Here is an 84,799-nt window from a genome sequence, read left to right on the forward strand (position 1 = left end):
GTTGCGCAAGGCACCGCGCAAATCGGCTTCGGAACGGGTGAACCGATCTTCGGTCGGCGCATCCTCAACAGGGTCGCGCTGTTCCACCAGAATATCAGGGGCCACGCCCAATGCCTGAATCGAGCGGCCCGAAGGGGTGTAGTATAGCGCAGTGGTCAGTCGAATGGCCCCCTCGCCCTGCACAGGCATCACGGATTGCACCGACCCTTTGCCAAATGTGTTTGTGCCTACGACCACAGCGCGGCGATGATCTTGCAACGCGCCCGCCACGATCTCGGAGGCTGAAGCAGAGCCGCCATTGACCAGAACCACCATCGGCAATCCGTCAATCAAATCCCCTGCCGTTGCATTGTAGCGATCCCCATCCGCGCCATTGCGGCCACGGGTGGAAACGATTTCGCCCTGTTCCAAAAAGGCATCGGACACACGAATTGCTTGGGTCAATAGACCCCCAGGATTGTTGCGCAAATCAAGCACGACACCGTTCAGATTTTCGATCCCGCCAAGCTCTGCGATGACATCAGACAAACCCTCCTCCAAATTGGGGTAAGTTTGATCATTGAAGGTCGAGACGCGCAAAATCGCGGTGTTCCCCTCTAGGCGCGTTCGCACGGCGGTAAGTCGGATGCGGTCGCGGATGATGGAAATGTCAAAGGGTTCATCAACCCCCTCCCGCACGACAGTGATGACAATCTCCGAACCAACAGGCCCACGCATCAGATCAACGGCTTCTTCCAATGTCAGGCCAAGCAGTGCCTCGCCATCCACATGGGTAATGAAATCACCCGCCTCAACGCCCGCTTCCATTGCAGGGGTGTCATCCATTGGCGTGATGACGCGCACAAACCCGTCTTCTTGGGTCACTTCAATGCCCAACCCACCAAACTCACCACGGGTCTGCACTTGCATCGAGTCGAAATCACGCGGCGGCAGATAGCTTGAATGCGGATCAAGCGAGGTCAGCATGCCATTGATCGCCGCTTCGATCAGCGCGGATTCATCGACCTCCTCAACGTAATTCGAGCGGATCCGCTCAAACACGTCTCCAAACAAATCAAGCTGCTCGTAAACGCTGCGCTGCTGTTCCTGCTCTTGCGCCAAGAGCGGGGCGGCAAATTGGGATGCCAAGATGACCCCAGCAACCGCGCCCCCGAAGCCCGCAATAACCAGTTTCTTCATCTTTATCCGTCCTTTCCGACCGCGTATCTGGCGCGGCGCACTTATTCCCAATTAAACCATGGTTGCGGATCAATCGCGCCGCCATCCTGTCTCACTTCAATATAAATAGTTTCTGAAAGCGCAGCGCCAGTCTGATCTGGTGTCTCAGTGATCAAATCTGCGCGCGCGCCTGCGGCGCTTGGCATCATTCCCAAGGGTGCGCCCCGTGCAATCACAGTGCCCGCAGTCACATAAAGATCACCAAGCCCCGCGAGAATCATCAAAATATTGCCCTCAGGTTCAAGGATCACCACATTGCCATAGTCCAACAAAGGCCCCGCATAGCGCACTGCTCCAAACCACGGGGATGTCACAAGCGCCGCAATGCGATCACTGGCACTCTCGGCATTGGCAAGGGCTGTGGCCGCGGCTTCCACTTCAAGGATAGCCGCTTCAGCCGCCTCGCTTGGGTCAATCTCCGCATGCAGCGCCACAGGCGCACAAATCAAAAACACCTACAAGAGAAGGCTAAAGCGCGCTTTCATCGCAACAGCGACTGCCCCGTCATTTCAGGCGGTTGCGGCAGGCCCATTAGGGAAAGAACAGTTGGCGCCAAATCCGCCAACCGACCATCTGCAAGGCTTGTGCCTTCGGGCGCGCCATACACCACAACAGGCACGAGATTGACGGTATGTGCCGTATGAGGGCCACCTGTCACAGGGTCGATCATTGTTTCGCAATTGCCATGATCTGCCGTCGCAATCATTGCACCGCCTTTAGCCTCAAGGGCCGCCAACGCCGCGCCAAGGCCCTGATCCACCGCCTCGCAAGCAGCGATTGCAGCGCCCAAATTCCCCGTATGCCCCACCATGTCAGGATTGGCGTAATTCACCACGATCAGGTCATACTCCGCATTAATCGCCGCAACCAAATTTTGGGTCACCTCGGCGGCGCTCATCTCAGGTTGCAGATCATAGGTCGCCACTTTTGGCGAGAGCGGCATAAACCGATCCTCCCCCTCAGCAGCACTTTCTTGGCCACCATTGAGAAAGAAGGTCACATGAGGATATTTCTCTGTTTCAGCAATCCGAAATTGACGCAAACCATGGGCCGCAACCCATTCACCGAGCGTGTTTTTCAATTCCTGCTTGGGAAAAACCGCCTGCATATAGCGATCATGGTCGGTCGAATAATTCACCATCCCCAATCGCGCCGAGAGATCAGGGCGAGGGCCACGCGCAAATCCTGTGAACTCAGGCGCGCAAATTGCGGCCAATATTTCGCGCGCCCGGTCTGCGCGGAAATTCACAAAAAACAGACCATCGCCTGCCGCCATGCCAGAATAGTCACCGATCACTGTTGCGGGCAGGAATTCATCGGTTTTCTCAGCCCCATAGCCTTGATCAATCGCCGCCTGCGCGGACGGGGCTGTTGCGCCTTTGCCTTCGACCATTGCGCGATAGGCGGTCTCGACCCGTTCCCATCGATTGTCGCGATCCATCGCAAAATAGCGCCCCGTGACAGTTCCAATGCGCGCGCGGTCGGGCAATCTCGCCTCAAGCCCCGCGATCTGTTCTTTTGCGGATTCCGGGGCAACGTCCCGCCCATCGGTGATCACATGGATCACCACCTCTAGCCCCGCATCTGCACAAGCCTGAACAGCAGCCAAAATATGCGCCTGATGGGCATGCACACCACCGGGGGAGGCAAGCCCCGCAATGTGAGCGCGTCCCTTCGCGGCTTTCACAGTCACGATGAACTCTTGCAACGCTTGGTTGCGAAAGAAGGAGCCATCCTCAATCGCCAGATCAATTTGGCCCAAATCCATGGCCACCACGCGACCTGCACCGATATTGGTATGGCCCACCTCGGAATTTCCCATTTGCCCCGTTGGCAAGCCGACATCAGGGCCGAAGGTCACCAAGGTCGCATTGGGGCAGGTGGACATCAGCCGATCGAAGTTTGGGGTTTTGGCCTGCAACGGCGCGTTGCCTTCGGCCTCTGTGCCGATGCCCCACCCATCCAAAATGCACAAAATCACGGGTTTTTTCTGGGTATTCACGCGCATTGCGGTGCCTTTCTGCCAACCTGCCCTGTTTCTAGGATGGGTTGGGCAGAGAGGCAAGTTTCAACCTCAGGCGCAAGGACGGGGGGACGCTGCCCTATGCGCAATGCGGCCACTGCCGAGCGCGCTAAACTGCGCGCTTCGCGGATGGCAACATCCATGTCTAAATAGCGATAAGTGCCAAGCCGACCCACAAAGCTGACGCCATATTGACCCAAGGCCGCCGCGATATACCGCCCAAGCTGCGCCTTCTCACACGCAAGGCGCACAGGGTAATATGGGGTATCATTCGGCCCCGCCTCCGCACATTCACGCGCAAGCGTGGCCCCTGAGAACCCTGCACCAACCACCAAAATGGGCATTCTGCGCCTCCATATTGCCGAGGGCAGAATGAGGGTCAGGGGTTAATGGGCTATGAATCAAAGAAAAGAGCGTGCCGCCGATAATCCGCCAATAGCCAAATTGGGCTGCCGCCCCTCAAGGAGATCAGCCACAATCCGCCCCGTCACACCCGCCAAAGTGAGGCCCAAATGCTGGTGGCCAAAGGCGTGGATAATCTTTGAGGAGCTTGGACTTGGCCCAATAACAGGCAAGGCATCAGGCAAGGTAGGCCTGCATCCCATCCATGTGGCATCAGGCGCGGGCAGATCGCCCCATAACTCGGCCCCTTTGCGCGCAATGTAATCCAAACGGCGCGGGTTTTGTGGTGCGTTCAGGGCCGCAATCTCAACGGTTCCCGCCAAACGCAGACCTTGCGCCATAGGGGCGGTATAGAACCCACCCTCAACCCAACCAACGGGGCGCGTGGCATAATGGCCAAGATCTTTATATATCAGGTGATAGCCCCGTTCGGTTTGCAAGGGCAGATGCTCCGCTCGGCCGCCTTTAATCTGCGCCGAATAGGCCCCTGCGGCCAGAACAACCCGCGCCGTGGTGACATCATCCTGCCCAAGATGCACCCGCACCTGCGCGCCTTCATCGCTGAGTGCAGTCACCGCTTTGGCAATCGTCTGCCCGCCCAATTCGGTAAATTTCTGATGCAATCTTTGCGTCAAAAGCAGTGGATCTCGGATATGGCGCGCGAGCGGATAATAGACCCCACGCGCGGGCTGAAAGGCCAAGGCAGGTTCCATCGCATGAGCTTCGGCCCCGCTTAATTCCTCAAAGGGAATGCCTTGGTCGCGGCGAAACTTAAGGCCTGCCCGATCTGCATCGGCGGCAGTCGCGCTGCGCCAGACTGTCAATTGCCCATTTGCAATAATCAAATCCTCTGCCGCGGCGGCCTCAATCAGAGGGTTCAACCCCGCATCGGCATGGGCCAACAACGCCGCCAATTCCTGCGCAATCTGGCGGGATTTCGTAGAGCGACAATTGGCCAAGAATTTCATCATCCAGATAGGATGGCGCAGCGCATGACCCCAAGACAAAGCAAGCGGACTGTCATTTGAAAACAGATAATAGGGCAGATTTGCAAAGACGGACGGATCGTTGACGGGCAGGCAGGCATAGGTGGCCAAAGTGCAGGCATTGCCCGAACTTGCCCCCGATCCAACGGGGGCAGGATCAATCAAGGCCACCGATTGCCCACGCATCTGCGCCCAAAGCGCGCTGGCCACGCCCACCACACCCGCGCCAACAATAACGGCGTCAAAATGGGACCGAGGCGTGGACATAGGTCTACATGAACATCATGGCATTGTTGCGCAGGATGATCTCAAGCGCGTAGATCCCCAAAATCACAATCAGCGGTGCCAAATCTAGCCCACCCATTTGGGGCAAAACACGGCGAATGGGGCCATAAATCGGCTCAAGGAGGTTCGAAAGACCTTGCCAAATTTGATAGACCAAAGGCTGCCTTATGTTCAGCACACCGAAATTGATCAGCCAGCTCATGATGATATGGGCGATGATGATATAGGTCGCCACATTGAGCAGCAGCATCAAGATCATGAAGAGCGAAGTCACGGCAAAGGCCCCTTCCATCGGAAATCCCAGTTCGAATGATCTAAGCCCTGTACAACCTAAGCGCAAGGGATCGGGCATTTTTGCCGATTTTTAAGCTGCTTTTATACCATTCTTTCGGATTCCCTTTGCCAAATCGAGAAAGCCCTCCACAGTAACGATAATAGAACGGCTATGGCGGGCAGGATGATCGAAAGTAAGAAACGCATCTATGGATGGTGGGCGTTTGACTGGGCAAGTCAGCCCTATAACACGCTGCTTCTGACCTTCATTTTCGCGCCCTATATCGCGCAAGTCTTAGGCGATGGCACCCGCGCCCAAAGCCTTTGGGGCTATAGCATCGGGGCGGCAGGCCTATTGATTGCCATCGCTGCGCCCATATTGGGCAAAATTGCAGATCAAACTGGGCGCAAATTGCCATTCATTTGGGTGTTTTCCGCCTTTTACGTCATCGGCGCATTGGGCTGTTGGTTTGCTGCACCCGATGGAATGCAGATCTGGGTGGTTTTGATCCTCTTTGCCCTCGGCCTTTTTGGGATGGAATGCGCCACGATTTTCACCAATGCGCTGATGCCTGACCTTGGCCCACGCGCGCAAATGGGGCGAATCTCTGGGACAGGGTGGGCCCTTGGGTATCTGGGCGGATTGGTGGCGATGATCCTGATGCTCGGATTTTTTGCCGAAAACGCCGAAACGGGGCGCACGCTTTTTGGCCTATCACCCGCTTTTGGTCTGGACGCCGCCGCGCGCGAAGGGACACGCGCCGTGGGGCCCTTTACCGCGCTTTGGTATGTGATCTTTATGATTCCCTTCTTTCTTTGGGTGCGAGAACCGCACAGGCCCAAGCCGCACTCTGGCCCAAGCCTTGGTCAAACCATGCGCCAAGCACTGCCCGAGCTTGCACGCTCGCTGAAATCCTTGCGCCATCATCCAAGCCTGCTGCGCTATCTGCTCTCATCTATGTTCTACCGCGATGCGTTGAACGGTCTTTATGCCTTTGGCGGCATTTATGCGGCGGGTGTCTTGGGTTGGTCGATCACAGATATCGGAATTTTCGGGATTCTTGCCATCATCTCGGGGGCCGTTGCGGCATGGATAGGCGGGAAATGGGATGATCGTTTCGGGCCATACCAGATCATTTGGTGGTCAGTTCTCTGCCTAACCGGTCTATCTCTTCTCATCCCCTTTATCGGGCGCGATAGCCTATTTGGTCTTGCGCTTGCCGAAAGCTCAAACCTGCCAAGCCTGATGTTCTACCTGATCGGCATCGGCATTGGCGCGGCAGGTGGTATCGTGCAAAGCGCATCCCGCCATATGATGCTGCGCCAAGCGGATCCTGCCGCAATAACCGAGCATTTTGGCCTTTATGCCCTCGCAGGAAAGGCCACAGCTTTCCTCGCCCCATTTCTCATTGCGGTGATGACCTCCCTCACCAACAGTCAAAATTGGGGTGTAACGCCGCTGATTATGCTATTCTTACTGGGGTTATGGTTGTTGCGCGGGGTGAATGCCGATCCGCGGCAGCATGAATAGGGAAAATCGGGCCATGCGCAAATATATCGCCTCTATAGGTTTGTGTTTCATCGCCATTACGGCCTGCGCCCCAAGCGCACCGCCTGTGGCCAATGATCTGCCGCAGGTGACACTCTCAAGTGCCGATCTGAGCCGCGAAGCACGGCTTGTCTTTGGCAATCTTCCAACGCCCACCACAACAACCGCAAATGTGTTCGGCGCCTATGCAGGCGGATGCGTGGCAGGGGCCGTGCAACTGGCCGAAACAGGGCCGACATGGCAGGCAATGCGCCTGTCGCGCAATCGCAACTGGGCCCACCCTGACACAGTGACTTTCGTCCAAGAACTAAGCGTAAGAATGGCGGCTGCAACCTCTTGGAGCGGTCTATATATTGGCGATATGAGCCAACCGCGCGGCGGGCCTATGCTGTCAGGCCATGCCAGCCATCAATCGGGGCTTGATGCGGATATCTGGCTCTTGCCCGCGCGCAATCTGAACCTATCCCAAGCCGCGCGTGAAAACCTGTCCTCTATTTCGATGCAGGCACAACGCGGGGCAGCCGTGAATGAAAATTGGACGGAGGAGCACGCCACGCTGATCCGCCTTGCCGCCAGTGATCCGCGCGTGTCGCGGATTTTCGTCTTTCCAGCCGCAAAGGTCTGGATGTGCGAAAATGAGACAGGGGATCGCAGCTATCTGCGGAAAATCCGGCCGTGGTTTGGCCATCACTACCATATCCATGTGCGCCTAAACTGCCCGCTTGGCGCAAGCGATTGCGAGGCGCAAGATGCGCCTCCTGTGGGGGATGGCTGCGCGGATGCGCAGGCTTGGGTCAACAATATTTTGAACCCGCCGCCCCCTGACCCCGATGCGCCTGATCCCACACCACGCCGCGCCCTGAGGCTTGGTGATTTGCCTGCGCAATGTCAGGCAATCAGTCAGTTGTAGCGCCCGAAACCTTACCGGCCTGGAATGCCGCCGCGCCGTCCTGATAGGGGCCATGTGTCGATAACGTCTAACGCCTCTTCCGCGGTTTCCACGAAGCGGAAGAGGTCGAGATCTTCAGGTGAAATCGTGCCGATCTCGACCAGCATGTCCCAATCGACAAGGCGCGTCCAATAATCTCGGCCAAACAGCAGCACGGGCACCTGCTCCATTCGCCCTGTTTGGATCAAGGTCAGGCTTTCGAACAGCTCATCCATCGTGCCAAAACCGCCTGGAAAAATCGCAAGCGCACGCGCGCGCAGCAGGAAATGCATTTTGCGAATGGCAAAATAGTGAAAATTAAAGCTCAACTCAGGTGTGACATAAGCATTGGGGGCCTGCTCGTGGGGCAGCACGATATTAAGCCCAACGGAAACACCGCCCGCCTCATGCGCGCCGCGATTGCCCGCCTCCATCACGCCCGGGCCACCGCCCGTGACAATGACATTCTCACCGCGCGCACCGCGCTGGGTGATTTGATAGGCAAAACGGCGGGCCTCCTCGTAATAACGGGCCATTGCAGCAATCGCGGGGGGTTTGCCGTCTGTGGCGTCAGGCGCAGGAATGCGCGCACCGCCAAACAGAACAATGGTTGACCGAATGCCTTCTGCATCCATCCCCATTTCGGTCTTTAAAAGCTCAAGCTGAAGGCGCACAGGGCGCAGCGCGTCCTGACACAGAAAATCTGGGTCTGCGAAGGCAAGCCTATAGGCGGGACTTTGGGTTTGCGGCGTGTCTGGCGTGCGGTCGGCTTCGCGCAGATCCAAACCTGCATCCCGCATCAGATGTTTCTTGCTGCTCATTGCTTGTCTCCCCCTGTTCTGGCCATATTTATCTCATACCAATATTCGCACCATGCGGCCAGAGGGCGGCGCGTTGCGCAAAGCCCCCCTTGGCGCTATAGCGCCTGTCAAACAGCCCGAGCTAAGGATAAAGCCTATGACCGATATTCAGAAACTGGAAACGGCGATTGAAGCCGCGTGGGATGCGCGCGATAGCATCACGCCTGCAACCACTGGCGAAACCCGTGATGCGATTGAAGAAACCCTCAGCGCCCTCGACCAAGGCAGCTTGCGCGTTTCAGAGCGCGGCGGTGATGGCACATGGCATGTCAATCAATGGGCAAAGAAAGCCGTTCTCTTGGGCTTCCGTCTGAAGGATATGGAAATGCAATCGGGCAGTCCTCAAGGTGGCAGTTGGTGGGATAAGGTCGACAGCAAGTGGAAGGACTGGTCGGACAGCGATTGGAAATCCGCAGGCTTCCGTGCAGTTCCAAATTGTATTGTGCGCAGGTCTGCCTATATCGCGCCGGGCGTTGTTCTGATGCCGTCCTTCGTAAACCTTGGCGCCTATGTCGACAGCGGAACGATGGTTGATACATGGGCCACGGTCGGGTCTTGCGCGCAGATCGGCAAGAATGTCCATCTGTCGGGCGGCGTAGGTATTGGCGGCGTTTTGGAGCCAATGCAGGCAGGCCCGACCATCATCGAAGATAACTGCTTTATCGGCGCGCGCTCCGAGGTGGTCGAGGGCGTGATTGTGCGTGAAGGCTCGGTTCTAGGGATGGGCGTCTTCATCGGCCAATCCACCAAGATCGTGGATCGCGAAACAGGCGAAGTCTTTTACGGCGAGGTTCCACCTTATTCGGTGGTTGTTGCAGGCTCTATGCCCTCAAAGAACGGGATCAACCTCTACTGTGCTGTCATCGTAAAACGCGTTGATGAGAAAACCCGCTCTAAAACGGGTATCAACGAGCTGCTGCGGGACTAAATCGCGAAGCAGGTATCACATTCAAAACGGGTCGCAGGTGCGGCCCGTTTTTTTGTGGCAACTGTTAACGATGCGGCAACAAAATCGGCAAGATTACGGCAAATCACGGAAATTACGCCCAAATTTGCCTTTTTGCCCTCAACACTCCCTCATAATTCCCGCCTTTAGTCCGTTCTTTTCCCCAATAGCGCCCCATTTGGAAACGATGCTGCGAGGGAAGTCGAACAATGCCCAAAGGACGAAAGATGGACAGATTGACCGAAATGGAAGCCTTCGCCATGGTTGTGAACCAAGGTGGCTTCACCAATGCGGCGCGCAAGATGGGTATCTCGAAATCCGCCGTGTCCAAGCATATTTCATCGCTCGAATCCCGTTTAGGTGCGCGGCTATTAAATCGCACTACCCGCCGCGTCAGCCCGACCGAGATCGGTCTGGCCTATTTTGACCGCGCCTGTCGCGTTCTCAATGATGCGGGCGATGCAGATGCGATGCCACATCTGCCGATGGAAATGCAAAGGTTGCACGCAGTTTACCCACCTGGGCGCTATACACAGCCCAAATTGCGCGCCTTCATTGATTTTCTGGTTGATCAGTTCAAAGACAAAGGCCCAATGGATTGGTGATCAATCTCTCAGGCATCTTCGGGGTGGATTCGATAGTGATAAGCACTGACCACCTCGAAGCCCATGGATTGATAAAGCCCATTTGCCGCTTGATTGGCCTTGGTCGTCACAAGTGTTAACCAATTCGCCCCTTCCGCCTGCGCCCAATGCGCCATATGCCACATAACACGCCGCCCCACGCCCTGACGGCGGGCCGATTGGGCGGTTTCGACCGCGTGCAGCATGGCGATATCTCCATCGCAGGCGATAAAGCCAGTCGCGGCAATGCGATCCTGCTGTCGCGCAAAAACTGTGGTTTTCGAGGCGCACGCCCGCGACATGACGTCTAGGCGCACGGGCCCTATCCCGCCATCAGCCCAAATTGCCGCTTGCGCGGCCAAGGGCGGCCAAAGGGCAAAGCATTCAGACAGCGCAGGCAGATCCCGCCCGCGCAGATCCATCGCGTAAAACCATACAGGATCTTTGATCTGATAGCCGCGCGCCCCAAGGGCGGCATCCAAAGCGGATTGGCTTTCGCGAATAATAAACAAGCGCGGCTGTCCCATAGCCTGCATGCGGGCCTCGGCCTTGTTGAGCGTTGCCTCATCGGGCGCATCTTGGCCGTCCCAACTGGCCGCAGATACACGACTGCCGCCGCCTGCCCCCTCACGAAAGGTCAAAAGCCCATCAGTTTGGTAAGTTCTGGCGGGCCAAGTGGCATCTAACGCCATAAACAAACGGCCCTCATCAGGCAGCATGTCGGAACAGGCCGCGCCCATATCAAACGCCGTGTGGAAAAGCGCGCGCCATTTCTGCAATGGCACGTTGAAGCATCCCCGCATCGGCACTGCGCAGCACGATATTTGCCCCATACACCCCGTTCAATTGGTAAGGGTAAGAGCCGATTGAAACATCGGGAAATTGGGCAGCAATTTCGCCCAAAGGCCCTGCAATATCACCTTCGCCCATCTCTAGGCGGATGCTGTGGCTGATCAAGGGCGCGCCACCTGTCAAGCGCGGCATGACCGAAGCCACCATCGCCTGAAAGACCGATGGCACCCCCGCCATCACATAGACATTTTCAATCTGAAACCCGGGTGCGGTGGAGACGGGATTGTCGATCAAAGCCGCGCCATCGGGAATACGCGCCATGCGCAGGCGGGCTTCGTTCAACTCTTGCCCGCGGGCATCATAATGGGCTTGCAACAACGCCCGCGCATCCGCCCGCACATCAATATGCACGCCAAAAGCCGCCGCAACCGCATCAGCGGTGATGTCGTCATGAGTTGGCCCAATACCGCCCGAAGTAAATACATGATCATAAGAGCCGCGCAGCGCATTGAGGGCCTCTACAATACCTGCATGATCATCAGAGACGATGCGCACCTCTTTCAGCGCAATCCCTTTTGCAGTCAATTCATTGGCCAAATGGTGCATATTCGCATCGCGTGTGCGTCCTGATAGGATTTCATCCCCGATCACCAACATCGCTGCGGTTGGTTGTGCCATTTTGAGAGCCCCCCACTTGTCATGCACCCTGCCTGCGGTATAGGCCAAGCCCTGTCATGCCGCAACGCGTCATCGCGTGGCGGGCTTGGCTAGAATTCAAGCGCCAAAAACCGTAATCTGGTGCGAGATGACAGGAGCAGATGTTTTGGACGATTTCAAAGGCCGCGTGACCAAAGACGGAATTCGCATTCACGATGATGCCGGCTTTGCTGGGATGCATGCAGCGGGCGCACTGGCCGCGCGCATTCTTGACGACATCGCGCCCATGGTAGAGCCAGGCGTCACGACCGAAGCCTTAGATCAAGCGATTGAGAATATGGTCAATGCGGCGGGCGCGAAATCAGCAACCATCGGATATCGTGGGTATAAACACGCAAGCTGCATCTCGGTGAACCATGTGGTCTGCCACGGCATCCCCAGCCCCAAAACCCTTAAGGATGGGGACATCCTGAACATTGATGTGACCGTCATCGTGGATGGGTGGTTTGGCGACACAAGCCGCATGTATGTGGCAGGTAATCTGAATCGTAAAGCAGAACGCCTGATCCAAGTGACCCATGACGCCCTCTTCAAAGGGATTGAAATCGTGCGTCCGGGGGCCACGTTTGGGGATATTGGCCATGCGATTCAAACCTATGTCGAAGCCAATCGCATGAGCGTGGTGCGTGATTTCTGCGGTCATGGGTTGGGTCAGGTCTTTCACGCACCGCCCAATGTTCTTCATTATGGCCGCGCGGGCACCGGCTCCGTCTTGGAAGAGGGGATGTTCTTCACCATTGAGCCCATGGTGAACCTTGGCCGTCCCGAAACCAAAGTTTTGGCAGATGAATGGACAGCTGTGACACGGGATAAATCCCTCTCCGCACAGTTTGAACATTCGATTGGCGTGACCGCGGATGGGTTTGAAATTTTCACCCTGTCACCCTCTGGGAAATTCCACCCCACGTGGCGCTGACGCGTTTAATCGCTGATTAACCATTCTGATGGATGGTGCGGGTATGACAAAACCCGAGTTGACCCTTGCCCATGACCGCACCGTGCCCCTGCCGAAATTGCGCAGGATTGCGGTTGATGCCGCACAGCATGATCTTCTCGCACGGCTATTGGCGGCGGCGGCGCCAAACGCACCCTCTGCGCGGATGGCGGCCACGCTGTTGCGACAACATGGCAGCCTTGCACGCGTTCTTTGCGCCAGTGACCAACGCCTGAAATCCGTCACCTATATGACCGAAGATACGATTGCCCATTTACGCCTAACGCAGGCTGTGGCGGAAACGATTACCCGCAAACAGCTTGATGACCGCCCGATCTTGGGCTCATGGCATACGGTGATGGATTATTGCCGCGCAACCATGGCGCACCGTGATGTTGAGGAGGTGCGGGTTTTCTACTTTGACCGCAAAAACCACCTTATCGCCGATGGGCAGCACAGCCGCGGCACCGTGGATCACGCGCCCTTCTATCCCCGCGAAGTTATCAAGCGCGCGCTTGAGATGAGCGCCTCAGCACTGGTGGTGGTTCACAATCATCCGTCAGGCGACCCGACCCCAAGCACAGGCGATATTGCCCTGACCCGACAGTTGGGCGAGGCGAGCAAAATGATGGGTCTGACCCTGCATGACCATATCATCATCACGCCAAGCGGCGAGGTCAGCTTTCGCGCGGAGGGTCTGATTTAAAATCAGGCCAAACGCCCGTGACAATGCTTGAACTTTTTTCCCGATCCACAGGGGCAGGCATCATTGCGGCCAAGATTGCCCCATGTTTCAGGACGCGTCTCATCAAAGCCTTTATCATCACCGCTTGCTTTCGCTTCAGCCTCATCCGCGGCTTTCAAGGCGGCTTGCTGCTGCGCTGCGGCCTGTGCTTGCAATTGACGGATCAATTCTGCCTGCTGCTCGGGGCTGAGCGGTTGGATGCGGCCAAGTTTCTGCGTCACTTCCTGACGAAGCCCATCTAACAAGCCCTCGAACAATTGGAACGCCTCGGATTTATATTCGTTCAAAGGGTCGCGCTGCGCATAACCACGGAATGCCACGACTGAGCGCAAATGTTCCAATTTCAATAGGTGATCACGCCATTTCTGGTCGATTGTCTGCAACAATACCTGTTTTTCAATATTGCGCATCTGCTCGGCACCAAAGGCAGTGGCTTTGTCGCTCATGAATTTATCGGCGGCTTCCTCAAGGCGTTCAATCACCACGTCCTGATCTACGCCGTCTTCTTCGGCCCATGCGGGGATCGGAAGATCGAGTGACAATGTCTCGCGGCAGGCCTGTGCCATCGCCTCAACATCCCACTGATCTGCATAGGATCGCGGTGGCATATAAGTGTCGACCATATCGGCGATCACCTCATAGCGCATATCCTTGACGATATCCTCAATATCATCGGAGGCCATGATATCCATGCGCTGGCCAAAGATGACTTTGCGCTGTTCATTCATCACATCATCGAATTTCAGCAACTGCTTGCGGATGTCGAAGTTGCGCCCTTCAACCTTGGCCTGCGCGCGCTCCAAGGATTTGTTGACCCAAGGATGCACAATTGCCTCACCTTCGGCCAGACCGAGCGTGGTCAACATCTTTTCAAGACGTTCTGACCCAAAAATCCGCATCAGATCATCTTCGAGCGATAGGTAAAACGCTGAACGACCCGGATCGCCCTGACGGCCCGAACGACCGCGCAACTGGTTGTCGATACGGCGGCTTTCATGACGCTCTGTTGCCAGAACATACAGACCACCTGCGGCCTTCACGGCCTCTTCATCGGCTTGGTGGGTTTCTTCAATTTCAGCGCGCAGTTTTTCAGGGTCAGCATCAGGATTTGCGGCGATGGCATCCATCACCTTCAACTCGACATTGCCGCCCAGTTTAATATCGGTGCCGCGCCCCGCCATATTGGTCGCAATAGTGATCGCGCCCAATTTGCCCGCATCTGCCACAATCTGCGCTTCCTGCTCATGCTGACGCGCGTTCAAAACATTATGCGGCAACTTTGCCTTGGTCAAAAGGCCGCTCAGCATCTCGGATTTCTCAATCGATGTTGTGCCAACCAAAACAGGTTGGCCATTTTCATGCGCTTCGCGAATCGACTCTACGATGGCGTTATATTTCTCAGCGGCGGTGCGATAGACCTGATCATGGTCATCAATCCGCGCCACAGGGCGGTTGGTTGGAACCTCAACTACGCCAAGTTTGTAAATTTCAAAAAATTCTTCGGCCTCGGTTGCCGCTGTGCCCGTCATGCCACCCAATTTTTTGTAGAGGCGGAAGTAATTTTGGAATGTCACCGAAGCCAAGGTCACATTCTCAGGTTGGATCGCAACGCCTTCCTTGGCTTCGATGGCCTGATGCAGACCATCAGACAGGCGCCTACCCGGCATCATACGGCCCGTGAATTCATCGACCAAGACCACCTCATCGCCGCGCAACAGATAATCGCGATCTTTTAGATACACCTTATGCGCCCGCAACGCACAGGTCGCGTGATGCACAAGCGAAGTGCTTTCAGGGTCATAGAGGCTTTGCCCCTCAGGCAAGAGGCCCGCTTCGGCAAGGCGCTGCTCAAGAAAGTCATTGCCTTCCTCGGTCAGGGTCGCGTTGCGCGTTTTCTCGTCCAGCGTATAGTGCTCTTCGGTCAGCTCAGGGATCACCTTGTCAATCGCCACATAAAGATCGGAACGATCTTGAGATGGGCCAGAAATGATCAATGGCGTGCGCGCCTCATCGATAAGGATCGAGTCGACCTCGTCCACAATCGCGAAATTGTGACCGCGTTGCGCCATCTCAGGCAGCGATCCGCGCATATTGTCCCGCAAATAATCGAACCCAAGCTCGTTATTGGTGGCGTAGGTGATGTCGGCGGCATAAGCCTCGCGCTTTTCGGCTTCGGGCTGGCGCGGGTAAACCACGCCAGTTGTCATACCAAGCGCGGCGAAAACCTTGCTCATCCATTCCGCATCTCGCCGTGCAAGGTAATCGTTCACAGTGACAACATGCACGCCTTCGCCACTCAGAGCGTTGAGATAGGCGGGAAAGGTGGCAACCAAAGTTTTCCCTTCGCCTGTCTTCATCTCGGCAATATTCCCTTGGTGAAGGAAAATGCCGCCCATCAACTGCACATCAAAGGCGCGCAAACCCAAAGCGCGCTTGGCGGCTTCGCGGCAATTGGCAAAGGCCTCGGGCAATAGCGCATCAAGGCTCTCACCATTGGCGTGGCGCTGACGAAATTCTTCAGTTTTTGCTATCAGCCCTGCATCATCGAGGGCGACAAACTCAGGCTCAAGTGCGTTGATCTTTGCAATAAGCGGCCTTTGAGCTTTGACCAATCGATCATTTGAACTGCCAAAAATCTTCTTTGCGATAGATCCAAGCCCAAGCATGCAAAACGCCTTATGTCAGAATTGATCCACGCAATGGCAGACCCAAAAGAATGTGATCTCCGCTCGGGTTGTTTGCATCCGCGCGGCGGTCTAGAAGACCCATCAAGGAAGCTGTGCCAACGTCCCCAACCGCAATGGGACATAAGCGCCCGCTTTTGGCCTGTCAACGTGGGCGCGAAGGATTACGCCCGTAATAAAAGGACTGTTCTATGAAACGCCTGCTTGTCTCCGCCGCAATTTCCCTCTCCCTCGCAGCCCCAGTGGCGGCGCAAGACGCCAGCACGGTCTTGGCAACGGTCAACGGCACCGACATCACTTTGGGTCATTTGATTGCAATGCGCGCGATGCTGCCCGCGCAATATCAAGAATTGCCAGACGAGGTTCTCTATAATGGAATGTTGGATCAGCTGATCCAACAGGAGGTTGTCGCAGACTCGCTGCGCGGCTCGGAAGACGCGCGCACAAAACTGACCATGGAAAACGAAGATCGTGCGTTTTTGGCCAGTGTCGCCATTGATGCGATTGCCTTTGACACAATCGCAGATGCGGATGTCCAAGCCCTCTATGACGCAAATTTCGCGGATGCAGGCGGTGATCAGGAATGGAATGCAAGCCATATTCTTGTCGCAACCGAAGAAGAGGCGCAAAGCCTGATTGACCAATTGAATGATGGCGCTGATTTTGTTGCTTTGGCGCAAGAGTTCTCAACAGGCCCCTCTGGCCCAAATGGTGGCGCTTTGGGGTGGTTCGGCACGGGCATGATGGTGCCAGAATTTGAAACTGCCGTAGCAGGCCTAGAGGCGGGGGAAATTTCCGCGCCTGTCCAAACCCAATTTGGTTGGCACGTTGTGAAACTGAACGAGTCGCGCATCAGTGCGCCCCCCGCGCTAGAAGATGTGCGCGCCGATCTTGAGGAAGAACTGCGCCGTCAGCGCGTTGACGCCTATCTTGCGGAATTGACCGAAGCGGCCGAGATCGCGCGACCAGAAGTTGAGATTGACAGGAGCCTAATCCGCAACATTGATCTTTTGACACAGTAACCCCTCTCACATAGGCCCGATCATGGCAAAAGCCCCGCTTCCTGTCTCCCCCCTCGCCCCAAAAGGTGGGTTTCCTGCATTGCCCCGCATTGATGGGGTGCGCTTTGCCAGTGGCGCGGCTGGGGTGCGGTATCAAAACCGCACCGATGTCATGTTGGTCAAGATTTGTGCAGGGGCGTCAGTAGCAGGTGTCTTTACCCGATCCTCCACGCGCTCCGCACCTGTCCTCGATTGTGAGCGCAAGTTGGCCGCTTTGGGGAAAAGCAGCGATCAAGGCTTTGGAATTGTTGTAAATTCTGGAAATTCCAACGCCTTTACAGGCCGCGCAGGCGATCAAACGGTCGAGGCGGTAACCGCCGAGGCGGGCCGTGTTTTGGGTATTCCAGCCGCTCATGTGTTCAGCGCGTCAACGGGGGTGATTGGTGAGCCCTTCGCCCCCGAAAAAATTACGCATATCTTGGCGGAATTGGCGGGCAAACTGGATGCTGACGGGGCAGATGGTGCGGCGCGGGCGATTATGACCACCGACACTTTCCCCAAAGGCGCGACAGAAACCCTGACCCTCTCGGGCCACGAGGTGAAAATCGCGGGCTTTGCCAAAGGCTCGGGCATGATCGCGCCAGATATGGCCACAATGTTGGCCTATGTCTTTACCGATGCCGCGATTTCGCGTGCCGCGCTGCAATCCATGTTATCGCAAGCCACCAAACGCAGCTTTAACGCGGTGACAGTGGACAGCGACACCTCAACCTCGGACAGTTTGATGGTGGCCGCGACAGGCAAGGCAGGCAATCCCCAGATTGCCGATTTGGACAGCACAGATGCAAAGGCGTTTTATGCGGCCTTTGAGGCGGTTCTCAAAGACCTTGCCTTGCAATTGGTGCGCGACGGGGAAGGCGCAACCAAACTGATTGAAGTGCAGGTCACAGGCGCGGCAAATGACGCGGATGCAGATCGTGTTGCCCGCGCGATTGCCAACAGCCCACTCGTAAAAACCGCGGCTGCGGGCGAGGATCCAAATTGGGGTCGTGTTGTCATGGCGGTCGGGAAATCTGGCGCAGTCGCAGATCGTGACCGCCTGACCATCAAGTTCGGTGATATTTTGGTGGCCGAAAATGGCTGGGTCAGCCCCGATTACAGAGAAGAGCAAGGGGCCGCCTATATGAAACAGCAGGAATTGCGCATCGCCGTGGATATGGGCCTTGGCATGGGGGCGGCCACAGTATGGACCTGCGACCTAACCCATGGCTATATCAGCATCAATGCGGATTATCGCTCATGAAAACGGTGCTTGTCTCTGCAGCGGCGTTGATTGATGGCGAGGGCCGTGTGCTTTTGGCGCAACGGCCTGAGGGGAAATCCATGGCCGGTCTTTGGGAGTTTCCGGGCGGTAAGGTCGAAGAGGGCGAAACACCCGAGGCCGCCTTGATCCGAGAATTGCACGAGGAATTGGGCATTGAAACGTGGCAAAGCTGCCTTGCGCCGTTATGCTTTGCCAGCCACAGCTACGAGAAATTTCATCTTCTTATGCCGCTCTTTGCCTGCCGCAAATGGGACGGTATCCCGCAATCGCGCGAAGGGCAGGCGCTGAAATGGGTCCGCGCAAAAGATTTGCGCGACTACCCGATGCCACCTGCAGATATCCCTTTGATTCCGATCCTGCGCGACTGGCTTTAGCCGCCAATCCACCCTTTGAGGTGATCCTGCGCGACAGCAACCAATGCCTTGATATGCGCGTCATCATCGTTGAGGCAGGGGATATAGGTAAACTGCTCGCCGCTCGCCTCTTCAAAGCTTTCGTGGATTTCTTCGTTGATCTCTTCCAAAGTCTCGATGCAATCGGCCGAAAATGCAGGGGCAATCACCGCAATCTTTTTCTTGCCCGCTTCGGCCAACCGCGCCACTTCTTCGACTGTGTAGGGCTTGAGCCACTCTTCGGGGCCAAAACGGCTTTGGAATGTCGTGACAATCTCACCGTCAGACCAACCCAAACGCTCTTTCAGCAGGCGTGAGGTTTTTTGGCACTGGCAATGATAGGGATCGCCCTCCATCAAATAACGCTTGGGGACGCCGTGATAGGAGGCCACCAAGACATCGGGGCGGTCTTCAATCTTTGCGTAGGCCCGCTCAACCGACTGCGCCAAGGCCTCAATATAGAGCGGATGCTCGTAATAGGCCTCGACTGTGCGCACGGTCGGTTGCCATTTGATATCCGTCAGTGCGCGAAAGAATTGGTCGCAAGCTGTGGCTGAAGTCGCGCCCGCATATTGAGGATAAAGAGGAAAAAACAGGATTTTCGTGCAACCTTTTGCAACCAGTTCATCCACTTTGGACTTGGTCGATGGGTTGCCATACCGCATACAGAAATCCACCTCGACCTGATCACCATAAAGCGCCGCCATTTCAGACTTAATCTTTGCGGTCTGATCTTTGCTAATGGTCATCAGCGGGCTTTCGCCCTGCTCTTCATTCCAAATAGATTTATAAGCCGCCCCCGAAGAAAACGGACGCTTGGTCAAAATCACCAATTGCAAAAGCGGTTGCCAAATCCACGGGCTGTAATCAATCACGCGGCGATCTGAGAGGAATTCGTTCAAATAGCGGCGCATTGACCAGTAATCATAATGATCTGGCGTGCCCAAATTTGCCAAAAGCACACCAATCTTGCCGAACTTCAACTTTGGGTGATCAGCGGGTGCGTGGGGCAGAGCAGCTTCGGTCGCGTTTTGCATCATATTCATCTTTTATCGCACTTCTTTCTTCAGCCTGACTAACCCAGACAACAAAAAACGACCACCCTTTTACTACCCGTTTTCCACGGGTCGGGCGGTTTCATCAAATTCGGTCACGCCAAGCGCGTCTGCCAATCTCGCCTGCGCCGATCCAGGTCGAAGCGGCTTTTGTTGACTGGCATCTGGTTTCCATCCTGAAAGGAATACGATCTCAACAGTGGATCGGATGCGATTTTCTTCGAATGGATAAGTTTTTTTGTAAATTTCATCGGCGCGCGTGAATAAATCACGCGGGGGGGCGGCGCGGTGACGCGCGTCAAGCACATTGGTTTCCCCCATATCGCGCAAATCACCAATCAGGTGAAAAATATCCCGATAACTGATGGTTTTGCGCAATGTATCAGCCACAGGCAGGGCAAACCCCGCACGCTCCAAGAGCCCGCCCATATCACGCAAATCCCCCATCGGGGCCACGCGCGGCGACAAGCCGCCCATCACCGCACTTTCGGCTTGGCGCAGAACATCTCGCAATTCGGTCAGGCTTTCGCCGCCAAAAAACACTCCGAGAAACAGCCCATCGGGTTTCAGCGCACGGGCCGCTTGCACAAGTTGCCCCACGGGATCATCGGCCCAATGCAACGCCATCACGTGGATCACCAGATCATGGGCCCCTTCGGTCAAGCCCAAGTCATCTTGGGGTAGAACGCGGGGGGCTTCGGGCATAAAATCTGCCCAATACTCCACAAAAGGCGTGATCAAAACGGGCGCGGTAAAGCGCCTGTTAACGTCTGCCAGTCTTTCTTCTAGCTCAAGCTTGACCTCGTCATGTAAAAAACCCGCCCGATCCAATCGCGCACGCGCACGGACACGGGCCAAGGCCTTCGGGTCGGTCAATTTTGGCGGAAGGGTTTCAGTCACGACTATGGTCTCAGGCTTTTTGAAAACTTAGGGGGTTTATGTAAGTGTTCGCGTCCCGTTTGCAAATCCTTGATCGGGCCAAAACATGGGCCTTTCCGCCTGATTGCCTGCGCTGTGGTGACAGGGTTGAAATTCCTTTTGGTCTTTGTGGCCCCTGTTGGGCGGAGGCCCAGTTTATTGGCAAATCCTGCTGTCACGCCTGTGACGATGAATTGATTGGGGAAGAGGCTGCGCAGAACGGCCCCCCAAGATGGGTTGGGCGCGGAAGCCCATTTTGCCAATTTGGGCGAGGCGCTGGCCCTAACCCCGCGCCATGGTGAAAGGTTGCGGGGACGGGCAGTCATTTTGATTGATGATGTGATGACCTCAGGCGCGACCCTATGGTCTGCAACCCACGCCTTGCGCTTGGGCGGCGCAGGGCCGATATATGTGCTGGTTATGGCCCGCGCGACAAAAGCAGCGTAGCAGATAGGAGACAGGCAGATGGCACAGATTGAAATCTTCACAAGCCCACTTTGCGGCTATTGCCATGCTGCCAAACGCCTTTTTGCAAGCAAGGATGTCAGCTTTGTCGAGACTGATGTCAGCCGTGACCCAAAACTGCGCCAAGATATGATGGCACGCGCTCATGGTCGGCACACTGTGCCGCAGATTTTTATCAATGACCAACATATAGGCGGTTATGATGATCTCGCGGCACTTGAGCGTCAGGGCAAGCTTGATCCATTGCTTTCTTCGTAAATTTCCAGTGTTTTTAACGATTTCCCTTGCACCAAAAGGCTGGCATAGGGTCTAGTCCGCGCCATGAATGACACCAGTGATCCCCTCTCTATCGCGCTGTTCAGCGAATTGTTCATGGCTGATCAATTGGCCCGAAACCGCCTGTCCAAAGCCCTGCCAAAAGGTATGGAACTGAGCCATTTTTCTGTGCTGAACCACTTGGCCCGCGCCAATGAGGAACGCACGCCTGCTCAGCTTGCGCGGCTGTTTCACGTGACCCGTGGCGCCATGACCAACACGCTGAACCGTTTGGAATGGGCGGGACATATCCATATCCGTCCCGATTGGGACGATGCGCGCCGTAAATTTGTGACCATCAGCCCCGCGGGACGTTCCGCGCGCGATGCCGCGTTGCAGGCGATTGCACCGATTTTGTCGGATACGATCGAAGCCATCGGTGCAGCCAAAGTTCGCGCAGCCCTGCCCGTTTTACGCGAGATGCGGGTGCGCCTTGAAGATGATGCCGACCTGCGCAGTTAAGGGCGAATGGATGCGGTGACGTAATTCACCGACAAATCGCGATCCGAGATCGACCAACCCCAAGAAATCGGATTGAAAACATAGCCCTTGCGATCCACGGGCCTCAGCCCTGCAATCTCGATCATTTTGAATAGCTCATCGGGCGTGATGAATTTTGACCATTCATGTGTGCCTTTTGGCAGCCAACGCATGATATATTCCGCACCCACAATCGCCATGGCAAAGCTTTTGGGATTGCGGTTGATGGTTGAGCACAGCATCAGCCCGCCTGATTTCAGCAAATCATGGCAAGCAGTCAAATAGGCCTGCGGATCGGCCACGTGTTCAACCACTTCCATATTGAGGACGACATCGAATTGCTCACCTTCTGCGGCAAGGGCCTCAGCGCTTGTGTGGCGATAATCAATCGTCAGGCCTGATTGCTCGGCATGAACCTGTGCCACAGGAATGTTGCGCTCAGCCGCATCTGCACCCACCACATCGGCGCCAAGCCGTGCCATGGGTTCAGATAGAAGCCCACCCCCACAGCCAATATCCAAGAGACGCAGGCTCTCAAAGGGTCGCTCAGCCGTTAGATCCCGTCCGAATTCGGCTGCGATCTGGCGCGTGATATAGTCAAGCCGCACAGGGTTCATCATGTGCAACGGTCGGAATTTTCCGTTTGGATCCCACCATTCGGCGGCCATCGCCTCGAATTTTGCGATTTCCGCAGGGTCAATTGTGCCAGTCTTGTCCGTCATTCTATGCTCAAAGCCTTGCCAAGGGGTTTGGGACTGTTAGGTTGGGTCTTACGTCCTATATAGGAAGCTTATGGATAAGTTCACGGGCCAAAAGCGCGCAGTGCAGCATCTCTTTCCGCCGATCGACCCGTTCGATCAGCGAATGTTGGATGTTGGCGAAGGTCACCAGATTTATATGGAGCAATGCGGAAACCCAAACGGCCCTGCCGTTTTGGTGTTGCATGGGGGCCCAGGCGGCGGGTGCAGCCCTGCTATGCGACGCTATTTTGACCCTTCGGTCTGGCGCATTATCCTGTTTGACCAGCGCGGCTGTGGCCGCTCGCGGCCCCATGCGGCTATTCGGGGCAACAGCACATGGCATCTGGTCGAAGATATTGAGCGCATCCGCAACACGCTTGGCATTGAAAAATGGGCCGTATTTGGCGGCTCTTGGGGTGCGACCCTTGCCTTGATCTACGCGCAAACCCATCCGCAATCCGTGGCCTATTTGGCCCTGCGCGGTGTATTTTTGTCGATGCAACGCGAGTTGGATTGGTTTTATGGCGGCGGCGCGGGGCAATTCTGGCCAGAACAATGGCAGCGCTTCGTCTCGCTGATCCCCGAAGATGAGCGTGGCGATTTAATTGCCGCCTATAACCGCCGCCTTTTCTCAGGCGATATGATGGTCGAAACCCGTTATGCGCGGGCTTGGGCCGCATGGGAAAACGCATTGGCCTCTATCGAAAGCGATGGCCAAGGGGGCGATTGCCCCGCCGATTACGCCCGTGCCTTCGCGCGGCTTGAGAACCATTATTTCGTCAATCGCGGCTTTCTCGAAGAAGATGGACAGATTTTAAAGAATATGCATCGTATCGCCCATATTCACGGTGTGATCGTGCAAGGGCGCTATGACATGATTTGTCCGCCCCAATCCGCCTATAGCCTTTCCGCGCGCTGGCCTTCGGGTCGCTTGCAGATGGTTAAGGCGGCGGGCCATGCCCTGTCCGAGCCTGGTATCAGCCAAGAACTGGTGCGGGTGATGAAATCTGTGGGCGAGCACGCCACAAAATTCGGCCTATAAGCGCGCCACCCAATTTGGGCTCAGTTTTCCACGCAAAAACGCAACGGGATGACGTTTCAACGTCAACCGCAGGCTCGCGTAGTCTTCGATCACGGCTTCACCTTCGGTTATCTGTGGCAAATTTGGCGCGGCCTCGTTATGCGCCTCGCCCTCAAGGTCACGGGCAAAAAGCGGCAAATCTTGTGCAGGGCCAAGCCCGCGCAATTCCCAAAGTGCTGCGCGGCGATCAAACCCAAGCGCGGCAAAAGCATCTGCCTCGGCCAAGGCCCGCAAAGGTTTTTGCGACAGACCCGCACGACGCCATAAATCACGCGGACTGAGATAGCCATTGCCACGCGCGGCAATGACCCAATGCGCGTCCTCCTCGGACAGGCTTCTGATCTGCCGCAGCCCCAATCTTAGTGCAAGCACGCCCATCCCATCTGGTTCGAGCGTGTGATCCCATGCGCTGAGATTGACGCAGGCAGGTCGCACCTCCACCCCATGCGCCTGCGCATCACGCACAATCTGTGCAGGCGAATAGAACCCCATCGGCTGGCTGTTCAGCAAAGCACAGGCAAAAACGGCAGGGTAATGGCATTTGATCCATGCGCTGGCATAAACCAAAAGCGCGAAACTTGCGGCATGGCTTTCAGGGAAACCATAGGCGCCGAACCCTTCGATCTGCGCAAAACAGCGCGCGGCGAAATCGGGGTCATAGCCGTTATTCTGCATGCCTCGCAAAAACCGCGCCCGAAATTCCGAGACATGACCCTTTTTCTTGAACGTGGCCAAGGCACGGCGCAGCGCATCGGCCTCGGTCGGGGTGAAACTGGCCCCGACAATTGCGATTTGCATTGCCTGTTCTTGAAACAAGGGCACGCCCAAGGTCTTGCGCAACACAGCGCCCAACGCATCAGAGGGAAACTCCACCGCCTCCTCCCCATTGCGGCGGCGAATGAAGGGATGCACCATATCGCCCTGAATAGGCCCAGGTCGGATGATCGCCACTTGGATCACCAGATCATAGAAAGAACGTGGGCGCATACGCGGCAAAAAATTCATCTGCGCGCGCGATTCCACCTGAAACACACCCAGACTGTCTGCTTTGCACAGCATATCATAGACGCGGCCATCCTCAGCGGGCAGGGTGGCCAGATCAAAATCCCGTCCATAATGACCCCGCAAAAGATCAAAGGATTTGCGCAAACAACTGAGCATTCCCAAGGCCAAAACATCGACCTTCAAAATGCCCAAGGCGTCAATATCATCCTTATCCCATGCGATGATGGTGCGATCCTCCATCGTGGCATTTTCTATGGGCACAAGCGCATCAAGCCGCCCTTCGGTAATCACAAAGCCCCCCACATGCTGGCTGAGATGGCGGGGGAAGCCGATAATCTGGCCCACCAAATCCATCACCAAGCGCAAATGCGGGTTATCAGGATCAAGACCAATTTCGCGCAGTCGGGCATCCTGCAATTCACCTGACCCCCATGATCCCCAAATCTGGCTTGAAAGCGCGGATAGGATATCTTCGCTCAAACCCATCGCACGGCCAACTTCACGAATGGCACGCTTGCCGCGATAATGGATCACTGTGGCGCAAATCCCTGCACGGTGACGACCATAGCGGGTGTAGATCCATTGGATCACCTCCTCGCGGCGTTCATGCTCGAAATCAACATCAATATCGGGTGGCTCATCACGAGCCTCTGAGACAAATCGCTCAAACACCATCGTGCCAATTTCAGGAGAGACAGAGGTCACGCCCAAAGCATAACAAGTGATGGAATTAGCCGCAGACCCGCGCCCTTGGCACAAAACCCCACGCCCGCGCGCGAAAGCGACAATATCATGCACTGTCAAAAAATAGGGCGCATAACCAAGCTTGTCGATCAGCGCCAATTCATGGGTCATGAGGGTCTGCGCACGCTCAGGGATGCCCCTTGGATAGCGCCATGCAAGCCCCTTCCAAGCCAATCTCTCAAGGCGGGACTGTGGGGTTTCGCCATCAGAAATCTCGGATGGGTATTCATAGCGCAATTGATCCAGTTGAAACTGGCAGCGCCGCGCGATCAAGCGCGTTGCCGCAAGAGCGCGGGGATAATCGTGAAACAAGCGGCGCATCTGCGACAGGCTGCGCAACCGCTGTTCGGCATTGACCTGCGCATGACGTCCGAGATCAACCAAACGAATGCCTTTGCGAATGGCGCTGAGGACATCCACCAAACGGCGGCGGCGGGCGTGATGCATCATCGGCGCGCCAGAGGCCACAAGCGGCAGGGACAAGTCCTCTGCCCGCCGTGCAATCGCGGCAAAACGTAACGCGTCCTGCCCGTCATAATAGGGGGTAAGGGCAAGCCAAATATGCCCCGCGAACCGCGCCGCCAATTGGGGCAGCGCATTATGCCAAGCCCCTGCATGATGCGGTGGGAAATGGGCGTTTCGATCACTGAGCACAAGCAATTCCAACCCTGCTGCATGCGACAGCAAATCCTCTAGATCAAGCAAGCACTGACCTTTTTCTGCGCGCAATTGGCCCTTGGACAGAATACGGCACAGATCTCCCCAACCTTCCCGCGTGCGGGCGAGGGCAATCATCTCTAGCCCATCAGGGAAAACCAATCGCGCGGCAGGCAAAAGCCGCGGACAGGTGAAAATTGGTGCGCGCGGGGCGGGGGGAATATGGGCGGGGCGCGGTGGCCCGTGCAAATCAGCATCCGCCGCGCGCCGCGCCACAATCTCACGCGCGATACGGCGCAATTCGCTATGCGCCCGTACGATGCCCGAAACCGAATTCACATCGGCAATCGCCAAAGCATGAAGCCCCAAATCCGCTGCGCGCACAGCATATTCTTCAGGATGCGATCCACCCCGAAGAAAAGAAAAATTGGACAATGCGGCAAGCTCTGCGAATCCCATACCGCAAAGATATTCACGTTTTGTTCTTTTTTCGAGAGAGATTTTTGAGGCCAGCCTTAGCCTTCGAAATAGCGGCGCAAAATGTCGGAATAGATCACGGTTAGGCCTTGGATATCTTGGCAAGATACCCGCTCATCAACCTCATGCATCCGATGGCCGACAAGACCAAATTCCACCACAGGGCAATGGCGCTGCACAAATCGGGCATCCGATGTGCCGCCTGTGGTCGACAAAATAGGCTGTAGTCCAGTGTGCTGCGCCACTGCCGCCGCGATCAGGTCAGAGAACGCACCAGGCGCGGTCAAAAACGCCTCGCCCGAAATACGGGTTTCGCAGGCAATCTGAACGCCATGCACAGCCGCAACTTTGGCGCATTCACGTTGCAACCATGCGTCCAAGGATGCGCCTGAATGCAAATCATTAAAACGAATGTTAAGCCGCATTTCACTGCGCGCAGGGATCACATTGCTGGCGGGGTTCCCTGTCTCAATCGCAGTAATTTGTAGGTTGGACGGGTCAAAATGCGCTGTCCCCTCATCCAGAACATGGCGCGACAGACGATCCGCAAGCGCGGCCATGGCAGGCATTGGATTTTGCGCCTTATGCGGATAGGCGACATGGCCTTGCTTGCCCGCCACTGTAATCTGCGCATTGATTGACCCGCGCCGCCCGATTTTGATCATATCGCCCAAGGTTTCTGGGCAGGTCGGCTCGCCCACAAGGCAAACCGACATCGCTTCGCCTTGAGCCTCCATCCACTCCAAAAGCGCCACTGTTCCATCCGTGGCGGGGCCTTCCTCATCGCCCGTAATGGCCAGAATAATCGCGCCATCAGGCGGGGCGGTTTGCACCATATCGACCGCAGCCGCGACAAAGGCCGCAACGCCCGATTTCATATCGGTCGCGCCACGCCCATAAAGCCAATCCCCCTCGCGCACCGCGTCAAAGGGCGGGTGGCTCCAATCCGCTTCAGCCCCAATTGGAACAACATCGGTATGTCCGTTAAAGCCAAAACTGCGCGCATGCCCTTTGGGCCCAAAGCGCGCAAAAAGGTTTGCTGTGCCATTTCGATCTACGCGGTGGCACTCAAACCCTGCCGCCTCTAACACAGTTTGCAACAGCACCAATGCGCCGCCCTCCTCTGGGGTGACAGAAGGGCAACGCAGCAAATCTGCGGTCAATATAACGGGATCAAGGCGGGTGTCGGCCATATCCGATTTCTCCAAAGGCGTCAGGCGCTAGGGTTACGCGCCCCTTGGCCAAGAGACAAACAGAAAACCGATATCTTGGTCAAACCACTATATGCAGAAGAATTACAGGGTACATTGCATAAATATATTAACAATAGAGATAATTTTATGATAGCATCATACCAATAACAATAAGCCGAGGCAGGCCGAGCGGAAAATCCGCTGTAAATCAGACGAACATGAAGGTGCTTAAGGGCGCCTGATTTGCCTGAATTTACCATGCCTTGGCGCGGGTTATGGGGAATTGATGCGGATGCCGCGGCGCAGCTATGAGGCACGGGCGATGATGGCTTAGCGGGCCAGATCAAAAATGGCATCAACATCCAAATGCGTCTCCAGATGCTGTGACAAATCATCCAAGACTGCACCAATCTGCGCCCGATAGCCGCCCGTGCTAATCTCGGCACCAAGACCCGCGAAGAACGCGGTGCGGAACCCATCCTCTTGGAAAAGTCCGTGTAGGTAACTGCCCATCACCCGCCCATCGGCACTTATCGCGCCATCCTTGTGGCCGGCCAAAGCAGCAAAGGGACGGGTGCAATCAGGGCCTGAGGTTTCGCCCATATGGATTTCATAGCCCGAAACGGCGGCCCCCGTTGGAACATGGCGCACCGCGCTGAGCGCCAGACGCTTTTGGGGGCGCATCAGGGTTTCAATCTCTAACAGACCTAAGCCCTCTGTCACCCCAACCGCGCCATCAAGCCCGTCAGGATCGCTGATCCTGCGGCCAAGCATTTGATAGCCGCCACATAGACCCAAGATTGCGCCGCCGCGCCGCCGATGTGCGGCCAGATCCACATCCCAACCCTGCGTGCGCAAAAATTCCAAATCGGCCCGCGTGCTTTTTGATCCGGGCAGGATGACCAAATCAGCATCCGCTGGAATCACACGCCCCGCTTCAACCCAAGTAAGGCGCAGCTTGGGGTCTTGGGCAATCGGATCAAGATCATCGAAATTTGAAATCCGTGGAAATGCGAGGGCCGCAACATGAAACGCGCCATCATGGGTCGGGGTTTTGCCCAGATCTACGCCATCCTCGGCGGGCAATTTCCAAGCATCCCCAAACCAAGGCACCACTCCAAACCCACGCCATCCTGTTTGCTCGGCAATATAGCGATACCCGTCATCAAAGAGGCGTGGGTCACCCCGAAAGCGGTTGATCAAGAACCCCGCAATTTGAGCGCGATCTTGGTCATCCAATACGGCTTTCGTTCCAACGATCTGTGCAATCACCCCACCACGATCAATATCGCCTGCGAGGATCACGGGGATATTTTCACCACAGGCAAAGCCCATATTGGCAATATCACCTTTGCGCAAATTGACCTCGGCTGCGCTGCCTGCCCCTTCGACAATCACAAGATCATACTGAGCAGACAGCCGCGCAAAACTGTCTTGCACGGCCGCCAAGAGGCGCGGTTTCAACCCTTGGTAATCCTGCGCCTCGGCGCGGGTCAGACGCGCGCCTTGCACCACAATCTGCGCGCCTGTGCTGCTTTCGGGTTTGATTAGAACAGGGTTCATATCAACATGAGGCGCAAGACCTGCGGCCTCAGCCTGCACCGCCTGTGCGCGACCAATCTCGCCCCCTTCAGAGCAGACAGCCGCATTGTTCGACATATTTTGTGGCTTAAACGGCGCAACATTGATCCCGCGCTTGCGCGCAGCACGGCACAGCCCCGCAACAAGCAATGATTTGCCCACATTCGACCCTGTGCCTTGGATCATGACAGCGGGCATAAGACCTTAGAACTCCACGCCTTTTTGCGCAACAATGCCTTTCTCACGGAATGGATGCTTGACCTCGGTCATCTCGGTCACAAGATCGGCAATCTCAATCAATTCGGGCTTGGCATTGCGACCCGTCAACACAACATGGGTCATTTCTGGCTTCTCTGTGACCAAAAACTCCACCACCTCTAGGATCGGAAGATAGTCATAGCGCAGAGCGATATTGATCTCGTCTAGAACAACCAATGACATATTGGGGTCTTTGATCATCGCTTTGGCTTCTTCCCAACCCGCACGCGCCGCTGCAATATCGCGCTCGCGGTCTTGGGTGTCCCACGTAAATCCTTCGCCCGACACAACAAACTTGCATTCATTCGCGAAATGTTTGCGCAAGAATTCCTTTTCGCCTGTCACCCATGTGCCTTTGATGAATTGCACGACACCGCAAGGCATCCCATGGGCGATGCAGCGCATAATCATCCCAAAAGCAGACGAGCTTTTGCCCTTGCCATTGCCTGTATGGACAATCACCAGACCTTTCTTCTCGCGCTTTTTCTCCGCCATCATACGATCGCGCGCGGCCTTAATCTTCTGCATCTTTGTCTTGTGACGCGCGTTAAGGTCTTCCTCTCTCATGTCTCATCATCCTCGGCAAAATAGGGTGTCATCTGCGCGACTATGACCGAGTTTTCTTCCAAAGCCCGCATCATCAAAGCGCGTTCTTCTTCATCAATCTCAAGCCCCTGCGCCTCACGTTCGGTCAAGGTGCCATAGCCCGTGACCTCAAGCGGGTTCATATCCGCCGTTTTCAGCACTGCCACCGTCTCGCGCACCGCTTCGGCCTCGTCCACGCCTGACGCATAGCACAACAGCCCCGCCCCCGTTGCGCTGGCAGGCAGGCCATCCCTCTCGCGGCGACCCAGTTCAACAACAAGCGTATAAACATCCTGCGCGCGCTTAGGCTTGGCAGCGGCATCTTTGCTTGGTTTTGGTGTATTCTCTTTGCTCATGGCTGCGGCATGGCCTGATTTCACAGCACAAGTCAAGCAAACCAGCACATGTGACATGGTCACAGACCATCAGGGGCCAGTATGCGATGATCTCTCATCGGCTAGAGAAAGGAGTTTAGATATGACTCGCAATGCTGGGATGATCGACCGCGCACTTCGCGTGATCTTAGGCGTGGCTCTTATTGCCATTGTATTTGTTGGCCCGCAAACCGCTTGGGGTTGGGTGGGTCTGGTGCCTCTTTTGACGGGCTTGGTGGGCAATTGCCCTCTTTATACGATCTTTGGCATCAAGACCTGCAAAGCCTGCTAGGGCGTTTTCTGCCAGACGGGACAAGGTAAAACTGTTTTACCTTACGGGCTGATCCGCGTAGTTTGTCAAAAACCAGATAAATTGGCAGAGCAAGCAGGTTGGCCCGCAAACGCAAAGATAAAAAATCCCTCGAGGACCGTGGCCTGACGCGGCGCGTGGGTCGCGTTTTGTGGCATGTGGGGTTTTCGGCGGTCGCCCTAGTGCTGCTGTGGATCATTGCCTATCGCTTTCTTCCCGTGCCAACCACGGCCTATATGGTCAGCGAAGCGCGGCGTATCGGCACAATCGACCAGACATGGCGCCCGCTGGAAGAGATTTCCCCAAATTTACAACGGGCCGTGGTCGCGGCAGAGGATGCAAATTTCTGTGCTCATTGGGGCTTCGACATGAGCGCAATTCGTGACGCAATTTCAGATGGCGCACAGCGCGGCGCATCCACGCTCAGCCAACAAACTGTGAAAAATGCGTTTTTGTGGCATGGCCGAAATTGGGAGCGCAAGGCGCTTGAAGCGGCACTGACCCCTGTGGTCGAGCTGATCTGGCCAAAATCGCGGGTATTAGAGGTCTATCTCAATATCGCGGAATTTGATGTGGGCATTTTCGGGGCAGAGGCTGCCGCACAGCATTATTTTGGGGTGAGTGCCGCTGATTTGACATTGGCACAAGCCGCGCGCCTCGCAGCGGTGCTGCCAGCGCCAAAGGATCGATCTGCTGCAAACCCCTCCCCATGGCTGTTGGAGCGCGCGGCGAGCATTGCCGATGGGGCGGCGACCATCGCCAATGATGGACGTGATGATTGCTTTGCGAATTGAATTCCCCACCCAGACAGGGCAAAACGTTCGCAACCAATGAGTTAGAGCAAAACCCAAATGAACACGCCGCGCCTCTACCACTTCGCCCTATCGCCCTTTTGCCGCAAAGTGCGTTTGGTTCTGGCGGAGAAAAAAATCGAAGTTGAGTTGGTGGAAGAACGCTATTGGGAAGGCTCGCCAGATCACCTGCGCCGCAACCCTGCAGGTAAGGTGCCCGTTCTCAAGATTGACGGCGTCTTCCTGAGTGAAAGCCAAGCCATTTGCGAATATCTCGAGGAAAAACACCCTGAGCCAGAACTGATCCCAGAAGACATCAAAGCCCGCGCCGAAGTGCGCCGCCTGTGTTTCTGGTTTGATGATAAATTCCACCATGATGTGACCAAGAACCTCGTCTATGAACGCGTGAACAAAAAGCTGATGCGCGCGGGATACCCTGATGGGCGGGCCGTCAAAACTGGCGCAAACCAGATCAAATTCCATCTAGATTACATGGCATGGCTGCTAGATCATCGCCGTTGGTTGGCGGGGGATCGCATGACCTTGGCCGATTTCACCGCAGCGGCGCACCTATCCTGTCTTGATTACATCTCAGATGTAGATTGGAACCGATCTGAGATCGTCAAAGACTGGTATGCAAAGGTTAAATCGCGTCCTGCATTTCGTTCCATTTTGGCGGATCAAATTTCGGGTTTCCCGCAGCCGCCCCATTACGCGAATTTGGACTTTTGAGCGCGCTGAAGCAGACCCTCACGACCGAGGCCAAAGCCATAGGTTTTGCCAAAATTGGTGTTTGTCGACCCACAGATATCGCTGAAGCAGGGGCGCGGTTGCAGGCGTTTGTGGCGGCAGGGCATCATGGCCAAATGGGATGGTTGGCGGATCGCATTGCGTGGCGTTCTGATCCAAGCGCGCTTTGGCCCGAAGCGAAATCGGTGATCATGTTGGCTGATCTATACACGCCAAACCATGACCCGCTTGCGATTTTGCAAGAGAAATCCCGCGCTGCGATTTCGGTCTATGCGCAAAACAAAGACTATCATGATGTCGTCAAGAAACGGCTCAAACGCCTCGGGCGGTGGTTGCTGGAACAAGCAGGCGAAGACCATCAGATCAAGGTATTTGTCGATACGGCCCCCGTGATGGAGAAACCCCTTGCGCAGGCCGCAGGGCTGGGGTGGCAGGGCAAACATACCAATCTCTTGGCGCGGGATTTGGGCAATTTCTTTTTCTTGGGTGCGATTTTCACAACGGTCCCTCTCGAACCAGACAGCCCAAACGTCAGCCATTGCGGAACTTGCACAGCCTGCCTTGATATTTGCCCAACAAAAGCCTTTCCCGCGCCCTACCAATTGGATGCGCGGCGCTGCATTTCTTACCTCACAATCGAACATAAAGGCCCGATTAATCCTGACCTGAGGTCAGCTTTGGGAAATCGCATTTATGGCTGCGATGATTGTCTGGCCGTTTGCCCGTGGAATAAATTTGCTCAAACAGCGACTGAGATGCGCTATGCCCCGCGCGATGATCTGCGCGCGCCCAATTTAGCGGAGTTGGTGCAGCTTGATGATCAAGGGTTCCGCGATAGGTTTTCAGGATCACCGATAAAGCGCATTGGGCGGGGTCGGTTTGTGCGCAATGTGCTTTATGCAATTGGCAATAGCGGCGATGCAGGCTTAATTGAAATGGCGCGCAGTTTGGTGAATGATCCTGACGCGGCCGTATCGGATGCCGCCAAATGGGCTTTGGAGCAACGACAATGATCCTCTTGTCTTTTGGCCACGGCTATAGCGCAAGCGCGCTTGAACAGCGATTGCTGCCACAAGGCTGGGAGATTATCGCCACGACCCGCGACCCCAAAAAGGCCGAGGCACTGCGCGCGCGGGGGTTATCTGCGCGGGTTTGGGGGCGCGATGATCTCTCGTGCGATATCGGGCGCGCCACTCATATTCTATCATCAATTGCCCCTGAGGGCGGGCGCGATCCTGTTTTGGGCGCATGGGGCGGGGCGCTTGCACCTTGCTTGGATGAAAAAGCATGGATTGGGTATCTGTCGACCACGGGCGTTTATGGCGATCACGCGGGGGCGTGGGTGGATGAAACCAGCCCGCTCACCCCCAACACGGATCGCGGACGCGCCCGCGTTGCGGCGGAAAGCGAATGGGCCGCCGTTTGCCGCCAAACCAAGGCGCCGTTACATATTTTCCGTCTTGCAGGAATTTACGGCCCCCATCGTGGCCCGTTTGAAAAACTGCGAAACGGGACAGCGCGGCGCATTATCAAAGAGGGACAAGTGTTTTCACGGATCCATGTTGAGGATATCGCGATGGCGCTAGAGGCCTCAATGACGGCGCAAAAACGTGGGGCTATTTACAATATATGCGATGACATGCCCGCCCCTCCCGAAGATGTGATTGCCTATGGGGCCCAATTACTGGGCCTGCCAATTCCACCTGCAATCGCTTTTGAACAAGCCGATTTGGGGCCGATGGCAGCCAGTTTTTATTCGGAAAATAAGCGGGTCAAGAATAACCATGTGAAGGCTGATCTTGGCCTGTCATGGCTCTATCCCGACTATAAATCAGGGCTAAAGGCCATTCTTGCGACGGGCGGGTAATCTTTAGCGCGCAAAATTTCAGTTTTGCGAATGCCCAAATTCAAGTATGCGCAGGCACAAGAGCAGCATTCCATATTTCAGGCCCGTCATGAGTATACTCCGCGGTTTTATCGTGTTTGTCTTTGCCACTGCCCTGAGCGGGTGCGTGTCAAAGTCAATTCCGACTTATACAGGCCCTGAAGTAACGCGCATTGTCCTCAACAAAACTGAGCGCGAATTGATGCTGTTGCATAATGACCAAGTACTGCGCAGCTATGATGTAGAACTGGGCTATGCACCCGAAGGGCATAAGCAATTCGAAGGCGATGGTCGCACGCCAGAAGGACGATATTACATCGACCGCCGAAATCCCAATTCGGTCTTTTACCTGTCGATCGGACTAAGTTATCCCAACGCCCAAGACCGCGCCTTCGCGCGCTCGCACAGCCGATCACCCGGGGGCGATATTTTCATCCACGGAACACCGGCGAGAGTGATGTTTCGCAATGATTGGACTGCGGGGTGTATTGCCGTGTCAAACGCCGAAATGCGTGAGATTTACTCAATGGTGAACCTACGCACACCGATTGACATCTATCCGTGATCCGTCACCCACGGAGGCCAAAATGCCGTGGTCGATTTTACACAGACATTTCGCGAGCATGGATCGATGCGGCTGCAGTCAATCCACTATCAAGCCCCGGCGCAGGGGCGTGGGCGGAGGCACACAGAAGATTGACCGCGTAAAAGGCCCCGATTGGAGCCAAACCCCCGCCATGAAGGAATACCACCCTGAATGGCTCGGTTATGTGCCCCTGGCCCAGATAACCCGTTAGGAACGCACGACACGCGCAAGATCGGTCGGCGGTCGTCAAACGGATTAATTGGGCTTTATAACGAACATATTGCAGAACTTTACAATTTGGCGCGCATTGGCACGCAAGTGTTGCTAATTTGACGACACCACAAAAATCGCAAAGACGAACTGATGCGGATTCCATTGCATTTTGCGTGCAATCCTGAATACAGAGATAATTAACAGGTACAGCCTTGGGTGCCCGTATAACACGCAATAATGCGCATTTTAGCGTATCTTGGAGGATACAATGAAGAAACTCGCACTCGCCGCCGTTCTCTCGGTTGCCGCAACTGGCGCTTTCGCTGGTGGCACCCCTGCTCCAGCAATGGAGCCCGCAACTATCGCAAGCGACACTTCGTCTTCTGCTGGTGGCGTTCTCGTTCCAGTTCTTGCTCTGATTTTGCTTGCAGCAGCAGCTTCAAACTAATTTAGCCTTCGGTTGCAGAACAAAGGACGGCTTCCTGGTCAGGGAGCCGTCTTTTTTATGCCTTAGGCTTCACCAATCTCGGCGGCAATTTCAGCGCGTGATTTGCGCGCGCGTTCAGTCGCAGATTTCAACTGACCACAGGCCGCCATGATGTCTTCACCACGGGGCGTGCGAATGGGGCTGGCATAACCCGCCTTGTAAATAATATCTGCAAACCGCTTGATCCGCGCCCAATCTGACCGCTGATAAGGTGCGCCAGGCCATTCGTTGAACGGGATCAAATTGATCTTCGCGGGGATGCCTTTGATCAGCTTGATCAACCGATGCGCATCTTCGTCACTGTCATTCACATCCTTAAGCATCACATATTCAAAGGTAATCCGCTCAGAATTTGAGGCCTTTGGATATTGCCGCAAGGCCTCAAGCAACTCCGCGATAGGCCATTTTTTGTTGATCGGAACGAGACGATCGCGCACCTCGTCTGTCGTGGCATGAAAGCTGATGGCCAACATACAACCGATTTCCTCGGCACAGCGTGCAATTTCTGGCACAACGCCACTGGTCGAAAGGGTAATACGGCGGCGGCTGAGGCTGATCCCTTCGCCGTCCATTGCGATTTTCATCGCATCGCGCACCGCATCAAAATTATAGAGCGGCTCACCCATGCCCATTAGCACGATATTTGAGATCAAACGAGGCCGCTCGCCATAGGCCTCGCCTGGACGCGGCCAATCATCCAAATCATCGCGCGCCATCATGATCTGCCCAACAATCTCCGCCGCCGTCAGATTGCGCACCAGTTTCTGAGTGCCAGTGTGACAGAAAGAACATGTCAGGGTGCAGCCAACTTGGCTTGAAATACACAATGTGCCGCGATCTTCTTCGGGGATATAGACGACCTCAACCTCATGGCCGCCCGCAATCCGCGCCAGATATTTCCGCGTGCCATCGCTTGAGATTTGGCGGCTGACCATTTCAGGCAGGCCAATGTAAAAATTTTCTGCCAATTCAGCGCGATAGGACTTGGCAAGATTGGTCATCCCGTCAAAATCCCGCGCCCCCCAGACATAGACCCATTGCCAGATTTGATTAACCCGCATCTTGGCCTGTTTCTCGGGCGTGCCTGCTGCGATTAGGGCCGCGCGCAATGCATCACGGCTGAGGCCAACGATATTTGTCAGGCCTGTTTCGGGCAGTTTGCGCGGAATGGTCAAAACATCCTGCGTGATTGGGGCGCTGGCTTGGGTCATCTTCATTGTCCTTTGAGGCGGCGGCACACATAGCCGCAAATCCGCCTCAAAGCAAATCAAAGAACATGTTTGGCTTAATTGCCTTGGCAGCGTGTTTCAGCATCCTCAACCGCAGCGGTAAAGCCCAAGAGCGAGAATGTATCCTCTGTCTGCGTGCCGCGGCTAGAGCGAGCGGTCAAAACCGCTTCTGCGCCGCGCTTCATCGCGGTCACAATGGATTGGTCATCCTGCGGGGACGCGGCCCATGCCATCTCCCCTTGGGTAAACAGCGAATAAGTCGCATCGCCAATTTCCATCTCAACAGTGGAATTTTCAGCAAAAGGATAGCCACCGGTAAAGGATACCTCAAACCGGCGATCTTGATTCGGCCAGAAACTTACAAACAGCAAAATTTCGCCGCGGTTCACCGAAACTGGGTTTCCATCACGGGTATTGACGGTTTCGCGCGGCGCACTCACAACCCAACACACGGCAGGGTCAGATTGGACAAAGACACTCCAATCCGTTTGCGCGTTAACACGGTTATCCGATGTCTCTTGTGCGATGGCTGCGGGCGTGAAAGCCAACGCTGCTGCCACCAAAACTGCTATTCTACGACCAGCCATTGCCGATACGCCTCCTGATCTGCTTGTTACTGCCTCAAGCGCGAGATGTATGTCGCCATCATCCCTTCTATTGCGCCTTTACCATTACTCGGACGCAGAATAACCTGAAATCACGATCCCGCGAAAGCCCTTCGCGCGTGAAACTCCAAAATCTTGATCAAAAGGAAGCGCTCATGCCCCAGCCAGATGATACGGCGGAAATTCTCGTTGAATTGCATCGCGGCCCTTTTGCCGAAAGCCAACATCGCGGCCATGCAGTTGTGGTGGATCATGCAGGGACAATGTTGGGGGCGTGGGGCGATCCGTCCAAAATTATTTTGCCCCGCTCAAGCAGCAAGATGATCCAAGCCTTACCTCTCATTGAAAGCGGTGCGGCGGATCACTTTGGCCTGAGCCAAGCGCATCTGGCTTTGTCTTGTGCCTCCCATAATGGGGCAAAGGTGCATACAGATATGGTCGCGGCATGGTTGGATCATTTGGGCCTTCAAGAGGCAGATTTGCGCTGTGGCTCACAAATGCCCGATGATCGCGCTGCGCGAGAGGATTTGATCAAATGCGACTGTGCGCCAGATCAGGGGCATAATAATTGCTCGGGCAAACATTCAGGATTCTTGACGCTGAACAAACATTTGGGCGGCGGCAGCGAATATATTGAAGCTGATCATCCCGTGCAAAAAGCGGTTCTTGAAGCCTTTGAAGATGTGACAGGCGAAACCAGCGCAGGCTATGGGATTGATGGCTGCTCTGCCCCAAATTTTGCCTGCTCCCTTTTGGGGCTTGGTCGGGCGATGGCGCGTTATGCAGGTGCAAACCCTGATGGCGCGGCCCGCGAGGCGGCAATGGCAAAACTGCATCGCGCTATGGCCACCCACCCCATTTTGGTTGCGGGTGAAGGGCGCGCCTGCACCGACCTGATGGAGGCGATGGGGGGTCGCGTTGCGGTGAAAACAGGGGCCGAGGCCGTTTTTGTGGCAATCATTCCCGAAAAGAAAATCGGCATTGCCATTAAAATCGAAGATGGCGGCACCCGCGCCTCAGAAGCCGTGATCACGCAATTGCTGATCGGGGCTGGTGTGTTGGATGCAGCCAGCCCCGTTGCAAAACGCTTCACCCATGGCCCAATCACAAATCGCCGTGATGTCGAAACAGGTTTTATTCATCCTGTCGCAAGCCTAAAAAATTGGCGGTTATCCTGAGCCTTTGCCCACATTTTTAGGTAAACAGGTCTGCGTCGGATTGTTCAGATTTGCAGAAAAAACTTCCAAAAAACCCGCCTCCCAGGACGGGAGGCGGGACAGCAATTTGCAGATATCTTGTGCAGATTAATGTGCGCTAAAGCGAAGCGGGCGCACCTGTTGGAACAACCCAGTCGCTTTGAGTGCGTCAACCGCAGCAGCGGGGGGTTGTTCGTCCAGATACAGCATTGCAATCGCCTGATGCCCTTTTGAAGCACGGCCCAAGGTGAAATTGGCGATGTTGACGTTCATCTCTCCCATCGTGCGGCCCAATGTGCCGATGATGCCAGGAACGTCCTCATTGGTAGTATACAACATATGTTCACCGATCTCAGCATCAATGTTGATGCCTTTGATCTGAATGAAACGTGGCTTGCCATCCGAGAACACCGTGCCTGCAATAGACCGCTCTTTCGAAGCTGATTTCACATTGAGGCGAATATAGCCATCAAACACGCCTGATTTATCCTGTGTGACAGTCGATAATTCAATCCCGCGCTCTTTGGCGATAATCGGTGCGGATACCATATTCACATCAGGGTTGGTCGCCTTCATGACACCTGCAATCGCGCCACAATTCAGCGCCTTGAGATTCATATCTTTCACAACGCCGTTATAAGTGATCTCGATTGTCTCAATCGCATCTTCGGTCAACTGACCAACAAAACTGCCCAGATGCTCGGCCAGCTTCAACCATGGCCCCATGACACGCGCTTCTTCCGCTGTCACAGAGGGCATGTTCAGGGCGTTGGTTACGGCACCTGTCAGCAGGTAATCCGCCATTTGTTCGGCCACTTGCAGCGCCACATTTTCCTGTGCCTCAGTCGTGGCAGCGCCCAAGTGCGGGGTCACGACCACGTTTTCAAGATTGAACAATGGGTTCTCGGTTGCAGGTTCTTCTTTGAAAACGTCAAAGGCGGCGCCTGCCACATGGCCTGATTTAATCAATTCAGCCAAAGCAGCCTCATCCACCAAACCACCGCGGGCGCAGTTGATGATGCGCACACCTTTCTTGGTTTTGGCCAAATTTTCAGCCGATAGGATATTCGCGGTCTTCTCGGTGAAGGGTACATGCAGCGTGATGAAATCAGCGCGCGCCAACAGCTCGTCCAGTTCTACCTTGGTGACCCCGATTTGCGTGGCGCGTTCTTCAGAGAGGAACGGGTCATAGGCCACAACCTTCATCTTGAGGCCAAGCGCACGTGAGCAGACGATCGCCCCAATATTGCCCGCGCCAACAACTCCCAAGGTTTTGCCTGTCAGCTCGACCCCCATAAAGCGGGATTTCTCCCATTTGCCCGCATGGGTTGAAGCATTCGCCTCAGGGATTTGGCGCGCAACGGCAAACATCATCGCGACCGCGTGCTCTGCGGTGGTGATGGAGTTGCCGAACGGCGTATTCATCACGATGATGCCTTTTTTCGAGGCTTCGGGGATATCCACATTATCTACGCCGATCCCTGCGCGTCCAATGACCGTTAGGTTATCGGCAGCCGCGATGATCTTTTCGGTGACTTTGGTCGCAGAACGAATTGCCAAACCATCATATTGGCCGATGACCTCAAGCAGCTTGTCTTTGTCTTTGCCAATGCTCGGGTCAAAGGTCACATCAATGCCGCGATCTTTGAAAATCTGAACGGCTGCATCCGAGAGTTTATCGGAAATCAATACTTTAGGAGCCATGATAGGGCCTCATATGTTCGAAATGGGAAAGGGTCTGGCCGCAGGGATCACACCCGCATTGCGGCCAGAAAAAGGAATTTAAGCCGCAGCAGAAAGCGCCGCGATTTCAGTTTCAAACGCCCAATCAAGCCATGGCAGCATGGCTTCGATATCGGCGGTCTCCACCGTGGCACCGCACCAAATACGCAGACCCGCAGGCGCGTCTCGGTAGGCCCCAATATCGAGCGCGATACCTTCGCCTTCAAGACGTTTTGCAACCGCCTTGGCGAAGGCTACGCCATCCGTAATGCGCGGATCCGTGAATTTCAGGCAAACGCTGGTGTTCGAGCGTGTCGCGGGATCTTCGGCCAGATTGTCAATCCAATCGCGAGACGCGCAGAAATCGAGAATCGCCTGCGCGTTCGCGTTGGCCCGTGCCATCAAAGCGGGCAATCCACCGATGGATTTGGCCCAATCAAGCGCGACCAAATAATCTTCAACGGCGAGCATGGACGGGGTGTTGATCGTTTCCCCCTTAAAGATGCCCTCAATCAATTTGCCGCCTTTTGTCATGCGGAAAATCTTGGGCAATGGCCATGCAGGTGTGTAGCTTTCAAGCCGCTCAACCGCGCGCGGGCTGAGGATCAACATACCATGGGCCGCTTCACCGCCCATCACCTTCTGCCAAGAGAAGGTGGTGACATCGAGCTTGTCCCACGGCAAATCCTGCGCAAAAGCCGCCGAGGTTGCATCGCAAATGGTCAAGCCCGCGCGATTGGCAGGGATCATGTCGCCATGGGGCATCTTTACACCCGAGGTGGTGCCGTTCCATGTGAACACAACATCTGTGTCATAATCGACCGCGCCCATGTCAACGATCTGGCCATAATCGGCGTTCAGAACAGTCGCATCGAGTTTCAGTTGTTTGACAACATCACTGACCCACCCTGCACCGAAGCTTTCCCAAGCTACCATTGTGCAGGGGCGCGCACCCAAGAGCGACCACATGGCCATCTCAACCGCGCCTGTGTCAGAAGCGGGCACGATGCCAATGCGATAGTCAGCAGGCACGCCCAGAATTTCACGAGTCTGGTCAATCGCGGCAGCAAGCTTTGCCTTGCCAATCGCAGCACGGTGCGACCGACCCAAAGGGGCGTCAGCCAGTTTATCCAATGTCCAGACGGGGGGTTTGGCGCAGGGGCCAGACGAAAAACGCGGATTAGCCGGCCGCGTTGCCGGAGTGGTCAAAGCCATGATGTGATACCCTCACAGATATATGCCCCTCGTTGGGGAGGGGTGTCCCGCCTGCGCTGCTATACTTATGTCGCACGGCGCGCAAGTCGGAAAATACATCAAAAGAGTCGTAGTTGATGACCGGCGCAAACACCCAAGAGCGGAGATGCAGAGCGCAAAAATAAACAAGCAACCCAATGTCTTTAAATTGTGACAACCATATGTAAGATTTAATTTACAGGTTTTCCTTGCGCCAGCGGAGTATTTCGCGCTAAAGATGAGTGATAGATGCTTATTCACGCCTTGGGTGCAAAGTGGAAGATTTCTCACAAACACGCCAGTTCAGCCTCAAGGATTTTGTGCCTTTTCAAATGGCTGTCATCGCTAACGCCCTATTTCAGAACCTGATGCGGGATGCAGATTTACAGGTTCCAGAATGGCGCATCATGATGGCTTTGCCTGAGAATCAACCCTGTTCCTCGCATGATCTATGCATTTTGACCGCGATGGATGCTGCACGCGTCAGTCGCGCACAGCGCCGCCTCGAAGACCTCGATATGATCAATGTTTCGACCGATGCAGTGGATCGCCGCCGCTTGGTGGTGCGCCTGTCCGAAAAAGGGAATGAGGAAATCCGCCGCCTTCAAGCCGCCGCTCTAGAAGCCGAAACCGATCTTCTAGACCGCCTCGGCCCTGATGAACGCGCCCAATTGCGCACAGTCGTCACTGATCTGTACGCGCGCGGCTAATCGCCCAAGATTTGCTGCAACAGCCGCCCATCTGGCCGCTCTAATTCCTCGATCACATCGAAATGATGCAAGCCCGCGAGATGCATCGCTTCAATTTCAACACCAGCGCCGTGCCAAATATTCGCCAAAAGATCAATTTGACGGATGAATTCGGGCCGCTCATCGCCCCCCACGGCGGCAACGAATCGCGCCGTCTTTCGCGGCAGCAACAATGCGGGGCTTTCCCGCACGGCTTCCTCTAGGGTCAAACGCAGGTCTTGGTTGATCTCTGTGTTCAGCAGAGGGCGTAAATCATGCACGCCCGAGATTGACATCACCTGAACCACGCGAGCGGCGACTGTGTCGGGCAAAACGCCTTCGCACATCATGCGGGTGGCCAAATGCCCGCCTGCCGAATGGCCCGTGATTCGGATTGGCCCCTCCACCAAACCCGCGGCATGGCAAACAGCGCGCATCATTTCATCGGTGATTTGAGAAATCCGCGCCTCAGGTGCGAGCGTGTATGACGGCAGGGCCACCGCTTGCCCCGCGTCTCGCAGGGCGCGGGCCAAATGGCTAAATTCGCGCGGCGAGAACCGCCGCCAATAGCCACCATGAATAAAAATAGTCAGACCTTCGGGGGCGCCATCGGGCATGAATAGATCAAAATAATGGCGCGGGCCCGTCCCATAGTGATGCGTGACGGGCGGATAAGCCGCGCGAAAACTGGCTGCGGCCTCTGTCCAACGTGTGATGAACCCATCTGCATCAGGGATATAGGCCCCGTTTTGATAGGCATCATCGAAATCCGTAATCTTAACCATGGCCACCTCGTCTGCGTGATTTCGCCTCACTTTTGCACAGGATAAGAAATTGGCAAGGGCAAGCTCTAGTTGCGAGTTATTCGCAATTCCTTGACTTTTTGCGAATGATTATCAATATCATAATTGTGGCGGCAATGATGGCCCGCAAGGGCCTATGTCTTTCGATATTGGAGAAACCTTCATGCGTTTCCTACGCATTTTGACAGTGATGCTGCTGCCCTTTCTGGCCACCCCGGCTCTTGCGCAATCTGCACCCATCAAAGTGGTCGCTACCACAGGGATGATCGCAGATGCCGCCAATCAGATCGGAGGCGATTTAATCGAATTAAAGACCCTCATGGGTGCGGGCGTTGATCCGCATTCTTTTCGGCAAACCCGTTCGGATATTCTGGCATTAATGAATGCGGATCTGATCCTATGGAATGGGCTTTATCTTGAGGCGCAACTTGAGCCGCTCCTGCTTGATCTTGCGCAATCCCGCACTGTTGTCGCGGTGGCAGAGGCTATCCCACAGGACACATTGAGCAGTCATCCAGAGTATGAAGATCGATTTGACCCCCATGTCTGGATGGATCCGACCCTATGGCGTACAGTTGTTTTAGCAGTGCGCGACGCATTGAGCGCATCATATCCCGAAGGCGCGGCGATTTTCGAAGCGAATGCCGCACAGCATTTGGCCGAAATTGATCGCCTAGCCGCCTATGCCCAAAGCAGCCTCTCAAGCGTTCCCGAAGCAGCACGGGTTCTGGTCACAGCCCATGATGCCTTTGGCTATTTTGGCCGCGCTTTTGATTTCGAGGTTTTGGGCATCCAAGGTATCTCGACCGCATCAGAAGCAGGGCTTTTGCAAATCTCAACCTTGGTCGACACGCTGGTGGCGCGCCAGATTGGGGCCATTTTTGTAGAAAGCTCTGTATCTGACCGCAATATTCGCGCCCTCCAAGAAGGTGCGGCTGCCCAGGGTCACGCGGTCGCCATAGGGGGCGAGCTTTATTCAGACGCTATTGGGCCAGAAGGCAGCTATGAAGGCACCTATATCGGGATGTTGGATCATAACATCACCACCATCACCCGCGCCCTTGGGGGCACAGCCCCTGCAGGCGGAATGAATGGCGCGTTAACCCCTTAGCGGCAAGGAATTGGCCATGTTACGGCTTCATCAGAACGACCAACCCCTCGACCCGCAAAGCCCGCTGGCCATACGCGGCCTCAGCGTTAGCTATGGAGAAAAGCCCGCGCTTTTCTCGGTCGATCTCACGGTGGCACCCCGCTCGATGACGGCCATCATCGGGCCAAATGGCGCAGGCAAATCGACCTTACTTAAAGCGGCGCTCGGGGTCGTTCCGCGTCTCTCGGGGCAAGTGTCGATTTTCGGACGCGCACTGGCCTCTGAACGTCACCGCATTGCCTATGTGCCACAGCGCGCCAGTGTCGATTGGGATTTTCCTGCGAATGTGCGCGATGTGGTCTTAATGGGCCTTTATGGAAAAATAGGGCTTCTGCGCCGCATCCGCCGTGACGATCAGGCCATAGCCGAGGATGCTTTGGCACGGGTCGGGATGCAGGACTTTGCCCCTCGTCAAATCGGCCAATTGTCAGGTGGACAACAGCAGCGGGTCTTTCTGGCCCGCGCCTTGGCCCAGAATGCTGATCTTTACCTTTTGGATGAGCCTTTTGCAGGTGTAGATGCTGCGACCGAAGCGGCGATCATTGCCGTTCTCAAAAAGCTGAAAGATGCAGGCAAAACGGTTGTTGCGGTGCATCATGATCTATCAACTGTCACCGCATATTTTGACCATGTCGCGATGATCAACACACGCCTCATTACAGAAGGCCCTGTGGCCCAAGCCTTTACTACCGCACATTTGCAAGAGGCCTATGGCGGGCGATTGGCAACAGCGCAAATCGATCGATTGCGGGAAGCGGGTCACTATTAGACATGGGAATTATGGCCTTCACACTGACCTATAATGTCGCTTTGGTGATGTTTGGCGCGGGCGTTTTGGGCCTTGCCGCAGGGGTGACAGGAACATTTATGTTTCTGCGCAAACGCGCCTTGCTATCGGACGCGATCAGCCACGCCACCCTGCCTGGCCTCTGCGGGGGGTTTATGGTGATGGTCGCCTTGGGCGGAACTGGGCGCGCATTAGAGGGCTTATTGCTTGGCTCTACGATCAGCGCGGCACTTGGCCTATTGGCGGTTAATTTTCTGAAATCCCGAACAAGATTATCCGAGGACGCCGCAATTGGCGCGGTCTTGTCGAGCTTCTTTGGGTTGGGGGTCGTTATGTTGACCCTCATCCAAAACATGAGCGCTGGCCGCCAAGCAGGCCTCGACCAACTCTTACTCGGCTCAACCGCTGCAATGCTGCGTGAAGATGCTGAAATGATTGCAATCGGGGCCGCGTTGGTTTTCATGGTGGGCCTTGTTCTTCATCGGGCGATGACCCTCACGGCGTTCGATGAAAACTTTGCCCGCGCGTTGGGATTGAACGTGCCCCTGATTGATGCGGCGGCCATGGCATTGGTTTTAGCCGTAACCGTTGCGGGGTTGAAAATCGTGGGTCTGATCTTGATCGTTGCCTTGCTGATCATCCCCCCTGTCACCGCGCGTCTCTGGAGCAACCGCGCCGCCTATATCTGGCCCATTGCGGGCGCAATTGGCGGGTCATCGGGCCTGATTGGCGCGGGCCTTTCAAGCCTTGCCCCCGATTTGCCCACTGGCGCCATTATCGTTTTGGTGGCAGCCGGATTTTTTCTCATTTCGCTTTTGGTTGCGCCCGCACGCGGGGTCTTGGCCTCAGCGATGCGGCACCGCAAATTTCAACGCCGCGTTCATCGCAGACAGGGCTTGCTTGCCTTGGCCCAAGGCTATCGCATTCTGGAGCCCTATACCCGCAAGCTTTTACAGCGCGAAGGTTATGTGCGTGCCGATGGAGTGATGACCGAACGCGGCCAGTCTGCAGCCACAGCAGCACAGCGCGATGAGGCGCGTCTGGCCTATTTGCGCAGCAAACCCGATTATGCCGAATTTCTGTCGCGCCATGACGGGTTGAGCGACCTATCCCGCGCCTTCACCCGCGATGAGTTGGCCCATATCGACACAAGATTGGAGGACGCGTCATGAACGGCGCTGAATTCGTGCCCCTTTCGCTTCCGCCGATTCTCATCGGCATTTTGGCGGCAATCGCCTGCGCCCTGCCTGGAAATTTTCTGGTGCTGCGCAAGCAGGCTTTGATTGGCGATGCCATCAGCCATGTCGTTCTGCCAGGGATCGTGCTGGCCTTTTTGGTGACACAAGCCCTAGACGCTTGGGCGATGCTTTTGGGCGCAGGTGCTGCGGCCCTCTTCGCGGTCGTGATGATTGATGTGATCAAACGTGTCTCGCGCATTGAGGTGGGCGCAATCATGGGCGTGGTATTCACCACATTATTTGCGCTTGGTGTTTTACTTCTCGAGCAAAGCAGCGCGTCTTCAGTTCATTTGGATATCGAACACGCTCTGATGGGAAACCTTGAAAGCCTGATCTGGCTTGAGGCGCGGGGATGGGCCTCGCTGCTTGATCCTGTGGCGCTTGCGGCCCTGCCACCAGAACTGCCTCGTCTGGCCCTGACTTTGGCACTGATTATTGTGCTGTTGATCCTCTTTTGGCGGCCTTTGACCCTATCAACCTTTGATGAAGGCTATGCCGAAAGCCTTGGCTTACCCGTGCGCGCCATCAGTCTTGGCCTTGTGATGGTCGCGGCTTTGGCCGCCGTCACGGCCTTTGATGCCGTAGGCTCTATCATCGTGATCGCGATGTTCATATGCCCCGCCGCCGCCGCGCGTTTGATGACCGATCGTTTACGCAGTCAAATTTGGTGGAGCGTGGGTTTTGCCACGCTCTCGTCAAGTCTGGGATATGTTTTGGCGGGATATGGCCCGCTTTGGATCGGCCTCGAGAACTCCGTCAGCGCCGCGGGTATGATTGCAGCAGTTTCGGGATTGATCTTGGCGCTTACCGCCGTGTTCGGCCCAAAACGGCGCGCAGCCACCGCCTAAGCCTAAGACAGTTTGCCGCCGCTTTCCCGAGGCAGACAGTCGCTTTCACCCTTGAGTTGCAGGGCTCCAAAGGTTACACCGATCTCGCTTCGGTCTCAATGTTGGTGACAACATTGGGTGAAAAGGGAACGCGGTGTAAATCCGCGACTGCCCCCGCAACTGTAAGCGGCGAGTGCGATTGGCATATGCCACTGCGGCCCCAGATGGGCCACGGGAAGGCCCGATCAAACAATGACCCGCGAGTCAGGAGACCTGCCGAGGTGATCACCCTGTCCAAGCGCGGTGGGCGCAGCGGGCAACGGACAATTCCGTAGTGGTGGCACAAATCACCGTCTGCGGAAGGGCCAACCCTCCAATGACCATTCACTTTTGCGCAAGGCATGTGCCTTGCCACCCATTCGTAATTGGAGAGCAAAAATGCGCCCCTCTTCCACACTGAGCCTCGCCGCGCTGTGCGCAGGTCTCGCCGCCACACCCTTGGCCGCACAAAATGTATTCACCCTTGATGAATTGGTCTTTTCCGCAAGCCTCACCGATGTCGCGCGGGATCGGACGGGGGTTAGAGTGAGTCGCTTAACCGCGCGCGACTTGGCCAATGGCGGTCGTCTGCAATTCTCTGAATTTCTCGAAACGCTCGCCGGTGTCAACGTAACGCAATCAGGCCCCATCGGCACCAGCGCAACCCTCCGCATTCGTGGCTTGGACAGCAAATATATCCCTGTCCGGATCAATGGAATTGACGTGACGGATCCGTCCTCAACGCAGACGCAATTTGATTTTGGAAAGTTGACCTCTTCTGGAATCGCCTCGGCTGAGGTTCTTTACGGATCACAGTCTGCAATTCTTGGTTCTGGGGCCATTGGCGGCGCGGTTAACATCACGACAGTCGATGCGCCTGACGAAATTGGTAGCGAGATTGGTTACAATCTTGAGGTGGGCAGCTTCGAAACAATGCGCACAGGTTTGACTTATGGAACCCGATTTGAGCGCGGGTTCTTAGCCGTGAGCCTGAGCAATACAAATACAGAAGGCTATTCAGCCGCAGATGAGAACGCAGGCAACGCGGAGGCGGATGGATTTGAATCGACCGACTTGAGCCTGCGCGGCGAGTATCAGGCGACAGATACTCTAACATTTGGCGCCAGTGTTTTGGCGCAGAATGCCAATTTTGAATTTGACGCATCGGGCGGTGTTGGTGGGGACGCTGCACGTTTCAGCGAGTATGAACTGCTTGCAGCGCGTCTTTTTGCGCTCGCTGATTTTGGCAGCAGCACCCATGAATTTGGAATTGAAGCCTCGCGCACAACCCGCACTGATCCCTCTGCGCCCGCTGGACGGCGCTTCTTGTTTGAGGGGCAGCGCGAGAAACTAACCTATTTGGGGGTGCAATCGCTAGACAATGGTGACACGATCAGCATTGGCGCGGAGGCCATGACGGAGCGGTATTTTTCTACCGATAATACAAGCCCCATCCACGCCGATTACGAAAGCAATTCTGTTTTTACAGAATGGCTCACCTCACCCCTGACAGACCTTGATATCTCAATCTCTGCGCGGTTGACCGACAATTCCGACTATGGGTCAAAAACCACTGGTCGCGTTGCGATTGCATGGCAAGCGGGCCCATCAAGCCTTCTGCGCGCCTCCCTTAGCACGGGGTTCCGCGCACCTTCATTAAACGAGCTATATGGGCCATTTGGCGCGAACGCCGCCTTGCAGCCAGAAACCAGCCAATCCGCTGAAATCGGATTTGAACACGTCATAGGCAGAATAACCTTTGAAGCAGGGCTGTTTCAGACCCGCATTACGGATTTGATCCAATATACCACAGGTTATAACCAAGTGCCTGGAACAAGTCGCACCGATGGGTATCAGTTGGGCCTCTCTTACATCTTCCTGAATGATGCAAAAATTGATCTGAATTATACATCCACAGATGCCCGCGCGGCAGATGGCGCAAGGCTCGCCCGCGTGCCGCGCCATGATGTATCGTTGAGCGCGTCCACGCCCTTGGGGCAACGAACCACTGCGGGCCTGTCGCTGCAATCAGTCTCTGATCGCCTTGATACGACAACACCGCTTGAAGACTACACAGTTCTCAACGCCAACCTGACCTACACCTTGGCCAATGGTGCTGATCTGTTCATGCGCATTGATAACCTAACAGATGAGCAATACCAAACCACCCGCGGTTACGGCACATCCGACCGCGCATTTTATATCGGGGTTCGTGGCACGTTTTAGGCTCATATCGCTTTGCATGGCGGCGCTGATGGTTACCAGTGCCGCCGATGCCCAAACCGCACCTTTGCGTGTGGTGTCTATGAACCTTTGCACCGATCAACTGGCCATGATGCTTGCCGATGAGGGGCAGTTGATCTCGGTGTCCGATATTGCGACCGATCCCAATATGTCACCTATGGCAGGGGCGGCGCGGGCCTATCCCATCAACCACGGGCAGGCAGAGGAAATCTTCCTCATGCGCCCTGATCTGGTCGTGGCGGGGCGATATTCCGATCCTGTGGTCTTGGATATGCTGCGCCGCCTTGGCATTGCCACAGTGCAGATTGATATTGTCTCCAATCTTGATCAGGTCAGTGACCGCATTCGCGAGATGGGGGAAATTCTTCACCAAACCGCCCGCGCGGGCGAGTTGGCAGATGCATTCGAGGCAGATTTGACACGATTACGCGCGGCGCCGACTGGCCCGCGTGCAGCGTTTTACTACCCCAACAGCTATAGCCTTGGCACAGGCACGCTCAGCCATGAAATCATCACGATTGCAGGGTTTCGTCACATTGCCGAAGAAATGGGGCGCAGCCGATCAGGGCGGCTTGATCTGGAATTGTTAACATTGGCGCAGCCCGATCTGCTCATCCATGCCGAGCTTTATTCAGGCAACTCCCGTTCCGAAGAGGTCATGTCACATCCCGCCCTCGCCCATCTTGGCGCGATGCGCACGCAATCCAATGCGGATTGGGTCTGTGGCACCCCTGTCGTCCTGCGCGCGATCCAAGATTTGCGCGCCCTTCGCGCGAGGATGGAGGGATGAGCGGGGTGTCGCAAAAACTGCTTTTCACAGGTCTTGGCCTGATGATGGGGCTTTTGACTTTGGCCTCGCTCTTGATCGGCCCCGCTGGGTTTTCTATTGCCGACAGCCTTTCCGCGCTCTTCGGCGACACAGGCGATGCTGTCAGCCTTGTGATGCAAGAAATCCGCCTGCCGCGTGCCTTACTTGCGATCATGGTTGGGATAAGTTTGGGGCTCTCAGGGGCGGCCTTGCAGGGCTATCTGCGCAATCCATTGGCCGAACCTGGATTGATCGGTGTATCCTCCTCGGCCGCACTGGGGGCAGTGGTCACCTTACAAACGGGTCTGGCCGCACAGATGATGTTTGCTTTGCCGTTTTTTGGGCTCTTCGGGGCAGGCGTTGCCGTGGTGCTGCTGCTGCTTTTGGCGGGGCCACGGGGTGGGTCACTTACCCTTATCCTTGCAGGGATCGCAATCAGCGCGTTGGCTGCGGCCCTGACGTCACTTGTGTTGAACCTGTCGCCAAACCCTTTTGCAACGTCCGAAATCGTCTTTTGGATGTTGGGATCATTGGCAGATCGCAGCTTTTCTCATATCACCATTGCCCTGCCCTTTATGGTGGTGGGATGGATATTGATCTTGTCCACGTCACGCGGGTTAGATGCGTTGATCTTGGGCGAAGATGCGGCCGCATCCTTAGGGATCAACCTGACCCGCTTGCGGTGGGTTTTGGTTTTAGGGGTCGCGGCCTGCACAGGGGCGGCGACATCCGTGGTTGGGGCGATTGGATTTGTCGGGCTCGTTGTCCCGCATATTCTTAGGCCATTTGTGGGCGCACGCCCCTCACGGCTTTTGCCCGCATCGGCGCTTGGGGGCGCGGCACTTGTCTTGGCAGCAGATATCGCCGCGCGCATTATCCTGCCCGATCGTGACCTAAAATTGGGTGTGGTCATGGCCATCATCGGCGCGCCCGTTTTCCTGCATTTGATCTATCGCACAAGGCGGGCCGAGCTATGACCACATCATGTCTCAGCTTGCAGGATTTTACTGTCTATCGCGGGGAATGCCCTGTTGTGGATCAGATCAGCACTGAATTGCGGGCAGGCGATTTGGTTGGCCTGATTGGCCCCAATGGCGCAGGAAAGACCACCTTGATGCGTGGCGCGCTTGGACTTTTGCCGCATCAAGGCCACTCATCGCTGAGCGCATTGCCAGTCAATGCGCGCGCCCGTGCTGTCGCATGGCTGCCGCAAACCCGCGAAATTGCATGGCCTGTATCAGTGGAAACCTTGGTTATGCTGGGCCGCGTTCCACATTTAGGCGCGGGGCAATCCCCACGGGCCGAAGATCACGCCGCCGTCTCTGACGCCTTGGCCGCAATGGATTTGACGGGGTTTGCCACCCGCCCTGCCACGGCCCTGTCAGGCGGTGAGCAGGCGCGCGTGCTTATGGCGCGGGCACTTGCACAAAACTGCCCGCTGATCATGGCCGATGAACCCGTTGCAGGGCTTGATCCGCGTCACCAGATTGCCACGCTGGCGCATCTGCAAAGCCTGACGCAAAGCGGCAAGGCCGCGCTGGTCTCGCTGCATGATCTGGGCCTTGCGGCGCGGTTTTGTGATCGATTGATCCTGATGGATCGCGGCCAAAAAATTGCAGAAGGCCCGCCCGAGGAAGTGTTGACCGAAGATCATCTTCGCCGCGTTTTCGGCATCACTGCGCATATCACCCGATCAGAACAGGGCCTGATCTTTCAAGCCTTGGAGGTTGTCGAATGACCGCGACCCTGACTCATCCATGGCTGATTTGGCATCTCGGCAAACCGCATGCCTGTCTCAGCTTTGCCCCCTATCGGGGCGGTTTCGTCTCTGCCCAACAGATTGCGTGGCGCGAGGTGCGCAATGCAGATTTGCAGCCCGATTTTGATGTGATCTCGTGGTTGGAGGGCCAAGTTGACGAGAGACTTGACCAAGCGGATCAGGCAATCGCGATGCTGACATCGCGCGATATCCACTTTCACCATTTTGACACGGCAGTGGTTGGTCAGACAAAAGCAGAGGCATTGGTGACCCTTGGCCTGTCAAATGCCGAACGCATCGGCCATCGCCGCCTTGCCCACCCCGAGGAGTATGGCACGATCAACATTGCTGCCCGTCTTAATCAGTGCCTGAGTGAAACCGCGATGATTGAAGCACTGACCATCATGGCCGAGGCGCGCACAGCCGCCGTCATGGAGGCGCGCTATGAGGTCATGGTCAGCGGCGCGCCCGTCATTGCCACAGGAACAGGCACGGATTGCCTGACCTTGGCCTGCGTCCAAGGCGAAGATCGGCACCACGCCTATGCAGGACTGCACACAGAAATCGGTCACGCATTGGGACGCGTGGTTTATGATACCGTGCGGACAGCCTGCGACACCTATCTCAGCGAAGAGGCAACGGCATGATCGAATTACTTCTCAAAGGCGGCCCAATCCTTATGTTGATTGCAGCGCTTTCGGTGGTCAGCCTTGCTGTGATCCTGTGGAAGATCAGTCAGCTTTTGCGCCTTGGCGCGCTTCGCTCAGGGCAAAACACCGATGCGGCAATCTCGCAGTGGTGCGCAGGTGAGGATTTCAGCGTCGTGCTTGCGGCGCGTAGCGGGATGCGCGCAGAATTTGCCCGTGATGCGATCCGCCTGCGCGAAAGCCCCGACTGGGATGAAAGCAGCCGAAAGGAAGAAATTGCCCGCATCGCCCGCGCGCGGCTTCAAGAGATCAGCGCAGGGTTGCGTGCCTTGGAACTGGTTGTGACGATTGCGCCACTTTTGGGCCTGTTGGGCACGGTTTTGGGCATGATTGACGCGTTCCAAGCCCTTCAGCTTGAGGGCGGGAATGCCGACCCTGCCACGCTTGCAGGGGGGATTTGGGCCGCCCTTTTAACCACCGCCGCAGGCATGGCCGTGGCGATCCCAGTTGCGATGTGCCTGACATGGTTCGACACGATCCATGACAAAATGCGCCACAGCTTTGAAGATATCGCCACGCGTATTTTTGCAATCAAAGGCCCAGCGGCATGAGGTTAGACTTTCACCAACCCCGCATCGGCAGACGCAAGGCTAGCCTTGCGCCGATGATTGATGTGGTGTTCCTGTTGTTGATTTTTTTCATGCTCGCCGCACAAATGGGCCGCGACAGCACCGTATCGATGCGTCCCGCCGCGCCCACCGCAAGCACCACCATGATTTATGAAGGCCCGCCGCGTTTGGTTACACTCGGGGCCGATCATCTAATGCTCAATGGGCAGGTCATAGATGCCGCTGATCTCATCCCCGCATTGCACAACCTGATCCAAGAAGATGGATCAGAAGCCGCACAAAAAATCATTCTGCGTCCTGAGGCGGGTGCAACGGTTCAACAGTTGTTATCCTTGATGGCTGCGTTGCGGGCGGGCGGTTTAGACAATCTTGCGGTGATTGAATGAGACTTGACCCCGCACAAGGCCGCAGCAGACGACACTTGGCCGATCTTGATATGGTGCCGATGATCAATGTCGTCTTTTTGCTTTTGATCTTCTTTCTCACCAGCGCAACCTTACGCGCCAAGCCGCCTGTGGAACTGACCCTGCCCGTGTCACCCTTAGCCGAAGCATCAGATCCCGCGCGCGAGGCGGTGCTGTATATCGCGGCGGATGGTTTGTGGCACTATGGTGCCGAACAGGGCCGCGCGGCTGTGTTGGCGGAACTTCGGTCGGCTCTGTTACGGGGCGCAGAGACTGAATTTACCCTGAAACTTGCGCTGGATGCCACCTTACCCGCCCAAGATCTGGCGCGCGCTTTGGCAGATTTTGCCGCGATTGGTGTGGGGCGTGTCGACCTCATCACCCGCGCAGGGGGTGCCCTATGATCCGACTTGGCGCGCAAATATTTGGGTTTCTTACCCTATCGCTTGGGCTGCATCTGGGTGCTGCTACTTGGATTGGCGCAGGGGCGCCGCAAAACATGGTCGGGGATGAAGCGGCAGGCGATCACGGGCATGCGCAACTGTCGCTTTCGGCGGCCCCGCAAGATTTGGCGGCCCTTGTTGATCAATGGTCACGGCCGCCCGAACTCAGCCAAGTCATACCGGACGTTCCACCGATGGCTGCCCCACTTGCGCCCATGCGCCCAGAAATTGCACCGCTTGCACCGCCAAACCTGACCGAAAGCCGTCCTGAGTTGGCACCGCAACTGCAAGAGGCGGCACCCGCGCTAGAACCTGAGGTTCCAAACGCGCCAACGCCCACCGCCCCCGCACCGCGCCCTGCAACACGCGCAAGCGGTGGGGCCGAGGCCGCACCAACCACCACAACCGCCGTCACAAACAGCGAAGATCAGGATGTGATCATGCGCTTGATGTCCCATTGGGGCAGCGGAATTTTACGTCAATTAGAACGCAGCCCCAGCCGCCCACGCGGGCGCGGCGCAGCAACCTTGCGGCTTGTGATTGATGCCGATGGCCGCCTTCATGATGTTCGAATTCTGGCGGGCACGGGCCAAGCTGATTTGGACACAGCCCTCTTAGCTTTTGTGGCAGAGGCAAGCCCATATCCACCCGCACCAGACGGGATTCGCGCCGCACGATATAATTTCGATCTGCCCTTGCGCCTGCGCTAGCCCGCCGCGCTGTGCAACGGGGCAAAACGGCCTATGTTTTGTCACGACAGCTCACGGGTGAATTATGCTATTAGAACTGCGCAATGTCTCAAAATCCTTTGAGAGCGGTGAAGGTCAGGTCACTGTCTTGAACGACCTGTCCTTACAACTGAGCGCAGGCCAGAGCCTTGCATTGACGGGGGAAAGCGGGGCGGGAAAGTCTACCCTGCTTCACTTGGTGGCAGGTCTAGAACGGCCCGATCACGGCGAAATTCTGATCAAGGGCCAAGATATTACGAAATTGGATGATGGGGGCTTGGCCGCCATTCGGCGTCAGTCGATTGGTCTGGTCTTTCAACAGTTCAACCTGATCCCCGCTTTGACCATTGGTGACAACCTTTCCTTCCAAGCGCGGCTCGCGGGTCGATATGATCGCGATTGGATCGCGCATCTATCACAAAACCTAGGCTTAGAGACGCTTTTGGCGCGCTATCCAGAGGAGATTTCAGGCGGACAACAACAGCGCGTTGCCGTTGGCCGTGCCTTGGCACTTCGCCCTGACCTTATCCTTGCGGATGAGCCAACGGGAAACCTTGACGAAGAAAATGGCCAAACGGTGCTATCACTTTTTTTACGACTGATCGCAGAAAGCGGGGCGGGTCTTTTGATGGTCACCCATTCGGCGCGCATTGCCGCCGCCTGCGAGACGCGCCGACATCTCTCACGCGGGCAGTTGCAGGCATTCGATCCATGAACCACGCCTTGATCCTGACCACCCTATCGGCGCTTTTGAGCCATTGGCGCAGACATCCTTTGCAGGTTTTTGCGCTGATTGCGGGGCTTGCACTGGCAACGGCACTGTGGTCGGGGGTTCAGGCCCTCAACGCTGAAGCGCGCGCAAGCTATGCCCGCGCCGCGAATTTATTGGGACAAGATCAATTTGACCGCATCTTGCGCCAAGATGGCAGCGCTATGGATCAAGCGATCTTTTCCGAATTGCGCCGCGCGGGCTATCTTGTTTCACCGCTTCTTGAGGCACGGCTTGGCTCTGGCCCAAATGCTTTACGTGTGCTTGGGATTGACCCTCTAACCTTGCCAGTCGCAGCACTTCCCGAACGCCTGCAATCTGGCAGCATCCCCGTGACGGATATTCTTCTGGGCGGTCAGGTGTTGATGACATCAGACACGGCATCCCGCGGCCTGCCCCCTGATTTGACCGAGCACGCGCGCACAATCTTGGGCAATGCCGGCTATGATGACACGCTCGCAACGGGCTTGGTCATCGGCGACATCGCAACAATCGCACAGCTTGTGGGTGAGATGGGGCCAACCGCGTTGATTGTCTCAGCACCCCAGCCTTTTGGCCTTGCGCAGATTGACACTTGGCTTGCCTCACGCGGTGACTTGATCCTTCAGCAGGCCGAAACCAGCAATGATCTGGCACGCCTGACAGATAGCTTTCATCTCAACCTAACGGCCTTTGGCTTTCTTGCCTTTGCTGTGGGTTTGTTCATCACCCACGCCACCATTGGTCTGGCCTTCGAGCAACGCCGCACAAGCCTGAGGGCCTTGCGCGCGCTTGGCGTGCCATTAGGTGGGTTAATTGTGCTCTTGGCTGGAGAACTTGGGGTTTTCGCACTTGTGTCAGGCATCCTTGGTCTTGGTTTAGGGTATGGTTTGGCAGCAACTCTTTTGCCAGAGGTTTCCGCAAGCCTTCGGGGGCTATACGGCGCCGATATCGGCGCAGTGCTGCAATTTGATCCGATGTGGGCCGTTGCTGCCCTAGCCATGTCCGTGATCGGGGCCGCGATTGCGGGGGCATCTGCGCTTTGGCGGGTGGCTCGCTTGCCGATCTTGCGATCAGCGACACCGAATTCATGGGCACAAACCAGTGCCGCCTTACGCCTTATCCAAGCCCTTTTAGGCCTAGGCCTTTTGGTCCTATCTGGCCTTGTTGTGATCTTTGGCAGCGGCCTGATGATGGGGTTTATCGGTTTGGCTGCGCTCTTATTGGGGGGTGCTTTGGTTTTGCCCTTTGGCCTATCGGTGCTTTTGGCGGGCATCGCAACACGGGTCAGGGCCCCGTTTATGCACTGGGCCTTAGCTGATATGCGTATGTCTTTGCCTGCCTTATCCCTATCTTTGATGGCGCTTTTATTGGCGCTTTCAACGAATATTGGCGTATCCACCATGGTTGGCTCGTTTCGAGCAACCTTTACAGGCTGGTTGGATCAACGGCTTGCGTCCGAGCTGTATTTGACCACCGCTTCACCCGAACAAGCAGCGCGTATCACCGACTATCTTACACCGCGTGTTGACGCGATTTTGCCCTTCGCCCTAACAGATATGCGATTTGGAGGATTGCCCGCCGAATTGCATGGGCTGGTGGATCACGCCACATATCGGGATCACTGGCCATTTCTCGAGGCCCTGCCTGACGCGTGGTCACAGATGGCCGAAGGTCAAGCTGTTGTGATCAACGAACAACTCGCCCGCCGCGAAAGGTTGGAGCTGGGTCAAGATTTTGATGTAACCCCAAGCCTCACCCTGCCAATCCTTGGGATTTATTCAGATTATGGAAACCCCGAGGGGCAGGCGATCATTGGACTTGATCTGTTTAAGACGCTCTTCCCCGAATCCCCGCCTTTGCGCTTTGCGCTGCGCACTGATCCTGCAACGGTCACAGATTTAGCGGCAGACATCACAGAGGCTACAGGCCTCTCTCCGCAATCCATGATCAATCAAGCGGCGGTGAAAGACATCTCGCTACAGGTGTTCGAACAAACTTTTCAAGTGACCTACGCGCTGAATGCGCTGACCCTTGGGGTCGCAGGGTTCGCCATGTTCACAAGCCTCTTGACCCTGTCTGAAATGCGTCTTGCGCAAATAGCTCCGATCTGGGCTGCAGGACAACGGCGGCGGAACCTTGCCTGGGCCGAATTTTTGCGGGTTATCGCCTTTGCCAGCTTCTGCGCCATTTTTGCGCTGCCTTTGGGTTTTGCTTTGGCACATTACCTTTTGGCCATCATCAATGTTGAGGCCTTTGGATGGCGCCTGCCACTGCAAGTCTTTCCTGCGGATCTGATCAAACTATGCGCTTTGGCGGCAGCGGCTGCGGCGATTGCCGCCCTATGGCCCGCATGGCAATTGGCGCGTCTCTCACCCCAGCGATTGCTTGGACTATTCGCCCATGAACGCTAGGTCGCTACTTGCATTGGTTTTTATATGGATTGCCCCTGTCGCCCATGCTCAGGGTTTCGCGGGGCTTGGCCTCAGCGCCGAAGGATATGCGGCGGTCGATCCGAACCGACCGATCACATTTCCACAGGATCACACGGCTCACCCCGATTATCGAATCGAGTGGTGGTATCTGACCGCCAATCTAACCGATGCCGCAGGAAACCCGCTTGGGGCGCAATGGACTGTGTTTCGCAATGCAACCCGCCCCGCTGATGGTCAAATCAATGCGTGGGAAGACGGGCAAATCTGGCTCGGCCATGCCGCTGTCACCCTGCCTGATCAGCATTACCACAGCGAACGCTATGCCCGTGGTGGCACGGGCCAAGCGGGGGCATTACTAACCAAAAATCTGCTTGAGGTCTGGATTGATGATTGGGGGTTACAGTCTCTAAACACTGCATCAGAGACCGATGCACTTGACCAGATCATTGTCAGCGCGCGCGGCGACACATTCGCATATGACCTCACCCTCACGCCTCATGGCCCGCTGGTGCGCCATGGGATGAATGGGTTTTCGGTGAAATCGAATGAAGGTCAGGCAAGCTATTACTACTCTCAACCGTTTTACGAGGTCAGCGGAACCATCACCTTGCCCGATGGGGCACGGCAAGTGTCAGGACAAGCATGGCTTGATCGCGAATGGTCATCGCAACCATTGGCAGCGGATCAAGCGGGATGGGATTGGGTGTCGCTTCATTTTGAAACGGGTGAAAAGCTCATGGGTTTCTCATTGCGCAGCCGCGATGAGACCCGATTTACCTCGGCCACATGGATCTCGGCAAATGGCCAACCCACCGCTTATGGTGATGGCGCACTCCGCATTACGCCTATTGTGACACATGAGGTGGCAGGGCGGGTTTTGCCTGTCGGGTGGCACATCACCCTGCCAGAACAGGGTCTAGATATCCGCACGAACGCGCTCAATCCCGATGCATGGATGGGCGGAACAATCCCCTACTGGGAGGGGCCTATTTTTAGCACAGGCAGCCATCTAGGGCGCGGATATATGGAGATGACGGGGTATTAACCCGCCTGAGACAGCGGGAAGCTGGCTGCCAGCGCCCAAGCCAAAGACAGCCCAAGCGCCAAACCCATGCCAATAACTGCCGCCTGTCCCCGCCCCAATCGGCCATAGACAAAGCCAAAACTGGCATAAAACAATAGGATCACAGGCAAGATCAGGATCAAAAACAACATCCGATCAAAATCCAATGCGACCGCAAGGCCAAGCGATGCCAAAAAGGCAAAACGCACCAAAATCCGTTTCCATATCGGCGCGCGGGCGGCGGAAATCAGCGCCGCATCCGCAATCATCGCCGGCAATGCGCCGATTAAAATCATCACAAATGGCAGCAGGCGTGCGCCTCCTGCCCAAAAACTGCCGACATAGCGATCCAGATAAAGACCCATAAGACCAAGTGCGACAGCGCCAAACCCGATCCCAATCCACAGGCTGCGCAAAACCCGGCGCGGGGTTGGAAAAATCACCGAACCATGACCTGTGATCAACAAAATCGCAATCGCAACCCCCCCATAAAGGGCAATGTGCAGCGCAAGGTAATCGGCAACAATGACAGGCAAAAATGGCAGAGATGCCCCCCGTAAAACCACAGGCGTTATCAGGGCGGGCAGAAGCGCCGCCAACCAAAAGGCGCGCGGCGCAATTGGCAAAACCCGCCTTGCTTTTCCGCCAAATCCCAATGTCGCAAGCCCACCGAGGGCCATCACAATCCCCGCAAACCCGCCCAAAATTATTGCACCATAGGGCGCGATAGAGGGCGGGCTTGCGCGGGTGATGCCAAATTCTGCATCATACCACGCAATCACCTCGGCAATGGCCGCGCGGGAATAGAGAATGCCGACATGCTCGGTCATCGGCGCAACAAGGGCCGCGCGGGCAAAACCTGTCACATCGCGAATGCGATCACCTTCGCTTGCGCCGATTTGTTGCATCACCGATTGCGCCGCCGCGCGCAATCCTGCCTCCCATTGGCCATTGATCATCAGGAGCGAGCGCGGCTCGCCAGGCGTAATCGCCAAGGAAAAGACCGATAATGCAGCGGTGGTCGCAACACGCGGATCCTCTATCGCTTGGCGGATGATGATATCACTGGCCATCGAATGGCCCAAATAGGCCAGCCCGTTTGCCTGCCCGACCGCGTCAATGGCGCGATCCGTGACGCGGGCCAGTTCCTCTATCAAATAACGGGTTGTGCCATCTATCGCGGTGACATCGCCGCGCATCGGTTGGCGATTGCGGCCATGCCCCTCAAAATCGAAGCTAAAGGTCACGTAACCCGCTTTGGCCAAAGATATTTGGTAGGCCTGCATCAGTTGGCGTGACCCTGCAAAACCATGCGCAATTATAATGACCGGCCCGGTGGATGCAGGGCGCTGCATCCAAGTCACTGGGGTGTCACCCCATAGCATCTGCTGCTGCACGATATCTGCGCGATCCCGCTCGAGGACGATCACGGCGCTCAATGCGAGAAGCGCGCCCAGTATCAGTCCAATCACAGCGCGGATCATGCCAAATCTGCCCCTTACCAAGCCAATCTTTGGCCCAAGCTAACGCAAAATTGCCGCTTGCGCACCCAAAGTGATTGTTGACTGGCCAAGACCAAGGACATTTCCTATAGGATCAATGGACTTTCGCCATATCCCCAAAGGGACAAAGCCATGTTTGTTGTCACATTAATCACCAATCCCGCAATCCATTTGGAACCAGAATTGGTGGCAAGCCTCCGCAATGCATTGGGCGGCGGTGATGCTGTGTGGCTGAACCCAAACACAGCGGCAGAATTCACTATTTCGCAAGCGCTCACCAATTTCGAAGACATCTGGGCCAGCCTTCAGGTCGAAGGTGTGGATATGGTTTTGCAACCCCAAGAAGGGCGGCGCAAGAAAATGCTGCTGGCGGATATGGATTCGACCATGATCCGCCAAGAATGCATTGATGAATTGGCCGCCGAGGCGGGTGTTGGCCCGCGCGTGGCCCAGATTACCGCCCGCGCGATGAATGGCGAATTGGATTTCGAAGGCGCGCTTCGCGAACGTGTGAGCCTGCTCAAGGGCCTCGATGTCGCGGTGATCAACCATGTTTTCGAAAAGCGCATTCACCTTATGCCGGGCGGCCCCGTTCTTTTGGCTACTATGAAGGCAAATGGGGCCTATGCCGCGCTTGTATCTGGGGGGTTTACGGCCTTCACGGCGGCCATTGCAGATAGGCTTGGGTTTGACGAACACCGCGCAAACACGCTTTGCGTCGAAGGCGGTCAGCTGACAGGCAAGGTGACTGATCCAATCTTGGGACGCGAGGCCAAAGTGGAGGCCTTGAATGACATCACAGCACGGCTTGGGATTACCCCTGCCGATGTCTTGGCGGTCGGCGATGGAGCAAATGATTTGGGGATGCTGCAACTTGCAGGGGCGGGGGTCGCATTACACGCGAAACCTACAGTGCAAGCGCAAGCCAAGCATCGGATCAATCACGGTGATCTAACGGCGCTTCTTTACATGCAAGGCTACGCCGCAACAGATTTTATCAAGGCCTAAAGTAAAACCGCGCGCAAATCTCTTTGCGCGCGGTTTTTTGGATTATTCAGCAGGCACAGCCGCCGCTTCAAGGCTGATCGGATGGGCCAGCTTATTGAGCATTTCCTTGGGGCAAACCTGCAAGAAGTTTGCCTTCTCACTCTCCCAATTCTTAAGGATCATATCCGCTTTCTGCGAGGCCGTTTCCGCATGATGGCGGGTGATCAGTTCAAGCAACTGCTCTTCCCAATGTGCGACTGTGACGGGGCAAGTCACCAATGTCTCAAAGTTCATATTGATCAAAGCCTCGCCACTTGGGTCATAGAGATAGGCCATACCGCCCGTCATACCCGCGCCGAAATTGGCCCCAATTGACCCAAGGATCACGGCAACGCCGCCTGTCATATATTCACACCCGTTCGAGCCACAGCCCTCAACCACGACTTTGGCGCCTGAGTTACGCACCGCAAAGCGCTCACCCGCGCGACCCGCTGCAAAGAGATAGCCATCGGTGGCGCCATAAAGAACAGTGTTGCCGATAATGACGTTTTCAGAGGCCTTCAGAGGGCTGACTTGAGCGGGTTTCACGACAATCGTGCCACCCGACAGGCCCTTACCCACATAGTCATTGGCATCACCCGACACCTCAAGTTTCAGTCCGGGCGCTGCAAAGGCCCCTAAGGACTGCCCTGCCGAACCCTCCAATTTCACCGTCAGGTGATTTGGTTGAAGGCTGTTGCGCATCCCGAATTTCTGCACGATGTGGCTAGATGTCCGCGTGCCAATGGTGCGTAGCGTGTTCTGCACAGCGTAGGACAGTTGCATCTTTTCGCCATCTTGCAAAAAGCGCGCTGCATCCGCCACGATCTGTGCGTCCAACGTATCAGGCACAGAGTTGCGCGGCTTATTGCGATCATAAACAATCTTATCCGCCCCATCGACTGTGATCAGCATGGGGTTAAGATCAAGATCATCAAGATGCGCCGAACCACGGCTGACCTGTGTCAACAAATCGGCGCGGCCAATGACGTCATCAAGACTGCGCGCGCCAATCTCTGCCAGAACCTCGCGCACTTCTTGCGCGTAGAAGGTGATCAGATTGACAACCTTATCTGCGTTTCCTGTGAATTTAGCGCGCAAGCTTTCGTCTTGCGTGCAAACGCCCACGGGGCAGGTGTTCGACTGGCACTGGCGCACCATGATACATCCCATGGCAATCAACGCAGCCGTGCCGATACCATATTCCTCGGCCCCCATCATGGCTGCCATGACAATGTCACGACCTGTGCGCAGGCCACCATCGGTGCGCAAGGTGATTCGGTCGCGCAGGTTGTTCATCGACAAGACCTGATGCGCCTCGGTCAGGCCCATCTCCCATGGCAGACCCGCATATTTGATCGAGGTCGCGGGGCTTGCACCCGTTCCACCATTGTGGCCTGAGATTAGGATGACATCCGCCTTTGCCTTGGCGACACCCGCCGCAATCGTGCCAACGCCCGATGAGGCCACCAATTTCACGGTGACTTTCGCGCGGGGGTTGATCTGCTTGAGGTCATAGATCAGCTGCGCCAGATCTTCGATGGAATAGATATCGTGATGCGGCGGCGGCGAGATCAGCGTCACACCTTTGGTCGAGTGACGAAGGCGCGCAATCAAATCTGTCACCTTCATACCAGGCAACTGACCGCCTTCACCCGGCTTGGCACCTTGTGCGACCTTGATCTCCAACTCCTCGCAATGGTTCAGATATTCCGCTGTAACGCCAAAGCGGCCCGATGCGACCTGTTTGATCTTGGCGCTTGGGTTGTCGCCATTGGGCTCTGGTGTGAAATGTGCGGGATCTTCACCGCCTTCACCACTATCGGATTTCGCGCCAATACGATTCATCGCTACGTTGAGCGTCTTATGGGCCTCGGGGCTAAGCGCCCCAAGGCTCATGCCCGGCGTGACAAAGCGCTTGCGGATTGAGGTGATGGATTCCACTTCTTCAATCGCAAGGGGCTGACCCAAAGGCTTAATGTCCAACAAGTCACGCAAATGAATGGGCGGGTTGGCGCGCATCTTGGCGGAATATTGTTTCCACAATTCAAACGAGGCTTTGTTGCAGGCCATCTGCATCATATGCATCGACTGCGCTTCCCAAGCGTGGGTTTCCCCCGAACGGCGGGATTTATAGAAACCGCCAATTGGAAGGATTCCATCGCCCTGCAACCAACCAAGCGCGTGGACTTCTTCACATTTTTTCTGAAGGCCCGAAACGCCAATGCCCGAAATGCGGCTCGTCATGCCGGGGAAATATTCCGCAACCATGGCGCGGCTCAGACCCACAGCCTCGAAGTTCAAACCACCACGATATGAGGAAATCACTGAAATCCCCATTTTGGCCATGATTTTCAACAAGCCTTGGTCAATCGCGTTGCGATAGCGTGCGACCGCTTCGGTCAAAGTGCCCTCCAACAGACCGCGCTCAATGCGATCCGCCAGCGAATCCTCTGCCAAATAGGCGTTCACTGTAGTTGCCCCACAACCCACCAGAACCGCAAAATAATGCGGGTCAATGCATTCCGCTGATCGGATGTTGAGCGAGCAGAATGTGCGCAAACCCTTGCGCGTCAGCCACGAATGCACCGCGCTTGTCGCCAAGATGATTGGCATCGCGACTTTTTCTGCGCTTTGGAACCGGTCGGTCAACACGATATGCGCAGCACCCGAACGCACTGCATCCTCGGCCTCTTGGCGGATTCGCTCCAGCCCATCACGCAAGCCATTTTTATCCGCACCCGCAGCAAAGGTCGCGTCAATCGTCACCACGGCATAGCCGAAATGCTTTACCATCGCGTCAAATTGCGCATTGCCCACGAAAGGACTGTCGAGAACCAAAATCTCGGTTTGGCTGCTATCTTCGTCCAACACATTCTTCAGGTTGCCGAAGCGCGTCTTAAGGCTCATCACCCGATATTCGCGCAAACTGTCAATCGGGGGGTTCGTCACCTGACTGAAATTCTGGCGGAAGAAGTGGCTCAATGGGCGATATTTCTTCGACAAAACCGCGCTTGGCGTATCATCGCCCATAGAGGCCAAGGCCTCTTTGCCATCTTCGGCCATTGGTGCAAGGATATGTTCCAATTCCTCAATCGTATAGCCCGCAGCCACCTGACGGCGGCGCAGATCTTCGCCTGAGAAAATCGCCGTTTCTGTAAGCCCTTCGGTTTCCTTGGCCAAATCCGTGATCTTGCCGACCCAGTCGCCAAACGGGCGCGCCGCAGCCAAGGCATCCTTGATCTCGGTATCGTGGAATAGCTTTTGCGTTTCCATATCGACCGCAATCATCTGACCAGGCCCAAGCGCGCCTTTTTCGATCACGCGCGCCTCGTCAACGGGCACCATACCTGCCTCGGAGCCCGCAATCAGCATCCCATCGCCCGTCACCACATAGCGCATTGGACGCAGACCGTTTCGGTCAAGACCCGCACAAACCCAACGTCCATCGGTCATTGCAAGGGCGGCGGGGCCATCCCATGGCTCCATCACCGAATTGCAATAGGAATACATATCCTGCCATGCCTGCGGTAATTCGCTGGCGGTTTGGCTCCAAGCCTCGGGAACGAGCATGGTTTTTGCCATTGGCGCATTGCGACCTGCGCGCACCAAAACCTCGAACACAGCGTCCAAAGCGGCAGAGTCAGACGACCCTTGCGGGATGATCGGCTTAATATCTTCGGCCATATCCCCGAAATAGGTGGATGCCATGCGAATCTCATGGCTCTTCATCCAGTTCACATTACCCTTGAGCGTGTTGATTTCGCCATTATGGGCCAACATGCGGAATGGCTGCGCCAACCACCATTGTGGGAATGTGTTGGTTGAATACCGCTGGTGGTAAATCGCGAAGGCGGATTCAAACCGCTCATCCTGAAGGTCGGGATAGAATTCCGACACCTGTTCCGCCAACATCATACCTTTGTAGATGATCGAACGGCAGGAAAGAGAGCACAGATAAAGTTGCCCCACGCCTGCGGTCGCAGCAGCTTTTTCAATGCGGCGGCGGATGACGTAAAGCTCGCGCTCGAATTGTTCGTGATCGATGCCCTTTTCATTCCGGATCAAGATTTGCTCAATCTCGGGCCGCGTTGCATTGGCCTTTTCACCAAGGCAAGCGGTGTCAACAGGCACATGACGCCAGCCGTAAATATAGTGCCCCATCCGCAAAACTTCGGTTTCGACAATCGTGCGGCACCGCTCTTGCGCGCCAAAATCCGAACGCGGCAAGAACACCTGACCGACTGCAATCAATTTGTCAGAAGCAGGCTCATGGCCTGTGCGGCGAATTTGATCATAGAAAAACTGCACAGGGATTTGCACATGGATGCCTGCGCCATCACCTGTCTTTCCATCCGCGTCCACAGCGCCGCGATGCCAAACGGCCTTAAGCGCGTTGATCCCGTTTTCCACCACGCGGCGTGAAGGTTTGCCATCGACAGCAACGACCAAACCCACACCACAAGAGGAATGTTCCTCCTCACGGGAATACATACCATGCTCGGCCATAAACGCGCGCTTGGCCTCTTCTGCGGCCACCCATTCGGCATCAAACTGGGTCATCACTCATACCTTTCTTTCGGAAGGGGCATCTTCGGGATGCACGAAACGGGCCGAGACCCTAGGATAAAACATCACCGCAATCATAAAGCGGCAGTGCATTCAGAAATCCCGCCTCATTGGGACGGGCAAAATCAACGGGGCTTGCGTCATAGGAGATTTCTTCCCCATTTGGCAGGGTCAGCGTCTCGGTGCCGCCAAAGAACATCCGCAAAGAGGGGCTTGTATATTGGTTTCCCACAGTGCTGCGTGTGCCGTCTGGCGTGGTTTCGGTATAGGCAAATTCCGTGCGTGCCAAAACCTCACCGTCAATCTCAACTGTATCTCCCGTAAGAGCGTCAAAACCGCTGTAATCGCGGGTAAAGGGCGCGTCCCCTTCTGAGACAGACAGCGAAAAAGTGAAACTGTCCCGCCCTGTCTCAAGCAATTCGCTAAGGCTTGCGGGGTCAATTTCAGGTTGGACCAAGTGCGACCGAAGGCCCGTGCGAAGATCAAGCGATTCAAGCCACCGAAACTCACGATCCGTATGGGATAGTGACATTGGCCCATCGACATCTAGGCTGAGGCGCCAATGCTCACCCGCAGGATCACCCTCACAGGTCCAATAATGCGAGACCATGCATCCGCGGCTTTGAACCGTGAGGAAGGCTTCGCACCCCGCAGGCGGTGTGATTTGCGCCGCTTGCGCCATCGCCGCAACACCAATGACCCCGCCCGCCGATGCGAGAAGGGTCAAGTGACGTGCGATGCTATGCGCAAGACGGGCCATATCGGATCACTCAGCCGCTATCACGCCGTGGCCTGCAACTTTTGCAAGGATCGCATCCGCTGCTTCACGGCCATCACGGATCGCCCAAACAACAAGGCTCGCCCCGCGCGCAATATCGCCAACGGCATAGACGTTTTCCAATGCCGTTTCATGGCTATGGAAATCGGTCTTTACCGTCCCCCAACGGGTGACAGGCAAATCTGCGCAACTCCAAAGCGTGGGCAGATCTTCTGGCTCAAAGCCCAAGGCCATGATCACCAGATCCGCGTCCTCAACATAATCGGCACCCTCAATCACCTCGGGGCTTTGACGGCCTGTCGCATCAGGCGCGCCAAGGCGCATTTTCTGAACCTCGACACCTGTTACAGGATTACCAACAAAACCTTTTGGCGCGGACAACCAGACAAATTCCACGCCCTCTTCTTCGGCGTTCTGAACTTCGCGTTGGCTGCCGGGCATATTCGCGCGGTCACGGCGATATAGGCATTTCACAGAGGTCGCACCCTGACGAATCGCACTGCGCACACAGTCCATCGCAGTATCACCACCGCCGATTACGACAACTTTTTTGCCTTCGGCATTCAATGCGCCAGTGTCAAAATCAGGCACAGCATCGCCAAAGCTTTTGCGGTTGGACGCGGTCAGATAATCCAATGCCTTGACGATCCCCGAAGCCTCATGCCCCGCAACGTCCAAGTCGCGCGATTTATAGACGCCTGTCGCGATCACGATGAAGTCATGCTTTTCGCGCAGCGCCTCAAAGGTGATGTCGCGGCCAATATCGGTGTTCAACTCGAACTTGACCCCGCCTTTTTGCAAAAGCTCATTGCGGCGCATCACCACGGGCTTTTCCAATTTGAACCCTGGAATCCCGTAGGTCAAAAGCCCGCCTGCGCGGTCATAACGATCATAGACTGTCACCTGGAGCCCCGCGCGGCGCAGACGATCTGCGGCAGCCAAACCGCCTGGCCCTGCGCCAATGATGCCCACGGATTCTGCCCGCTCGGTTGTGGGGGAAATGGGCATCACCCAACCTTCATCCCATGCGGTATCGGTGATGTATTTCTCGACCGAGCCGATGGTGACCGTGCCATGCCCAGATTGTTCGATCACACAATTACCTTCGCACAGGCGATCTTGCGGGCAGATACGCCCACAGATTTCAGGGAATGTGTTTGTGGCTTGGCTGATCTCATAGGCCTCGCGTAGGCGCCCTTCGGCAGTCAGGCGGAGCCAGTCGGGAATATTGTTGTGAAGCGGGCAATGCGATTGGCAATAGGGCACGCCGCATTGGCTGCAACGGCCTGCTTGCTCCGCGGCTTTTTGCTCGGCATACTCGGCATAGATCTCGCGAAAATCCGCACGGCGTTCTTCGGCGGATCTCTTCTCGGGCGTTTCTTTAGCCACGGAGACAAATTTTAACATCGGTTGCTTAGCCACGGAACTTCTCCCATCTTCAACGCGCTTCTCTTATTCCGAAAGCGCACCACATAAAAGACAGTAATACTGACCTATATAATGCTGTTTTCATTCCTGGCGGCCAATTTGCAACTTTGATTTACAAAAATAGGTATTGCACCATTACCTATTCGAAAAAATATCACATTAATTCAAGTCTTTAGAAAAGACTCGTTTTTATTGGGACATAGAACTCATGAGCCTGTTTTATCTTTTTATTCTCGCTACGATCCAAGGGATCACAGAATTTCTGCCGATATCCTCCTCTGGTCACCTGATTCTATTGCCCGCGCTGATGAATCATGCCGACCAAGGTCAGGTGATTGATGTCGCCGTGCATGTCGGCACATTGGGCGCCGTCATCTTGTATTTCTGGGCCGATGTAAAAGAGGCGCTGTTTGGGTTTTTCCGCCTCCTGCGCGGCCAGATTGACACACGCGGCGCGTTTCTCGCACTGTGCCTAATCATATCCACAGTGCCCGTGGTTGTGGCAGGATTGGTGTTCAAGCTTACGGGCCTCTCTGACCTACTGCGCTCAACTGCGGTCATCGGATGGACGATGCTTGGATTCGGAATTGTGCTTTATTGGGCAGACCGCACAGGCACAGAAACGAAGCCTGCCACGGCATGGACGCTAAAAGATGCGCTGGTTATGGGGTGTGCGCAAATTCTTGCACTAATCCCCGGCACATCTCGCTCGGGCATCACCATCACTGCCGCACGAAAACTGGGCTACGGGCGCGAAGATGCGGCGCGGTTGTCGATGCTCATGTCAATTCCAGTGATCATCGCCTCTGGCACACTTTTAGGGCTTGAGGTCATTGGCACCGCAGACATGGCCACCGCACGCGATGGTGCCATCGCCGCAGGGTTCGCCTTTGTCGCGGCGCTTTTGGCCCTGTCTGTGATGATGCGCCTTTTGAAAACCATCAGCTACACACCCTATGTCATCTATCGGGTGATCTTGGGCGTCGTGCTGTTGGTGATCGCGTATAGCTAGGGCTTATCGCAGCTTAGATGCGCTATCGCGGATTGCTGCATATTGGCCGCCATCGCGATAAGGCCACAAATATTCTGGCAAAACCGTATCAAGCGCGGTTGGTGTAATGCCGAAATCTGCCAAGGTTTTTGCCTTTGGCGACACGACATTATCCCGCTTGAGCTGACGCAGCTGATCACGGGTGAGGACACCATTGGTGAAAAGGCCAAATGTCACCGCCTGCGCCATATCAAGGCCAAAGGCCAAAGGCGCCGCAGCAAGGCTTGGGATGCTCAAAATCACACGGCGGCGGCCAATCACCTTGAGCATCTTTTCAATCAACGCGCGGAAGCTCAGCTTCTCTGGCCCGCCCAATTCATAAATTCCGCTAAACCGATCATCAAGAATGGCGGTAACAGCCGCTTGGGCCAAATCATCAACATAGACAGGCTGAAATTTGCTGCCCGCCCCCATCAAAGGCACGAAAGGCGACAGCCGCGCCATCGCAGCAAAGCGGTTAAAAAACTGATCTTCAGGCCCGAACACAATCGAAGGCCGCAAGATCACCGCCTTTGGGAAAGCCGCCTTAACGCCTGCTTCACCCTGGGCTTTGGATTGCGCGTAAAGGCTATCGCTGTCTGCATCCGCACCGATAGCGGACACATGGACAAGCCGCGCGGCGCGCTCCTCTTTCGCAATCTTCGCAATGCGTGCAGCCCCTTCGGCCTGAACGGCATCAAACCTGTTTTTCCCTGATTCAACGAGAATACCCACGCAATTCACAACCGCATCGGCCCCTTTGATCGCGGCACGCACCGAAGCATCATCGCGGATATTGGCCAAGACAGGCTCGACCTGACCAACCACACCATAAGGGCGCACAAAACCTGCTTCATTAGGGCGGCGCACGGCAACACGCACGCGCCAACCTTCCTTAGCCATACGTCTTGCGAGGTAGCGCCCCACAAAACCTGAGCCGCCAAAAATTGTCACAAGCTTGGACATCGTTCTGCCTTTCGGTCGTCTGGTCTGGATTTGCGCGATTGATACGCGGCAAACCCAAGCGAAACAAGGCGCAATTATATCACGCTGAAGCGTGACATGCGCGCAATCCACATCACCCCATCCAAATCCGCGACAGCCATGCAACAGCCGTTGACAGCACTCATGCCTATATATAACAGACAGCCTCACGACACTGGCCCAGGTGGCGGAATTGGTAGACGCGCTAGCTTCAGGTGCTAGTGTCTGTATGGACGTGGAGGTTCGAGTCCTCTCCTGGGCACCAAAGAACGATTAAAAATAAAATAAAATCAATCGTTTATATTTTTATTATCTTCACACATTCACCCTTTTATCCACCTTTTTAGTTCCGCGCGTCCCACGCACGCGCGTTGCTCCCGTTTTGTGTGTAACCGCTTAGTTTTTATGTGCGGGCTATTTTGGCCAAAGGCCACCCAAAGCGCGCAAGTAGCGCTTGTGCCGTGGGAAGCCCCAGATAAACAAACCTGAAAATCCAAAAATAATAAGGGCCCACGCGGTTATATCCGCTAAAATTGTGCCAAAGCGTGTATCGACCCAACCCAGATTGTGGAAGGTTGATAAAAATCGACCCCAATAGATTTTGCGATGCAATCGGGTGCCATCAGGCGCAAAGATTGTGCGGGTGAGACGGGTTTTGTGGTAGAAATGCCCTGTATCAGCGGCGACAATCACCTGTGCCCGTTCACCCAAAAACTGATAAGCACGAAAGCCATGATAGGTGGTTTGCTTGGCATCTGTGATGACAAGATCGGGGAAGTGATCTTCCACCACGGCCAGCGCCTGCGCCGCCGATAGCGGTGAGTCAAGCATGGCTTCGGACAGGGCGGTCTCATCATATGCGCCTGAGGGCAGCATATTTAACACCGCTTGTTGGTGATTGAAATAAAACCCCGAAAACCCAAACAGGATGATCCACGGCAAAATCAGCAACCCAAGCCAACTGTGTAGAGTTCGAATGAAGCGAAAAACGCGCATTGGATTTACCCCTCTAGGGTTTCAGAGTGAAAATTGGTCAGCGATTTCGAGATTGAAAAGGCTTTGACCCGGGCCAAGAGTTGCGCCAAAGGAACTGGCGCAGGGGTCGGGGTCAGCTCGACAATTTCATCGGGGAAAAAGGCGAAGCCTGCAGGCGCGATGTCAAAAGCATCCCGCCGCGAATAGGCGATGGATTTGCCCGCGATGAAGCGCTGCCCAAGATCAGTGTCGAGTTTGGGCAGGGGGCGGCGCATCCTGAGCGGCAGACCAAGACAAATGAAGCGATTTTTGCTGCGATCCCAGAGCAGGAGATCATCCGCGAATATGCGATCCCCGCGATAGGCGTGGTGAAAGGATAGGGTGGATTTACCAACGCCCTTTTTGCCGAATGCGATTTGCGTTGCCTCCTTTGTCCCAAAAGCGGCGCAATGCAGAAGCGTGGCATTTGAGGATTGCACAGTACAGCAATAGGCAAGATCCAAACAAAGATAATTCAGCGCATCAATCGGGTCAGGGCTGTGGTTGATAATCGTCTGGGTGCGACCAGAAATCTTAAGCACCGCATCACTCTTGGTCACAATGATGTCTAATCGAGGTGGGTTTGTCGCCTCCACGATCTGCCAACCCGTAAGGCAGGTTTCAATTAACTGTAAGAAGGGGGCAGGGCAGCGCAAATAAAGGCAAAAATCCCCGCCTTTGAGTTGCGCTGTCCTTATCATGCCCCAGTCTAGTGTCACGGCAGATTATCTCCACTCGCCGCCGCGGATCTTGCAGAAACTTTCGGTGTGAAAGCGGCCTTCCGTTTCGACATTGACAACACGGCAGAGGCGGCGCCCATCTGTTCGCGTGGACACAATTTCAAAGCGTCCCGCGCCTGATGCGAGGGCCCCGCTATAGCCATCAAGTTGGCTGTCCAATGCACTATATAGATTAGGCGTGGCGCCGCGATTAAATGTCGTGGCGACACATGCAGACAACAAAGCCACGCCTAGGATCAGGATAGCCGCCCTCATTGGAAATCCGCCAAGACATTGGCCAGATTATCCATCGAAACGGGGTCTAGCCCGTCATCATTTAGGGACTGGTCAATATTTTGTGTCTGTTGAAGGCGCAGAAGATCGTCATTGGACGAACTGCCGCTCAGCGTGTCATCAGGGCCAGAGGGGCTATTTGGCGATGAACCGCCGTTTGAGCCATTGCTGCTGCCAGATGTGCCGTTATCATCATTACCGCCGAAGCTACCTGATGAGCTGTTGTCGTTTCCACCGAAGCTGCCTGATGAACTGCTGTCATTGGCACCAGAACCGCCGCCGTCATTCGAACTTGCGCGGGCTTGGCCTGCAAGCATGGCGGTCATAGGCAAGGCTGCTGCGCCGCCCAAGAGAAGTTGTAAAGCTGTGCGTCTGATCATTTTGATACCTCGTAAATTGCGTGCCTCGCGGCAAATTGACAGGTATCGAGTTAGAACCCATGTTGAATTTTGTCGTTAAACTTTAGTTCAATGGTATCGAACTTGGGTTTGATTGAGCTATGAGCCTTAGCAATCGGCGCGAGAATGCAAGTAAAGGAAATGAATATGAAAAATAACAAAATCCTGATCCTGGCCTCTGGTGCTTTGATGGCGATTAGCAGCATATTTTTCATTACCGATGTGGTAGAAGATTTTAATTCGCGTTTAGGTGCCAACTTGCCTTACTCTGACGCTGAGTTAGTGCATCTAATATTTGAGCTCACAGCCGTTTTGGCACTTGTGCTTGGGTTAGTCCAAATGGCAATGCATCTTCGAAGCTTGCAGCGCATAAACCGTGACCAAGCTAATTCCCTTCACCATTTGCGTGAAGATTTTGATGCGTTAATTCGCCAGAAATTTGATAATTGGGGCCTTTCTAAAACAGAGGCTGATATCGGTCTCTTGATAGTGCGTGGTATGAATAATGACGAGATTGCTGAAGCCCGCGGTGTGAAATTGGGGACTATCAAGTCACAGACCCACTCGTTGATGGGTAAGGCAGGTGTAAAGTCACGGGTTGAGCTTTTATCACTTTTCGTAGACGAGTTTATTGAGGTCGGCGTAAATCCAAGAAAGTAGACTCTTTTCTTGCATATTTGGCTACTCGACCCGCACCCATTCTCCGCCATTACGGCAGATCAAGCCACCAAGGACGCAGCCGTTAACAGTGATCTGGTTCGCGGCTAATTCAAGCCGCGACATATATTCTTTATCACGATCAGGCGCGTAGATGCGTCCCTCATAGGCGCCATTGGCTGAAGGGGTTAGATCCCAGACAATCATGGTGCCAATCGTGTCGGGCGTAATGGCTTGGCCTGAGCTGTTTTCGGCGCGCTCCAACCTTCCGCAATAGGCCGCATCGCAGGCGCTAATTCGGATATAGCCAACATCGCCATGATCATCGGGCGCGGTGCGCCACAGCCCCTCGATCGGGTCAGCCGAAGCTGCGCCTGTGGCCAAAAGAAAGATCATTGTCGCTTGTTTAAGATATTTCATGTTGGGAAGTCTCCTAAGGCTTAAAGGTCGGGCTCTGCGCGCGTCAAACGCTACCCATTCCAATAAAGAGTTGGCGGTTTGTATCCATGATCTCACGCCGCCCATGCATCACGCGGGTGTTGTCCAAGACGGCGATATCGCCATCTTGCCAGTTGATCTCGTGGGTATGCGTCTCAGCCAATTCAGCCAATTGGCCAATTTCCTCTGCGCTGACCACATCATCTGCTGCGAAGTAATAGCGTGGGGGGGCATAGTTGTGAGATGGGCCAAGCATCGCATTGGCAAAACCCTGACCCCCAGACAGGTTTGAGGGGCGCACTGGCGATACGGTCAGGCGATAATTCATCCCGCCATCTTCCAAGAGGTCAAAATCTTGGTTTGGAATAAAGGCGCGGAATTCCTCAATATGACGTTCGGTCACTTCGTCAGGGCTGGAAATCGCGGGATGCTCGTTGGCAAGATAGCGTTTCCAAAGAGCCTCGGGCAAATAGCGTTCAACCACCATCGGTTGTTGCCAACGGGTTTTTTGGTCCTCGGTCATGCCTTCAAACACGGCGCGCCCGTCACAAATTGTTGTTTGCGAGCCTTCAAAGGCGGCGATTGGGCTGTAGAAGGCAACAATATCTGGGCAAACAGGTGTGTTGCCGTTTTCAGTATGCAGACCGATAGGCCCCGTGCCTGCATCAACCTTTTGCGTGTTTTTGTCGCCATATTCCCGAGCGGGGTCAAACGTGATCTTCTTGCACAAGGCGGTCGTGAGGGCACTGAATTTGGACATATCAGCGTCAAACCCGCGGAGAATGACCCACCCGTCACGGGTGAGATCTTCGCGCAGCTGTGTCAGAACAGCTGGGTCGGTGAGGGTTTGCGCCTCGGCTGTGGGGCGGATGATATTATAGCTCATGGATCAGACCTTTTCGTTTTCTGACGGCACATAGGGCAAGGGATGCGTGGGGATCCGTTTGGACTGCTTGATAAGGGCGTTATCCACCACCGCGGGAATGAGCGCATTGAGCCCCGCAAAAATCCGTTCAGCCATGCCTGGGTAAACAGTGCTGCGCCGTTTGGTGATGCCGCGCCATGCTTTGCGCGCGACTTGTTCGGGACTATCTAATTTCATCTCAAAGGGTGCGATGAGGTGGTCAAATTGCGATTGTGCCGGTGTCCGTGTGGCGCGCGGCGCGATATAGCTGACGGTGATGGAATATTCCTCTAATTCGCGGCGAAGTGCATCGGACAGGCCGCGCAAGGCAAATTTGCTCGCGGAATAGCTTGTGAAATAAGGAAAAGCGATCATCCCAAACATTGAGCCGATATTGGCGATATGCCCTTTACGGCGTGCCAAGGCAGGGATCAGGTCGCGCGTGAGCAAAATCGGCGCGATTAGGTTTGTCTCCATCAGGCGCGTAATGTCTTCATCTTGTTGATCGGTGATCCGTCCTACGCTCAGGCAACCGGCATTGTTGATCAGTAGATCCAACCCATCCCCGATTGCATCACAGAGACGAAGGCGATCTTCGGGGCGGGTGATGTCAGCATCGATCACAGCCACGGAAACGCCTGGGATCTGTGCCGCTGTTTCCTCAAGTGCATAAAGACGGCGACCAACCAAAACCAGATCGTAGCCTGCTCGCCCCGCTTCGAGGGCAAGTGCGCGGCCAATGCCAGAACCTGCGCCTGTGATGACAGCTAAGGGTGGATGGGACGACATTAAGCACATTCCTTTGCTGGGTAGGTGAGGGAAAATTTCGGGGCGGTTTTCGACAATTCGGACAGCATATTGCGAGCAATGCCGCCGCCTGCTTTCAATAGATTTGGTAGATTGGCAGGAACCATGATCACCGAAGTTGGGCGGGCGTAACTTGGCAATGCTGCGAGATGGATTGCGATATGCTCTGGGGTGATGTTCCCGCGCAAAGCGGCAAGAATTTCCAACTCACCTTGTGGGGTCTGCCATAAACCTGCTGCAACAATGCGCGGATCCGCACCAAGGCAGGCTTCGACCCATTCGGGGTTTATATTGCGGCCCGCCGGGGTGACGATCAGCCAGTCCTTGCGGCCCTCGATGATAAGATACCCATCTTCAATGCGCCCCAAATCGCCTGTGCGCCATGGGGCTTCAGGGGCAGGGACGCCAAGATAGCCCTCCATAACGCTTGGGCCAGACACGACGATTTCACCGTTATCAATCCAAGCGTTCACGCCTGATAGGATTTTTCCAACTGTGCCGTGACGCAAAGCGCCCACGCGGTTCATCGCCACGACCGAGCCGCATTCTGACAGGCCGTAACCTTCGTAGACGGGAAGTCCGAGATCAGCAGCCTGTTCGAGCAATGTGGGGGACGTATGCGCGCCCCCGACTGCGACAAAGCGAAAACTGTCGGGCGCTTTGATGCCTTTGGATTTCAGATGTGCTACGATGACCGATAGCAGAGTAGGCACAAGAATGGTTGTGCTGGGTTTGCTGTTTATCATCGCCGTGATCAAGGGCTGTGGTTCGCCGCCCGACAGGGCTACGAGCGCCGCTGCGCAAAATTCAATGCGAGCGCCACATGAGAGCGGCGTATAAAGACCCGCGATTTGCTCCAAAAGCTGCGCCATTGGCAAAAGTGAAAGATGCACATCCCGTGCATCAGGCGCGATCGCATCGCGTAGCCCTGTGATCACGGTTTGCATTTGTGTTTCGCCGATAACCACACCTTTAGGCGTCCCTGAAGAGCCTGAGGTGAAGATGATCCGTTTCGCACCCGCGATTGGCTGAAAATCTTCCAGATCATCATGCGCGGCAGGTGGCGCGGGTAGGGTAATCTGGGGAAGGTCAGGCTGGTCCTGTCCAATAACCGCGGTCAGGCCTGCGGCTTTGATGATATGCGCTTTTTGCGTGGTGGAAAAAAACGGGGGCAGATGCACGCTGATATGACCGCACGCGGTTAGCGCCAGATCTGCCAATGTAGCCTCTAGTGGATCAGATGTGGCAATGCCAATCACCTGTTGTGGCCCCTGCAAATAGGGGCGGCAGGCGGCAAGGAAACCCTGCAAAGCGCCATAGGTAATTGTCCGCGCCTCTTGGCCAAGTGCGATGGCCTCAGGCCTTTGTCTGGCCGTGCTGGCGATGGCTGCAAAGACTGACGCGACCATTACACAGCCCTCGCCGTGGCCAGGTCGTGACCCGCGACTTGGGCAGGATCACGGAACGCGCAGACCCAAGGGTCTTGCTCGTAATAGCTGCCCCATTGGGACGCATGCGGCACGCAGGCAGCTTCGGCTTTGCTGAGCAGGATCGGGGTGATTTTGGCGCGCGACAAAAGCCGCCTAATCTGGCGGGTGGCCGTGAATATACCCCAGCCAATCTGCTGTGACTGACCCCATTGGAACACTGTGCGCAAGGTTGGATAAATGGCAAAAGGTGACCGACAGGCAAGCCCCCCGACCTCTAGGACATCGTGCGGTTGAACATTGCATCCCGTTTGCAGGCTCAGGCGTTCATGAATGGGTTGGTCAAGATAATGCTGTGAAAAGAACCCTTCGTCATGGGTGCGAATGCCCGCTGCACAGGTGATTTGGTCGGCATCGGCCATGGTTAAAACCAAGCGCGGCGGTAGAAAGGATATCTCTGCGCCAAATGCCGCGCGATAGCTGTCACGCATATGCACCAGTCCAGACTCATAAAGCGGCGCAGTGCGGATATTATTTTGTTCAATCAGAAGTGTATTCACGAGATGGCCTCCATCTGGCCGAAAAACTCATCGGTTCAGTTGCCTCGTGTTGATTTGACGATTGATAGTGAATTTGGCTATTGGACTGTGGTTATGTTTTGATCAAATATTCAAATTTATAACTTCAGTTCATACGTTGTGAAATTTAGTTGGCGACGTTTACTATGTTTGTAAACCGTCCACCCTGCCAACCCCACCAACCCTGTCAACTAAGTAGTTGGCCAAGTTGGCAGGGCTGGCAAGTATCTTCAGGAATTTGCCATCAACGCGTCACGCTGATCTTTCTCAATCAATCCTCGCTCAATTAACTTGGCACAGTCAGATGAGGCTGCTCAACCTTACGGCTCTTGGGGGCTCTGACGTTGATGCCAATAATTTTATAGTCGTAGCGTTTGCAGTGCTGTTTGGACATATTTGCCTGGAATTGAGGCGGTCTGGGACATTAAACCGTTGGGGCTCCCATTTTCACAATTCTGAAATGATACCGTTAACAAAGTTTAATATTGAGCTGGCAGTAGGCCCCTGACCGAAAGGCAGGGGCTTTTTCTGTCTTCCGATCACCGATCGCTTCAGTGCGTGGCGCACTGATACTTTCATGCTGTGGGGGCAGGACTGTATTTAGTCCTAGCAAATAGGCGAATGCCTGCAGCGTTTCTGTTGGAGAAAAACTAATGAAACGTCTAATTTTGTCTGCTGCAACTGGTTTGACGATGATGTCGACTGCTGCTGTTGCGCAAACTGAGATCACATTCTGGCACGCCATGGGTGGCGCCCTGGGTGAAACCGTGAACCAAATTGCTGAAGATTTTAACGCAAGTCAGGGTGATTATGTGATTACCCCTGTTTTCAAGGGCACATATGAAGAAACTCTAACTGCAGGCATCGCTGCATTCCGTGCGGGCGAGCAGCCAAATATCCTTCAGGTGTTTGACGCAGGTGCAGCGACTGTGATCGCAGCGCAGGGCGCAACCGTTCCCGTTCAGGATTTGATGGAAGCCAATGGTGTGAACTTCGATATCGAAGATTACATCTCGGGCGTGCGGTATTTCTATGCGGACAGCGATGGTAAGATGATCGGGATGCCGTTCAACTCCTCCTCGCCTATCATGTATTACAATGTTCAGGCCTTGGAAGCAGCAGGCGTCACCCCACCGGTCACTTGGGAAGAATTTCAAGATGTGACCGCACCAGCGCTGGTTGAAGCTGGTTACATTCCTTTGGCCCAATCTCACCTGCCTTGGATTTTCACCGAAAATTTCTTCTCACGTCACAACCTGCCCTTCGCAACCAACAACAATGGTTATGATGGCATCGACACTGAAATCCTTGTGAATAACCCAGCAATTCGCGCACATTTCACTGCCCTGACTGATTGGCAAGAGCGCGGGTTCTTTGAATGGTATGGCACAGGTTGGGGCGACAACCAGACCCCATTTGAAGAGGGTAAGGTTGCGATTTGGCTCGGCTCTTCGGGGTCTTTCGGTGGCCTGTCGAAGCTTGATTTGCCATTCGATTTCTCGGCAGGTTTCTTGCCTTATTGGGAAGCTGTTACCACGGCGCCAACCCAGACTTTTATTGGTGGCGCGTCTTTGTTTGCAATGGCAGGCAAATCTGATGCCGAAAATGCGGCCACTGCAGCCTTCTTCGAGTATCTGACCTCGCCTGAGGTGCAGTATATGTGGCACCGCGAGACGGGTTATGTGCCAATCACCACTGCAGCCTATGACATGGCGAAAGCAGATGGCCATTACGACCGCTTCCCCGCAGCTGAGGTTGGCATCCAGCAGCTTTCTTTGCCATCGGGTGATAACACACGCGGCTACCGCATGGGCTTTTATGTTCAGATCCGTGATGTGATGAACCGTGAATATGGCCGCATCCTGACGGGCGAAACCTCCGTAGAAGATGCGTTCAACGCAATTGAGACTGAAGCGAACGAGCTTCTATCTCGCTTTGCACAGACCCAGGGTTAAGTCCTGACATTCCTCGGAGCGGGCGCATATTCGATGCGCCCGTTTTCCTTTCGTGAGGTCATTTCATGAAGCGTGCACTTTTTTCCAACATCTGGCTGCCCGTTGCATTATTGCTTCCGCAATTGGCCATTATTGCGGTGTTCTTTTATTGGCCCGCAGGATACGCCGTTCAATCATCCTTTTATCTACAAGACCCTTTTGGATTTGGCTCTAGTTTCGTGGGCTTGGGCAATTATCAAAGTCTCTTTCGCAACAGCGAATATTTGAAAATCGCAAATTTCACAGTTTGGTTTACGGCGATTGTGACCTTCTTCTCACTCGCCATTGCTTTGGTCTTGGCGGTCAAAGCTGACCGCGTAATCCGGGGCGCAAAGACCTATCGCACGCTGTTAATGTGGGTCTATGCCGTGGCCCCACCTGTCGCGGGCTTCATCGCTGTGATCATGTTTAACCAAAGCTGGGGACCACTGACCGAATTTTTTGCTCTCTTTGGCTATCGCTTTCAGGTCGGGGTGAATTTCAATGACACCGCCTTTGCAATGATCATGACCTCAATTTGGAAGCAGGTTCCCGTCAATTTCATCTTTTTTCTCTCAGGTCTGCAATCTATCCCGCGTTCCGTGCGGGAGGCGGCTTTGATTGATAACCGATCTGCTTCAGGGCGGTTTTGGACAGTCACATTTCCACTGTTGGCACCTACCGGGTTTTTCTTGCTGATCATCAACATAACATATGCGCTATTTGATACGTTTGGGATCGTGGACACGGTTGTGAAAGGTGAGCCAGGCAACAACCCAATGACCCTCGTTTACAAGGTCTATGTCGATGGCTTCCGTGGAAATGATTTAGGTGGCTCATCCGCACAGTCGGTTGTGTTGATGGCCCTCGTTCTCGCGCTGACCTTTGTGCAGTTCCGCTTGGTTGAGCGGCGCATTCATTACACCTGAGGGCGGATCAATGAAATTCTCACAAGAACCCCTTAAGCGCATCCGTATCAGCACGGTCATGGATCATCTCGTTTTGATTTTAGGTGCGCTGTTCATGTTGGTGCCGATGCTGATGGTTTTGCAGTTGGCCAGTGTGCCTGATGTGGAGATCATCCAACGCGGTCCAAGCCTGCATATCGGGGATCAATTAGACGATAATTTTATCAAAGCCATGTTCGAGGCATCTGGTTTTTCGGGGGAAAACACAGGGCTTTCGATGTTGATGAACTCGTTCATCCTCGGAATAGGATTTGCGATTGGCAAGATTGTTTTGGGGATGATGGCCGCCTATGCGATTGTGTATTTCCGCCTTCAGTTTGCAACCTTTGCTTTTTGGGCGATTTTTACCACGCTGCTTTTGCCACTGGAGGTGCGGATCTTACCGTCCTATGAGATCGTGCAATCTTTGGGGATGCTAAACACTTATCAAGGTTTGATTGTTCCCTTGATCGCATCTGCCACGGCCACATTTTTCTTTCGGCAATTCTTTATGTCGGTTCCTGAAGAACTGGTTGAGGCCGCGCGTATTGACGGGGCGGGGCCCATGAAATTCTTTGTCGATATCCTCGTGCCGCTGTCGCGAACAATGATTGCGGCAATGTTTATCATCATGTTCGTCTACGGGTGGAACCAATATCTCTGGCCCACCATGATCACCACCGATGAGGATATGTATACCCTGGTTCGGGGGATCAAGCAGATCATCCAAGTCTTTGAAGGCACGAATTTGCCCGAATATGGGCGTGGCAATCTGTTGGCAATGATTGCAGTAATCCCGCCTGTTTTGATCGTGGTGTTTTTTCAAAGCTGGTTCGTCAAAGGCCTGACTGAAAGCGATAAATAAAGGAATAAAAGAATGGCTGATGTCCATTTTGAAGCAGTTCAGAAAATTTACGCCAATGGGTTTGAGGCAGTCAAACCTGCAAGCTTTACAATCGCAGACGGTGAATTTGTGGTTCTGGTCGGCCCATCTGGATGCGGCAAATCAACAATGCTGCGGATGATTGCGGGTCTTGAAGAAATCTCAAGCGGTGTGCTGCGCATCGCGGATCGCGTTGTAAATGATATTGATCCTGCCGATCGTGATATTGCGATGGTTTTCCAAAACTATGCGCTCTATCCGCATATGACTGTGCGCAACAATATCGGCTACGGCCTCAAAAACCGCGCAGTGTCGCGTGATGTGATCGCAAAAAAAGTAGATGAGGCAGCAAGCATGCTGAACCTCACCGAGTATTTGGATCGTAAGCCAAGCCAGCTGTCAGGTGGGCAGCGTCAGCGCGTTGCAATGGGACGCGCGATTGTGCGTGACCCTGCGCTGTTCCTGTTCGATGAACCTTTGTCAAACCTCGATGCTAAATTGCGCAATCAAATGCGCATCGAGATTAAGGCCCTACAACGCCGCCTTGGCGTAACGTCTGTCTATGTGACCCATGATCAAGTCGAGGCTATGACAATGGCTGATCGTATCATCGTTATGAACGGTGGCGTTATCGAACAAATTGGCACGCCTGCTGAGATTTACAAAAACCCTGCCTCTACCTTTGTTGCATCCTTCATGGGTGCGCCACCCATGAACCTGTTGCAGGTGACGCGCGAAGGGACAGGCCTGCGTCTCGCCGATCAGGTTTTGAACATTGCCGCAACTGACATTGATGAAACAGTGACCTTGGGCATCCGTCCCGAGGACATCGTGCCAGACCCAAATGGATCTTTGTCGATCCATGTGGACATAATTGAAGAACTGGGCGCGCATCGCCTGCTGCATGGGCGCTTGGATGAACAACCCATCACGGTTCATGTGCCAAAAGACCATGATGTCATGACGGGGGTATCGCGCTTTTCGATGCCACTCCACGCGGTGTCTTTGTTTGACGCAAAATCGGGGCTGCGACTGTCATGATGATTGTGTCAGAATTGCCCATTATCGAGGAGCAAATGCGCACCCGTATTCTGCGTGCGCCCAAGACGCGGCAGGCCCATATCGAGCTGCTGAGCCAAATTGAGGCGATGAATTCTGTCGAACTCGGCGGGATTGCGGCATCCTCAAAGTTGCCTACACAGATATCGGTTGTTGCATGGAACCTTGAGCGTTGTTTGTTCCCCGAACAATCAGCCGCCCATCTTGCGCCTTTTGTTCCTGATTTGGTTCTGCTCTCTGAAATGGATTGTGGTATGGCCCGCACCGCGCAGCGCCATACAACCGCCGAAATGGCAAAAGAAATGGGCATGGCCTATGCCTATGGGGTCGAATTCTTCGAAATGGGATTGGGCGGTGAAACTGAGCTACCCTATTGCGAGGATATTGAAAATGCGCGCGGATGGCATGGAAACGCCATTTTATCACGTGCGCCCATGACACGGGTCGCCATGCTGCGCCTTGACAGTCATGGTCATTGGTTTGTCACAGGCCCGAATGTTGATCCAAACCAACCGCGCGTTGGGGGGCGTATGGCGCTTCTAGCTGTGATTGAAACCGATGCAGGTCCGATTTGTGCTGTCTCCACCCATTTGGAAAGCAATGCAGATGATAAGCATCGGATGGCGCAATTCGAGCATCTCTTGGATGCGATTGATGATTTTGCGCCTGATCTGCCTGTGGTGATTGGCGGGGATTTGAACACAGGTAATCACATGCCACCCGACTTTGCGTGGCAGCGGGAAGGATTGTTCGATCTTGCGCGGTCGCAAGGCTATTCATGGGATGTGAACCCAGAAGGGTACACCACGCGCCCAAGTTTGCTGACCCCCCATCCGACAAGAAAAATGAAGCTCGATTGGTTTGCTCTGCGTGGCATGCGGGGCGAGGGCGGACGCATCATTCCATCCGTTACACAAGAGAGCGATGTTTTGTCAGATCACGATGCCATTTGGTGCAGAGTGCATCCCTATGCGAGCAAAGGAGCGCAGTCATGACGCTTTCCGCGATTGGTGTGGCCGTAACTCGTGACGGCTTCGATCACTTGAAGGATTGGATTTGTAGCGAAGATCGTCCCATTGAAATCCAAGACTTCGTTGCGCCTGATCTTATTGCGGGGAATTGTTCTGCAATTATAGCACATTACAAAAGCGCGCTTTCAGGGCATAAAGGGCATCGTGGGATCCATGGTCCATTTTTTGGTTTGGATTTGGCAAATCCAGATAAGGATATCAGAAAACTGGTGCAGCAGCGGCTTTTGAAAGGCTTAGAGATCGCTGAGGCCCTGTCGGCAAAACATATGGTTGTTCACAGCCCGTTTTCTTATTGGGATTTGCTCAATCGTTATAATTACCCAAGTGCCATTCCATCCATGAATGCTGCCGCAGCAGACTGCCTTGCTGGCGTCTTGCCGCGCGCGGCCGATATTGGGTGTGATTTGGTCATTGAAAATATTGAAGACACTGACCCCAATATGCGCGTAGCGCTTGTTCAAGAGATCGCTCATCCGAACCTGAAAGTGTCGATTGATACAGGCCATGCCGATTTGGCGCATGGTCGATTTACTGCGCCGCCTATGGTCGACTTCATTACCGCAGCAGCAGGTCATTTGGGTCATGTTCACCTGCAAGATGCAGATGGCTATGCAGATCGCCATTGGCACCCTGGACAGGGACGGCTGAATTGGCAGCCCATTTTAAAAGCGATTGAGGCTCTTGATGAGGCCCCTCACTTGATCATCGAAGTCCGTGATGAAATGGCACGCATACCGCATACCGCACAATGGTTAAGCGATATTATTAAATGATACATACCAACCCCCTTGGGGTGTTTCTGCTGCTGGTTAAGTTGCGGGGCCTGAACGTTCCCGCATCTAATTGCTATCGCAGGACCCGTTTTAGCATTTTGAGCATTTTGTGATTTGCCCTCCTGGGCACCAAAGAACGATTAAAAATAAAATAAAATCAATCGTTTATAGTTTTATTATCTTCACACATCCACCCTTTTGCGTGTTTTTTTCGCCATATTCGCGGGCGGGGTCAAACGTGATCTTCTTGCACAAGGCGGTCGTGAGGGCACTGAATTTGGACATATCAGCGTCAAACCCGCGGAGAATGACCCACCCGTCACGGGTGAGATCTTCGCGCAGCTGTGTCAGAACAGCTGGGTCGGTGAGGGTTTGCGCCTCGGCTGTGGGGCGGATGATATTATAGCTCATGGATCAGACCTTTTCGTTTTCTGACGGCACATAGGGCAAGGGATGCGTGGGGATCCGTTTGGACTGCTTGAT

84 protein-coding genes, 1 tRNA gene, 2 pseudogenes and 1 riboswitch (1 of these 88 running past the window's edge) are annotated in these 84,799 nt (G+C 55.1%); of the genes and pseudogenes, 50 read left to right on the forward strand and 37 right to left on the reverse strand.

All coding sequences use genetic code 11. From position 1 onward, the window contains the following. The 6 genes in view from AAC637_RS07875 to AAC637_RS07900 are tightly spaced (at most 57 nt apart) and all read right to left on the reverse strand, a layout consistent with a single transcriptional unit that may run on beyond the window. Nucleotides 1-1,179 carry the 5' portion of a S41 family peptidase gene (locus tag AAC637_RS07875; RefSeq protein ID WP_340303034.1) on the reverse strand. 150 nt of this gene lie to the left of the window's left edge, so 1,179 of the gene's 1,329 nt are visible here — the first part of the coding sequence; it begins with the start codon at nucleotides 1,177-1,179; its stop codon lies off the left edge, out of view. A gap of 41 nt (nucleotides 1,180-1,220) precedes the next feature. Further along, entirely contained in the window at nucleotides 1,221-1,673 is a 453-nt protein-coding gene (locus AAC637_RS07880) for a murein hydrolase activator EnvC family protein (RefSeq protein ID WP_340303035.1), read from the reverse strand. Nucleotides 1,674-1,699: 26 nt separating this feature from the next. Beyond that, complete coding sequence (gpmI, locus tag AAC637_RS07885; protein ID WP_340303036.1) at nucleotides 1,700-3,226, reverse strand: 2,3-bisphosphoglycerate-independent phosphoglycerate mutase; 1,527 nt, start codon at nucleotides 3,224-3,226, stop codon at nucleotides 1,700-1,702. After that, on the reverse strand, nucleotides 3,217-3,585 hold the full coding sequence (locus AAC637_RS07890; RefSeq protein ID WP_340303037.1) for a UDP-galactopyranose mutase: 369 nt from the start codon (nucleotides 3,583-3,585) through the stop codon (nucleotides 3,217-3,219). Before AAC637_RS07890 ends, gpmI begins: the two co-directional genes overlap by 10 nt. A gap of 57 nt (nucleotides 3,586-3,642) precedes the next feature. After that, nucleotides 3,643-4,896, reverse strand: a complete 1,254-nt coding sequence (locus tag AAC637_RS07895; protein WP_340303038.1) for an NAD(P)/FAD-dependent oxidoreductase — start codon at nucleotides 4,894-4,896, stop codon at nucleotides 3,643-3,645. A 4-nt stretch (nucleotides 4,897-4,900) separates the two neighbouring features. After that, entirely contained in the window at nucleotides 4,901-5,188 is a 288-nt protein-coding gene (locus AAC637_RS07900; protein ID WP_317657298.1) for a YggT family protein, read from the reverse strand. Nucleotides 5,189-5,371: 183 nt separating this feature from the next. On the opposite strand from AAC637_RS07900, the gene AAC637_RS07905 reads away from it, so the two are divergent. Further along, the gene (locus AAC637_RS07905; protein WP_340303039.1) at nucleotides 5,372-6,718 is read left to right on the forward strand and encodes an MFS transporter; all 1,347 of its coding nucleotides are present in this window, start codon (nucleotides 5,372-5,374) and stop codon (nucleotides 6,716-6,718) included. 13 nt (nucleotides 6,719-6,731) lie between these two features. Then, nucleotides 6,732-7,646: a penicillin-insensitive murein endopeptidase gene (mepA, locus tag AAC637_RS07910; RefSeq protein ID WP_340303040.1), complete on the forward strand. Its 915-nt coding sequence runs from the start codon at nucleotides 6,732-6,734 to the stop codon at nucleotides 7,644-7,646. Nucleotides 7,647-7,657: 11 nt separating this feature from the next. Here the strand turns inward: mepA and AAC637_RS07915 are convergent, their stop codons facing one another. Then, on the reverse strand, nucleotides 7,658-8,485 hold the full coding sequence (locus AAC637_RS07915; protein WP_317656943.1) for an LOG family protein: 828 nt from the start codon (nucleotides 8,483-8,485) through the stop codon (nucleotides 7,658-7,660). A gap of 136 nt (nucleotides 8,486-8,621) precedes the next feature. On the opposite strand from AAC637_RS07915, the gene dapD reads away from it, so the two are divergent. Both dapD and AAC637_RS07925 read left to right on the forward strand, forming a co-directional pair. Continuing rightward, entirely contained in the window at nucleotides 8,622-9,452 is an 831-nt protein-coding gene (gene dapD / locus AAC637_RS07920) for a 2,3,4,5-tetrahydropyridine-2,6-dicarboxylate N-succinyltransferase (protein WP_340303041.1), read from the forward strand. A 245-nt stretch (nucleotides 9,453-9,697) separates the two neighbouring features. Then, nucleotides 9,698-9,943: pseudogene (locus AAC637_RS07925) on the forward strand (LysR family transcriptional regulator); the annotation flags it as partial. Between the two features lie 140 nt (nucleotides 9,944-10,083). Here AAC637_RS07925 and AAC637_RS07930 read toward each other — a convergent pair. After that, nucleotides 10,084-10,878, reverse strand: a complete 795-nt coding sequence (locus tag AAC637_RS07930; protein ID WP_340303043.1) for a GNAT family N-acetyltransferase — start codon at nucleotides 10,876-10,878, stop codon at nucleotides 10,084-10,086. Beyond that, on the reverse strand, nucleotides 10,835-11,563 hold the full coding sequence (locus tag AAC637_RS07935; protein ID WP_340303044.1) for a competence/damage-inducible protein A: 729 nt from the start codon (nucleotides 11,561-11,563) through the stop codon (nucleotides 10,835-10,837). The genes AAC637_RS07930 and AAC637_RS07935 overlap by 44 nt, the downstream gene beginning before the upstream one ends. A 127-nt stretch (nucleotides 11,564-11,690) precedes the next feature. On the opposite strand from AAC637_RS07935, the gene map reads away from it, so the two are divergent. Together map and AAC637_RS07945 are read left to right on the forward strand one after the other, a co-directional pair. Next, nucleotides 11,691-12,518 (forward strand): type I methionyl aminopeptidase, encoded by an 828-nt coding sequence (gene map / locus AAC637_RS07940; RefSeq protein WP_340303045.1) that lies wholly within the window; start codon nucleotides 11,691-11,693, stop codon nucleotides 12,516-12,518. A 43-nt stretch (nucleotides 12,519-12,561) separates the two neighbouring features. Further along, complete coding sequence (locus AAC637_RS07945) at nucleotides 12,562-13,242, forward strand: JAB domain-containing protein (protein ID WP_340303046.1); 681 nt, start codon at nucleotides 12,562-12,564, stop codon at nucleotides 13,240-13,242. A gap of 2 nt (nucleotides 13,243-13,244) precedes the next feature. On the opposite strand, the gene secA is transcribed toward AAC637_RS07945, so the two are convergent. Next, nucleotides 13,245-15,947: a preprotein translocase subunit SecA gene (gene secA / locus AAC637_RS07950; protein WP_340303047.1), complete on the reverse strand. Its 2,703-nt coding sequence runs from the start codon at nucleotides 15,945-15,947 to the stop codon at nucleotides 13,245-13,247. A 209-nt stretch (nucleotides 15,948-16,156) separates the two neighbouring features. Here secA and AAC637_RS07955 point away from each other — a divergent pair, with 209 nt between their 5' ends. From AAC637_RS07955 to mutT, 3 genes are read left to right on the forward strand one after another with little or no spacing between them, the layout of a single operon-like run. Continuing rightward, a complete protein-coding gene (locus AAC637_RS07955; RefSeq protein WP_340303048.1) occupies nucleotides 16,157-16,987 on the forward strand; it encodes a peptidylprolyl isomerase in 831 nt (276 codons plus the stop codon). A gap of 22 nt (nucleotides 16,988-17,009) precedes the next feature. Then, nucleotides 17,010-18,269, forward strand: coding sequence for a bifunctional glutamate N-acetyltransferase/amino-acid acetyltransferase ArgJ (gene argJ / locus AAC637_RS07960; protein ID WP_340303049.1), 1,260 nt, complete (start codon nucleotides 17,010-17,012; stop codon nucleotides 18,267-18,269). After that, entirely contained in the window at nucleotides 18,266-18,664 is a 399-nt protein-coding gene (gene mutT / locus AAC637_RS07965) for an 8-oxo-dGTP diphosphatase MutT (protein WP_340253229.1), read from the forward strand. The genes argJ and mutT overlap by 4 nt, the downstream gene beginning before the upstream one ends. Here the strand turns inward: mutT and hemH are convergent. After that, complete coding sequence (hemH, locus tag AAC637_RS07970) at nucleotides 18,661-19,722, reverse strand: ferrochelatase (RefSeq protein WP_340303178.1); 1,062 nt, start codon at nucleotides 19,720-19,722, stop codon at nucleotides 18,661-18,663. The two genes, mutT and hemH, sit on opposite strands and share 4 nt — an antisense overlap. Nucleotides 19,723-19,791: 69 nt before the next feature. Further along, entirely contained in the window at nucleotides 19,792-20,637 is an 846-nt protein-coding gene (locus AAC637_RS07975) for a methyltransferase domain-containing protein (RefSeq protein ID WP_340303050.1), read from the reverse strand. 44 nt (nucleotides 20,638-20,681) lie between these two features. On the opposite strand from AAC637_RS07975, the gene AAC637_RS07980 reads away from it, so the two are divergent. The 4 genes from AAC637_RS07980 to AAC637_RS07995 all read left to right on the forward strand — a co-directional run bounded on the left by AAC637_RS07980 (nucleotide 20,682) and on the right by AAC637_RS07995 (nucleotide 21,897). After that, nucleotides 20,682-20,957 (forward strand): double zinc ribbon domain-containing protein, encoded by a 276-nt coding sequence (locus tag AAC637_RS07980; protein ID WP_340303051.1) that lies wholly within the window; start codon nucleotides 20,682-20,684, stop codon nucleotides 20,955-20,957. Next, the gene (locus tag AAC637_RS07985) at nucleotides 20,854-21,102 is read left to right on the forward strand and encodes a ComF family protein (protein ID WP_340303181.1); all 249 of its coding nucleotides are present in this window, start codon (nucleotides 20,854-20,856) and stop codon (nucleotides 21,100-21,102) included. The genes AAC637_RS07980 and AAC637_RS07985 overlap by 104 nt, the downstream gene beginning before the upstream one ends. Nucleotides 21,103-21,120: 18 nt before the next feature. After that, entirely contained in the window at nucleotides 21,121-21,378 is a 258-nt protein-coding gene (grxC, locus tag AAC637_RS07990; RefSeq protein WP_340303052.1) for a glutaredoxin 3, read from the forward strand. A gap of 63 nt (nucleotides 21,379-21,441) precedes the next feature. Further along, nucleotides 21,442-21,897 (forward strand): MarR family winged helix-turn-helix transcriptional regulator, encoded by a 456-nt coding sequence (locus tag AAC637_RS07995; RefSeq protein ID WP_340253241.1) that lies wholly within the window; start codon nucleotides 21,442-21,444, stop codon nucleotides 21,895-21,897. Here the strand turns inward: AAC637_RS07995 and ubiG are convergent. After that, entirely contained in the window at nucleotides 21,894-22,637 is a 744-nt protein-coding gene (gene ubiG / locus AAC637_RS08000; protein WP_340303053.1) for a bifunctional 2-polyprenyl-6-hydroxyphenol methylase/3-demethylubiquinol 3-O-methyltransferase UbiG, read from the reverse strand. The genes AAC637_RS07995 and ubiG overlap by 4 nt on opposite strands. Nucleotides 22,638-22,707: 70 nt before the next feature. Here ubiG and pip point away from each other — a divergent pair, with 70 nt between their 5' ends. Beyond that, entirely contained in the window at nucleotides 22,708-23,697 is a 990-nt protein-coding gene (gene pip, locus AAC637_RS08005) for a prolyl aminopeptidase (RefSeq protein WP_340303054.1), read from the forward strand. On the opposite strand, the gene AAC637_RS08010 is transcribed toward pip, so the two are convergent. The 5 genes from AAC637_RS08010 to AAC637_RS08030 all read right to left on the reverse strand — a co-directional run bounded on the left by AAC637_RS08010 (nucleotide 23,692) and on the right by AAC637_RS08030 (nucleotide 30,592). Next, nucleotides 23,692-26,601, reverse strand: coding sequence for an error-prone DNA polymerase (locus AAC637_RS08010; protein ID WP_340303055.1), 2,910 nt, complete (start codon nucleotides 26,599-26,601; stop codon nucleotides 23,692-23,694). The genes pip and AAC637_RS08010 overlap by 6 nt on opposite strands. 56 nt (nucleotides 26,602-26,657) lie before the next feature. Further along, nucleotides 26,658-27,812 carry a succinyl-diaminopimelate desuccinylase gene (gene dapE, locus AAC637_RS08015; protein ID WP_340303056.1) on the reverse strand — a complete coding sequence of 385 codons (1,155 nt, stop codon included), beginning with the start codon at nucleotides 27,810-27,812 and terminating at the stop codon, nucleotides 26,658-26,660. Between the two features lie 330 nt (nucleotides 27,813-28,142). Next, a complete protein-coding gene (locus AAC637_RS08020; protein WP_340303057.1) occupies nucleotides 28,143-29,591 on the reverse strand; it encodes a cobyric acid synthase in 1,449 nt (482 codons plus the stop codon). A gap of 6 nt (nucleotides 29,592-29,597) precedes the next feature. Then, nucleotides 29,598-30,218 carry a cob(I)yrinic acid a,c-diamide adenosyltransferase gene (gene cobO / locus AAC637_RS08025; RefSeq protein ID WP_340303058.1) on the reverse strand — a complete coding sequence of 207 codons (621 nt, stop codon included), beginning with the start codon at nucleotides 30,216-30,218 and terminating at the stop codon, nucleotides 29,598-29,600. Further along, on the reverse strand, nucleotides 30,215-30,592 hold the full coding sequence (locus tag AAC637_RS08030; protein WP_340253263.1) for a hypothetical protein: 378 nt from the start codon (nucleotides 30,590-30,592) through the stop codon (nucleotides 30,215-30,217). Before AAC637_RS08030 ends, cobO begins: the two co-directional genes overlap by 4 nt. 121 nt (nucleotides 30,593-30,713) lie before the next feature. Here AAC637_RS08030 and AAC637_RS08035 point away from each other — a divergent pair, with 121 nt between their 5' ends. From AAC637_RS08035 to AAC637_RS08070, 8 genes and pseudogenes are all read left to right on the forward strand, one after another. Then, complete coding sequence (locus AAC637_RS08035; protein WP_340253266.1) at nucleotides 30,714-30,902, forward strand: YgaP family membrane protein; 189 nt, start codon at nucleotides 30,714-30,716, stop codon at nucleotides 30,900-30,902. Nucleotides 30,903-31,000: 98 nt separating this feature from the next. Next, nucleotides 31,001-31,714, forward strand: a complete 714-nt coding sequence (gene mtgA, locus AAC637_RS08040; protein ID WP_445322717.1) for a monofunctional biosynthetic peptidoglycan transglycosylase — start codon at nucleotides 31,001-31,003, stop codon at nucleotides 31,712-31,714. Between the two features lie 57 nt (nucleotides 31,715-31,771). Then, nucleotides 31,772-32,443 carry an FtsZ-binding protein FzlA gene (gene fzlA / locus AAC637_RS08045; RefSeq protein ID WP_340303059.1) on the forward strand — a complete coding sequence of 224 codons (672 nt, stop codon included), beginning with the start codon at nucleotides 31,772-31,774 and terminating at the stop codon, nucleotides 32,441-32,443. Beyond that, the gene (gene queG / locus AAC637_RS08050) at nucleotides 32,440-33,474 is read left to right on the forward strand and encodes a tRNA epoxyqueuosine(34) reductase QueG (protein ID WP_340303060.1); all 1,035 of its coding nucleotides are present in this window, start codon (nucleotides 32,440-32,442) and stop codon (nucleotides 33,472-33,474) included. The genes fzlA and queG overlap by 4 nt, the downstream gene beginning before the upstream one ends. After that, nucleotides 33,471-34,328: an SDR family oxidoreductase gene (locus AAC637_RS08055; protein WP_340303061.1), complete on the forward strand. Its 858-nt coding sequence runs from the start codon at nucleotides 33,471-33,473 to the stop codon at nucleotides 34,326-34,328. Before queG ends, AAC637_RS08055 begins: the two co-directional genes overlap by 4 nt. Before the next feature lie 145 nt (nucleotides 34,329-34,473). Further along, nucleotides 34,474-34,911 carry a L,D-transpeptidase family protein gene (locus AAC637_RS08060; RefSeq protein ID WP_445322718.1) on the forward strand — a complete coding sequence of 146 codons (438 nt, stop codon included), beginning with the start codon at nucleotides 34,474-34,476 and terminating at the stop codon, nucleotides 34,909-34,911. A gap of 115 nt (nucleotides 34,912-35,026) precedes the next feature. Then, nucleotides 35,027-35,265: pseudogene (locus AAC637_RS08065) on the forward strand (L,D-transpeptidase); the annotation flags it as partial. Nucleotides 35,266-35,413: 148 nt separating this feature from the next. Beyond that, nucleotides 35,414-35,593, forward strand: a complete 180-nt coding sequence (locus AAC637_RS08070; RefSeq protein WP_340303063.1) for a hypothetical protein — start codon at nucleotides 35,414-35,416, stop codon at nucleotides 35,591-35,593. 62 nt (nucleotides 35,594-35,655) lie between these two features. On the opposite strand, the gene rlmN is transcribed toward AAC637_RS08070, so the two are convergent. Together rlmN and AAC637_RS08080 are read right to left on the reverse strand one after the other, a co-directional pair. After that, nucleotides 35,656-36,843, reverse strand: coding sequence for a 23S rRNA (adenine(2503)-C(2))-methyltransferase RlmN (rlmN, locus tag AAC637_RS08075; RefSeq protein ID WP_317656998.1), 1,188 nt, complete (start codon nucleotides 36,841-36,843; stop codon nucleotides 35,656-35,658). A 74-nt stretch (nucleotides 36,844-36,917) separates the two neighbouring features. Then, complete coding sequence (locus AAC637_RS08080) at nucleotides 36,918-37,448, reverse strand: invasion associated locus B family protein (protein ID WP_340303064.1); 531 nt, start codon at nucleotides 37,446-37,448, stop codon at nucleotides 36,918-36,920. A 173-nt stretch (nucleotides 37,449-37,621) separates the two neighbouring features. Between AAC637_RS08080 and AAC637_RS08085 the strand changes: the two genes are divergently transcribed. Next, nucleotides 37,622-38,644, forward strand: a complete 1,023-nt coding sequence (locus AAC637_RS08085) for an asparaginase (protein WP_340303065.1) — start codon at nucleotides 37,622-37,624, stop codon at nucleotides 38,642-38,644. 126 nt (nucleotides 38,645-38,770) lie between these two features. On the opposite strand, the gene serA is transcribed toward AAC637_RS08085, so the two are convergent. Both serA and AAC637_RS08095 read right to left on the reverse strand, forming a co-directional pair. After that, nucleotides 38,771-40,366: a phosphoglycerate dehydrogenase gene (serA, locus tag AAC637_RS08090; RefSeq protein WP_340303066.1), complete on the reverse strand. Its 1,596-nt coding sequence runs from the start codon at nucleotides 40,364-40,366 to the stop codon at nucleotides 38,771-38,773. 78 nt (nucleotides 40,367-40,444) lie between these two features. Then, the gene (locus tag AAC637_RS08095; RefSeq protein WP_340303067.1) at nucleotides 40,445-41,599 is read right to left on the reverse strand and encodes a phosphoserine transaminase; all 1,155 of its coding nucleotides are present in this window, start codon (nucleotides 41,597-41,599) and stop codon (nucleotides 40,445-40,447) included. A 260-nt stretch (nucleotides 41,600-41,859) separates the two neighbouring features. Between AAC637_RS08095 and AAC637_RS08100 the strand changes: the two genes are divergently transcribed. Then, complete coding sequence (locus tag AAC637_RS08100) at nucleotides 41,860-42,327, forward strand: MarR family winged helix-turn-helix transcriptional regulator (protein WP_340303068.1); 468 nt, start codon at nucleotides 41,860-41,862, stop codon at nucleotides 42,325-42,327. On the opposite strand, the gene AAC637_RS08105 is transcribed toward AAC637_RS08100, so the two are convergent. Then, nucleotides 42,324-43,130 carry an alpha/beta hydrolase gene (locus tag AAC637_RS08105; protein WP_340303069.1) on the reverse strand — a complete coding sequence of 269 codons (807 nt, stop codon included), beginning with the start codon at nucleotides 43,128-43,130 and terminating at the stop codon, nucleotides 42,324-42,326. The two genes, AAC637_RS08100 and AAC637_RS08105, sit on opposite strands and share 4 nt — an antisense overlap. A gap of 181 nt (nucleotides 43,131-43,311) precedes the next feature. On the opposite strand from AAC637_RS08105, the gene AAC637_RS08110 reads away from it, so the two are divergent. The 16 genes from AAC637_RS08110 to AAC637_RS08185 all read left to right on the forward strand — a co-directional run bounded on the left by AAC637_RS08110 (nucleotide 43,312) and on the right by AAC637_RS08185 (nucleotide 59,079). After that, entirely contained in the window at nucleotides 43,312-44,259 is a 948-nt protein-coding gene (locus AAC637_RS08110) for a metal ABC transporter solute-binding protein, Zn/Mn family (RefSeq protein WP_445322719.1), read from the forward strand. 16 nt (nucleotides 44,260-44,275) lie between these two features. Further along, entirely contained in the window at nucleotides 44,276-45,067 is a 792-nt protein-coding gene (locus AAC637_RS08115; RefSeq protein ID WP_340303070.1) for a metal ABC transporter ATP-binding protein, read from the forward strand. A gap of 11 nt (nucleotides 45,068-45,078) precedes the next feature. Continuing rightward, nucleotides 45,079-46,257 carry a metal ABC transporter permease gene (locus tag AAC637_RS08120; RefSeq protein ID WP_445322720.1) on the forward strand — a complete coding sequence of 393 codons (1,179 nt, stop codon included), beginning with the start codon at nucleotides 45,079-45,081 and terminating at the stop codon, nucleotides 46,255-46,257. After that, nucleotides 46,254-47,171, forward strand: a complete 918-nt coding sequence (locus AAC637_RS08125) for a metal ABC transporter permease (protein ID WP_340303072.1) — start codon at nucleotides 46,254-46,256, stop codon at nucleotides 47,169-47,171. Before AAC637_RS08120 ends, AAC637_RS08125 begins: the two co-directional genes overlap by 4 nt. 73 nt (nucleotides 47,172-47,244) lie before the next feature. Continuing rightward, a riboswitch (cobalamin riboswitch) is annotated at nucleotides 47,245-47,445 on the forward strand. Between the two features lie 143 nt (nucleotides 47,446-47,588). Then, complete coding sequence (locus AAC637_RS08130; RefSeq protein ID WP_340303073.1) at nucleotides 47,589-49,415, forward strand: TonB-dependent receptor plug domain-containing protein; 1,827 nt, start codon at nucleotides 47,589-47,591, stop codon at nucleotides 49,413-49,415. 16 nt (nucleotides 49,416-49,431) lie between these two features. Next, nucleotides 49,432-50,223, forward strand: coding sequence for an ABC transporter substrate-binding protein (locus AAC637_RS08135; RefSeq protein WP_340303074.1), 792 nt, complete (start codon nucleotides 49,432-49,434; stop codon nucleotides 50,221-50,223). A 5-nt stretch (nucleotides 50,224-50,228) separates the two neighbouring features. Then, nucleotides 50,229-51,218 carry a FecCD family ABC transporter permease gene (locus AAC637_RS08140; protein ID WP_445322729.1) on the forward strand — a complete coding sequence of 330 codons (990 nt, stop codon included), beginning with the start codon at nucleotides 50,229-50,231 and terminating at the stop codon, nucleotides 51,216-51,218. Then, nucleotides 51,215-51,979, forward strand: coding sequence for an ABC transporter ATP-binding protein (locus AAC637_RS08145; protein WP_340303076.1), 765 nt, complete (start codon nucleotides 51,215-51,217; stop codon nucleotides 51,977-51,979). The genes AAC637_RS08140 and AAC637_RS08145 overlap by 4 nt, the downstream gene beginning before the upstream one ends. Continuing rightward, the gene (locus tag AAC637_RS08150) at nucleotides 51,976-52,647 is read left to right on the forward strand and encodes an adenosylcobinamide amidohydrolase (protein ID WP_340303077.1); all 672 of its coding nucleotides are present in this window, start codon (nucleotides 51,976-51,978) and stop codon (nucleotides 52,645-52,647) included. Before AAC637_RS08145 ends, AAC637_RS08150 begins: the two co-directional genes overlap by 4 nt. Further along, nucleotides 52,644-53,258 carry a MotA/TolQ/ExbB proton channel family protein gene (locus tag AAC637_RS08155; protein WP_340303078.1) on the forward strand — a complete coding sequence of 205 codons (615 nt, stop codon included), beginning with the start codon at nucleotides 52,644-52,646 and terminating at the stop codon, nucleotides 53,256-53,258. Before AAC637_RS08150 ends, AAC637_RS08155 begins: the two co-directional genes overlap by 4 nt. After that, the gene (locus AAC637_RS08160) at nucleotides 53,255-53,662 is read left to right on the forward strand and encodes an ExbD/TolR family protein (RefSeq protein ID WP_340303079.1); all 408 of its coding nucleotides are present in this window, start codon (nucleotides 53,255-53,257) and stop codon (nucleotides 53,660-53,662) included. The genes AAC637_RS08155 and AAC637_RS08160 overlap by 4 nt, the downstream gene beginning before the upstream one ends. Next, nucleotides 53,659-54,084, forward strand: coding sequence for an ExbD/TolR family protein (locus AAC637_RS08165; RefSeq protein ID WP_340303080.1), 426 nt, complete (start codon nucleotides 53,659-53,661; stop codon nucleotides 54,082-54,084). Before AAC637_RS08160 ends, AAC637_RS08165 begins: the two co-directional genes overlap by 4 nt. Continuing rightward, a complete protein-coding gene (locus AAC637_RS08170; RefSeq protein WP_340303081.1) occupies nucleotides 54,081-54,833 on the forward strand; it encodes an energy transducer TonB in 753 nt (250 codons plus the stop codon). The genes AAC637_RS08165 and AAC637_RS08170 overlap by 4 nt, the downstream gene beginning before the upstream one ends. A gap of 64 nt (nucleotides 54,834-54,897) precedes the next feature. Further along, nucleotides 54,898-55,566, forward strand: a complete 669-nt coding sequence (locus tag AAC637_RS08175; RefSeq protein WP_340303082.1) for an ABC transporter ATP-binding protein — start codon at nucleotides 54,898-54,900, stop codon at nucleotides 55,564-55,566. Continuing rightward, complete coding sequence (locus AAC637_RS08180; protein WP_340303083.1) at nucleotides 55,563-58,013, forward strand: FtsX-like permease family protein; 2,451 nt, start codon at nucleotides 55,563-55,565, stop codon at nucleotides 58,011-58,013. The genes AAC637_RS08175 and AAC637_RS08180 overlap by 4 nt, the downstream gene beginning before the upstream one ends. 13 nt (nucleotides 58,014-58,026) lie before the next feature. Further along, nucleotides 58,027-59,079, forward strand: coding sequence for a lipocalin-like domain-containing protein (locus AAC637_RS08185; protein ID WP_340303084.1), 1,053 nt, complete (start codon nucleotides 58,027-58,029; stop codon nucleotides 59,077-59,079). On the opposite strand, the gene AAC637_RS08190 is transcribed toward AAC637_RS08185, so the two are convergent. Continuing rightward, nucleotides 59,076-60,581, reverse strand: coding sequence for an alpha/beta fold hydrolase (locus AAC637_RS08190; protein ID WP_340303085.1), 1,506 nt, complete (start codon nucleotides 60,579-60,581; stop codon nucleotides 59,076-59,078). The two genes, AAC637_RS08185 and AAC637_RS08190, sit on opposite strands and share 4 nt — an antisense overlap. A 150-nt stretch (nucleotides 60,582-60,731) precedes the next feature. Here AAC637_RS08190 and serB point away from each other — a divergent pair, with 150 nt between their 5' ends. Then, nucleotides 60,732-61,607 carry a phosphoserine phosphatase SerB gene (gene serB, locus AAC637_RS08195; RefSeq protein WP_340303086.1) on the forward strand — a complete coding sequence of 292 codons (876 nt, stop codon included), beginning with the start codon at nucleotides 60,732-60,734 and terminating at the stop codon, nucleotides 61,605-61,607. A 42-nt stretch (nucleotides 61,608-61,649) separates the two neighbouring features. Here the strand turns inward: serB and gltB are convergent, their stop codons facing one another. Genes gltB through AAC637_RS08210 form a run of 3 tightly spaced genes read right to left on the reverse strand, consistent with a single transcriptional unit; the run spans nucleotide 61,650 to nucleotide 68,394 of the window. Beyond that, a complete protein-coding gene (gltB, locus tag AAC637_RS08200; protein WP_340303087.1) occupies nucleotides 61,650-66,188 on the reverse strand; it encodes a glutamate synthase large subunit in 4,539 nt (1,512 codons plus the stop codon). Between the two features lie 58 nt (nucleotides 66,189-66,246). Then, the gene (locus AAC637_RS08205) at nucleotides 66,247-66,921 is read right to left on the reverse strand and encodes a hypothetical protein (protein ID WP_340303088.1); all 675 of its coding nucleotides are present in this window, start codon (nucleotides 66,919-66,921) and stop codon (nucleotides 66,247-66,249) included. Between the two features lie 39 nt (nucleotides 66,922-66,960). Next, on the reverse strand, nucleotides 66,961-68,394 hold the full coding sequence (locus tag AAC637_RS08210; RefSeq protein WP_340303089.1) for an NAD(P)-dependent oxidoreductase: 1,434 nt from the start codon (nucleotides 68,392-68,394) through the stop codon (nucleotides 66,961-66,963). Nucleotides 68,395-68,608: 214 nt separating this feature from the next. Here AAC637_RS08210 and AAC637_RS08215 point away from each other — a divergent pair, with 214 nt between their 5' ends. After that, nucleotides 68,609-69,412, forward strand: coding sequence for an undecaprenyl-diphosphate phosphatase (locus AAC637_RS08215; RefSeq protein ID WP_340303090.1), 804 nt, complete (start codon nucleotides 68,609-68,611; stop codon nucleotides 69,410-69,412). A 3-nt stretch (nucleotides 69,413-69,415) separates the two neighbouring features. Here AAC637_RS08215 and AAC637_RS08220 read toward each other — a convergent pair whose 3' ends face one another. Further along, complete coding sequence (locus AAC637_RS08220; RefSeq protein ID WP_340303091.1) at nucleotides 69,416-70,396, reverse strand: complex I NDUFA9 subunit family protein; 981 nt, start codon at nucleotides 70,394-70,396, stop codon at nucleotides 69,416-69,418. Between the two features lie 196 nt (nucleotides 70,397-70,592). On the opposite strand from AAC637_RS08220, the gene AAC637_RS08225 reads away from it, so the two are divergent. Then, nucleotides 70,593-70,679, forward strand: a tRNA-Leu gene (locus AAC637_RS08225). Nucleotides 70,680-70,828: 149 nt separating this feature from the next. Here the strand turns inward: AAC637_RS08225 and AAC637_RS08230 are convergent. The 3 genes from AAC637_RS08230 to AAC637_RS08240 all read right to left on the reverse strand — a co-directional run bounded on the left by AAC637_RS08230 (nucleotide 70,829) and on the right by AAC637_RS08240 (nucleotide 72,821). Continuing rightward, nucleotides 70,829-71,410 carry a PepSY domain-containing protein gene (locus AAC637_RS08230; protein WP_340303092.1) on the reverse strand — a complete coding sequence of 194 codons (582 nt, stop codon included), beginning with the start codon at nucleotides 71,408-71,410 and terminating at the stop codon, nucleotides 70,829-70,831. A gap of 5 nt (nucleotides 71,411-71,415) precedes the next feature. Continuing rightward, nucleotides 71,416-71,988, reverse strand: coding sequence for a hypothetical protein (locus AAC637_RS08235; protein ID WP_340303093.1), 573 nt, complete (start codon nucleotides 71,986-71,988; stop codon nucleotides 71,416-71,418). A gap of 431 nt (nucleotides 71,989-72,419) precedes the next feature. After that, nucleotides 72,420-72,821, reverse strand: coding sequence for a hypothetical protein (locus AAC637_RS08240; protein WP_340303094.1), 402 nt, complete (start codon nucleotides 72,819-72,821; stop codon nucleotides 72,420-72,422). 165 nt (nucleotides 72,822-72,986) lie between these two features. Between AAC637_RS08240 and AAC637_RS08245 the strand changes: the two genes are divergently transcribed. After that, on the forward strand, nucleotides 72,987-73,499 hold the full coding sequence (locus tag AAC637_RS08245) for a helix-turn-helix transcriptional regulator (RefSeq protein WP_340303095.1): 513 nt from the start codon (nucleotides 72,987-72,989) through the stop codon (nucleotides 73,497-73,499). A gap of 21 nt (nucleotides 73,500-73,520) precedes the next feature. Here AAC637_RS08245 and AAC637_RS08250 read toward each other — a convergent pair whose 3' ends face one another. The 5 genes from AAC637_RS08250 to AAC637_RS08270 are packed head-to-tail and all read right to left on the reverse strand — an operon-like array spanning nucleotide 73,521 to nucleotide 77,632. Continuing rightward, the gene (locus AAC637_RS08250) at nucleotides 73,521-73,916 is read right to left on the reverse strand and encodes a DUF2147 domain-containing protein (RefSeq protein ID WP_340303096.1); all 396 of its coding nucleotides are present in this window, start codon (nucleotides 73,914-73,916) and stop codon (nucleotides 73,521-73,523) included. Between the two features lie 43 nt (nucleotides 73,917-73,959). Continuing rightward, nucleotides 73,960-74,820 carry a TauD/TfdA family dioxygenase gene (locus tag AAC637_RS08255; protein ID WP_340303097.1) on the reverse strand — a complete coding sequence of 287 codons (861 nt, stop codon included), beginning with the start codon at nucleotides 74,818-74,820 and terminating at the stop codon, nucleotides 73,960-73,962. Between the two features lie 3 nt (nucleotides 74,821-74,823). Continuing rightward, entirely contained in the window at nucleotides 74,824-75,627 is an 804-nt protein-coding gene (locus AAC637_RS08260; RefSeq protein WP_340303098.1) for an SDR family NAD(P)-dependent oxidoreductase, read from the reverse strand. Next, on the reverse strand, nucleotides 75,627-77,054 hold the full coding sequence (locus tag AAC637_RS08265) for an AMP-binding protein (protein ID WP_340303099.1): 1,428 nt from the start codon (nucleotides 77,052-77,054) through the stop codon (nucleotides 75,627-75,629). The genes AAC637_RS08260 and AAC637_RS08265 overlap by 1 nt, the downstream gene beginning before the upstream one ends. Then, nucleotides 77,054-77,632, reverse strand: coding sequence for a thermostable hemolysin (locus AAC637_RS08270; protein WP_340303100.1), 579 nt, complete (start codon nucleotides 77,630-77,632; stop codon nucleotides 77,054-77,056). Before AAC637_RS08270 ends, AAC637_RS08265 begins: the two co-directional genes overlap by 1 nt. 671 nt (nucleotides 77,633-78,303) lie before the next feature. On the opposite strand from AAC637_RS08270, the gene AAC637_RS08275 reads away from it, so the two are divergent. The 6 genes from AAC637_RS08275 (at nucleotide 78,304) to AAC637_RS08300 (ending at nucleotide 84,316) form a co-directional block, all read left to right on the forward strand. Beyond that, a complete protein-coding gene (locus tag AAC637_RS08275; RefSeq protein WP_340303101.1) occupies nucleotides 78,304-79,605 on the forward strand; it encodes an extracellular solute-binding protein in 1,302 nt (433 codons plus the stop codon). A 65-nt stretch (nucleotides 79,606-79,670) separates the two neighbouring features. Next, the gene (locus AAC637_RS08280; RefSeq protein ID WP_340303102.1) at nucleotides 79,671-80,552 is read left to right on the forward strand and encodes an ABC transporter permease subunit; all 882 of its coding nucleotides are present in this window, start codon (nucleotides 79,671-79,673) and stop codon (nucleotides 80,550-80,552) included. 10 nt (nucleotides 80,553-80,562) lie between these two features. Continuing rightward, a complete protein-coding gene (locus tag AAC637_RS08285; protein WP_340303103.1) occupies nucleotides 80,563-81,435 on the forward strand; it encodes an ABC transporter permease subunit in 873 nt (290 codons plus the stop codon). Nucleotides 81,436-81,447: 12 nt separating this feature from the next. After that, a complete protein-coding gene (ugpC, locus tag AAC637_RS08290; protein ID WP_340303104.1) occupies nucleotides 81,448-82,494 on the forward strand; it encodes a sn-glycerol-3-phosphate ABC transporter ATP-binding protein UgpC in 1,047 nt (348 codons plus the stop codon). Then, nucleotides 82,491-83,507, forward strand: a complete 1,017-nt coding sequence (locus AAC637_RS08295; RefSeq protein WP_340303105.1) for an endonuclease/exonuclease/phosphatase family protein — start codon at nucleotides 82,491-82,493, stop codon at nucleotides 83,505-83,507. The genes ugpC and AAC637_RS08295 overlap by 4 nt, the downstream gene beginning before the upstream one ends. Continuing rightward, nucleotides 83,504-84,316: a sugar phosphate isomerase/epimerase family protein gene (locus AAC637_RS08300; protein WP_340303106.1), complete on the forward strand. Its 813-nt coding sequence runs from the start codon at nucleotides 83,504-83,506 to the stop codon at nucleotides 84,314-84,316. Before AAC637_RS08295 ends, AAC637_RS08300 begins: the two co-directional genes overlap by 4 nt. Nucleotides 84,317-84,481: 165 nt before the next feature. Here the strand turns inward: AAC637_RS08300 and AAC637_RS08305 are convergent, their stop codons facing one another. Then, nucleotides 84,482-84,727 (reverse strand): hypothetical protein, encoded by a 246-nt coding sequence (locus tag AAC637_RS08305; RefSeq protein ID WP_340303107.1) that lies wholly within the window; start codon nucleotides 84,725-84,727, stop codon nucleotides 84,482-84,484. Between the last annotated feature and the right edge of the window lie 72 nt (nucleotides 84,728-84,799).

The sequence above is a fragment of the Roseobacter sp. HKCCD7870 genome (assembly GCF_037830315.1).
Classification (GTDB): domain Bacteria; phylum Pseudomonadota; class Alphaproteobacteria; order Rhodobacterales; family Rhodobacteraceae; genus M30B80.

Excerpts from the sequence above, each read along its gene's own strand:
- gpmI (WP_340303036.1), bottom strand. The coding sequence starts at position 3,226 with ATGCGCGTGAATACCCAGAAAAAACCCGTGATTTTGTGCATTTTGGAT.
- AAC637_RS07890 (WP_340303037.1), bottom strand. The coding sequence starts at position 3,585 with ATGCCCATTTTGGTGGTTGGTGCAGGGTTCTCAGGGGCCACGCTTGCG.
- AAC637_RS07895 (WP_340303038.1), bottom strand. The coding sequence starts at position 4,896 with ATGTCCACGCCTCGGTCCCATTTTGACGCCGTTATTGTTGGCGCGGGT.
- AAC637_RS07905 (WP_340303039.1), top strand. The coding sequence starts at position 5,372 with ATGATCGAAAGTAAGAAACGCATCTATGGATGGTGGGCGTTTGACTGG.
- mepA (WP_340303040.1), top strand. The coding sequence starts at position 6,732 with ATGCGCAAATATATCGCCTCTATAGGTTTGTGTTTCATCGCCATTACG.
- AAC637_RS07915 (WP_317656943.1), bottom strand. The coding sequence starts at position 8,485 with ATGAGCAGCAAGAAACATCTGATGCGGGATGCAGGTTTGGATCTGCGC.
- dapD (WP_340303041.1), top strand. The coding sequence starts at position 8,622 with ATGACCGATATTCAGAAACTGGAAACGGCGATTGAAGCCGCGTGGGAT.
- AAC637_RS07935 (WP_340303044.1), bottom strand. The coding sequence starts at position 11,563 with ATGGCACAACCAACCGCAGCGATGTTGGTGATCGGGGATGAAATCCTA.
- map (WP_340303045.1), top strand. The coding sequence starts at position 11,691 with ATGACAGGAGCAGATGTTTTGGACGATTTCAAAGGCCGCGTGACCAAA.
- AAC637_RS07945 (WP_340303046.1), top strand. The coding sequence starts at position 12,562 with ATGACAAAACCCGAGTTGACCCTTGCCCATGACCGCACCGTGCCCCTG.
- secA (WP_340303047.1), bottom strand. The coding sequence starts at position 15,947 with ATGCTTGGGCTTGGATCTATCGCAAAGAAGATTTTTGGCAGTTCAAAT.
- AAC637_RS07955 (WP_340303048.1), top strand. The coding sequence starts at position 16,157 with ATGAAACGCCTGCTTGTCTCCGCCGCAATTTCCCTCTCCCTCGCAGCC.
- argJ (WP_340303049.1), top strand. The coding sequence starts at position 17,010 with ATGGCAAAAGCCCCGCTTCCTGTCTCCCCCCTCGCCCCAAAAGGTGGG.
- mutT (WP_340253229.1), top strand. The coding sequence starts at position 18,266 with ATGAAAACGGTGCTTGTCTCTGCAGCGGCGTTGATTGATGGCGAGGGC.
- hemH (WP_340303178.1), bottom strand. The coding sequence starts at position 19,722 with ATGATGCAAAACGCGACCGAAGCTGCTCTGCCCCACGCACCCGCTGAT.
- grxC (WP_340303052.1), top strand. The coding sequence starts at position 21,121 with ATGGCACAGATTGAAATCTTCACAAGCCCACTTTGCGGCTATTGCCAT.
- AAC637_RS07995 (WP_340253241.1), top strand. The coding sequence starts at position 21,442 with ATGAATGACACCAGTGATCCCCTCTCTATCGCGCTGTTCAGCGAATTG.
- ubiG (WP_340303053.1), bottom strand. The coding sequence starts at position 22,637 with ATGACGGACAAGACTGGCACAATTGACCCTGCGGAAATCGCAAAATTC.
- pip (WP_340303054.1), top strand. The coding sequence starts at position 22,708 with ATGGATAAGTTCACGGGCCAAAAGCGCGCAGTGCAGCATCTCTTTCCG.
- AAC637_RS08010 (WP_340303055.1), bottom strand. The coding sequence starts at position 26,601 with ATGGGATTCGCAGAGCTTGCCGCATTGTCCAATTTTTCTTTTCTTCGG.
- dapE (WP_340303056.1), bottom strand. The coding sequence starts at position 27,812 with ATGGCCGACACCCGCCTTGATCCCGTTATATTGACCGCAGATTTGCTG.
- AAC637_RS08020 (WP_340303057.1), bottom strand. The coding sequence starts at position 29,591 with ATGCCCGCTGTCATGATCCAAGGCACAGGGTCGAATGTGGGCAAATCA.
- cobO (WP_340303058.1), bottom strand. The coding sequence starts at position 30,218 with ATGAGAGAGGAAGACCTTAACGCGCGTCACAAGACAAAGATGCAGAAG.
- AAC637_RS08030 (WP_340253263.1), bottom strand. The coding sequence starts at position 30,592 with ATGAGCAAAGAGAATACACCAAAACCAAGCAAAGATGCCGCTGCCAAG.
- AAC637_RS08035 (WP_340253266.1), top strand. The coding sequence starts at position 30,714 with ATGACTCGCAATGCTGGGATGATCGACCGCGCACTTCGCGTGATCTTA.
- fzlA (WP_340303059.1), top strand. The coding sequence starts at position 31,772 with ATGAACACGCCGCGCCTCTACCACTTCGCCCTATCGCCCTTTTGCCGC.
- AAC637_RS08055 (WP_340303061.1), top strand. The coding sequence starts at position 33,471 with ATGATCCTCTTGTCTTTTGGCCACGGCTATAGCGCAAGCGCGCTTGAA.
- AAC637_RS08070 (WP_340303063.1), top strand. The coding sequence starts at position 35,414 with ATGAAGAAACTCGCACTCGCCGCCGTTCTCTCGGTTGCCGCAACTGGC.
- rlmN (WP_317656998.1), bottom strand. The coding sequence starts at position 36,843 with ATGACCCAAGCCAGCGCCCCAATCACGCAGGATGTTTTGACCATTCCG.
- AAC637_RS08080 (WP_340303064.1), bottom strand. The coding sequence starts at position 37,448 with ATGGCTGGTCGTAGAATAGCAGTTTTGGTGGCAGCAGCGTTGGCTTTC.
- AAC637_RS08085 (WP_340303065.1), top strand. The coding sequence starts at position 37,622 with ATGCCCCAGCCAGATGATACGGCGGAAATTCTCGTTGAATTGCATCGC.
- serA (WP_340303066.1), bottom strand. The coding sequence starts at position 40,366 with ATGGCTCCTAAAGTATTGATTTCCGATAAACTCTCGGATGCAGCCGTT.
- AAC637_RS08095 (WP_340303067.1), bottom strand. The coding sequence starts at position 41,599 with ATGGCTTTGACCACTCCGGCAACGCGGCCGGCTAATCCGCGTTTTTCG.
- AAC637_RS08105 (WP_340303069.1), bottom strand. The coding sequence starts at position 43,130 with ATGGTTAAGATTACGGATTTCGATGATGCCTATCAAAACGGGGCCTAT.
- AAC637_RS08110 (WP_445322719.1), top strand. The coding sequence starts at position 43,312 with ATGCGTTTCCTACGCATTTTGACAGTGATGCTGCTGCCCTTTCTGGCC.
- AAC637_RS08115 (WP_340303070.1), top strand. The coding sequence starts at position 44,276 with ATGTTACGGCTTCATCAGAACGACCAACCCCTCGACCCGCAAAGCCCG.
- AAC637_RS08120 (WP_445322720.1), top strand. The coding sequence starts at position 45,079 with ATGGCCTTCACACTGACCTATAATGTCGCTTTGGTGATGTTTGGCGCG.
- AAC637_RS08125 (WP_340303072.1), top strand. The coding sequence starts at position 46,254 with ATGAACGGCGCTGAATTCGTGCCCCTTTCGCTTCCGCCGATTCTCATC.
- AAC637_RS08130 (WP_340303073.1), top strand. The coding sequence starts at position 47,589 with ATGCGCCCCTCTTCCACACTGAGCCTCGCCGCGCTGTGCGCAGGTCTC.
- AAC637_RS08135 (WP_340303074.1), top strand. The coding sequence starts at position 49,432 with ATGGCGGCGCTGATGGTTACCAGTGCCGCCGATGCCCAAACCGCACCT.
- AAC637_RS08145 (WP_340303076.1), top strand. The coding sequence starts at position 51,215 with ATGACCACATCATGTCTCAGCTTGCAGGATTTTACTGTCTATCGCGGG.
- AAC637_RS08150 (WP_340303077.1), top strand. The coding sequence starts at position 51,976 with ATGACCGCGACCCTGACTCATCCATGGCTGATTTGGCATCTCGGCAAA.
- AAC637_RS08155 (WP_340303078.1), top strand. The coding sequence starts at position 52,644 with ATGATCGAATTACTTCTCAAAGGCGGCCCAATCCTTATGTTGATTGCA.
- AAC637_RS08160 (WP_340303079.1), top strand. The coding sequence starts at position 53,255 with ATGAGGTTAGACTTTCACCAACCCCGCATCGGCAGACGCAAGGCTAGC.
- AAC637_RS08165 (WP_340303080.1), top strand. The coding sequence starts at position 53,659 with ATGAGACTTGACCCCGCACAAGGCCGCAGCAGACGACACTTGGCCGAT.
- AAC637_RS08170 (WP_340303081.1), top strand. The coding sequence starts at position 54,081 with ATGATCCGACTTGGCGCGCAAATATTTGGGTTTCTTACCCTATCGCTT.
- AAC637_RS08175 (WP_340303082.1), top strand. The coding sequence starts at position 54,898 with ATGCTATTAGAACTGCGCAATGTCTCAAAATCCTTTGAGAGCGGTGAA.
- AAC637_RS08180 (WP_340303083.1), top strand. The coding sequence starts at position 55,563 with ATGAACCACGCCTTGATCCTGACCACCCTATCGGCGCTTTTGAGCCAT.
- AAC637_RS08190 (WP_340303085.1), bottom strand. The coding sequence starts at position 60,581 with ATGATCCGCGCTGTGATTGGACTGATACTGGGCGCGCTTCTCGCATTG.
- serB (WP_340303086.1), top strand. The coding sequence starts at position 60,732 with ATGTTTGTTGTCACATTAATCACCAATCCCGCAATCCATTTGGAACCA.
- gltB (WP_340303087.1), bottom strand. The coding sequence starts at position 66,188 with ATGACCCAGTTTGATGCCGAATGGGTGGCCGCAGAAGAGGCCAAGCGC.
- AAC637_RS08215 (WP_340303090.1), top strand. The coding sequence starts at position 68,609 with ATGAGCCTGTTTTATCTTTTTATTCTCGCTACGATCCAAGGGATCACA.
- AAC637_RS08220 (WP_340303091.1), bottom strand. The coding sequence starts at position 70,396 with ATGTCCAAGCTTGTGACAATTTTTGGCGGCTCAGGTTTTGTGGGGCGC.
- AAC637_RS08230 (WP_340303092.1), bottom strand. The coding sequence starts at position 71,410 with ATGCGCGTTTTTCGCTTCATTCGAACTCTACACAGTTGGCTTGGGTTG.
- AAC637_RS08240 (WP_340303094.1), bottom strand. The coding sequence starts at position 72,821 with ATGATCAGACGCACAGCTTTACAACTTCTCTTGGGCGGCGCAGCAGCC.
- AAC637_RS08245 (WP_340303095.1), top strand. The coding sequence starts at position 72,987 with ATGAAAAATAACAAAATCCTGATCCTGGCCTCTGGTGCTTTGATGGCG.
- AAC637_RS08250 (WP_340303096.1), bottom strand. The coding sequence starts at position 73,916 with ATGAAATATCTTAAACAAGCGACAATGATCTTTCTTTTGGCCACAGGC.
- AAC637_RS08255 (WP_340303097.1), bottom strand. The coding sequence starts at position 74,820 with ATGAGCTATAATATCATCCGCCCCACAGCCGAGGCGCAAACCCTCACC.
- AAC637_RS08260 (WP_340303098.1), bottom strand. The coding sequence starts at position 75,627 with ATGTCGTCCCATCCACCCTTAGCTGTCATCACAGGCGCAGGTTCTGGC.
- AAC637_RS08265 (WP_340303099.1), bottom strand. The coding sequence starts at position 77,054 with ATGGTCGCGTCAGTCTTTGCAGCCATCGCCAGCACGGCCAGACAAAGG.
- AAC637_RS08275 (WP_340303101.1), top strand. The coding sequence starts at position 78,304 with ATGAAACGTCTAATTTTGTCTGCTGCAACTGGTTTGACGATGATGTCG.
- AAC637_RS08280 (WP_340303102.1), top strand. The coding sequence starts at position 79,671 with ATGAAGCGTGCACTTTTTTCCAACATCTGGCTGCCCGTTGCATTATTG.
- AAC637_RS08285 (WP_340303103.1), top strand. The coding sequence starts at position 80,563 with ATGAAATTCTCACAAGAACCCCTTAAGCGCATCCGTATCAGCACGGTC.
- ugpC (WP_340303104.1), top strand. The coding sequence starts at position 81,448 with ATGGCTGATGTCCATTTTGAAGCAGTTCAGAAAATTTACGCCAATGGG.
- AAC637_RS08295 (WP_340303105.1), top strand. The coding sequence starts at position 82,491 with ATGATGATTGTGTCAGAATTGCCCATTATCGAGGAGCAAATGCGCACC.
- AAC637_RS08300 (WP_340303106.1), top strand. The coding sequence starts at position 83,504 with ATGACGCTTTCCGCGATTGGTGTGGCCGTAACTCGTGACGGCTTCGAT.
- AAC637_RS08305 (WP_340303107.1), bottom strand. The coding sequence starts at position 84,727 with ATGAGCTATAATATCATCCGCCCCACAGCCGAGGCGCAAACCCTCACC.